Source organism: Streptomyces sp. NPDC001980 (assembly GCF_040296885.1).
Classification (GTDB): domain Bacteria; phylum Actinomycetota; class Actinomycetes; order Streptomycetales; family Streptomycetaceae; genus Streptomyces.
Map to the genome: position 1 here is coordinate 1 of NZ_JBEOYD010000014.1, position 115,343 is coordinate 115,343.

Consider the following 115,343-nt stretch of genomic DNA (forward strand, 5'->3'; position numbering starts at 1 on the left):
TGTAGAAAGATCATGTTGACGGGGTGAATTCTTCCGATGAGCGACGCCAGCACGTCCCAGCCGCTGTCCGCCGACCTTCAGGAAACGGACGGCCAGGCCGGGGGTACCCCCAGCGCCCCTTCGGGGGCGCTTCCGCAAGCGGTCAGGATTGGAGAAGCTGCGGTGGGCGCCCCTGTCCTAGCGTGGGATCACCGGCCGAAAAGCGCCGGTTCCCTTACCGCGAGGAGTGAGAACGCCATGACCACAGGCGTGCAGACGATCATCTACCCCGTCAAGGACGCGGCGCGGGCCAAGGCCCTGTTCGGCGCGCTGCTGGGCGTCGAGCCGTATGCCGACGAGCCGTACTACATCGGGTTCAAGGCCGCCGGGCAGGACGTCGGCCTCGACCCGAACGGGCATGCCCAGGGCCTGACCGGGCCGACGCCGTTCTGGCACGTCACCGATCTGCGGGAGCGGCTCGCGGCGCTGCTGGCGGCGGGCGCCGAGCTGGTCCAGGACGCACGGGACGTCGGCAACGGGCGGCTGGTCGCCTCGGTGAAGGACGCCGACGGCAACATGGTCGGGCTGCTCCAGGACCCGGTGGCCTGAGGCCCGTACTCCTCGAACTCCCCGGACGGCTGCTTGCACCCGCACTAGTTGCGCACTCAACAATTGGCTTGATCGGTGTTACGGTGCGGGTATGGCAGTGAAGACGGCGGAGGCCCGGCTCGAGGAACAGTGGCGGGACATCCTGTCGGTGCACGCGCGCACCATGTGCGAGATCGACCGGGTGCTGCATCCGCACGGGCTGGGCGCGAGCGACTTCGAGGTCCTCGACCTGCTCGCCACCGAGACCCCGGCCGAAGGTGACCACTGCCGGGTGCAGAACCTGGTGGGCCGCGTCCACCTGAGCCAGAGCGCGCTCTCCCGGCTGATCGGACGGCTGGAGAAGGACGGCCTGGTGGAGCGTTCGGTCTGCGTCGAGGACCGGCGTGGCGTGTGGGTCGCGCTCACCGCGAAGGGCCGCGCCCTGCACGCCGAGGTACGGCCGCTGCAGCGGGCGGTGCTGGGGCGGATGCTCGAAGGGGCGGACGGCTGAGCGCTCCGCTGGAGCGGACTTCGCCGGACCCGCCTAGAGCGCGAACTCGATCCCGTCGGGGAGGACCTCGACGCCCTCCGCGGCCACCTGGGCGCGGGCCCTGGAGGCCGGGTCCACCAACGGGTTGGTGTTGTTGAGGTGGGTGTAGATCCGGCGGGTGTGCGGGTGGCGGGCCAGGGCGGCGAGGCTGCCGTGTGCGCCGGAGACCGGGAGATGGCCCATCGCCGCCTGCCGGCGGGGACCGGAGCGGACCGTGGTGCCCATCTCACGGCCGGTGAAGAAGGTGCCGTCCAGCAGCACGCAGTCGGCCTCCGCGCACAGGTCGTCCAGGACGTCGCTCCAGGCGCCGACGCAGGGGGCGTAGAGCAGCACTCCCCCGGTCGACAGGTCCTCCACGCGGTACGCCGTGACCCAGCGGCCGTCGGCCTCGGCGAGCGCGGCCGGGACGTACGCAGGGGCCTTGGCGCCGACCGGGTGGGCGGTGACGACCAGGCCGCCGGCCAGCACGAAGCCGCCGTCGGCCAGGCTGTCGGCCCACTCCCAGGGGGCGTAGCGGTCCAGGGCGCCCCGGGCCGGAGCCAGCACCGTCCGCACCGGCGGGGCCGCGTACACCTTGAGGTCCGGTGCCCCGCGCAGCACGGTCAGGCCGGTGACGTGGTCGGCCTCGGCGTCGGTGAGCAGCACGCCGCGGACCGGGGTGTCCCGGGGGCCCGGTCCCGGCCACAGCGCGGCCGTGGCGGTGAGCTGGGCGCGGATGTCCGGGGAGGCGTTGAGCAGCCACCAGTCCCGGCCGTTGCCGGTCAGCGCGACGCACTCCTGGGTGCGGGAGGGCAGCTTGCCGTCCCGGGCGGCGGCGCATAGCGCGCAGGCGCAGTTCCACTGCGGGAACCCGCCGCCGGCGGCGGTGCCCAGCAGGACGACCCTCACGACGATCCGCCCCTCTCGGTCTCCCCGGCCCCTGCTGGGATCTTCCCTCAGGATGGGCCGCGCTACCCGCGGACGGGGGGAACTTCCGGCCGTCCTTCGGGCGGCCGCCGGTCCACCGGGCGCAGCGGTGGGATCGGTTCCGACGAGAAGTCGCGGTCGCCGGTCCACAGCGCGGGTACGGCGTCGCAGCGGCGGCACAGCTCGTAGGCGACCGCCTCGTAGTTGACCCGCCAGCCGTGGAAGTGCGGCCAGGCCTCCTCGGTACTGCGTTCGGCCCGGAAATCGGTCTTCTCCAGCATGGTCACGGCCTCCGCGAACTCCGCGTAGGTCAGCTCGATGGGGGCGTCCGGGTCCGGATCGGTGTCGAAGGTCGCCCGCACGGACGCGGCGATGTCACGCAGCGCGGTGAACCCGGCGCGCAGCACCAGCCGGGCCTCCGGCGGGGCGCTGCGCGGGGCGAGCGCCAGCTGCATGGCCGCGGCGTCCATGACGGCGATCAGGCCGACCAGCCAGCTGCGGTACGGGCGGGGCGAGCGGAACGCCAGCAGCACCGGGTAGGTGGCGTGGCTCTCCCCCATGTCGGCGGCGAGCCGCTCCCATGACCGGTACAGCTCGGGCAGCGCGGTCTCGGTGTCGACCAGCCACTGCCGGGCGAGGATCTCCGGACCCCAGGCGGGCTCGCCGGCCCGGGACTGGAGGAGGGTGACCTCCAGTTCGCGGCGGTTGTAGGCGGCGTACAGCGTGGGCAGGTAGGCGATCTGCAGCGCGATGACGACCGGGCCGGTGGCGGCGGCGACGAAGTCCAGCGCGGACAGCCGCAGCCGGGCGCCGCTGGCGAACCCGAGCGTGAACAGGCTGGAGCCCGCTTCCCGGAACGCGATGCTCCAGGACAGCGGGGAGAAGGCGTACAGCAGCATGCCGAAGCCGAGGAACGCCCCGCCGAGCCAGGCGGCGAGCATGCCGACCAGCATGAGCGGGGCGAGCCAGGTCTGGGCCCGGTCGATGGCCCGGTAGCCGCCGCGGTGCGCGGTGAAGCAGAGCACGCGGCGCAGGCCCCACCACAGCCGGTACACCAGTACGGAGTACAGGCCTCGCGGGACCACGAGCGTGCGCAGGATGCTGCGCAGGACCAGGATCAGCACCAGTCCCCCGGCCACCCCGGAGATCCATTCCATGGCGCCATTCTGGCCCGGGCGCCGGCCTCCTGGTGACCGGAGCGCCTCGTTCAGCCCGCCGGCCGGGCCAGCAGGGTGCGCACGCCCTCCGACGTGAGCGTCAGAGCGTGCGCGGAGCTGCCGTCTATGGCGAGCGAGAGGTTGTCCTCGGGCCACTGCGAGGCGAGTGCGCCGAGCGGCACCACGCGGTAGCGGGAGACGGTCGGCAGCAGGCCGGTCAGCTCCCCCTCCGAGGTGAACACGGGGACGACGGGGTCGCCGTCGGGGCGTTCCAGGACGGGCAGGGCGATCATCGCGGGGTCGGCCGCCTCCGCGGCGTCGTCCGGCACCGGGACCAGCACGTCACTGTGCGCGAGGGTGTCCAGGGCGTCGTGGTCCTCGGCGTTCACGGCCAGCGTGTCGAGCGCCCGCTGGGCCGGCGTCGGGAAGTCGTGTGCGGGTGTCTCCATGGCAGATCCCCAGGTAGCGGTCGTGGTACGGGCCGCGGGTCCGGCCAGGGCGCCGGGCGGCCACGGCACGCGTACCCGGTCCGGGCCGGGGCATGCGCCCGGGGCCACCTGGGCTTTCGCCGCGCTCCGCGGTGTCACGGCCGCGAGCCGCGCGACTCCCGGCCGGAAACCGCGTGGCTCCCGGCCGGAAACCGGCGACCGGGGGTGCCCGGGGCGGAGTGCGGGGTGGTGTGGGGGCAGTTCCCGGTGGCACGTGCCTCGCGCTCCGTCCCCCGGCATCACTCGCGGCGCGGGAGCGGGGGTAGGGGTAGCCGCGGAAGGTGACGGTTCGTGTGCATACCGTCACCCCTGCGACGCGAGAGAGGGACAGTGATGTCGGTCGAGACCGGTACGACGCCCGCGGCGGACGCCGAGGAGCGGGAGCAGCAGAGCCTCGGTACCGCCGCGGCACGGAATCTCACCACGACGACCAAGTCCGCACCCCAGATGCAGGAGATCAGCTCACGGTGGCTGACGCGGACGCTGCCGTGGGTGGACGTGCCCGGCGGCACCTACCGCGTCAACCGCAGACTGTCGTACCGGGTCGGCGACGGCCGGGTGAGCTTCGTGCAGACCGGCGCGCAGGTCACGGTGATCCCCGCCGAGCTGGGCGAACTGCCGTTGCTGCGCGGCTTCGAGGACGGCACCGCGCTGCGGGCGCTGGCGGCGCGGTTCGAACAGCGGGAGTACGCGCCGGGGCAGGTGATCGCGGCGGCGGGCCGCCCGGCCGACCATGTGTACCTGATCGCCCACGGCAAGGTGGAGCAGATCGGGCAGGGCCCCTACGGCGACGAGGCGGTCGTCGGCCTCCTCGCGGACGGTGACACCTTCGGCGGCCGGGTGCTCGCCGGACTCGACGGCGCCTGGGAGTGCACGGCCCGCGCGGCGACGGCCACCACCGTGCTGGCCTTGCCGCACACGGCGTACCGGGAGGTGGCGGACCGGCACGCCGACCTGCGGGCGCACGTGGAACTGGCCGGACTGGACGGGCACCGGGAGACGAACTCCTTCGGCGAGCCGGAGATCGCGCTCAGCGCGGGCCATGCCGGCGAGCCGGACATCCCGCACACCTTCGTGGACTACGAGCCGGCGCCGCGCGAGTACGAACTGAGCGTCGCCCAGACCGTGTTGCGCGTCCACACCCGGGTGGCCGACCTCTACAGCCGGCCGATGGACCAGACCGAGCAGCAACTGAAGCTCACCGTGCAGGTGTTGCGGGAGCGCCAGGAGCACGAGCTGGTCAACAACCGGGACTTCGGCCTGCTGCACAACGCCGACCACGGCCAGCGGATCTCCACCCATTCGGGCCCGCCCACCCCCGACGACCTCGACGAGCTCCTCGCCATGCGGCGCGACACCACGCACCTGTTCGCCCACCCCCGGGCGATCGCCGCGTTCGGCCGGGAGTGCAACAAGCGCGGTCTGTACTTCGGCGGCGTCGAGGTCGGCGGCCACCACCTCCCCGCGTGGCGGGGCGTCCCGCTGCTCCCCTGCGGCAAGATCCCGGTGACCGGGGCCCGCACCTCGTCCATCATCGCGCTGCGGGCCGGCGAGCAGAACCAGGGCGTGATCGGCCTCCTCCAGACAGGCCTGCCGGACGAGAAGGAGCCGGGCCTGACCGTCCGTTTCATGGGCATCAACGAACAGGCGGTCGCCTCCTACCTGGCCACCGCCTACTACTCGGCCGCCGTCCTGGTCCCGGACGCCCTCGGCATCCTGGAGAACGTGGAGGTGTCCCGCCGGGACTAGGCGCTCCGCCGGGGGGCGGGGGTGCGTCGTCGGTCGTCTGCGGCACCGTCGTGGCTGGTCGCGCCCGCGCGGCGGTAGCCGCACATCGGATACGGCCCCGCGCCCCTTACGGGGTGCTGCCGAACCGCAGCGGACTTCACCCGGCCTGCTCAGGCCAGCAGTTCGGCGGTGGTCGTCACCCGGATCAGCGGGCGGTAGAGGTCCAGCAGGTGCAGCGCCTTCGCGTGGGAGTCGTCGTCCGCGCCCGCGCAGGCGTCCGCGACGACCAGGACCTCGATGCCGGCGTCGGCCGCCGGCAGGGCGGTGGACAGGACGCAGCAGTCGGTGCTGACGCCGGCCAGGACCAGGCGGCCGTGCGGGGCGGCCAGGGCGGCGAGTTCGGGGGTCCACTTGCCGAACGTCGGGGCGTCCAGGACGACTTCGGCCCGCTGCTCGAACTCGTCCGTGAGGCGCCAGAGTTCGGCGTCCGGGGGCCGGCGCGCGAAGGGCCACCGGTCGTAGTAGGCCTGCCAGGCTCCGGTGGGGTGGGCGGGGGCGACGAAACGGGTGAAGACCGTGCGGTCGCCGAACGCCGGGAGCAGGCGTCGTACGCCCGCCGCCGCCTCGGCGTAGCGCGGGGCGGCCCAGGGGCCGGCGGGGTCGGCGAAGACGTGCTGCATGTCGATGACGGCCAGGAGACCGGGAGGGGTGGTCATACGGCCGTGGCCGGGGTGCTCGCGGGCAGGCTCTCCTGGGTCCGGACCCGGGCGCGGCCCAGGGCCAGGGTGCCCAGGAAGCCGAGCGCCAGGGCGGCCAGGACGCCGAGGTTGGCGTACGCCCAGGCGCCGGACCTGCCGCCGAGGCCGAGCGGCTCCAGCAGGTAGCCCTGCCAGGTCAGCCAGCTCGCGGCGGTGTTGGTGACCAGACCCCAGCCGAGGGCGGTGGCGGCGAGCGTGAGGAGCAGGGGCAGGAGGGCGACGTCGCCGTAGCGGCCGGCGGGGCGGTAGAGGTCGGTCTCGTCGTAGTCGCGGCGGCGCAGTGCCAGGTCGGCGAGCATGATCCCGCACCAGGCGGCGATCGGCACGCCGAGGGTGGTGAGGAAGCCCATGAACTGGCCGAGGAAGTCGTCGGCGAAGAAGACGATGTAGACCGCGCCGGCGATCATCAGGACGCCGTCGACCAGGGCGGCGAGGTAGCGGGGCACGGGCAGGCCCGCGGAGAGAAGGGCCAGCCCCGAGGAGTAGATGTCCAGGACCGCGCCGCCGACCAGGCCGAGGACGGCGACGACGGCGAAGGGGACCAGGAACCAGGTGGGGAGGATGGTCGTCAGCGCGCCGATGGGGTCGGCGGCGATCGCCTTGTTCAGGGTCGCCGAGGAGCCCGCGAGCAGCAGGCCGAAGACCAGCAGGAGGAGCGGGGCGACGGAGCCGCCGAAGGTGGTCCAGCCGATCACGCCCCGGCCGGAGGAGGCGCGCGGGAGGTACCGGGAGTAGTCGGCGGCCGCGTTGACCCAGCCGAGGCCGAAGCCGGTCATCATGAACACCAGCGCGCCGATGAACTCCTGGGCGGAGCCGGACGGGATCGCGCTCACCGTCGCCCAGTGGATGTGGTCGGCGACGAGGACGACGTAGACGACGGTGAGGACGCCGGTCACCACCGTGATCACGGTCTGCAGCCGCATGATCAGGTCGAAGCCCATCACACCGCCCAGGACGGTCAGCGCGCAGACCACGATCAGCGCGACCACCTCGGTCCCGGTGCCGCCGCCCCAGCCGAGCCGGGTGAAGACGGTCGCGGTGGCCATGGTGGCGAGGGCGATCAGGACGGTCTCCCAGCCGACGGTGAGCACCCAGGAGACGACCGAGGGCAGTCGGTTGCCGCGGACGCCGTACGCGGCCCGGCTGAGCACCATGGTGGGTGCCGAGCCCCGTTTCCCGGCGACCGCGACGAAGCCGCAGAGCAGGAAGGACGCAAGGATGCCGAGGACGCCGGCGGCCAGCGCCTGCCAGAAGGAGATGCCGAAGCCGAGCGCGAAGGCGCCGTAGCTCATCCCGAGGACGGAGACGTTCGCGCCGAACCAGGGCCAGAACAGGGTGCGCGGGGTGCCCTTGCGGTCGGCGTCGCCGATCACGTCGAGCCCGTGGGTCTCGACCTGGAGTTGTCTGCCGGGTTCCCGCGCGTCCGCCATCGTCGGCCCATCTGTCCAGGTGTGTTGGCTGGAGGCTAGGTCGGCTCGGTGACAGGGGTCAAGGACGAATGATCAGACGCGCTCCGGACGGCGGGCCCGGACCGATGCGGCCCCCCATCCGCCGGACCTGCGGCTCTGTCAACTCCACGGGCCCGCAACCCGATTGGACCAACCCGATTTGACACCGCCGACCGCACGCCTCCAACCTTTGCTCATGAAATCCATTTTCAACAGCAGGGATGGCGGCTAGCGATGCGTGTGGCTTTCGTCGGCAAGGGCGGCAGCGGCAAGACGACGCTGTCGGCCCTCTTCACCCGTCACCTGGCACGGACCGGCGCACCGGTCGTCGCGATCGACGGTGACATCAACCAGCACCTGGCCCACGCCCTCGGCCTCGACGAGGACGAACTCTTCGCGGCGCCGCCGCTGAGCGCGCGGACCGGTGAGATCAAGGACTACCTGCGTGGCACCAACCCCCGCATCACGTCCCGGGAGGCCATGGTCAAGACGACCCCGCCGGGGCGCGGCTCACGGCTGCTGCGGCTGCTCGGCGACGACGAGGTGCACTCCCGGCACGTCCAGGAGGTCGGCGGGGTACCGCTGATGGTCACCGGGGCCTTCGCCGAGAGCGACCTCGGGGTGGCCTGCTACCACTCCAAGCTCGGCGCGGTGGAGCTGTACCTCAACCATCTGGTCGACGGCCCCGGCGAGTACCTGGTCGTCGACATGACGGCGGGCGCCGACGCCTTCGCCTCCGGTCTGTTCACCCGTTTCGACATGACCTTCCTGGTGGTCGAGCCGACCCGCAAGAGCCTCTCCGTGTACCGCCAGTACCGGGACCACGCGGCCGAGTTCGGAATCCCGGTCGCCGTGGTGGGCAACAAGGTGACCGGCGCGGACGACCTCGCCTTCCTGCGCGAGCGGGTGGGCGGCGACCTGCTGGCCCACTGCGAGCTGTCGCCGTACGTCCGCGCCCAGGAACAGGGGCGGGGCAGCGGTGCGCTGGAACCGCACAACTCCCTGGCCCTGGACCGGCTGCGGGCCGCGGTGGACGCCCGGGGCAAGGACTGGGAGTCCTTCCAGCGGCATGCGGTGGAGTTCCATCTGCGCAACGCCGCCGCCTGGGCCGATGCGGCGACGGGCCAGGACCTGGCCGCCCAGGTCGATCCGGACTTCCGGCACGGGCCGGCGGCGCTGCCCGCCTTCGCCTGAGTGCTCGGTTCCCGCCTTTTTGCCTGCCCCTTTAAACACCCCTTTTCCGTAACCGCTCTGAAAAGAACAGGACACCGTCACATGTCGCTCGACGTCTCCCCGCAGCTGCTCGCCGAAGCCGAGAACGGCGCGGTGCGGGAGGAGGACTTCATGGAAACCGTCCGTACCTCACTTCCGTACGCGTATGACCTCATCGCCCGGCTGACCGCCGAACTGCGCGGCGGCAACGCCGAGTTCGCCGACAACCAGACTCCGCCGCCCTCGGAGAAGGAGCGCGGGCAGCTGCTGCGGGCGCTGTCCTCCGACGCGATCCGGGGCAGCCTGGAACGGCACTTCGGGGTCGCCCTCGCCTTCCAGAACTGCCACCGGGTCGCGGTGTTCCCGCCGGGGGCGCGGGGCGGCGAGACGCACGCCCGCTTCACCTCGACGCGCGCGCAGATCCTCAACCAGTCGCCGGAGTTCCGCGACTGCTGAGTTCCTGGTCGGCCCGCAGGCTCCGGGAGACCGCGTCGGCCGCGGCCCGGACCTGCGGGGCGAGTCTGAGCGGTTGGACGGTCTCGACCGGGCCGAACACGCCCACGGCGGCGATCACGGCCCCGCGGGAGTCGCGCACCGGCATGCCGAAGCCGCCCCGATCCTCGGAGAGCGTGCCGCGCACGACGGCGTGTCCCTCGCGGCGCACCTTCGTCAGCGAGCGTTCCAGCAGGGCGCCGTCGGTGACGGTGTTCGCCGTGTAGGCCTTCAGCGGACCGGCGCACACCTCCTTCTGCACGGGTTCGCTCGCGTGGGCGAGAAGGACGAGGCCGACCGCGGTGGCGTGCAGCGGCACGCGCCGGCCGGTGTCGCCCCAGCGGCCGCAGAACTCCGCGTCGCCGGAGACGAAGCCGAGGCAGACACCCTCGGCCCCGTCCCGGATCGCGAGGATGGCGGCGGCCGAGGACTGCGACTGCAGGGTGACCAGGTGCGGCAGTGCCCGCTCGGCCAGGGTCGCGGCGCGCGGCGCCAGGGCGCCCGTCTCCCACAGGCGCAGTCCGATGCTGTACGCGCCGTCGGCGGACCGTTCGAGAGCGCCCCACAGGTGGAGCTTGTTGACGATGCGGTGAACGGTGGCGACGGGCAGCCCGGCCCTGCGGCTGATGTCGCTGAGCGACAGGGTCCGGTTGTCCTTGTCGAAGGCGCCGAGGATGCTGAGCGTCCGGTCGACGACCGAGCGCTCCGGTGCGGCCGAGTGGGGAGTGGTCATCCCGATCAGTTCCCTTCACCTTCACGTCGTGGGTGCTTGCTGACTCCTGCGTGCACCAGTGGGGATCTGGCATCGGGCGGCCGCCTCTATCATTGAAGCGTCAAGTGGCCAGCGAAAGGTCGATTCCGGAACGTTCATGGTTGATTTCGCATCGTTACCGATCCCCGTCATCCCGTACACCCCTGTCGGTCGCCCGGGCCTCGGTATCGCGATGACGACCGTGCGCGAGCTGTACGCCAAGGCCCCTGCTGAGCTGCCCGTCCGGCCGCACCGGCTGGACTTCCACCAGGTCGTCCTGTTCACGGCGGAGTCCGGTACCTACGGTGTCGACTCCACCCGCTTCCCCTGCGGCCCGGGCACCCTGCTCTGGACCCGGCCCAACCAGGTGGTCCAGGCGTTCCCGGCGGCCGGGGCGGACGGCGACATCATCATGTTCACCGAGGCGTTCCCGCTCCAGATGGACCCTCGGATGGGGCTGCTCGACGATGTGCTGCGCCCCTCCCGCTGGGTGCTCACCGAGCAGGAACTCCCGGCGTTCCAGCGGGTTCTGAGCCTGCTTCAGGAGGAGTTCGAACGGCCCGACCGGGGTTTCGGCGAGGAATTGCTGAAGCATCTGCTGGCGGTCGTCCTGCTCCATGTCGACCAGGTCTGCCGCCACCGTCACTCCGACGGCGAGGACGGCGCCCCGAGCGGGGAGGCCGGCGAGCTGTTCGTGCGGTTCCGCCGTGAACTGGACCGCTCCTACGGCGCCACCCGGCTGGTCGAGGACTACGCGGACGCCCTGAACTGCAGTCCCCGCGCCCTCGCCCGGGCCTGCCGCGCCTTCGCCGGCACCTCCACCAAGGACCTGATCGACGCCCGGGTCGCGCTGGAGGCGCGTCGGCTCCTGGTCCACACCGATCTGCCGATCAGCGCGATCGCCCGGCAGCTCGGCTTCTCGGAAGTCACCAACTTCGGGAAGTTCTTCACCCGGCGGGTGGATATGACACCTGGTTCGTTCCGGCGCGAGGCAAAGGCCCGCGGCCAACTGTAAGGCGCCGCGACGAAGCGGCATTTCACCTTCCAGTCACTTGATCCGTCACCGGGTAGGCGCCTGTCAACCCGGATTTCTTTCCACTCTCCGGAAGAGCTGTTGTTCCGGATTCCGGAAGCTGGCAAGACTGTGGCCTGCGTGCTTCGGGCGGCCACTCCGAAGTCTTCGCCGGGCTCGCGGGCCCGTACACCCGCCGACTGTACGTGTCATCGATCGTGAACCGGAGCGACGAAAGCTTACTGACAAGTAATTCAACGCGCACGAAGTCGCTCCGAAAAACGTGACACGTCCTCATGATTCCGCGGGCTTTCAGGCCGTCTACGGCAGACGTCCGCCCATGGCCCGCGCGCCCCACCGCTCTCAGGGAAGGACGACCACCATGGCCGCAGTGACCGCTCGTGAGGCCGAGGACTGGCTCATCGGGAAGATCGCGCACCGCCTGGGCGTGGCGGACGACGAGGTCTCGCGCGAGGTGTACTTCGACGAACTGGACCTCGACTCCACCGAGGCGCTCATCCTCGCCGGTGAGATGGAGAACTGGCTCGGTTTCGAGCTGAGCACCACGACCCTGTGGTATCACCCGACCATCAAGGACCTGGCGGCCTATATCGCGGAGGAGAGTTCCCAGCGTGCGGCCGCCGCGTGAACTGACACCGCCGGTCGTCCGCCCGTTCCGGCAGGCGGCGCCCGGCGGACGGACGGTGTACGTGGTGCACCCCGGCGCGCTCGCGGCGCAGGTCTACCGGGGGCTGGCGGACGCCCTCCCGGAGGGCGACGGGCTGACCGTGCTCGATCTGTCGGGCGTGGCCGAGTACGCGCAGGCTGCGCTGAACGGCGGCCGGGCCGCGACCACCGTGCAGGACCTGGCCGACGGCCTGGCCGTCCATCTGGAGCCGGAGCGGGGCCCGTACACGCTGGCGGGCTGGTCCTTCGGCGGGGTCCTCGCGCACGCCATGACCCGCTCCCTGCCCGCCGGCCGGCTCCCCGGGTCCCTGGTCCTGCTGGACAGCATCGCGCCCGTCGACGCGTACAAGCAGCCCGACGACGCGCTCGAACCCGCCCTGCTGCTCGGCTGGTTCGCGATGTACCTGGGCGCGAAGCGCGACCGCGACGTCACCGTCGACCCGGCCGCGCTGGCCGGACGCGGCACCGACGAGGGGCTCCCCCTGGTGCTCGACGCGGCCGTGGCCGCCGGGGCGCTGACCGGGGACACCCCGCTGCCGGGACTGCGCAAGCTCTACGACACGTACGTGGACGGGCTGCTGCGCAACAACCGGCTGACCGCGCCGTACCGGCCCGAACCGGCCCCGCTCCCGCTGGTGTTGGTCAAGGCGGAGCGCGGGCTGCTCCCCGAGGACGCCTCCCTCGGCTGGGAGTCCCTCGCCGCGCACGGGCTGACCGTGCGCCCCTGCCCGGGCGACCACTACACGATGCTGTCCCGCCCCGACGCCCTCGCCGTGCTCGCACCGCTGCTGCACGCCGCGTAACTCCCCGTCTCCCTCTCCCGTTTCGTCTTCCCATGTCGCTTTCCCAATTCGCGTGTCACCCCCAGGGCCCCCGTACCGACCCGGGCCGTCCAGGCCCCGTCCGACCAAGAGAGCCTCGCCGTGAACGCTTCGCACCGCTCGTCCGACCTCGACCGCCGGCTGGCCCGCGATCCCATCGCCGTCGTCGGCCTGTCCGCCCTGTACCCCAAGTCGCGTGACCTGCGCGAGTTCTGGGCGAACGTGGTCTCCGCCGCCGACTGCATCGAGGACGTCCCCGCGACCCACTGGGACGTGTCGGAGCACTACGACTCCGACCCCGCCGCCCCCGACAAGACGTACTCCCGGCGCGGCGGCTTCATCCCCGACGTCCCGTTCAACCCGCTGGAGTTCGGGCTGCCGCCCAACACCCTCGAAGTCACCGACGTCCTCCAGCTGTTGAGCCTGGTCGTGGCGCGTGACCTGCTCAAGGACGCGGGCGCCGACCAGGGCTGGTACGACGCCTCGCGCACCGGCGTCGTCCTCGGGGTGACCGGCGCCAACCAGCTCACCCAGCCGCTGTCCGCCCGGCTGCAGACGCCGGTGCTCAAGGAGGTGGTCCGCTCCTGCGGGCTCTCCGACCGGGACGCCGAGGAGATCGCGGAGAAGTTCAAGCTGGCCTTCGCGCCCTGGGAGGAGAACTCCTTCCCCGGCATGCTCGGCAACGTGGTCGCGGGCCGGATCGCCAACCGGCTCGACCTCGGCGGCACCAACATGACGATCGACGCGGCCTGCGCCAGCTCGCTCGGCGCCGTCAAGTCGGCGGTCGGCGACCTGCTGGAGCGCCGCTCGGACATGATGCTGGTCGGCGGCTGCGACGCCGAGAACACCATCTTCATGTACCTGTGCTTCTCCAAGACGCCCGCGTTCTCCAAGGCCGGGCGGATCCGCCCGTTCGACGCGGACGCCGACGGCACCCTGATCGGCGAGGGCATCGGCATGCTGGCGCTGCGCCGCCTCGCCGACGCCGAGCGCGACGGCAACCGGATCTACTCGGTCCTGCGCGGCATCGGCTCGTCCAGCGACGGCCGTTTCAAGTCCATCTACGCCCCGCGCAAGGAGGGGCAGATGGCGGCGCTGCGCCGGGCGTACGAGGACGCGGACGTCACCCCGGACTCCATCGAGCTGTTCGAGGCGCACGGCACGGGCACGGCGGTCGGCGAGGCGACCGAGCTGTCCGCGCTGTCGGCGGTGGTCTCGGAGTACACCGAGGAACGGCAGTTCGCGGCCGTCGGCAGTGTGAAGTCGCAGATCGGCCACACCAAGGCGGCCGCCGGCGCCGCCGGCATGATCAAGCTGTCGCTGGCCCTGCACCACAGGCTGCTGCCGCCGACCATCAACGTCGACCGGCCCAACCCCGCCATCGACTGGGCGGAGAGCCCGTTCTACGTCGGCACCCGCACCCGCCCCTGGATCCGCGACCCGCGCCGGCCGCGGCGCCGGGCGGCCGTCTCCTCGTTCGGCTTCGGCGGCACCAACTTCCACCTGGTCCTGGAGGAGCACGGCGACGGGGACGACCTGCGGGTGATGTTCCCGGTGAGCCGGACATATGTGTGGCATGCACCTGACATGCCTGCCCTGCTGCGGGCAGTGGACGACGGCACCGAGCCCCGCACCGACCCCGCACCGCACGGCCTCCCCCGGCTCGCCCTCGTCGCCCGCTCCGACGCCGAACTCACCGAGCTGCGCGCGCTGGCCGCCGAGCGGCTGCGGGCCGAGCCGGACGCCGAGGCCTGGTCGCACCCCAAGGGCATCTACTTCCGCCGCTCCGGCGCCGACCTCGGCAGGGTCGGCGCGCTCTTCGCCGGTCAGGGCAGCCAGTACGTCGAACCCGGCCGCACCGCGGTCCTCGCGCTGCCGCCGCTGCGGGCGGCCTTCGACCGGGCCAACGCGGCCTTCGGCGACCACGAACTCCCGCTGTCCCGGGTGGCGTTCCCGCCGCCCGCCTTCGACGAGGTGACCCGCGCGGCCCAGGAGACCGAGCTGCGCCGCACCGAGTACGCGCAGCCCGCGATCGGCGCCCTGGCGGCCGGGCAGTACCGGTACCTCGGCGAACTCGGCTTCGCGGCCGACGGGTTCCTCGGGCACAGCTTCGGCGAACTGGCCGCGCTGTGGGCGGCGGGCGCGATCGACGACGACACCTACTTCGCGCTGGCCCGGGCCCGCGGTGCGGCGATGGCCCCGCGGGGCGACGCGGACGCCGGTGCGATGGCCGCCGTCACCGCCTCCGAGGAGCGGGTGGCCGAACTGCTCGCGCAGTTCGGTGATCTGGTCGTCTGCAACCGCAACGCGGCCGACCAAATCGTGGTCGGCGGTGCCACCGACGCGGTGGAGCGGTTCGTCGAGGCGGCGGGCGCGGCCGGGGTCCGGGCGTTGCGGCTGCCGGTGTCGGCGGCCTTCCACACGCCGTTCGTCGCCCATGCCGTCGAGGAGTTCGGGCAGGCCGTCGCGGACGCGGCGATCGGCGAACCGGGCCGCCCGGTGTTCGCCAACTCGCCCGGCGCGGCCTACGGTCCGGACCCCGACGCCAACCGGCGGACCCTGGTGGACCAGCTGGTCAAGCCGGTGGAGTTCGCCGACCGGGTCGAGGAGATGTACGCGGCGGGCTTCCGTACGTTCGTGGAGTTCGGGCCGAAGGGCGTGCTGACCCGCCTGGTGGACCGGATCCTCGGGGAACGCGAGCACTTCGCCGTGCAGCTGGACCCGGGCAGCGGCGGCGACGCCGACCTCACCCTGAAGCGGGCTGTTGCCCAACTGGCTGTTCTGGGGCTGCCGTTGGCGACCGACGACGCCTATGTCGCCGACGTGCCGGCCGTCGAGCCGGTCAAGGGCATGACCGTGCCGCTCAACGGCATCAACCACGTGCCCGAGGCGCGCCGGGCCGCGTACCGCGAGGCGCTGGAGAACGGGTACCGGGTGGCGCTGCCGACGGCCGCGGCCACGGCTCCCGTGAGCGTGACCGCACCCGTGACCGCGCCCGCGCCGGTCGCCGTGTCCGCCGCCGTGTTTCCCGCCGTGGAGTCCCCGCCGGCCGCCGTGCTCCCCCGCCCCGCAGACGTCCTGGAGAACGAGCTCGTGGAAGAAGCGCACCCCGCCCCGGCACCCGCCCCCGGCGACGACCGGCTCTCCGAGCTGATCGCCGACCACCTGGCGCTGCACGACGACTACCTCAACGGGCAGCTCAGCAGCGCCCGGCGCATGATGGGCCTGCTGGAGCGGGCCGACGAACAGGGCCGCATGGACGACGTGATCCCGGGTGTGGCCTCCGTGAAGGACCACGGGCTCGCCATCGGGCGTACGCATCTGCGGGCCAACGAGATCCTGCGGGACCTGGCGTCGATGGAGTTCGGCCGGACCGGGACGCCCGCGGCCACGCCGGCCCCCGCGCCCGCCGCCGTACCGCACCTGTCGGCACCGCCCGCCCAGCCCGCCCAGCCCGTGCAGGCGCCCCCCGCCCCGGCGGCGCTCCCCCAGGCCCCGACGGCGCCCACCGCACCGCTCCCGCCCGCGCCACAGTCCCCCGTGCCTGCCCCCGCCGCGCCCGTCGCCGCTCCCGCTGCCCCCGCGCCCGCAGCCGGGGCCTCCGCCGACGATGTGGCTGCGGCCCTGCTCGACGTCGTGTCGCAGAAGACCGGTTACCCGGCGGAGATGCTCGACCTCGGCATGGACGTGGAGGCGGACTTGGGGATCGACTCCATCAAGCGCGTCGAGATCATGGGCGTCCTCCAGGAACAGTTCCCCAGCCCCACCCCCGTCGGCCCCGAACAACTCGCCGAACTCCGCACGCTCAGCGAGATCGTGGGCTTCGTACTCAGCCTCGGCGGACCGAGCACCCCGGCGCCGGCCGAGACGTCCGCGCCCGGCACCGCGTTCAGCACCGAGGCCGTGACGGCGGCGCTGCTCGGTGTCGTGGCGCAGAAGACCGGCTACCCCGCCGACATGCTCGACCTCACCATGGACGTCGAAGCCGACCTCGGCATCGACTCCATCAAACGCGTCGAGATCATGGGCGTCCTCCAGGAACAGTTCCCCAGCCCCACCCCCGTCGGCCCCGAACAACTCGCCGAGCTGCGGACGTTGGGCGACATCGTGGGCTTCGTGACCGGGCTGTCCGCGGAGGGCACCGCCGCCCCGGCAGCGGTTCCCCAGCCGTCCGCCACCGCCACCGCCCCGGTTCCCTCCCCGATCGGCCGTGGCCACGCCGCCCTGCTGGACCTGCCGCTCCCGGACCGCCTGGTCGGCGCCTACCCGCAGGGGGCGACGGCGCTGGTCGTGGACGACGGCAGTGATGCCGCCCAGGCCGTCGCCGCCCGGCTCGGCGGGGGCGGCTGGCTGGTACGCGTGCTGCGGCTGCCCGGCGTCCCGAAGCGCGTGGCCGGGGCCACCGACCTGCCGCTGACCGGCTGGGGGGCGACCGAACTCGCCGCCCGTGTCGAGGAACTGGGCGCCGATCCGCTGCACCTGGCCGTCACGTTCGCGGCCGTGGACGGGCTGCCGTGGGCCGAGGGCGTGCGCCGCCTCGCGCACACCCTGCTCACCGCCCGGCACCTGGTCGCCCCGCTCACCGCGGCCGCCGCGACCGGCCGCCGTGCCGCCTTCGTGACCGTCACCCGCCTCGACGGCGCCTTCGGGCTCACCGGTGTCGCCGAGGACGCGGCTCCGGCCGGCGGCGTCGGCGGTCTGGTGAAGACCCTCGCCGTGGAGGCGCCGGAGCTGTTCTGCCGGGCGGTGGACCTGGCTCCGGGGCTCGGCGCGGACGCGGCGGCCGACCTGGTCGTGGAGGAGGTGTACGACGCCGGTACGAGCCCGGTCCAGGTGGGCCGCGACGGTGTCCGGCGGGTCGCGCTGACGCTCGCCGAGGCGGCCCCGGCCCCCGCCGGGACCGGCGTCCCGCTCTCCGCGGACGACCTCCTGGTGGTCACCGGCGGCGGCCGCGGCATCACCGCCCGCTGCGCGGTGGCCCTGGCCGCCGCGCACCGGCCGGGCCTGCTGCTCCTCGGGCGTACCGCGCTCGGCACCGAACCGGCCTGGGCCGCCGGACTGGCCGACGCGTCCGCGCTCAAGGCCGCGGCCGTCGAGCAGCTCAAGGCGGCCGGTGAGAAGCCCACCCCGAAGCGGGTCGAGCAGCTCTACCGGTCGGTGGTCGGCGAGCGGGAGGTCCGGCAGACCCTGGCCGACATCCGCGCGGCCGGCGCCGAGGCCGAGTACCTGGCCGTGGACATCACCGACGCGGCCGCGACCGCCGCCGCCCTGGCGCCGTACCGGGAGCGGATCACGGGTCTGGTGCACGGCGCGGGTGTCCTCGCGGACCAGCTGATCGCCGCGAAGAAGGCCGCCGAGATCGAGCGGGTCTTCGCCGTCAAACTGGGCGGGCTGCGCTCGGTGGTGGCCGCACTGCCCGCCGAACGACTGCGCCACATCGCGCTGTTCTCGTCGGTCGCCGGGTTCTTCGGCAACCGGGGCCAGTCGGACTACGCGATGGCCAACGAGGTCCTCAACGCCTGGGCCGGCGCCTTCCGTGCCGACCACCCCGAGGCGCATGTCACTTCGCTGAACTGGGGCGCCTGGGACAGCGGGATGGTCTCGCCGCAGATCAAGGCGGTCTTCGAGGAGCGCGGCATCGCGCTGATCCCCGAGGAGACCGGAACCCGGCTGTTCGCCGAGCAGTTCGCGCCCGAGCGGGCCGGTGACACGGTCGTCGTGCTCGGTCCGACCACTGCGCTGTCGGTGCCCGAGCGCATCGCGCCGGCGGGCCCGGTGGTCCTGGAGCGGGACCTATCGGGGCTGGCCGGCGAGCCGCTGGTCGCCGACCACGTCATCGGCGACGCCCCGGTGCTGCCGGCCACGGCGGCGCTGGGCTGGGCGATCGGCTCGGTCGAGCGGCTGACCGGCACCGAGGTCGCCGAGGTCCGGGACTTCGCGGTGCACAAGGGCGTCGTCTTCGACGGCGAGGCCGACGCCGGGCAATTCCAGCTGACGGCCGACCCGGTGCCGGACGGCACCGAGGCCGACGTGGCGATCCGCTCGGTCGGCACGGACGGGACGGTACGGCCGCGGTACGCGGCACGGGTGCTGCTCGGTGCCGGCCCGGCGCAGGCTCCGCGGATCGCCGGGCTGCCCGCGCCGGGCGGCGGCAGCGACGCGCAGGTCTTCTACGCCGACGGCACGCTGTTCCACGGTCCGTCGCTGCGCGGGCTGCGCCGGGTCCTGGAGTCGGCCGAGGCGCGGCTGGTCCTGGAGTGCGCGCTGGCCGAACACCGGCCCGCGGGCGGGGCGTTCGGGTCCGCGCGGTACGCGCCCGGCACCGCCGACCTGCTGCTGCAGGCCGCGCTGGTGTGGATGCGGGTCAACCGCGACACGGCGACGCTGCCGGTCGGGGTGGCCCGGGCCGAGCTGTTCGAGGCGCTGCCCGACGGCGGGCCTTTCCTGGTCGTGGTCGAGCCGGTGCAGGCCAACGGGACGGGCGCGACGCTCACGGTGACGGCGTGCGCGCCCGACGGACGGGTACTGACCCGGCTCACGGGCGTGTCGCTGGTGTCCACCCCGCAGCTGGCCGCCTCGTTCGCCCGCCGCTGAGCCGACGCCGACCTGTGGACCGCCGGACCCGGCGGGCGGACCTGTGTCACCGCCCGCCGGGCCGGCCTCCTGGAGGAAACAGCGCTATGAGCAAGTACGCGATCGTCGGCATCTCCTGCCTGTTCCCCGGGGCGGAGACTCCCGACGCGTTCTGGAGGAACCTGCGCGACGGCGTGGACAGCCGCACCGAGGGCGGCCCGGACGTCTTCGGCCCGGCCCCCGACCCCCGCCTCGCGGACCCGGAGCACGCCATCACCTGTGTGCGCGGCGGCTTCGTCACCGGCTTCGAGTTCGACCCGACCGGCTACCGGCTCCGCCCGGAGGATCTGACCCGCCTGGACCGCGTCTTCCACTGGTCCCTGCACACCGCCCGCGAGGCCCTGCGCGACAGCGGCCACGCGGACCGCCCCGAACTCCTCGCCCGCACCGGCCTGGTGGTCGGCGACTACTCCTTCCCCACCCCGGCCTCGGCCCGCATCAGCCTGCCCCTGGTCCACGAGGCGGTCCTGGACGGCGTACGGCGCTCCGGTCATCCGGCGCCGGCTCCGGCCGCGCTCCTCGACCCGGCCGCCGTGCACCCGGCGGACGCCCGGGTGAGCGGCGCGCCCGCCCGGATCGCGGCCGCCGCCCTCGGCCTCGGCGGCCCCCGCTACGCCCTGGACGCGGCCTGCTCCTCGGCCCTGTACGCGCTGAAGCTGGCCTGCGACCACCTGGCGGCGGGCCAGGCCGACCTGGTGCTGGCGGGCGGGGTCTGCGCCCCCGACCCGACCCTCATCCACCTCTCCTTCTCCGACCTGCACGCCTACCCGGAGAACGGGATCAGCCAGCCCTTCGACGCCCGCTCCACCGGCATCCTCACCGGCCAGGGCGCGGGCATGGTCGCGGTACGGCGGCTCGCGGACGCGCTGGCGGACGGCGACCGGATCTACGCGGTCGTCGACGGCATCGGCCTGTCCAACGACGGCGCCGGCCGCCACCTGCTGGTCCCGAACCCGTCCGGTCAGCGCGCGTCGTACGAACTCGCCTACGCCCGGGCCGGGTTCGGCCCCGGCGAGGTGGACTACCTGGAGTGCCATGCCACCGGCACACCGGTCGGCGACGGCACGGAGGCCGAGTCGGTGACCGCCTGGTTCGGCGCGCGCGGCGGCACGGTGCCGCCGCTGGGCTCGGTGAAGGGCAACCTCGGCCATCTGCTGACGGTGGCGGGGCTGAGCAGTCTGCTGAAGGTGATCCTGGCGATGGGCCACGGCGAACTGCCGCCGACCATCGGCATCGCCGAACCCCTCACCGACGCCCTTCCGTTGGTCCGGGAGGCCCGCTCCTGGCCGGACGGGGGTCCGGGTCCGCGCCGGGCCGCGGTCTCCGCGTTCGGCTTCGGCGGTACGAACGCGCACGTGGTCCTCTCCCAACAGGCCGGCGAGGAAGGGGAGCCCGAGCCGGCCGTGCCGCCCGCCCTGGACATCGTCGGCCTCGGCGCCCACTTCGGCACCCTCGACTCGGCCGCTGCCTTCGAACGCGCCCTGCACGACGGCACCGACGCCTTCCGGCCGCTCCCCGAGCACCGCTGGCGCGGCCTGGAGGAGACCGCGGGCGGCACCCTGGAGCGGGCCGGCCTCGACCGGACCCGGCTGCCCGAGGGCGGTTTCGTCGACCGGATCGAGCTGGACCCCGCCGACCACCGCATCCCCCCGGCCGACCTGCGCAACTACAACCTCCAGCACGCCCTGATGTCCAAGGTCGCCGACGAGGCGCTGCGCGACGCCGGGTACGACCGGACCGTGCCGCCGGGCGCGAAGGCACCCGAGGCGCGCCGGGTCGCGGTCGTGGTGGCGATGGAGATCGAGCCGAGCGCCCATCTGCACCTGGCCCGGCACGGCATCGGCGACTTCCTGCAACGGGCTTATGCCGAGGCCGGGTTGGAACTGCCCGGTGACCTCGCGCAGGCGGCCCGGGAGGCGATCCACCGGCCGATCGTCGCCAACGAGGTGCTCAGCTACATCGGCAACATCATGGCCAGCCGGATCTCCTCCCTCTGGAACCTGACCGGCCCGTCCTTCACCGTCTCCTCCGACGGGGCGGGCGCCGCCGAGGCGCTCCAGATCGCCCAGCTCCTGCTGCTGGACGAGACCGTGGAGGCCGTGCTGGTCGGCGCGGTCGACCTGGCCGGCTCGCCCGAGAGCCTGCTGCTGCGCGGCACGGCGCCGGTCGCGGGCGCGGGCCTGACCTTCGGCGACGGGCAGCGCGGCGTCCGGATCGGCGAGGGCGCGGGCGCGGTCGTGGTGACCCGCCCGGAAGCCCGGCGGGCCCAGCGGGTCTATGCGCGCGTCGACTCCGTCGCCGTACGGCACTCCCCTCCCGTCGACGGCCTGCTGCCGGAGGCCGACGCGGACGCCCTAGCGGAGGCCGCGGGGCAGGCACTGGCCGCCGCCGGGATCGGCGCCGGCGACATCGGCTACCTGGAGGCGCACGCGGGCGGTACGGCGGTACGGGACGCGGCCGAGGTGGACGCCCTGGCCCGGGTCTACCCCGCCGGTTCGGGCACCGTGGCCCTCGGCAGCGCGAAGGCGCAGGTCGGCGACACGGTGGGCGCCTCCGGTCTGGCCGGGCTGTTGCGGGCGGTGCTGTGCCTGCACCACGGCTACCTGCCCGGCGTACCGGGCTGGCGCCGGCCCGCGCCGGAGCTGGCGGAACGGCTCGCGGCGACCGCGCTGCATGTGCCGGACGCCTCCCGGCCCTGGCTCCGCACCGACAACGCGCGGCGCCGGTACGCCGCCGTGAACGTGATCGGTTCCGACGGCGCCCACGGCCATCTGGTGCTGTCCGCCGAGAGCACCCGCGGCGACGTCGTCCCCTCCGACTGGCGGCGGGCCGGCGCTCCGGCGCTGCTGCCGCTGGGCGCGGCGGACATCGAGGGGCTGCTGGCCGAGGTCGCGCGCCACACGGAGCTGCTGGGCGCGGGCGCCGACCCGTACCGGCTGGGCCGGGCGGCCGCCGAGCGGCTGCCGGGCAGTGCCCTGCGGGTGGTCCTGGTCGGCCGCGACCGCGAACAGCTGCTCCAGCAGCTGGAGTTGGCATCCCGCAGCCTGCGGGATGCCAACACCGAGGGCGTGGAGTGGACCACCCCTGCGGGAAGTAGCTTCGCACCCCGCCCGATCGGCCCGGACGGCAAGGTGGCCCTGGTGTACCCGGGTGCCTTCAACTCCTATCCCGCGCTGGGCCGCGACCTGTTCCGCATCTTCCCGTCCCTCCTCGGCGGCTTCGAGTCGGAGGCGGGCGACCCGGACCGGATGTTCCGTGCCGCCCAGCTGTACCCGCGGACGCAAACCGCCCTGGACCGCCGGGACTTGATGCGCCTTGAGGGCGAACTCGGCGAGGACGTCCCGTTCATGCTCGCCACCGGCACCACCTTCGCGATCCTCTACACGGACCTCGTCCGCGAGCGGCTCGGCGTCACGGCGCACGGCGCGTTCGGCTACAGCCTCGGCGAGTCCAGCATGCTCTTCGCCACCGGCGGCTGGCAGCGGTCCGCCCGCCGCGACGACCGGATCAGCGCCACCCCGCTGTTCCGGGACCGGCTGACCGGCCCCCGGCGCACGGTCCGCGAGCTGTGGAACCTGCCCGACGACACCCCGGACGACGCGGTGTGGGGCAGCTTCGTCCTCCTGGAGTCCGCGGAGCGCATCACCGAGGCCCTGGCCCGTCACGACCGGGTCTTCCTCACCCACGTCAACACTCCCACCGAGGCGGTCGTCGCGGGCGACCCGGCCCAGTGCCGGGCGCTGATCGAGGAGTTGGGCTGCCCGTCGGCCCGCTCCCCGGTCGGCTCCGTGATGCACTGCCCGGCGGTGGACGACGAGTTGGCCGGCCTGGCCGAGCTCAACGACCATCCGACGGGTTCCGTGGGCGGCCTGGAGCTGTTCAGCGCCTACGACTACCAGCCCGTCGGCGACCTCGACTCGGCGGAGGTGGCCCGGCGCATCGCCCGGACCCTGCGCTCCACCATCGACTTCCCGAAGCTCGTGCGGACCGCCTACGACCGGGGTTTCCGCTACTTCGTCGAGACCGGACCGGGGGCCACCTGCACGCGCTGGGTGCACGACACCCTCGGCGACGCCACGCACGTCGCGATGCCGGTGGACCGCCGGGGAGTGCCCGCCGCCCGCTCCGTCGCCCAGCTCGCCGCCCGGCTGGTCGCCCACGGCCTGCCGCTCGACCTGGCAGGGCTGCTCGGCCCCGACCCGGTGGCCACCGGGCGCACCGCGCTGCTGCGCGTCCCGGTCGGCGGCGGCCCGTCCATCCCGGCCGGGGTCGCCGAGCGTGCGAGGCCCGCCGCGCCTGCCCCCGCCCCCGCTTCTGCCCAGGGCGCCCGTGCGGAAGAACGCGCGCCGTCCGTCCGTACGGCCGTACCGGCACCGGTGGCCGCCCCCGTCGACGCCGAGGACGCGCGCCCCGCCCCCGTGGCCGCCGTCTCGCTGGAGGTAACCGACCTGATGCCCGCCGACCCGACGCTCGAAGACACCGAGGTCATCACCTTCGACGGCGAACCCCTCGCGTTCCTGCCCTGGGCGGAACGGACAGAGCAAACAGAGGTGCCTGCGCGGCCCGAGGCACCCCGGCCGCGGCCGGCCACGGCCTCGCACCCCGTCGCCGCGGCCGGCGGCTCCGCCGCCGACCTCCTGCGTGACATCCGGCAGCAGATGGTGGCCACGCACTCGGTGGTCATGGAGACCCAGCGCGTGCTCCAGGAACACACGCTCACCCGGATGGAAGCGCTGCTGGACACCGGCGCACCGGCCCCCGCACCGCCCCGGCCGGTCGGGCCCGTGGTCGCCGAGCCCGCAACCGTCGGGGCGGTGGTCGTCGGGCCGGTGGTCGTCGAGCCCACGGCCGTGCTGCCGCCCGCCGAACCCGCCGCCGAGCGCCCCGCGCTGCCGCCCGCCGCCCCGCGCACCCCGGGCGTCATCTGGGACGAGCAGCAGCTCCTCGCCTTCGCCACCGGCTGCCTGGCCGACGTCTTCGGCCCCGAGTTCGCCGAGATAGACGGCCACACCAAGCGCGTCCGGCTGCCCGCACCGCCGTACCACTTCGTCACCCGCGTCACCGCCCTCCAGGCCGAGACCGGCGTGTACGAGCCGTCCTTCATCCGCACCGAGTACGACGTGCCCGAGGACGCCTGGTACGCGGTGGACGGCGGGGTGCCGCCGGCCGTCGCCATCGAGGCCGGGCAGTGCGACCTCCTGCTGATCAGTTACCTGGGGATCGACTTCCGCAACAAGGGCGAGCGCGTCTACCGGCTGCTCGACAGCAAGCTGGTCTTCCACGGCGACCTGCCGCGCACCGGCCAGACCCTGCGCTACGACATCTCCATCAACCGGTTCGTCCGCCAGGGCGACACGACCCTCTTCTTCTTCAGCTACCTCTGCTACGCCGACGGCGAGCTGATCCTCGAACTCAAGGACGCCTGCGCCGGGTTCTTCTCCGCGGCGGAGCTGGCCACCCCGCTCGGCGTGGTCATCACGGAGAAGGAGAAGCAGCGGCGGGCGGCGCTGACGAAGACCTGGTTCAAGCCGCTGGCGGACACGGACCGGAACCATCTCACCGCGGCCGACCTGGAGTTGCTCGCCGAGGGGAAGCCGGGCGAGGTCTTCGGACCGCACCACGCCCAGGACCCCGGCCTCAATCCGGCCCTGCGGCTGCCCGACGCCCGGCTGCGCATGGTCGACGAGATCCGCATCGACCGCACCGGCGGTCCGCGCGGGCTCGGCGCGATCACCGCGTACAAGCGTCCGGAGCCGGACGCCTGGTACTTCGAGTGCCACTTCCCGGACGACCCGGTGCTGGCCGGCTCGATGGTCGCGGAGGGCGCGGTGCAGACCCTCCAGGCCTACCTCCTCCACCAGGGCATGCACCTGGTGCTGCCGGACGCCCGCTTCCAGACCATCATCGGCCTGGAGACCGAGGTCCAGGTGCGCGGCCAGATCACCCCGGAGCACCGGGAGATCCGGTACGAGATCGAGGTCATGGAGCTGACGCTGCTGCCGCGGCCGTCCGTGATCGCGGACATCCTGGTGTACCTCGGCGACAAGCCGGTGATCCGGATGCGGAACTTCGGCATCCAGGTCCGGGAGAAGGACGGCACCCCGTACCGCCCGCCGCTCGGCGGTGTCCCCGAGTTCCTCGGCCGCCGCAACCGCTCCGGCGAGCCCGCGATGATCAACGAACTGCACCTGGCGCACGCCGCGAAGGGCGACCTGGGTACGGCGATGGGCCCGGAGTTCGACGTCTACCGCGACAGCCGGGCGCCGTACATCCCCAACGGGGACTTCCAGTTCGTCGACCGCATCATGCACCTCAAGGGCACGCGTGGTGAGTTGAAGCCCGGCGCGGAGATGGTCACTGAGTACGACTCCCCCGCCGACGCCTGGTACTACGGCGCGAACTCCCACCCGCACATGCCCAACTGCGTCTACATGGAGACGTCGTTGCAGGCGGCGATCCTGCTCGGCTACTACCTGGGCGCCACCCTCAAGCAGCCGGAGACCCAGTACTCCATCCGCAACCTCGACGGCAGCGCGACGCTGGTCAAGGACGTGGACCTGCGGGGCAAGACCATCCGGCACCACTCCACGCTCCTGATGACCAGCGCGGTCTCGGGCGCTGTGCTCCAGAACTTCCGCTACGAACTCTCCGCCGACGGCGAGGTGTTCTACACCGGCGAGTCCCTCTTCGGTTACTTCAGCGAGGCCGCGCTCGCCCACCAGGTGGGCCTCGACAGCGGCACGTACGTCGCGCCCTGGATCGAGCAGGAGAAGCCGGAGAATGTCCGCCGCATCGAACTCCCGGACGACGCCCCGCAGTTCAGCGGCGAGCTGCGCCTCCCCGCCGGCCACTTCCACCTCGTCGACCACGTCGACCTGGTCGAGGACGGCGGCCGGCACGGCAGGGGATACCTCCACGGCAAGCGCGCGGTCCGGCCCGACGAGTGGTACTTCGACTGCCACTTCCACCGCGACCCGGTGATGCCCGGCTCGCTCGGTGTGGAGGCGATCCTCCAGGCGATGCGCCTGTACGTGCTGGAGCAGGGCCTGGCGGACGGTATCGAGCGCCCCCGGTTCGCGCTCGGCACCGGCATCGCCATGAGCTGGAAGTACCGGGGCCAGATCCTGCGCCACGACGGCGAGCTCAGCTTCGACGTGCACGTCAAGGAGGTCCGCCGGGACGGCGACCGGCTCGTCGTGATCGCCGACGCCGACCTGTGGAAGCCGGGCCTGCGCATCTACGAACTCACCGACGTGGCCATCGAGGTCCGTCCCGACGACACCCACGCCTGATGCTCCGAGGAGACGTCCGAGTCATGCACGCCCAGCCCACTCCGCTGCACTGGCAGGGAGCGAGCGCCCCGCACACCGACCCGGCGAGCATCTACGAGGCCCTGGCCGCCCTCGACCGCCCCTGTTTCGTGGTCCGCACCCCGCACGGCATCGGGGCGGCGGCCGGCGGCACCGCCACGGCGGACCCGCAGGGCCTGCCCCTGCTGGCCGCCGCCGCTCCGCTGCCGCCCCGCACCCTCGGCTCGCCCGCGTTCCTGGCCGCGCACGGCGTCCGGCACGCGTACATGGCCGGCGCGATGGCCGGCGGCATCGCCTCCGCCGACCTGGTGATCGCGCTGGCCCGCGAGGGCTTCCTCGCCTCCTACGGCGCGGCCGGACTGCTCCCGGAGACCATCGCGAAGGCGCTCACCCGCTTCGCGCGGGAGATCCCCGGTCTGCCGTACGCCGTCAACCTGATCCACAGCCCGAGCGAGGAGCGCCTGGAGCGTGAGGCGGTGGAGCTGTTCCTGCGTCACGGGGTGCGGTGCGTGGAGGCATCGGCCTTCATGAGCCTCAGCCCGCACGTGGTGCGCTACCGTCTGGCCGGCCTGCGCCGCGAGCCTTCGGGTGCGGTCGTGGCCGACCACCGCCTGATCGCGAAGATCTCCCGCCCGGAGACCGCCGAGCGCTTCATGCGCCCCGCGCCCGCCGCGCTGATCACCACCCTGCTCCAGCAGGGCCTGATCACCGCCGAGCAGGCGGACCTGGCCAAGTACGTGCCGATGGCCGACGACATCACGGTCGAGGGCGACTCCGGCGGCCACACCGACCGCCGCCCGCTCCCGGCGCTTCTCCCGACGATCCTGCGGCTGCGCGACACGGTCCAGCACGAGCACCGCTACCCGGTGCCCATCCGGGTGGGCGCGGCCGGCGGCCTGGGCTGCCCCGCCTCGGTCGCGGGCGCCTTCGCGATGGGCGCCGCGTACGTGGTGACCGGGTCGGTCAACCAGTCCTGTGTGGAGTCCGGCGCGTCGAAGGCCACCAAGGCGCTGCTCGGCGACGCCGGCATCGCGGACTGCGAGATGGCGCCGGCGGCCGACATGTTCGAGATGGGCGTGGAACTCCAGGTGCTGAAGAAGGGCACCCTGTTCCCGATGCGCGCCAAGCGCCTGTACGAGCTGTACCAGGCGTACGACGGTCTGGAGGCCCTCCCGGCGGCCGAGCGCACCAAGCTGGAGACGCAGGTCTTCCGCCGTCCGCTGGAGGACGTCTGGCAGGAGTGCGTCGGCTACTTCACCCGCCGCGACCCCGAGCAGCTGGCCCGCGCCGCCGGAAACCCGAAGCGGCGGATGGCGCTGGTCTTCCGCTGGTACCTGGGTATGGCCTCCCGCTGGTCCACGACCGGCGACCCGGACCGCGTCCTCGACTACCAGGTGTGGTGCGGCCCGGCCATGGGCGCCTTCAACGACTGGGTCACCGCCAGCTACCTCAAGGCTCCCGGCAACCGCCGCGTGGCGGACGTCGCCCACCACCTGATGCGCGGCGCGGCCTTCCACACCCGCCTGGCCCAGCTGCGCGTCGCGGGCGTCCGCATCCCGTCCTCGGCGGCGGACTACCGCCCGGTCCCGCTGGAATCCCCCGCGCTGGAGGGCGCCCGATGACCCCCGACGATCTGGAGCGCCTGCTCGGCGACCCCCACGACACCGCCAACCCCCACGGCTTCGCGGCGGCCGTCGCCCGCGACGAACAGGACGCGTTCCCCGAGGAGTTGTGCGCGAAGCTGCGCGAGGCCGGCTTCCACCTCAACTACCTGCCCCGCGAGTGGGGCGGCCGCTTCGAGTCCTTCGACCGCAGCATGCTCCTGGTCCGTACGGCCGCCCGCCGGGACCTCAACGTCATGCCCGGCACGATGTTCGGCATCACCGCCGCCACCTGCCTCGCCCTGCACGGCTCGCCCGAGCAGCGCAAGCGGGCGGCGGAGATCCTCACCGAGGGCGGCGCGATCGGCTTCGCCCTCTCCGAGGCGCGGCACGGCAGCGACCTGCTGGCGAACACGGCCCGCCTCGAACCCACTGCCGACGGCTGGGCGTTGACGGGCGAGAAGTGGCTGGTCGGCCTGGGCCACCGCTGCGAGGCGGCCTACGTGGTCGCCAGGACGGGTGAGCGCGGCCCGGCCGCCTTCTCGGCGGTCTTCGTCGACCTCACCACCGCGGCGGACGGCCTGGACCGAGGCCCCCTGGTCCCGGCCGCCGGCATGCGCGGCATCGACTTCGCCGACCTGCGCTTCGACCGCTTCCCGGTCCCGCGCGAGGCCCTGGTGGGCCGGGAGGGCGAGGCGCTGGAGTCGGTGATGAAGGCGCAGCAGGTGGTCCGCGTGATGAGCATGGCGGGCAGCCTGGGCATCGCCGACACGGCGCTCCGCCAGACGCTGGACTTCGCGGCGGACCGAAGGGTGGGGCGGACGACAGTTCTGCGATCCCCTTACCCCAGGCGCGAGTTGGCCATCGCGTCGGCGGCCCTGCTGGCGGCGGATGCCACGGCGCTGGCGGCGTCGCGAGGCATCCACGTGGTCCCCGAGACCTTCAGCGTCTGGGGCTGCGCGGCGAAGCACGTGGTGGCGGAGAGCACGGACGACCTACTACGCCGCTGTGGTGGGGTGCTGGCATCGCATGCGGTGCTCCGAGACGGCTTGTTCCAGAAGCTCCAACGAGACGCGGCAGTCGTACGAGTGGTGGACACCAGCCCCCTGGCGAACCTCCGCTCTTTCGCAAGTCAACTGCAGCAAACCCTCTTCAGGGGCGCGGGGCTGAATCAATCAGCGGCTCCGCCGCGGGGCGCGACCAGCCCCCACGCACCCGCAGCCAAGGAACACATCCGAACCATCTTCAACCTCGAAGAACCGCTCCCTCCCTACGCCCCCGACCGTCTCGACCTGAACGCCCGCGGCTACGACCCGGTGACCATCGCACTCCCTCTCATCGCCCCCGAAGCCCTCGCCAGGCTCACGACCGCGGCCGACCACCCCACCGCCGAACTCGTCACCCGACTCGTCACCGCCGTCGGCGGTCTCCCGGCGGAGCTGGCGAACGCCGACCGGGACACCGGCCTCATAGACATGGCCGACCGCTTCACCTGGCTCCACGCGGCAGCGTCCTGCCTCCACCTCTGGTGGGCCAACGAATCGAACCCCTTCTTCACCACCGGCTGGCTGCAAGCCACCCTCGCCCACCTCCTCGCCAGAGCGACCGGCACCGATCCCCGCCGGGCGGGCGACGCCCAACTCCCCGCCCTCGACATCACCACCGACCTGCACGACCACGACCAGCTCTTCAGCGCCCTCCCCGTCCACCTCGCCTGACCGTCGGAGACACCCCGTGCCGAAGAAGGACCTCACAGAACTCGCGGTCCGGCTGGAGAACCACCTCGGCGATCCACACGACCCCGCGAGCCGGATGCCGTACGCGAAAGTCCTGGAGTACGACGAACGGGAGGACTACCCCTACGAGTTCGTCAACCTGCTCCAACGCTGGGGCGCCCTGGACCACTCCCTGCCCCGTGCCCAGGGCGGCAAGGCCGGCGACGTGGAGGTCGGATTCAACCTGATGCGGCTGATCGCCCGCCGTGACCCGACCACCGCCACCGCGTTCATCATCACCAGTCTCAGCTTCATGCCCGCCTGGGTGGCCGGCACCGACGAGCAGAAGCGGGCCCTCGTCCAGACGGTCCAGCAGGGCACCCGCTATGCCTGGGGCCTGTCCGAGCGCAACCACGGCAGTGATCTCACCGCCAACGAGATGACCGCCGAGAAGACCTTCGGCGGCTACCTGCTCACCGGCGAGAAGTGGCTGATCGGCAACGGCCGGGTCGCCGACGGCCTGAGCATCCACGCCCGCACCGACCCGCGCGGCGGCCCCGCCGGCTACTCCGTGTTCGTGCTGGACAAGCGCCGTACGCCCGCCGGTGCGGTGGACGAGCTGCCGCGGGAGCGGATGCACGGGCTGCGCGGCCTCGACATGAGCGGTTTCCGGCTGGACCGCGTCTTCGTGCCCGACTCGGCCCTCGTCGGCCGGGAGGGGCAGGGCCTGGAGATCGCGCTCAAGACCTCGCAGACGGCGCGTGCGCTGATCAGCGGGATCGCGCTGTCGGCGGTCGACACGGGCCTCAGGGTGACGCTCGACTTCACCGAGGGACGGCAGGTGTTCGGCCGTACCGTCAGCGACATCCCGTACTCCCGGCGGCAGTTGACGGAGTGCTTCGCGGACCTGATGGTGGCGGACGCGATCAGTCTGGGCGCGGTCCGGGCGCTCCAGGTCGTGCCCGAGCAGACCAGTGTGTGGTCGTCGGTGGTGAAGTACTTCGTGCCGACGCTGCTGGAGCGGACGTTCGCCCAGCTCAACGTGGTCCTCGGAGCGCGCTTCTATCTCCGGGACCACCCCCACTACGCCATCCACCAGAAGATGATGCGCGACCTGCCGGTGGCGAACTTCGCCGACGGCAACACGGTGGTGAACCTGAAGAACATCGCCCTTCAGCTGGAGGGACTCCTCGCCGCCGGGCCGAGCGCGGCAGCCGAGGAGCGGGCGGCCGTGCTCTTCGGCATCGACCGGGAGCTGCCGCTGTACCGCCCGTGGGACCAGGAGTTGTTCAGCCGGGGCCAGGACGACGCGCTGCGGGCCGCGCCCGCCGCACTCGCCCGGCTTCGCGGTCTGGCCCGGGAGGGCGACGAGAAGGCCTGGCTGGAGCGGTCCGCGGCGGTCGCCGCCGAACTCCTCGCGCACGGCGACTCGTTGCGCGAGCGGACGGCGCAGCTGAAGTCCGCGCTCGGCCGCGAGTACGGCCAGTCGGCCGAACTCTTCGACCTGGCCAAGGAGTACTGCCTGCTGCACGCCACCGCCGCCTGCCTGCACACGTACGTCCACTCGGCGGCCGCCCTCGACGACCCGCTGCCCAGCGGCGCCCTGCTGCTGCTTCAACTGGAGCGGCTCCGGCGCCACTTGAGGCCGCACGAGACCGTCACGGACGCGGCCGTGGTCGACGACGTGATGCGGGTGCTGCGCCGGCTGCACCAGGAGGACCGGCTGTTCTCGTACTGGCAGTTCCCGCTCGCCGAGCGCGGTGGGCTGCCCGCGGCCCGCCGCTGAGATGTCCGACCGTCACCTGTGGCTGCTGCCCGAGGCGGCCGCCGACACGTTCATCGCGCGGCTGGGCGGGACGGCTCTGCTCTCCGGCGAGGAGCGGGCGCGCTGCGAGCGCGCGCTCTCGCAGCAGTTGCGGCGGCGCCGGCTGGCCGCCCGGCTGCTGGCCCGGCACGCGCTGGCCGAGCGGTCCGGCCGGCCGCCCGCCGCGTGGCGGTTCCGCACCACCGGGGACGGCCGTCCGGAGCCGGAGCCGGCCCATGACGGGCTGCGGTTCAACCTGACCCACACGGACGGCCTGATCGCCTGTGTGGTGACCGACACCGGCCGCGCCTGCGGGGTGGACGCCGAGCCGTCGCCGGCGGGTGCGGACGCGCTCGCGCACCTGCCCCGGTTCTTCGCCCCCGCCGAGCGGGCGGAGCTGGCACGGGCGCCGCGGGAGGAGCGGGCGGCCCTGGTCGCCGCGTACTGGGTGCTCAAGGAGGCATACCTGAAGGCGCTCGGCACCGGACTGCGCCGCGAGCTGTCCGGCATCGCCTTCACCCATCCGGCCGCCGCCCCGCACATCGCCGTGCACGACTCCGAACTGATCGCCCGGTACTGGCACTTCGACCTGGTCCATCCGACCCCGGGTCACGTGCTGGCCGTGGCCAGCGAGCGGTCCCGTCCCGACGGCCTGACCACCACCGTCCTGTCCTGCTGAAGCCCGTCCGGCTGAAGCCTGTCCTGCCGAAGCCCGTCCTGCCGAAGCCTGTCCTGTTGAAGAGCGAGGAGCACCGATGTCCGTCAAGCCCAGCATCGCCGTCGTGGGCGGTGGAGTGGCCGGCCTCTCCGCCGCCTACGCGCTGCGCGAGCACGCCCAGATCACCCTGTTCGAACGCGAGGACCGGTTCGGCGGCCACGCCAACTCGGTGGAGGTCGAGGACGCCGGCCGCGTCCTGGGCATCGACACCGCGTTCGTCGTCTTCAACCGGCCCGCCTATCCCAACCTTTCGGCGTTCTTCGAGGAGTTGGAGGTACCGGGCAAACAACTCCTCAGCGGTTTCAACTTCTTCGACCTCAGCAACGGTCTGCAGTACGGCAGCGAGGAGATGGACCTGCCGGAGGAGGAGGTCCGGGCCCGCTACCCGGAGTACTTCCAGACCATCTGGCGGGAGGCGCGGCGGTTCCACGAGGAGGGCCGGCACGACTTCTTCCGCAAGCTCACCGACATGCCGATGGGCGAGTACCTGGACCGGGGCGGCTACAGCGAGGAGTTCCGGTACGGCTACTTCATCCTGCTGTGCAGCGCGGTGTGGTCGGTGCCGGCCGAGCTGATCTGGGAGATGCCGGCCACCACCGTCATCGCGTTCTTCATGGCGCACGACGAGAGCGGCCTCGGCGGCCGCCGGGTCGACTGGCGGACCGTGGAGGGGGGTTCGATCTCGTACGTGCGCAAGGTGCTCGCCGCGATCGATCCGAAGACGCGGCTGTCGGAGCCGGTCGTCGGCGTCCGCCAGGAGCCGGACGGGGTCGTGATCCGCACCGGGAACGGCGCGGAGCGCTTCGACCACGCCGTGCTCGCCACCCACGCCGACGTGACCCGCTCGCTCCTTGAGAACCCGACCCCGGCCCAGCGCGACCTGCTGGCGCCGCTGCGCTACAACGCGTCCACGGTGATCCTGCACACCGACCCGTCCGTGATGCCGGCCGGCCGGGACCGCTGGGAGGCCTGGAACTACGGCAAGGTGACCGTCGACGGGCGACCGCGCACCTACGTGGCGTACTACATGAACAAGCTGCACGGCTTCGAGTCGGCGACGGACTACTTCGTCACCCTGGACTACCCGCTGGAGGTCGACGAGGCGGCCGTCATCCGGCGGTTCCACTACGAGCACCCGATGATCGACATGGCGATGCGCACCGCCCAGCAGACCATCTACGCGGTCAACGAGGGCCCTCGGGTGAAGCTGTGCGGCTCCTACTTCCACTCCAAGCAGCAGTACTGGGACCAGATCGGCTCCCACGAGGCCGCGTTCTCCTCCGGCAAGGAGGCGGCGGCCCAGCTGCTGCGGGAGTTCGGCGCCTAGCTACGGCGTGTGCCGGTGTGCCGACTCGTTCTCCTGGGCCATGCGGCGCAGCGCCATCAGCGCGGGCTCCAGGAGGACGGTCAGCAGCAGGGCGCGCTCGGCGGCCTCCAACGGGTCGTCGATGCCGTCGAGCTGGTCGAGGTCGAGGGCCGCGGTGCGTTCGGCGAGGCGGGCGTACGGCAGGAGGGTGTGCCAGTCCAGGGGGACGCCGAGCGAGCGGAGCGAGGTGATGGTCTCGGCGAGGGTGGCGCGGTCGGGTGCGTTCTGGTGCACCTTCCAGCCCAACTCCTTGACCAGCGCGTCCACTTCGGCGGTCTCGGGGGCGGCCTCGGCCGTGTCGGCGGGCAGCCGGATCGTGCCCAGGGCGAGGCCGAGGAGCCGGTGGGTGTCGCCGTCGTGCTCGCCGAGCGCGTCCAGGACCTCGCGGGTGGCGCTGACCGAGAGGCCGCGGACGCCGGTCAGGGCGCGGATCAGCCGGAGCCGCCGCAGGTGCTGCTCGTCGTACTCGGCCTGGGTCGCGGCGGTCTGACGGCCCGTCGGGAGCAGGCCCTCGCGGAGGTAGTACTTGATCGTCGTGACGGAGACGCCGCTGCGGCGGCTCAGCTCGGACATGCGCATCGGGTTCGGCTCCGCTCTCGCGTCGGTATCGGCCCCGTTCCACCGGACGACACCTCGGCACTGGAAATTGGATACCCCTACTGTCTAACATGGATAGTAGAGGTATCCAATTTCTTCCCACGGGAGAAGGCCGCGCCATGCCCACCCTGCGCTGGACCACCGTCAACACCCCCGCACCCGACGCCGAGGCGTTCGTCATGGCGTCCCGCCTGGAGGTCCGCTCCCTCAAGGACATGCCCCGCTTCTTCGCCAAGTCGCTGGTGGCGTGGAAGCAGGTCACCGGGGCGCCCGGCGCGTACGGCGCCTCGCTGATCGCCGAACCCCTGAAGCGCACCTTCTGGACGCTGTCCGCCTGGGAGGACAAGGACGCCCTCTACCGGTACGCCCGGACCGAACCGCACAAGTCGGTGATGACCGGCCTGCGCCCCACGATGAAGGGCTCGGTCTTCACGTTCTGGCAGGTCCCGGCGGCCGAGCTGCCCATCGACTGGACGGACGCCCGGCGCCGGCTCGCCGAGCAGGAACGCGCCGACTCCTGAACCCCGCCCGCCCCGAGCCCCCATGAGCCCCTTCGCTAGGAGCCCTCTGCCATGACCCTGTCCGAAGAGAGCCCGGTCCTCGACGAGGAGCCGGCCGCCCAGGTCGCCGCCCCGGGGCGCCGGGTGCCGCTGTGGCTCGCGATCGTCGCGTGCAGCGTGCCGATGTTCATGGTCGCGCTCGACAACCTCGTCGTGTCGACCGCCCTGCACACCCTCGCCGTCGATCTGCAGGCGAACACCCAGGAACTCCAGTGGTTCGTCAACGCGTACGTGCTGAGCTTCGCCTGCCTGCTGATGACGGGCGCCGCGCTCGGTGACCGGTTCGGCCGCCGGACGGTGTTCGTCATCGGTGTCGCCGTGTTCACGCTGGCCTCCATCGGCTGCGGACTGTCCGACACCAGCGCCCAGTTGATCACCTTCCGGACGGTCCAGGGCTTCGGCGCGGCGGCCGTGATGCCGCTGTCGCTGACCCTGCTCTCGCAGGCGGTGCCGGAGAAGCTGCGCGGGCTGGCGCTGGGCGTCTGGTCCGGGGTGAGCGGGCTCGCCGTGGCCATGGGCCCGGTGGTCGGCGGCGCGGTGGTCGACGGGCTGGACTGGCGCTGGATCTTCTGGATCAACGTGCCGGTGTGCGTGGTCGCGATACCGCTGGTGCTGTTCGCCCTGAAGGAGAGCTCGCTGCCGGGCGTCCGCCTCGACCTGGTCGGCATGGTGCTGGCGGCGGCCGGGCTGTGCGCGGTGGTGTGGGCGATCGTGCACGGCGAGCCCGACGGCTGGACCTCCGCGAAGGTGCTGGGCGCGTTCGCGGGCGGCGCGGTGCTGCTCGCCGCGTTCGTGGTCTGGGAGTCCCGGACCGACGAGCCGATGCTGCCGCTCTCCTTCTACCGGGTGCGGGCCTTCACCCTCACCAACATCGTCTCGGCGACCATGTACTTCGGTGTCTTCGGCTCACTGTTCCTGCTCGCCCAGTACCTCCAGATCGTGCCCCCGCGCTCCCCCCTGGAGGCCGGTGTCCGCACCCTCGCCTGGACGCTGATGCCGATGTTCGTGGCCCCGGTGGCCGGTCTGATCACGGACAAGGTCGGCGGCGGCCGGCTGATGGCCCTCGGTCTCTTCCTGCAGGGCGTCGGCCTCGGCTGGATCAACCTGGTCGCCGGCACCGACACCGCTTACCCCTCGCTGGTCGGCCCGATGATCGTGGCCGGCATCGGCATGGGCTTCGTGTTCGCGCCGACGGCGGCGGTGGTCCTCGGCTCGGTGGCCAAGGAGCACGCGGGCAAGGCGTCCGGCGCCAACACCACCGTCCGCGAGATCGGCGGCGCGCTCGGCATCGCCGTCCTGAGCACGGTGTTCGTGACGTACGGCAGCACCGAGGGCCCGCAGCAGTTCGTCGACGGACTCCACCCGGCCGTCTGGGTCGGTGTCGCGGTGGTCTTCTTCGGCGCCCTGTGCGCGCTGGGGATCCCGCGCCGGCCGCGCCTGGTGGACGAGCAGGCCTGAGCCCCGCTCCGGGCGGAGGCACCCCGTCGGGGCGCCTCCGCCCATTTCGCGTTCAGCCGGCGATGATCTCCGCGAACCGCTCCGCGCCGACGTTGCCCCCGGACAGGACGACCCCGATCCGGCGCGGCAGCGGCGCCACTTGGTGGGCGAGCAGCGCGGCCAGGCCGCTGGCGCCGCTCGGCTCCAGGACGGTCTTCAGCCGCTCGAAGGCGAACCGCATCGCGTCCCGGATCTGGTCGTCGGAGACCAGCGAGATGTCGTCCACCAGGCGCTGGTTGACGGAGAAGGTCAGCTCGCCGGGGATGTCCGCGGCCTGGCCGTCGGCGATGGTGCGGGGTACCGGGATCGACACCCGGTGCCCCGCCGCCAGGGACCGCCGGGTGTCGTCGCCGGCCTCCGGCTCGACCCCGACGACCCGGATCCCGGGCAGCAGCCCCTTGGCCGCGGTGGCACTGCCCGCGATCAGCCCGCCGCCCCCGACGGGCACCACCAGGGCGTCCAGCTCGCCGACCTCCTCGATGAGTTCGAGAGCGGCCGTGCCCTGCCCCGCGATGACGTGCGGGTGCTCGTACGGCGGGATGAGCGCGAGCCCGCGTTCGGCGGCGAGGGCCTCGCCGATCGCGACCCGGTCGCCGGTGTAGCGGTCGTACGTCACGATCTCCGCGCCGTATCCGGCGGTCGCCTCCAGCTTGGCGCGCGGGGTGTCCTCGGGCATCACGATGACGGCGGTGGTGCCGAGTTCGCGGGCGGCGAGGGCGACGGCCTGGGCGTGGTTGCCGGAGGAGTAGGCGGCGATGCCCTGGGCGAGCTGCGCGGGCGACAGCCGGGACGCGGCGTTGTACGCGCCCCGGAACTTGAAGGCGCCGATGCGCTGGAGGTTCTCGCACTTCAGGAAGACCTCGGCACCGACCAGCTCGTCCAGGGTGCGCGAGCGCAGCACGGGGGTGCGGTGGGCGACTCCCTTGATCCGCGCCGCCGCGTCGTGCACGTCCTGGAGGGTGACGGGCGGGGTGTCGGGCATGTTCGTCCTCCGTTCCGGGCGCCGCGGGGCGCCGGTTGAGCGCCGGTTGAGCGGCCGACGGTCTGGAATTATTGTCTATCATCTGGACTGGAAGTCCAGACCCGATCCCGGCGGGGGCACCGATGACAGACGGACCGGCAGCAGCGAGCGGCACGGACGCGGCGCGGGCCGAGCAGGACGCGATCATCGCGGCGCTGTCCCCGGTCGTCGACGGGATCGTGGCGACCTTCGGCTCCTTCTGCGAGGCCGTCGTCCACGACTTCCGCCGCCCGGAACGCTCCGTCGTGGCCCTCGCCGGGTCGGTCACCGGCCGGGGTGTCGGCGGGTCGATGAGCGAGATCGGCATGAAGCTGCTGGCGGCCGGCGACGAGGCACGCGACGAACTGAACTACCTGACCCGCACCCGGGACGGGAAGCTGGTCAAGTCGTCCACGATGGTGCTGCGCGACTCGGGCGGTACGGCGTTCGGGGCGCTGTGCGTGAACCTCGACGTCACGGCCGTACACCAGGTACACGCGCTGGTCGGCGGCCTCGCCGGGGTCACCGCCGCCCCCGAGGCACCGCCGACCACCACCTTCGGCGACGACATCAGCGCCGTCCTGGACTCGATCGTCGACGCCCGCCAGCTCCGCCGACCCAAGCCCTGGCCCCAACTCACCCGCGAGGAAAGGCTGGAGCTGTTCCGGGACCTCGACCGGCAGGGCGTCTTCGCGGTGCGCGGCGCGGTCCAGCAGGTCGCCGGGCGCCTCGGCATCTCCCGGGCCTCCGCCTACACCTACCTGGCCGCGGCACGCACCGGCTGACCAACCGAACGTTCACACGCACCGGCTGACCGGCCGGGCGTTCAACCGATCGGTTGAATCCGGGTTCCACCGCCCGCGCGCGGCCGGATCCGTCCGGCCGACGCGGAGGCCAGGCCCGGGCGACGAGACTCGGCAGGTCACTCGAACCCCCGGCAGAGAGGTCTCCGCACCGTGTCCAGCCTCAGCAGACGACATGTCCTCACCACCGCGGCCGGAGCAGGCGCCGCCCTCGCCCTCGGCGGACTCACCACCGACGCTGCCGCCGCGGCGGCAGCCGCCGGCCGGGGCGGCGGGGCCGAAGAGACGCGGACACTCGACGAGTTGTACCGGGCCGCGCTCGCCGAAGGCGGCAAGCTCGTCGTCTACGCCGGCGGCGACACCCCCACCCAGCAGGACGGTACCAAGGCCGCGTTCCTCGAGCGCTTCCCCGACATCGACCTGACGATCGTCGTCGACTACAGCAAGTACCACGACGTCCGCATCGACAACCAGCTCGCCACCGGCACCCTCGTCCCGGACGTCGTACAGCTCCAGACCCTCCAGGACTTCGTCCGCTGGAAGGAACAGGGCGAGCTGCTGCCCTACCGGCCGGCCGGCTTCGGCACGGTCCACGACGGGTTCAAGGACCCGCAGGGCGCCTGGGTCGGCATCGCGGTGATCGCGTTCAGCTTCCTGTACGGCACGGCCGCGGCGGGCTCGGGCGCGCCGCGCACCCCGCTCGACCTGCTCGACCCGAAGTGGAAGGGCCGGATCGCGTCGTCGTATCCCCATGACGACGACGCCGTCCTCTATCTCTACGCGCTGTACGCGCAGACGTACGGCTGGGAGTGGGTGGCGAAGCTCGCCGCCCAGGACGTGCGGTTCGCGCGCGGCAGCAACTCCCCCGGTGACGCGGTCGGTTCGGGGCTGAAGCCGATCGGGATCGGCGGCGCCGGCGCCCCGCTCGGGACCGGTCCGGTCCGATGGGTGCTGCCCGCGAAGGCGCCGTTCATGGCCTGGGGCCAGCGCGCCGCGATCCTCAGGCAGGCCGCCCGGCCGGCCGCCGCCAAGCTCTACCTCAACTGGCAGCTGTCCGCGGCCCAGCAGCGGACGTCCTTCAACGGCTGGTCGGTACGCACCGACATCGCGCCCCCGGCCGGTCAGCAGCCCGTCTGGGAGTACCCCAACGCCCACCTGGACGGCTTCCCCCGCTTCATGGCCGACCGGGCGGCGGTCGAGCGCTGGAAGCAGACCTTCGCCCTGTACTTCGGCGAGGTGACCGGCGCCCCCACGCCCGGGGTCCTGGGCCTGCACCCGGGCGCCTGACCCAGGCGGCTCTTCACACCCGCCCTACAGGCCACGGATAGAATCGATCACCCAGTCCGAGGAGATCCGTGGGAGTTCCGCCGTGCCCGACCGACTCCCCTCCGGGCCGCGCGGTTTCCGGCTCCGGCTCGAACAGGCTCCGCACCTGATGTTCTTCGTGATGCTCGGTGCCGCCGTCGTCCGGCTGGTGGAGCTGGGCGGCGCGCTGTGCGTGGACATGGTCCTCGTCAGCGCGCTGCTGACCCTGGTGTACTCGGCGGGCCTCGCGGTGTGGCAGCGGCTGGTCCGGGCCGGGCGGCACGGATGGGTGGTGGCGCTGCTCGGCCTGTGGGCGGTGCTGGTGCTGCTCGCCCCGCAGCCGCTGACCATGGCGTACGCCTGGTGCGGTGTGCCGCTGGCGCTGGCGGCCCTGCGCGCCCTCGGACAGCGCTCGGCGGTCGTCGCGGTGGCCGTCATCACCGTCGTACTGGGCGGGCGGCTCATCGGGACGGCCCACCGGTTCGACCCGGAGATGGGGCTGATCCCGGTGGCGGCCGTGTGGGGCACGGTCGCCCTCTACCGGGTCCAGCAGCGGGACTCGGCCGAACGGCGGCGGCTGATCGAGGAGTTGCGCGGCACGCGGGCGGTGCTGGCCCGGCAGCAGCGGCAGGCCGGGGTGCTGGCGGAGCGCACCCGGATCGCCCGGGACCTGCACGACACCCTGGCCCAGGAGCTGGCGGGCGGTCTGATGCTGCTCCAGGCGGCCGAGCGGGACTGGGAGGGCCGGCCGGAGGCCGCCCGTACCCGGGTCCGGGCGGTCGCCGACGGGCTGGCCGCCCATCTCACGGAGACGCGCCGCATCATCCACGGGCTCACGCCCAGCGCGGTCGCGGAGACCGGTCTGGCGGAGTCGCTGCGGCGGCTGTGCGAGCGGGCCGAGGCGGAGGGCACGGCGGCACGGGTGCGGTTCCGGCACACCGGCCGCGGGCCGGTCGACGAGGACACGGCCACCGCGCTGCTGCGGGTCACCCAGAGCGCGCTGGCGAACGTGCGCGAGCATGCGCACGCGGTGCATGTGCGGGTGGCGCTGCGGCAGCTGGCCGACCGGGTCGAACTCGAAGTCGCCGACGACGGCATGGGGTTCGTCCCCGGCACGCCCGGGACGGCGGACCGGCCGGCCCGCGGCTACGGGCTGCCGGCGGCCCGGGCGCGGCTCCGGGAGCACGGCGGCGAACTGCACGTCACCAGCGCACCGGGCGGCGGCACCCGGATCCACGCCGTCGTCCCCGTCCGCTCCCTCACCGCCGCGTCCCCGGCCGCCGTCCGATGAGCGGGCTGCGTCTACTGATCGCCGACGACCACGCCGTGGTACGGGCCGGGCTGCGCGCCCTGCTGGAGGGCGAACCGGACCTCGCGGTGGTCGCGGAGGCCGGCAGCGCGGAGGACGGGATCAGGCTGGCCGTCGAACTGCGGCCGGACGTCGTCCTGATGGACCTGCGATTCGCCGCGGATCCCGCGGGCGGCCTGGACGGCATCGAGGCGGCCCGTCGGCTGAGCATCGAGGCGCCGGGGGTGCCGGTGCTGATGCTGACCAGCTACTCCGGCCGCGCCGACGTCCTGCGCGCGCTGGCGGCCGGGGCCCGCGGCTACGTCCTCAAGGCCGGGCCGCCCGAGGAACTGTTCCGGGCGGTACGCGGCGCGGCCCAGGGCACGGTGGCCCTCGCCCCCGAGGTGGTCGGCGGACTCGTGAGCCAAGCGGTCAGCCCGGAGCCGGAGTTGACGGACCGTGAGGTGGAGGTGGTGACCCTGCTGGCGCGCGGGCTGGGCAACCGGGCCATCGCACAGTCGCTCTTCCTCGGCGAGGCGACCGTCAAGACCCATCTGGTGCGCATCTACCGGAAGTTGGGGGTCGAGAACCGCGCGGCGGCCGTCTCGGAGGCGGTACGGCGCGGACTGCTCGAGGTCGGCGGGCCGCGCTGAGCGCTCCGCCGGCAGTGCCGCGATCTGCCGTCTGCCGACCGGACCCGCTCAGCCGATCTCGACCACCCGCGCCCAGGCGGGCGGTGCGTCCGGTACGTAGTCGGAGTCGTCCTCCCGCCACGACGTGCCGTACTGCCGGGGGAACAGGCCCACCACCGTCCGGCAGGCCGGCTGTGTCTCCGGCCAGGGTGTCTGCCCGTCGGTGAGGGCCACCACGACGTCCGGGGCCGGCCGCGCCCGCAGCGCCCTGGCGAAGCCCGCGCGCAGATCCGTACCGCCCCCGCCGACGAGCGCGATGCCCTCCGCGCGGCACAGCGGCTGCACGGTCCGGGCGGCCGCGTCGCAGGACAGCACGGAGACCAGGTCCCGGCGGCCGCCGACGGCGCGGGCGATCGCGGCCACCTCCAGCAGGGCGCTGCCCAGTTCGGCGTCGCTGACCGAGCCGGAGGTGTCGATGACCACCGAGACCCGGGGCGGGCGGCGGCGCAGGCTCGGCAGGACGACACCGGGCAGGCCGGTCGAGCGGCGCGACGGGCGGCCGTAGCTGTAGTCGTCGCCTGCGCCCGCGGCCGAGGCCGCCGAGCGGACCGCCGCACCCAGCAGCTCCCGCCAGGGCTGCGGCGGATGGAAGACGTCCTCGGCCCAGCGCCGCCAGCCGTCCGGGGTGCTGCCCGGGCGGCCGGTGATGGCCTGCGCCACCCGGAACCGGACCCCGTCCCGCTCCTGCTCGCTGAGGCCGTGCGCGCCGTCCGGCCCCAGGTCCCACTCCCGGTCGCGGCCGTCGGCGCCGCTGCCGCAGTCCAGCCAGGTGAGGTCCTGCGTCAGCGGTCCGAGCCGGAACTGACGCAGGTAGTCCTCCATCAACTGGCCTTCGTCCAGCCGCAGCATGTACGGCCGGACGGCCCCGCGGGGCTGCACCAGCCCGTCGCCGTACGCGTCGTCGTTGATCTCCAGGTCCGCCGCGATGTTCATCCGCAGCCGCTCGCCTGCCCCGGTCAGCCCGCGTTCCCTGGCGACCCGGTCGCTGCGCGCGTGGTGCTCACGCAGCAGGTGCGAGACCTCGTGCACCCACACCGCGGCCAGGTCCTCCTCCGGCATCCGGTCCACGAACGCGGGCGAGACATAGCACCGCCAGTGCTTGTCGACGGCCATGGTCGGCACCAGCCGGTCCGCCACGACGTGCAGGGCGAACAGGGCCGTGGCGAGGTAGGGCCGGGCCCGGGCGGCCTGGAGCCGGGCGGCGTAGAGCTTGTCCAGGTCCAGTGCCCCGGCCGCTTCGATGCCCGGTTCGGCGTTCATCGGCGCGCCTTCGCCGCGACGCGTTCGGCGGCCCGGTCGGCGCGCTTGGACACGGACACCGCACCCGCGAGCCGTTCGACGGCCGCCGGGACGTCCCAGTCGTCCCGGCGCAGCGCGGCCAGCGTGGTGGCGGGGACGACCACGAGGTCCGGGGCTCCGGTGTCCAGAGCCCGCACCAGCAGGGCCCAGGCCGCGTCCCAGCGGGCCCGGTCCGGCCGTTCGCGGACCGCCGCGACCACGCCGTCGAGCACGGCCTGGCGCAGATCGCCGCGCTCGGGCAGGTCGGCCGCGTCCGGGTCGGCGAGCAGCGTCTCCGGGTCCGGGAGTTCCATCCGGTCGACGCTCGCCAGCAGTTCGAGCCCCGGGCCGTCCCCCACCGTCCCCCTGACCAGGAGGGAGAGCACGTCCCGGGAGGAGCCGGATGCGTGCGCGAAGGCGACCAGGCGCAGGGTCATGTCCCAGCTGCGGGGTGACGGCCAGGCTCCGCCCCGCCGCATCTCGCCGTTCGGCAGCCGGTGGACGAGCGTGGGGCGGGTGGTGAGCAGGCCGCACACCGCGCGGCGCGCGAAGTCCACGGCGGCGGGCAGCCGGTCCGGGTCGAGCCGGGGCAGGGTGGCCCGGGGCCAGGTGCCGCCGAGGCCGCGGACGACGACCTCGTGGTCGTGGGCCCACTGGAGGTGCACGAACCGGTTGGCCAGCGGCGGGCTCAGCTCCCAGCCGTCGGCGGCCGAGGACCGCGGGTTGGCGGCGGCCACGATCCGTACGCCGGGCGGGAGCCGGAGGGCGCCCACGCGACGTTCGAGGACCAGCCGGAGCAGGGCGGCCTGCACGGCGGGGGGTGCGGTGGACAGTTCGTCGAGGAACAGCAGGCCCCGGCCGGCCCGCACCAGCCGTACCGCCCAGTCCGGCGGGGCCATCGGGACGCCCTGGACGGCGGGGTCGTCGCCCACGACGGGCAGACCGGAGAAGTCGGACGGCTCGTGGACGCTGGCGATCACCGTGGTCAGCGGCAGGTCGAGCGCCTCGGCCAGCCGGTTCAGGGCGGCGGTCTTGCCGATGCCGGGCTCGCCCCACAGGAGGACGGGCAGGTCGGCGGCGACGGCGAGGGTCAGCGCCGCCACCTGTGTGTCGGGCCGGGGTTCGGTGGTGGAGTCGCCGAGCAACGCCGACAGGGCGTCCGCGACGGCGAGTTGGTCGGGGGCATGAGTGGTCATGAGTGATCACCTGGGGATGTGAGAAGGCAAGTGGGTGGGTGTCAGCGCCGGTTGGCGGGGCGTGGGCCCAGGCGCGGGTCGCGGACGGACCGGCGTCGCCGCGCGCGGACGGGCCCGGTGCGGGATCCGACGAGGCCCGCCCGGTAGAGGCCGTACGCGATCCGGCGTTGCGCGGCCGCCTCCAGTTCGTCCTTCAACGGTCCGTCGCGCAGCACGGCTTCGGGCCCCAGCAGTCCTTCGACGACGGCCAGCGCGCCGGCGATGTCCCCGTGGTCGAGGCGTTCACGGACACCGGTGAGGCAGTCGGGGCGCCGGTGCGCCTCGTCGATGACCCGCAGGCAGGGCAGCGGCGGACCGCCGAGCGCCACCAGGAGTTCCTCGCGCCGCAGTTCGTCCGGGGAGTGGTCCAGCGGGGACAGCACCCCGTCGACCATGCCGATCCGGTGCGGGGCGCCCCGGCACTCCACGAGGCCTGGCTGCCGGGCCGGGTCGGGGTACGGGTCCCGGGCGGCCGGCGAGTGCCCGGGGACGAGCGCCGCGGCGACCAGCGGATGCAGCCGGCCGGCGTCGACCAACCCGGCGCGCAGCAGTTCCAGATCGGGGAGGAGCCAGGTCGCCGCGTCGGGCAGGACGGGCCGTACGCCGGTACCGGCGTCCCGGGCGGAGGCGTCCCGGGCGGTGGTCACGGTTCCGTCGGCCGCGAGGTGCAACGCGAGCCGCTGCCGGCCGCCCAGGCGTACGACGACGGTGCCGCTGTCCCGCCCCTCGGCGCCCAGCACGATCCGCGCCTCGTCCGCCCACCGCTCCGTGGCGCACAAAGCCCGCTCGGGGAACGGGAGTCGGCCGCCGGACGAGAGCCGTTCACCGCCCGTCGGCCGGTCGGCGCCCGACCGGGTCCGCAGGTCGACGGCGGCATCCGCGTCCCACAGATGGCGGTGCAGGTCGAAGCGGAACCGCCGGCTGGGGTGCGGATGCGGATGCCCCCGGGCGGCGGGCTCGCTCAGCGTGCCGTCCCACAGCGCGAGACTGATCCGCTGCCCGGCGTCCGCCCAGGCGGGCGGCGTCCGGACCACGAGGCACAGGGAGCCTTCGAGGGCGTCGTAGCGGGCGAGCGGCATGGTCAGCCCCGGCCGCAGCAGCCCGTCGGGCGCGATTCTCGGCAGATGCCAGCGCAGCAGGTCGGGTGCCAGCCGACGCAGGTCGGCACGGATCCGCTGCCGGGCGTCCCGGCCCCGCGCACGGGCCAGTTCGCGCAGGTCCAGGTCGACGTCGAAACCGGCGGCGGCACAGGCCCCCGCCCAGTCCCCGGCGGTGCGGCGGGCGGTCGCGGTCTCGATCATGGCGGGCGGCACGGCGAACTCGCGCACGCGCCGCCACAGCGAAAGGCGGGTGTCCCCGTCCGTGAGGTGAGTGGCCATCAGCACTCACCTGGCGTGGACGGGACCCCCAATCTGACAGCAGAGTGAGTGGTCATCGCCGGGAGCATACGACGGCCCCGTCCCGGCCGGCCAGCCAATTACGCACCGGCTCGGCACGTGACGCGGATCACCCCGGACGAGTGCAGCGTTCTGCCGCCCCCAGGGCCTTTTCCCAGGTGTAGGCAGCCGGGGAGAGCGGGGACCGTGGGAATGGAGCAGGCTCGGGCCGGTGAGTACGACGAGTTCGTGGCGGCCCGCTGGTCGGGACTGTGCCACCTGGCCCGTCTGCTCACCGGTGGCGATCGGCATCGGGCCGAGGATCTGTTGCAGGAGTCCTTGGTCCGGCTGTGGTTCGTCTGGCCGAAGGTCGCCGACGAGGCGCCGGAGGCGTACGTCCGGAAGGTCCTGGCACGTGCCGCGGCCCGCTCGGCGCGGCGCCGGTGGTGGGGCGAGCGCCCCGTGGAGGAGCTGCCCGAGGTCGCGGCGGCCGGCGACATGTCGGCGGTCGTCGCCGAGCGTTCCCGGCTGGAGGCCGCGCTGGCGCAGCTGACCCCGCGCCAGCGGGCCGCGGTCGTCCTGCGCTACTACCAGGATCTGCCCGACCGGCAGGTCGCCGAGGTGCTGGGCTGCCCGGTGGGCACCGCCCGGTCGCACGCGGCGCGCGGGGTGGCCCGGCTGCGGGAGCTGCTGGCGGACGCGATCGAGCCGGTGGGGTGAGGGAGAGGCCATGGATCACTTCGAGCGGCAGTTGACGCAGTTGATGCACGACGACCGGGACACGGCACCCTTCGAGCCCCGGCACCGGGACCGGCTGCGGGCCGGGGTGCAGGCGCGGCGGCGGATCCGGGCGGCCCAGCGGGCGGCCGGCGGTGTCGTCGCGGCCGCGGGGCTCGGCCTGGGCCTGTTCCTGTGGCCCCACTCCGGTGTCCGTGACGAGCCGAGCGCGCCGCACCCCTGGCCCGCGACCAGCCCCACCACCGGTACGGCACCGGCGCCGAGCCTCTCGCCCAGTGCGCCGGCCTCCGGTGCCACGGCCTCGGCGCCGCCGCCCGAGGACACGACCGCGCCCGGGGACACCCCGTCGGCGACGAGCGGGGGTACCGCCTCGTCGTCGCCGACCCCGACTTCGACCGCGACCTCGACGCCGACTTCCACCCCGGACGCGGGCACGACCCGGAGCGCCACGGAGGGCTCGTCCGGGAGCTCCACCGCCACCACGTTCCCGCCGTCGGCGCCCGCGACGCAGGGCCCCGACCCGTCGAACGGCTCGTAGACCGCGGTCGACCCGGCCGGACAGCGACCGAGCAGCGGCAGGACAGCGGCCGGTCGGCTGCCCGACACCCGGACGGCACCCCGTTCGCCCGTCCCCCGCCCTCAGCCCCCAGCCCCCAGCCCCCCACCGGGTGTGTCCTCGGCACGCCCTGAAATCGAGAACGAATGCGAAAAAATGTCATGAATCACCCTCGGGTCACCTTGCCGGTCCCGGCGCCGCCGCCTCCGGCGCACCGCGGCGAGCCGGTCCTCGACCTGGCCGTACCGGTGTTCAACGAGGAGACGGACCTGGAACCCAGCGTGCGGCGGCTCCACGCCCATCTGCGGGAGACGTTCCCGTATCCCTTCCGGATCACCGTCGCCGACAACGCCAGCACCGACGACACCCCGCTCATCGCGGCCCGGCTCGCCGCCGAACTGCCCGAGGTGGAGTGGATACGGCTGGCCGAGAAGGGCCGCGGCCGTGCGCTGCGGGCCGCCTGGTCGGCGTCGTCGGCGCCGGTCGTCGGCTACCTCGACGTGGACCTGTCGACCGGGCTCACGGCGCTGCTGCCGCTCGTCGCCCCGCTGATCTCGGGCCACTCCGACCTGGCCATCGGCACTCGGCTGGCGCCCGGCGCCCGGGTGGTGCGCGGCCCGAAGCGGGAGGCCATCTCCCGCTGCTACAACGTCCTGCTGCGCTGCACCCTGTCGGTGGGGTTCTCGGACGCGCAGTGCGGATTCAAGGCCGTACGCCGGGACGCCGCCGCGCGGCTGCTGCCGCTGGTGCGGGACCCCGGATGGTTCTTCGACACCGAACTGCTGGTGATCGCGGAGCGGGCCGGGCTGCGGATCCACGAGGTGCCGGTCGACTGGGTGGACGACCCGGACAGCCGGGTCGCGCTGCTGTCCACGGCGCTCGCCGATCTGCGCGGCATCGCGAGGGTCGGCCTGTCGCTGGCCCGTGGCACGCTGCCGCCGGGGCGGCCGCCACGGTCCTACGCCGTCCGCGCCACCGTCATGGCGCTCGCCCACCTGCTCCTGTACGCGGCACTGCGGCCGGCTTCCGCCGCACAGGTGACCAATGCCCTGTCCATGCTGGTCTGTTGGACACTCGCCCAGCCGGTCCTCGGCCGGCCCCCACTGCCTCCGCCGCCCGCGCTGCCCGCCCTGGCCGCCCGTCTGGCCGTCACCGCCGGCTCGCTCGCCGTCCTGCGGCACACGGCCCCCGGCACCGGCCTCCGCGCGGAACTCGCCGTACTCGCCGCCGCCCACCTGTCCCTCCTCCTCGCCCGGCCGGCCTTCGGCGGACGGCGACGCCGGACGGAGTCCGCGGCCTCATGACCACGCCCCTGAAGAGCACGGCACCTCCCCCGCCCGCCGCCTCCGGGACCGCCGCGCCGGGCCCCGGACAGCGCCTGCGCGCCACCGCCCGCCGCTACGGCCCGGTCCTCGCGATGTACGGGGTCCTGAAGCTCGTCGGCTTCGGCTCCTTCATGTATCTGCTGGACTCGGCCGGGGACTTCCGCAGGAAGCATCCGCGGTTCGGCGGCGGCGCGCACACCTGGGACGTGCTGGGCACCTGGGACGGCTGGTGGTACCAGCAGATCGCCCTGCACGGCTACCACCCCGCGCTGGTCCCGGTGCCCGGCGCCACCGGCTTGATCACCCTCCAGGGCAACTCGGCCGCGTTCTTCCCGCTCTACCCGGCGCTGATGCGGGTGGCGATGGAGGTCACCGGTCTCGGTCCGTTCGGTGCCGGGTTGCTGGTGTCGGTCGTGGCGTCGTTCGCCGCGGCGCTGGGGATCTTCGCGGTCGCCGCCTGGTTCGGCGGCCGGCGGGCGGGGCTGGCGGCGGCCGGGCTGTGGGCCGTGTGGCCGGGCTCCGGCGTGGAGTGGGCGGTCTACTCGGACTCGCTGTACGTGGCGCTGGCCGCCTGGGCCCTGTACGCCGTCCTGACCCGCCGCTGGCTGACGGCCGGGGTGCTGACCTTCACGGCCGGCCTCAACCGGCCCACCGCCGCGGCCCTGGTCGCCGCGCTCGCCCTGGCCGCGCTCCTGGCGCTGCGCCGCCGCGAGGACGGCGTCGCCCGTCCGCTGACCGCGATGCTCGTGGCCCCGCTGGGTCTGCTCGGCTATCTGGGCTGGGTGGGCCACCGCATGGGCGACTACGGCGGCTACTTCGAACTCCAGTCGCGCGCGTGGGGGCACGAGTTCGACTACGGCGGCCAGACCCTGGACGTCCTGACCTCCGTCCCCGTGGGCCACTTCGACTATCTCTTCGCGCTCCCCTTCGCGGACGTCATCGGGGTCGGGGTGGTCCTGCTGGACCTGGCGCTGCTGCCGCTGCTGTTCCGGCTGCGCCCGCCGGCGGTGCTGGTCGTCCACACGGTGCTCACCCTCGCCCTGGTGCTGGGCAGCCAGCAGTACTTCGCCAACGTCTCGCGCTATCTGCTGCCCGCCTTCCCGCTGTTCGTCCCCCTGGCGGTCGCGCTGCGCCGCCTCAGCCTGCCCTGCCTGTGCGTCCTGCTGGGCATCGCAGCGCTGGCCTCCGGCTCGTACGCGGGCTACGCCCTGTTCGAGCTCGGAGTGCCCTGACGACGGCGCGGTCCGCCCGGACGGCGGCTCAGGGGCCCTCCCCCGACGACTGCTCGGGCCCGCCCGACAGCTGCTCAGGCCTTCTTGAGGGCCACTCCGCCGTAGAAGCCGATCTCCTCGGAGCCGGCCGGCGGGGTGGCGTCCGGGCGCCAGAACGGAACCTGGGCGACGCCGGGCTCGACCAGCTCGAACCCGTCGAAGAACCGCTCGACCCGGGCCCGGGGGCGCAGGTTCATGGAGGCGGTCGCGTTGTTGTAGACGGCCTGGGCCTCGCTGCGGTCGTCGGCGAAGTCGTCGGTGGCGTGCGAGAGCACCAGGAAGCTGCCGGCCGGCAGCGCGTCGCGCAGGGTGGCCACGATCCGCTCGGGCTCCTCCTCGTCGCGGATGAAGTGGAGGATGGCGACGAGGAACAGCGCGACGGGCTCGCCGAAGTCGATGATCCGGCGGACTTCGGGGTGCTCGATGACGGCCTGCGGGTCGCGCAGGTCGGCGAGGACGATGCTGGTGGTGCCCGCCCGGCTGAGCAGCGCGTCGCCGTGGGCCTTCACGATCGGGTCGTTGTCGACGTAGGCGACCCGGACGTCCGGCGCCAGCTCAGCGGCCACCTCGTGCACGTTCGGCGAGGTGGGCAGGCCGGTGCCGATGTCGAGGATCTGGCGGACGCCGTTGTCGATGACGTGCCGGACCGCGCGCTGCAGGAAGCCACGGTTGGCCCGCACGGAGATCCACACCTCGGGCGCGACTGAGGCGAGCTGGTCACCGGCCTTGCGGTCCACCTCGTAGTTGTCCTTGCCGCCCAGCAGGTAGTCGTAGATCCGCGCGGGATGCGGCTTGCTGGTGTCGATCTCCACGGACCCGTTGCCGTCCTGCGTCACGTGCGCTCCTCTCAACGACCGTCCCGGCCCCCCTTGGCTCGTCGACGGCTGGCGACAGCTTTCCATATCAACTTCTTTATCGGCGCACCGAGTTCCGCCGTCCGCGACCGCGGCCGGTGGGCCAGGTCGACCGACCGGGCCGGACTTGACTACCATCGGGCCCAGGTGTCCGGGCAGGTGGCCCGGTTTGGTTGGGGGTTTCTCATGGTCAGTGGTCGTGTGGTGCGGTTCGACAGCTCGCGCGGTTACGGGTTCATCGCCCCGGACGGTGGTGGCGAGGATGTCTTCCTGCACGTGAACGACATGCAGATGTCGGAGTCGTACGTCCGCCCCGGCGTGGCGGTGGAGTTCGAGATCGAGGCCGGCGAACGCGGCCCGAAGGCGTCCGGCGTCCGGCTCGCCCGGGGCACCGACGTCCGCACGCTCGGTCCGGACGACGACTCGCTGTGCGATCTGCTCAGCGCGGACGAGTTCACCCGCGAGGTCACCGAGACGCTGCTGGCGTCGGCGCCCACGCTCACCGCCGAGGAGATCGTGCGGGTCCGGGGCGCGCTGGCCCAGTTCGCGAAGAACCACGGCTGGATCGAGGGCTGACCCGCCCGCGGCGGACGGCCGGTTCACGCGTCGCGCGAGCCGAGGAGCCGGCCGCCCGCCGTGAGGGCGCACCCGCCCAGAGGGCCAGGACGCCCGGTCCCTGTCAGGGGCCGACGGACAGCAGGGCCGGCACGATGCCGGTCGCGGTCGCCGAGTCGCGTGCGACGAGGGCCGGCCCCAGGCTCGGCAGGCCGGCCAGGACCAGGTAGAGCACGGAACCCACCGCCGCCCGCAGGGTGGGCCCGCCGGTCAACGACAAGGCCGGGTAGCCGTGTTCCGGAGTGAAGCCACGACCAGTCGCCCGACCAGCGGCGAGCCGAGCACCGAGACCGTCGCGGCCGCGGGCGCCACGGCGGTGAGCACGACACCCTTGGCGCACGGGACCGTCAGCCTCCGCGGCGGCCGTCAACGGGCGCAGGAACAGCGGCGGTAGCGCCGTCGCCAGGCAGAACAACCCCAGGACCGGGGTGAGTTGCACACGGCCGGTGCTGGAGCCGGCGTCGGCGAACAGCCGAGGGACCGAGCCGTGGCCGGCGCCGAACTCCGCGAGGGATTCGGAGACCGCGAGGAACGCGAGCAACACCGCGTAGACATACGGCCGTTGGGCGGTCCGGCCGCGCAGCCGGCGCCAGGTGTCCCACCCTGCCCCCGCACGCATCACGCCGGTCGACATGACAGCGAACCCTCGTGACGAGGGTCACACTCCCACGGTCGAACTTTGGCGCCCGCCCCGCATCTAGTTCGCGTCGGTTCACGCACGGCCACGGAGCAACCCCCCTCCGCGGCCGTCCATTTCACTTTCATGTCACCTTCATCCAGCAAGGAACACTCAATGGGTTTTGTGGCTTACCTGCGCGGCTTCGTCCCCTGGATCGTCGCCGGTGTCGTCTCGGGCTTCGTCGACTGGCGGTGGGGTGCGCTCGGCGGTGTCGTCTCGGGCGTGCTGCTCCTCCTCCAGGACGTGCGTCGGGGGGTCGACCTCGACGCGCTGATCCTGGAGGTCAGCACCATCGTGTACTTCGTCGTGATCGGCGCCGTCTCCGTCGCGGACCCCGGCTCGGCGCTGAAGGACCACAGCGACGTCCTCTCCTTCGTCTGGCTGGCCGCCACCGCCTGGGGATCCATGGCGATCCGCCGCCCCTTCACGCTGGGCATCGCCAAGCGCCAGACGCCGCGCGAGTACTGGGACATGCCGGAGTTCCTCCAGGTCAACAACCACATCACCAGCGCCTGGGGAGCCGGCTTCACCTTCATCGCCGTCGTCCTCGCCGTCGGCGGCGCGGTGGACGCCCCGGCATGGGTCGGCATCACCGCCCACGTCATCGGCCTCGCCGCCCCGATCGTCTTCACGAAGGTCTACCCCGAGCGGGTGCAGCGGCGCCTGCTGGAGTCGCAGGGGCTGATGTCCGTCCCCGAGTGACGCGCGGCACCCCGGACCTGATCCAGCACGCGGCCGGCACCGCCCTGCCGGCCCGGACAAGGAAAGCACCATGACCGAAGAGACCACCCCTCCCCTCTACCTCCGGGGCCGCTTCGCGCCGGTCCCCGAGGAGCACAACGCCTTCGACCTCACCGTGCGCGGCACCCTCCCGCCCGAGCTGGACGGCCGCTACCTGCGCAACGGCCCCAACCCGCTGCCCGGCGAGGACGACGGCCACTGGTTCACCGGCCCCGGCATGCTCCACGGCATCCGGCTGCGCGACGGCCGCGCCGAGTGGTACCGCAACCGGTGGATCCGCACCAGGGAGCGGGAGGGCCACCCCTTCGTCCGCGAGGACGGTACCTTCGACCTGACCGCGACGCCCGGCAACACCCATGTCATCCGGCACGCGGACACGGTGCTGGCGCTGTGCGAGGTCGGCTTCCCGTACTGGGTCACCCCGGCGCTGGAGACCGTGGGGCCGTACGACTTCGGCGGCAGGCTGACCACCGCGATGACCGCACACCCCAAGGAGGACCCGGTCACCGGCGAACTCCACCTGTTCGGCACCGGGTTCGCCCCGCCGTACCTCACCTACCACCGGGTCACCGCGGACGGGGAGCTGGTCGACAGCCGTCCGATCGAGGTGCCCGGCCCGACGATGATGCACGACTTCGCCATCACCGAGCACCACATCGTCTGGATGGACCTGCCCGTCGTCTTCCGGCCCGAACTCGCCGGCCACGACGGCATGCCGTACCAGTGGGACGACGGCTACGGCGCCCGGCTCGGCATCATGTCCCGCACGCCCGGCAGCACCGAGGTGCGCTGGTTCGACGTCGATCCCTGCTACGTCTTCCACGTCGGCAACGCCTACGAGGACGCCGAGGGGCGGATCGTCCTCGACGCGGTGCGCTACGACCACGACAAGTTCGAGAACGCCTGGGGCGACATCGGCGGGCCGACCGGCGTGGCCGTCGTGCCGGAGCCGGGCCTCGTCCAGACGCCCGCAGTGCTGTACCGCTGGACCCTGGACCCGGCCACCGGCCGGGCCGCCGAGCGCCAACTGGACGACCGGGACGCCGAGTTCCCCACCCACAACGAGACCCTGACCGGGCGCCGGAACCGTTACCTGTACACCGTCTCGGGTGACGGCATCGCCAAGCACGACCTCACGGGCGAGACCACCCGGGTCCATGCGACGCCCGGTGCCCGCTACGCGGGTGAGGCGGTGTTCGTCCCGGCGGCGGACGGCCGGAGCGAGGACGAGGGCTGGCTGCTGTCGCTCGTCTCCGACGACGACGGCAAGGCCGGGGAACTGCTCGTTCTCGACGCCACGGACCTCTCCGAGCAGGCGGTGGTGGAACTCCCCTACGCTGTCCCGGCGGGCTTCCACGGCAGCTGGCTGCCGGAACTCGGCGACGAGGACTAGCCGGGGCCCGCGAGAGCGCCGGAACAGGAAGGCCGAGAAGATGCGCTTGCCCGGCTCCGGGCGCCGGAAGGAAAGGTCTGCTGCTGTGGCTGCCGATGCCCTCGCCGGTGCGGCCTCATGAGCCGGGGGACGGCCGAGGCCGCGCGCATCGAGGACGCGGTGCTGACCCGGGCCGCGCAGGCGGGCGAGATCGCCGCCCTCGGGCTGCTGCTCGAACGCCACCGCGCGGGGATGCGTGCGGTGGCGCTCAGCCTGCTCGGGCCGGGCCCGGACGCCGAGGACGTCATGCAGGACGCGGCCCTGACCGCGCTGCGGCGGATCGGCGACGTCCGCGACCCGGGAGCGGTGGGCCCGTGGCTGCGGATGATCGTGCGCAACGCCGCCCGCTCCCTGCTGCGGGACGCCGTTTCGGTCCGGCCGGTGGACGAGGGCCTGCACCTGCCGTCCGCGGAGGCCGGTCCGGAGCAGTGGCTGGAACAGAGCGCGCTGCGGGACTGGGTCTGGGAGGCGCTGGAGGAGCTCTCCCCCGCGCTGCGGCTGCCGTTGGTGCTGCGCCACTTCACCACGAGCGTCACCTCGTACGAGCGGATAGCGGACGTCTGCGGGATCCCCGTCGGCACGGTCCGCAGCCGGCTCAGCCAGGGCCGGACCAAGCTCGCGGCGGCCCTGGCCGGCACGGCGGACGCCGCGCACGGCGACACCGCACGGCGCACCCGGGACAGCCGTACCCAGGCCCGGGAGACCCTCGCCGCCGCCGAGAGCGGGCACTTCGGAGCACTGCTCACCGAACGCTGGTCGCCCGAGGTCGCGCTGCTCAGGGGCGGCGACCGGGTCGGGGGCGGGGACCTGCTGGTGCGTGCCATGGACGGCGACATCGCGGCCGGGGTACGGCAGCGACTCGTCCATGCGGTCGCCGGACGGTCGCTGGCCGTCTGGGAGATGGACATCGTCAACCCGGCCGACGACCCCGGGCACTGCCCGCCCGCCGTGGCCTGGCTCATGACGCTGGACGGGGCCGGCCGGGTGCACAAGCTGCGCCTCTTCCATCCACGGCCGCTCCAGGCGATGGAGCGGCTCCCGGTGCTGTGACCCGTCAGGCGCCGGGGGCGGCCCCGGCCTCCGGCGTCCCGGCCTCGGCGGCGAGGACCCTGGCGCGCAGGTCCGCGGGGAAGACGCCCTCGAAGGTGGCCTGCGGGGCGCGTCCGTGGCCCTCCGCCGGGAGCAGCGCGTCATGGACGACGACGGCTCCCCAGCCGCTGTGCAGTTCCTCCTCGGTGAAGCACGGGTACCACGGCATGATCGGCCCGTGCCACTGCTCCTGGCGCAGCGACGGATGGACCCGGGTGGCCAGTGCCCACAGCAGGTCGGAGTCGTTCGCCGGGTCGACGTCGTCGTCGAGGACGTAGACGACCGGGGAGAGCCGGCCGACCCGGGTGCCGTTCAGAACCTCGCCGATGTGGTGCACGAAGCGCGCGGTGTCCATGGCGGGCAGCAGGTCGCGCCAGTTCGACGGCACCGTGATCACCGTCCAGAAGCAGGCGGCGCGCAGCGGCAGCCAGGCGGTGGTGACGGGCAGCCCGGCCTTGCGCAGCTCCGCGACGACCTCGGCGGAGATGCCGGCGGCGGGTGCTACGTGCGAGTCGTCGACGGGCCGTCCGGCGGGGGCGAGCGGCCAGATCGGGTCGTCCCGGTAGGTGATCGCCTCGATACTGAAGAGCGGCTGCGGCGAGGTCTCGGGCAGCGCCCAGCCGTGGAACTCGGCGAACGGTCCTTCCACGGCGTCGCGGTTCGCGGACAGGTGACCCTCGATGACGACCTCGGCGGAGGCCGGCACCTCCAGGTCGTTCGTCTCGCACGTCACCACGTCGACCGGCCTGCCGAGCACCGCCCCGAGATACGCGCCCTCGTCGACCTCGGTCGGCACGGTCATGCCGCCGACGACGGCGGCCCCCGGGTCACCGCCCTGGAAGAGCGCGTACGGCATCGGTTCGCCGATGGCCTCCCACTCGCGCCAGATCATGCCGAGGTGCTGGCCCGGCAGCACCAGTCCGGTCATGTGGCGGTCGTCGATCTGCATGATCCGGGAGATGGCCCAGTTGGTCCACCGGCCGTCGGGCGTCCTGGCGACGACCACGCCCCAGGTGTTGACGTAGGGACCGCCGTCGCCCTGGTGGACGACCGGGATCGGGAACCGGTCGAGGCGGGCGTCCTCGCCGGTCAGCACGTGCTGCTTGCAGGGCGCGCCGGCGCTCGGCACCCGCCGCGGGGGCAGCAGTTCCCCGGTGCCGGCCCGGGCGAGCCGTTCGACCAGTTCGGCGGCGGTCGTCGTGTGGGGCAGGCCGAGCGAGAGGGAGATCCGGGCCAGCGGATGCCCGGGGATGCTGGACAGGGCGCCGGGGGCGCCGACCATGCGGAAGCCCTCTTCGACCCCCTTGAGGTGCTCGAAGAACGGGGCGGGGCGGCCGTTCTCGGTGGAGCGCCGGGTGACGGCGGACGCCTCCAGGTCGGGGTCGATCACCCGGGAGACGCGCTGGAGGTCGCCCAGCTCTTCGAGCGCGGCGAGGTAGGACCGGAAGTCACGGGTACCGAGGTCACGGGTGCCGACGTCATGGGTACCGACGTCACGGTTCCGGAAGTCAGGGGTGTCGGTCATCAGCTGGTTGCGCCTTTCGGTTCGGACGAGCGGGGCATTCCGTCCCAGCGCTGTGCCGACGGCACCTGGATGCCGATCTGGTCCAGCACGCGGACGGCGATGTGCCCGACGAGTTCGTCGATGGTCTGCGGACGGTTGTAGAAGGCCGGCATCGGCGGCACGATCCGCGCTCCCATCCGGGAGAGCGCCAGCATGTTCTCCAGATGGATCTCGCTGAGCGGGGTCTCCCTGGGCATCAGGACCAGGGGGCGCCGCTCCTTCAGCGTGACGTCGGCGGCGCGCGGGATGAGGCCGTCGGCGTATCCGGTGCGGATCCCGGCGAGGGTCTTCATGCTGCACGGCGCGATGATCATGCCGTCGACCGGGAACGAGCCGGACGATATCGCCGCTCCCTGGTCGTTCCACGCGTACGTCACGTCCGCCAGGTCGGTGACCTCGCGCACCGAGTGGCCGGTCTCCAGATGGATTGTCGCTCTGGCCCACTGGGACAGCACGAGATGGGTCTCCACGTCCGGCTGCTCCCGCAGCCGGCGCAGCAGTTCGACGCCGAAGACGGCGCCGGTCGCCCCGGTCATCCCGAGGATCACTCTTCGCGGCATGGGAGCACCTTCCGTACACGGTAAGTCCGTACACGGATCAATCTAGGGCACCAGCCTTGCAATGGCAAACGATCCGTGTACGGAATGACAGTGCACGGAGGTAACCTGTCTCCATGACGAGCGGAGCGCGATACGACGGAATGCTGGAGGACGGCATGGCCCACCAGCTGCGCCGGGCCTCGCAGGCGGTGAACGCCTCGTGGCAGCTGCGCAGCGGTGACCTGACTCCGCCCCAGTTCGCCGTGGTTCAGATCCTGGACGAACGCGGCAGCCTCGACCAGAAGACCCTCGGCGCCCTCGCCGCGGTCGACCGGTCGACGCTCACTCCCCTGCTCGACCGGCTCCTTTCGCGCGGCCTGATCACCAAGAACACGGATCCGGACAACCGCCGCCGGCAGCTGATCGCCCTGACTCCCGCCGGGCGGGAACGCGCGGCGCTGGGCCGCGAGCAGGCGCGGGAGACCAGCCGCTGGATCGAGGACCTGCTCGGCCCGGAGCGCCTCGCGACCCTGACCCTGCTGCTCAAGGAACTCGGCGACGGGGGGCGCGAGCAGGAGGCGCCGTCGCGTTAACTCTCAAGTCATCGCGCCGCACTCGGCGCCCGTAGCCAGCGCCCCTGGTCAGCGCCCGCACTCGGCGCCCGCGCTCAGCGCACGGGCGAGTCGATGCGCTGGAGGATGCGCTCGGCGTCCTGGCCGAGCCGGCGAAGGCGCTCGGCGGTCAGGTTGTCCACGACGAGGTGCCGGACGTTCGCCGCGTGGCCGGGCGCGGCCGACTCCAGCTTGGCCATACCGTCGGGCAGGAGGACGGCGTTGGTGAAACGCCCGTCCTCGGGGTCCGGTTCGCGCCGGACGTAGCCGCGCTTCTCCAGCCGCTTCATGAGGTGCGAAAGGCGGGACAGCGAGGAGTTGACGACCTCGGCCAGCGTACTCATCCGCAGGGTCCGGCCGGGGGCCTCGGAGAGCATCGCCAGGGCCATGTACTCGACCATGCTGAGATCGGCGTCCCGCTGCAACTGGGCGTCGAGGGCCCAGGGCAGCCGGGTGATGAGCCGTACCACCGACATCCAGGAGGCCAGTTCGGCCGGCGTGAGCCACAGGTCGGCGTGCTCGTCGTCCGGTCGGGGCCGGTCAGGGGTGGTCACTTCGGGAGCGTATCAGCTCACTTGAGCCTTCACGTCCCGGCGACGAGGGCGCCCATGGCGGGTACGGCCGGGTCAGGACACGGCCGGTCCGGTCAGGTACCGGCCCTTCGCGTCGTACGGCCAGACGTTGGGCAGGCAACCGTGCATGCCCTTGATCTGCTGCATCATCACGGGGGCCGGCTGCCCGGGACCGGGGCAGCCGACGTGCCCGTGGCCGAGGAAATGGCCGACCTCGTGGTTGATGATCAGCGCCCGGTAGTCCTTGACGCGGTGGGCGTAGACGGGGGTCGCGAGCAGCCAGCGCTTGAGGTTCACCATGACCTGCGCGGCCACGTCGCAGTTGACCTCGCCCCCGGTGTCCAGCCCGTACTCCCCGCAGATCTTGTCCACCGTCCCGGGCGTCGCGACCCGGACGACGAAGTCGGTCGGGCCGCTGGACACCCGCTGGAACGCCGAGCGGCCGTCGGCGGTCCAGCCGCGCGGGTCGGCCAGGATGCGCTCGACCTGCCGGGCGACATCCGCCGTGGCGAGGTCGATGCCGTTCTCGACGTCGACCCGGTAGCGCAGGAGCGTGCCGGAGCCGACCCTGGTGCTGCCGCCCGGTGCGGTGACGAACGTGCCCGGTCCGGTGGCCGGGATCTCCGGTGTGGGCGAGGTGCTGCGGCTCGGGGAGGCGGAGGTGGCGGCCGGACCGGGCGACGGGGACCGGGAGCCGTGCGCCGGGCCGGTGGCGCCGACGCGTCCGGACCGGGCCCGCTCGGTGGACCGACCCTTGTCGCCGGCATGGGTTGCTCCGGTACCGGACGAACCCCCGCCGACGGCCGCGAACCCGGCGGCCCCGAGAACCGCCAGCGCGGCCACGGCCCCCAGGACCGGCCCCCTCCTCTTCCTCCCACGATGGAAGGCACGGGAGGGGCCGCCGCGGCGACGGCCACGGGACGAACGTGCTGTGCGCGTGGTCATGACCGTCAGGCTGTGATCGGAATGTGATCGGACCTGGCGCAAGCGATAACGAAAAGATAACGAGCGAGGGGTCCCGGGGTTTATGTGATCATCCCGTAACAAACGGACAGCTGTGCGGATCTCATGCGGATACTGAGCGCATGCCACGCGTTCTGCTGATCGAAGACGACCGTGCCGTCCGGGAGGGGGTGGCCCTCGCCCTGCGCCGCCAGGGGCACGAGCTCGCCGCCGTCGCGACCGGGGAGGACGGGCTGGAACGGGTGCGGTCCTTCCGTCCGGACGTCGTGGTGCTGGACCTCATGCTGCCCGGGATGCCCGGACTCGACGTGTGCCGCCGGATCCGCGGCCTCGACCAGACCCTGCCGATCGTCATGGCGACCGCGCGCGGCGACGACGAGGACATCGTGGTGGGCCTGGAGGCGGGCGCCGACGACTACGTGGTCAAGCCCGTGCAGGCGCGGGTTCTGGAGGCCCGCATCCGCGCGGTGCTGCGCCGGGCGGGCGGCCCGCCCGCCGAGGGCGGCATACCGAAGATCGACACCTACGGGGACCTGTCCGTCGACCGGGCCGGGCTCTCGGTCGCCCGCGACGGGGTGACGGTCCCGCTCGCTCCGTCCGAACTCCGGCTGCTGCTCACCCTGTCCGCCTCGCCCGGTCAGGTGTTCAGCCGGCAGCAGCTCCTCGAAGCCGTCTGGGAGCACAGCTACCACGGGGACGCGCGGCTGGTGGACGCCTGCGTGCGGCGGCTGCGCGCCAAGATGGGCGAGCCGCCGCGCGAGCCCCGCTTCATCCAGACCGTGCGCGGCTTCGGCTACCGCTTCGCGGCCCGGTGAGGCGCCCGCGCCTCCCGCAGCTGCGCGGTCTGCGGATCCGTCTGGTGCTCGCCTTCACGCTGGTCGCCGCCGTCACCGCCGCCACCACCGGCGCCCTGACCTTCCGCGAGGCCCGTACCGGCGTGCTCCAGCAGAGCCAGGACGCCGTGATCCAGCAGCTGCGCACCCAGGTCGGGCGCCTCGCCCCGGACCTCGCCTTCCCGCCGGACCAGGCCGCACTGGCGGGCTTCGCGGCGGACGTGGCTCGCTCGGAGCCCTCCGGGACCTGGCGGGTGCTGGTCACCTACGGCCGCCTGAGCGCCACCTCGGCCTCCGGCGACCGCTTCCCGGAGCTGACCCCGGCCGTCCGCGAGGCCGTCGGCTCCAGCATGGCCACCGTCTTCCAGCGGGTGGCCGTCGGCGACCGCACCGCACTCGTCGTCGGCATGTCGGTCACCTTCGCCGAGGCGCCCGCGCAGGGCGTGTACACCTCCGGTGTGCATGTCTTCCTCACCGTGCCGCAGACCACGGAACGCGCCTACGTCGACGCCCTGGTCACCGCCGCCGAACGTGCCGCCGTGCCCGCGCTGACGCTCGCCGTGCTGCTGGCGCTGCTCGCCGCCCGCGGGGTGCTGCGCCCGGTACGGGCACTGCGCCGCGCCACCCGCAGCATCGCCGAGGGCCACCTGGACACCCGGCTCGCCGTCGACGGATCCGACGAACTCGCCGATCTCTCCCACACGTTCAACGAGACGGCCGCCGCGCTGGAGAAGTCCGTGGCCGAGCTGCGCGGCATGGAGGCCCGGGCCCGCCGGTTCGCCGCGGACGTGTCGCACGAACTGCGCACGCCCCTCGCCGCCATGTCCGCCGTCACCGACGTCCTCGACGAGGACGCCGCCGGCCTGGACCCGGACACCGCCACCGCCGTCCGCCTGATCAGCGAGGAGACCGTGAAGCTGGCCAGACTGGTGGACGACCTGATGGAGATCTCCCGTTTCGACGCGGGCGCCGCGGTGCTGCACCTGGACGAGATCGACCTCGCCGAGTCCCTGCGGCGCACCCTCGGCGCCCGCGCCTGGACCGGCCTGGTGGACTGCGACCTGCCGCCGCCCGGCACCCTGCGCGGCCGCGTCGACCCGCGCCGCCTCGACGTCGTCGTGGCCAACCTGGTGGGCAACGCGCTGCGGCACGGCGCCCGGCCCGTCGCCCTGCGCCTGTACGACGGCGGAGAGTCCGGCGGGGCACGGCTCGCGGTGATCGAGGTGCTGGACAGCGGACCCGGCATCCCCGACGACGTGCTGCCGCTTGTCTTCGAGCGGTTCTACAAGTCGGACGCAGCCCGCACCCGCACCGAGGGCAGCGGCCTGGGCCTCGCGATCACCGCGGAGAACGTCCGGGTGCACGGCGGCACGGTCCGCGCCGCGAACCGGCCCGAGGGCGGCGCCGTCTTCACCGTATGGCTGCCCCTGCCGGCCGACGAGCCGCCCCGGGAGGACCGGTGACGACCTTCCGGCGCCGGGCCCGCCTCGCGCTCCTGGTTCCCGCGGCGGTGTGCGTCCTGGCCTCCTGCGGCATCCCCACGACCGGTGTGGTGCAGGCGGGCGGTCCCGCCGTCGGCGTCGTGGCGACAGCGCGGCTGTACTTCGTGCGGGACGGTGCCCTGATCGCCGTCCGGCGCCCGACCGACGCGCCGGGCGACGTCGAGTCGGCGGTGCGGGATCTGCTCCAGGGCCCGGCCGACGTGGAGCTGAGCAAGGGAGTGACCACGCGGCTGCCCCTGCCCACGGGCCTGCCGACCGCGGTCCCGGCCGTCCCGGCGTACGGCGGTGCCACCGTCGTACCGGCGGCGCCGTCCGGGGCCGACCTCGTGAAGGTGACGGCGAGCGACCACCGGATCTCCGTCCGGCTGTCGGCCGCGGCGGGCGAGCCGGGCGATCCCGGCCTCGCGGCCGCCCAGATCGCCTGCACGGCCGACGCGGCACAGCGCGTCGCCGACCCCGGCGCCGAACCCGAGCCGGTGACGGTCACGCTCCCGGACGGCCGGAGCTTCGAGGGAGCCGCAACGAGGTGTCCCGGCATCTGACACCCGTCCACGTCCGACACCCGTCCGCCTCTGGTACCTGTTGCGTCCGACACCCGTCTCATCGCCCGGCCGGCGGCACGATCTCCCTCTTGAGGATCTTGCCGGTGGGTCCCTTGGGCAGGGAGTCCGCGATCCACACCTTCCGCGGGTACTTGTAGGCGGCGACCTGGCCCTTGACGTACGCACGCAGTTCCTCGGCCGTCGTCCGCGCCCCCGGCCGGAGCACGACCGCCGCTCCGACCTCCTCGCCCAGGTCGGGGTCGGGAATCCCGACGACCGCGGCGTCGGCGACGGCCGGGTGCTCGTAGAGCACGTCCTCGATCTCACGGGGGTACACGTTGTAGCCGCCCCGGATGATCACGTCCTTCTTCCGGCCGACGATCCAGAGGTACCCGTCCCGGTCCACCCGTCCGAGGTCCCCGGTGTACAGCCAGCCGTCCCGGATCGTGGCGGCGGTCTCCTCGGGGCGCTGCCAGTACCCCTTCATGACGTTGTGCCCGCGGACCGCGATCTCCCCCGTCTCCCCCTGCGGTACCTCCCTCCCGTTGTCGACCACCCGCACCCGCACCCCCGGGATCGGGGTACCGACCGAGCCGGGCCTGGGCCCGGCCTGCTCGGTGTTGACCGAGACGACGGGCGAGGTCTCCGACAGTCCGTAGCCTTCGAGCACGACGCAGCCGAACGCGGCCTGGAAGTCGTACAGCACCTGGACGGGCAGCTCGGCGCCGCCGGCGAGGCACACGCGCAGCCGGGAGGTGTCGTACCCCTCCTTGCCGGGCTGCCGTACGAGCCTGCTGTACACCGTCGGCACCCCGGCGAAGACGGTCACGCCGTGTGCGTCGAGGATTCCGAGGGCCTGCGCGGCGTCGAAGCGCGGGAGCAGGGTGAGGCACGCGCCGGAGGCCACGGCGGCGTTGAGGGTGCAGGTCTGCCCGAAGGCGTGGAACAGGGGCAGTCCGCCGAAGATGACGTCGTCGGCGGTGAGCCGGAACAGCCCGCCGGCCGCGATGTCGCAGTTCCGGGCCAGGTTGGCGTGGGTCAGTTCGGCGCCCTTCGGCTGTCCGGTCGTCCCCGAGGTGTAGAGGATCACCGCGGTGTCGTCGTCCTGACGGTCCGTCAGTTCACCGAGGGGCGAGGCCGATTCGAGCAGTTCGTCGAGGGCGCCGGGACGGACGACGGTCGCCTCCGCGTCCACCTGCCGCGCACCGGCGATCGCCTCGTCGGCGAAGTCGTGCCAGGCGAACAGGGACCGGGCCCCGGAGTCGCCGAGGTAGTAGAGAACCTCACGGGACTTGAGCAGGGGGTTCATCGGGACGACGATGCCGCCGGCCCGGAGTACGCCGTAATAGACGACGGCGAACTCGGGGACGTTGGGCAGCATGAGCGCGACCCGGTCGCCGGGCTTCACACCACGGTCGCGGAGCAGTCCGGCCATGCGGGCGCTGGCCCGGTCGAGCGCGCGATAGGAGACGGTGGTGTCCTGGAGGCGGAGCGCGGGGCGGTCCGGATGCGTCCGGGCGCTGTCGGGCACGTGGTGGGCGAGATTCATGTCGCATCCCTACTCAAGCACTTCTCGAGCACTTCCAAGCACGTCCGAGCACTTCCCAAGGACTCGAATGAGCAGAGGCTAGGCGCGGAACGCAGGGAAATCACTGGGCCCGCAATACGACCCCGGGGCCCGAATTGGTGCCGTTGGACCATTCTGCGGTTAGCTTTGAGGCATGGTTGCGGAGCACCCAGAAGCCGCAAAACAACTGTCCGTGGTCGCGGAGAACGTAGGGTCGCATCTTCCGGAGGTCGGCCGCGACATCGGGGACTACGTCCTTGCCGAGATACCGGAGCTCAGGGGCGACGCGACCATCGTCAAGATCATGCGGGCGAGTATCACGGAGAACGCCGACACGCTGCTGCACGTTTTCGAGAACGATATTCCCCTGGAGAAGGTCGAAGGGCCCGCCGCGGCCCTCGAATACGCGAGGAGACTCGCACAGCGGGGAATTCCCCTGAGCGCGCTGATCAGGGCCTACCGGATCGGGCACTGGCGTTTCCTGCAGTGGTGTCTGGACGAGCTCAACCGGCAGAACGCCGCCGAGGACCTGGCCGTCGCGACCAACCGGCGCATGCTGCACGCGAGCTTCGGCTACATCGACCGGGTCACCGAGCATGTCATCGCGGTCTACCAGCACGAACGCGACAACTGGCTGCTCAGCCAGACCGCGGCGCGCGCCGCCCGGGTACGTGACGTCCTCGCCGCGACCGACGTCGACCTCAACCGGGTCGAACCGGCCCTCGGTTACCGGCTCCGGCAGCACCATCTCGGACTGGTGGCCTGGCTGCCCACACCTACGGACGGGGGCGAGGGGCTCTCCCGACTGCACCGGATCACCGACGAGATCGCCCAGCGGCTCGGCTGCTCCGCCCGACCGCTGTTCGTCCCCCGGGACGCGATCGTGTCCTGGGTCTGGCTGCCGCTGGGCCCGGACGGCGACGTCTCCTGGGACAAGGTGGCGGCGGTGGTGGAGCGCAGCGATCCTTCCGTCCACGTGTGCGCCGGGGACGTCGGCCACGACGTCGAGGGTTTCCGCGCCACCCACCGGCAGGCACTGCGTGTGCAGGAACTCGCGGCGGTGGCCGATCCGGTGCACCGGTTCACCCAGTTCTCCGCCGTGGCTCCCATTGCCCTGATGGCGACGAACGTCGACGACATACGCTCCTGGGTGTGGGGCATCCTCGGTCCGCTGGCCGTCGACGACGAGAACAGCGCCCGCCTCCGGGAGACCGCCCAGATCTTCCTGGACAACGGCTGCAGCTACACCGCCACCGCGAGCGCCCAGATCCTGCACAAGAACACCGTGCAGTACCGCATCCGCAAAGCCGAGGAGATCATGGGGCACCCGATCCAGAAGGAACACACCGATCTGGAGATCGCACTGCGTGCCGTCCAGTACCTCGGCTCCACGCTGCTGCGCACGCATACCGAATGAACGGCCCGGCTCGTGTCAGCGGCCTTCCCAGTGCGGCTGGCGCCGCTCCGCGAAGGCGTGGGCGCCCTCCTGCGCGTCCTGGGACGCCAGCACCGGATCGGCGATGAGGTCCTGGTCGGCGAAGGCGTCCGCGTCGCTGAAGGCCCGCCGCTCGTTGAGGACACGCTTCACGGCCTCCACGGCCAGCGGCGCGTTGAGCGCGATGCTGCTGGCCAGTTCGAGGGCCCGCGGCAGCGCCTGGCCCGGTTCCGTCAGCTCGTTGACCAGCCCGAAGCGCTCGGCACGCTCCGCCGGCAGGGTCTCGCCGGTGAGCAGCAGTTCCAGCGCGATGTTGTGCGGAATGCGCTCGGGCAGGCGCACCATGCCGCCCTCGGGCGGCACGATGCCGAAGCGGACCTCGGTCTGGCCGAAGGTGGCGTTCCGGGCGGCCACGATCATGTCGCAGGCGAGCGCCATCTCGGTGCCGCCACCCAGCGCATATCCCTCGACGGCGGCGATGAGCGGGGTCCTGATCCGGGCGCGGGTGATCCCCGCGAAGCCCCGCCCGCCGACGATGGGCCTGTCGCCGGCCGCGAAGGCCTTGAGGTCCATGCCCGCGCTGAAGACGCCGCCGGCCCCGGTGAGGATGCCGACCCTGAGGTCGTCGCGGGCCTCCAGCTGGTCGAGGGCGGCGGCGAGGGCGCGTGCGGTGGCGCCGTCGATGGCGTTGCGGGCCATGGGCCGGTCGATCGTGATCACGAAGATGCCGTCGATCTCCTCGGTCCGTACGGTCGGTGCGTTCGTGGCCGTGGTCATGGCGTGTTTCCCTTCTTCCCCCGGATCTTCCGCCCGGCTTCCCTCGCGCTGCGCGCTGCCGGGCTACGGTTTCAGGCGACGGCCCGGGCCTTGCGCAACTCCTCGATCCCGGTGGCGTCGTAGCCGAGCTCGTGCAGCACGGAGTCGGTGTGTTCGCCCAGGTCGGGGGCCGGGCGCGGGCGGACCTTGGGCTCCTGGTCGAGTCGCACGGGGCTGTCGATCGTCAGGTGCGGCTCCGCGCTGCCGTCGTCGATCGGCACGAGGATCCCGTTGGCCACGAGCTGGGGGTCGTGGGCGAACTCCTCGATCGTCTGCGCGACTCCGTAGGTGAGGCCCGCGGCGTCGAACACCTGCCGCCACTCGGAAAGCGGACGGGCCGCGAACGTCTTGTCCAGCACGCCGGCGATTTCGCCGGCGTGGGCGCGGCGGCTCTGCGAGTCGGCGTAGTGCGGGTTCTCGGCGGCCTCGGGGTGGCCGATCGCCTGGAGGAAGAGGGGGACCTGCTTGTCCTCGTTGGCGAAGGCCAGCAGCAGCCAGCGGTCGTCCGCGGTGCGGTAGGCGTTGGCGAGCGCGTTCGGCGGGTCGGTCCTGTCGATCGGGCGGGGGGCCTTCCCGCCCACCAGTACGGCCTGCAGCCACATGCCGGCCGCCCAGGCGCCCTCGGCGACCAGCGAGGCGGTGACGCGGGCGCCCTCGCCGGTCCGCTCCCGCCGGTACAGGGCGGTCATGATCCCGGCGAACAGGCTGATCGCCGTCGGATGGTCGCCCGATCCGAACGCGTTGATCGCCGGAGGCGCGTCGTGCTGGCGGGTGATGTCCATGAGGCCGCTGCGGGCCCAGAACGCGGTCACGTCGAACCCGGGCAGGTGCGCGTCCGGGCCCTCCTCGCCGAAGCCGGTCACGTCGGCGTAGATCAGCCGGGCGTTGAGGGGAGCCAGGTCGTCGTACTCCAGGCCGAGCTTCGCTCGGGTGTGCGGCGGGAAGTTGGTCACCAGGACGTCCGCCCAGGCGACGAGGCGTTCGACCACGGCCCGGGCGTCGGGTGCCTTCAGGTTGAGCGCGATGCTGCGTTTGTTGCGGTTGTCCAGCTGCCAGGGGTAGTTGACCCCCTCGACGCGGGGGTTCGGTGGCATGCGGCTGAGCGAGCGGTAGGCGTCGCCGGCGCCCGGGGGTTCCACCTTGACGACGTCGGCACCGAAGTCGCCGAGGATGGTGGCCGCGGCGGGCCCGGCGATGAAGCTCGCGAGATCGACGACGTGCAGTCCCTCCAGGAGGGGCGTGTTGCTCATGACGACTCCTTGTCCTCGATGGGCCGCGCGCGGCGCCCGAGAGGATGACCCGCCGTGACGGGGCGCCGCGGCACGCGCCGGGTCAGTGGTGGCTGGGCGCCACCGGCACGAAGGCGTTGTAGCCGGTGATGTCACGGCCGACGATCAGCGCCTGCACGGTGTCGGTGCCCTCGTAGGTGTCGATCGCCTCGATGTCGCACAGGTGCCGTGCCACGTGGTAGTCGAGCAGGATCCCGTTTCCGCCGAGCATGTCCCGGGCGTCGGCGAGGATGGCCCGGGCCCGGTCGGTGTAGTGCATCTTGGCCAGCGCGACCCGGGGCATCGAGTACTCGCCCTCGTCCAGGAGCTGGCTCAGCCGGTGCTGCATGCAGAGCATGTCGGTGATGTCCGCGAGCATCCGGGAGAGCCGGTACTGGATGAGCTGGAAGGCGGCCAGCGGCATCCCGAACTGCCTGCGCTGCTTGGCGTAGGCCAGGGCCGTCTCGTAGCCCGCGATCGCGGCCCCGATCGACTCCCAGGCAACGCAGAAGCGGGAGGCGAGCAGGACCTTCTCGGTGTCGCGGAAGGTGTGGACGTTGGCCAGCCGGTTCGCGGCCGGCACCCGGACGTCGGTGAGGGAGATCTGCGCGTTCTGGACACAGCGCAGTGCCGTCTTGCCCTTGATGACCTGGGCGTCGAACCCGGGCGTGCCCTTCTCGACCACATAGCCGCCCACATGCCCGTCGTCGCCCCGGGCCCAGATGATCGTGTAGTCGGCGAAGGTCGCGTTGCCGATCCACCTCTTGTGGCCGTTGATGACGTACGAGTCGCCGTCGCGGTGCGCGGTCGTCTCCAGCTTGACCACGTCCGAGCCGTGCGTGGGCTCGGTCAGACCGAAGGCGCCGAGCTTCTCCATGCGCGCCATCGGCGGCAGGAAGCGCTGCTTCTGCTCCTCCGAGCCCAGCAGCGCGACCGACATCATGGCCAGGGCCGAGTGGACCCCCATCATGGTCGACATGCTCAGATCACCCCGGGCCAGTTCGAGGATCACCAGGCCCGCGGTCACGTTGCTCATCCCCGGGCAGCCGTACCCGGCGATCTGGAAGCCCGCGATGTCCAGCTGCGCCAGCTTGGGCACCAGCTCGAAGGGGAACTCCGCCCGCTCCCAGTACGGGTTGATGACTGGGATGACCTCCTGGTCCATGAACTCGCGGACCTTCTTCTTCAGGGCCCGTTGCTCGTCGGTGAGCAGGTTGTCCAGAAGGAAGTAGTCGGAGAACTCCGATCCGCCCAGAACGGGCGGCTCCACCCCGGACGAGTTGCCGTTGGGGCTCGCGGGAGCGTGGCCCTGATCGGCTGCCGCGCCGTGTGCCGTCTTCATCTGCCGTTCCTTCCGGTCGGGAATCCGATGGGGTCGGTGCGAACGACGCTAGGAGGCGGCGGCGGCACAGCCACTGGGCGCGGAACACCAGATTGCCGAGCGATTTGGTGCTCTTATACCAATTAGTCCAGAGAGCTTCTGCCCCCGGGATGCTTCGCGGTTCGGGCCCGTTGTCCGTCCGGGAGAGGCCTCGGCGTTCGTTCCCACGGCCCGGCGCGGCGCGCGGACGCGACGGCGAACACGCGGTCCCGCCGGAGAAGTCGGCCCCGCACCGGGCCGTACGCACGGCACCCGCGCGCCGCCGGGGACCGCCGGGGACCGCCGGCCGAAGGCCCCTGTACCGCGGGACCAAGAACCCGCCCGAATCCTGGGCGCGCAGCCCGATGCGCCGGCCTGCCCCCGGGCCGAGGGTGGTCCCGTGGCCGCCGCACAGCACCTCCACACCCCGTGGCCAACGATCAGGAGCAGTGATCAGCCATGACATCGCACAGGCCCGTCCACCGCGTGGCGATCGTCGGGACCGGCACCATCGGTGCCAGTTGGGCGACGCACTATCTCGTCCGTGGCTTCGACGTCACGGCGACCGACCCCGCGCCCACCGCGGAAACGGCCCTGCGGTCGTACGTGGCAGGCGCCTGGGACGCGGCCGCCGCGATCGGGCTCGCCCCCGGCGCCTCACCCGACCGCCTCGGTTTCACCCCGGACCTGCGGCAGGCCGTCGCGGACGCCGACTTCGTCCAGGAGAACGCGCCCGAACGGCCGGAGCTCAAGGTCAAGCTGTTCGCCGACCTCGACGACGCCACACCACCGGACTCGATCATCGCGTCGAGTTCGTCGGGCATCACGATGAGCGTCATCCAGGCCGACTGCCGGCATCCGGAGCGGACGGTCATCGGCCACCCCTTCAACCCGCCGCACGTCGTCCCCCTGGTGGAGGTCGTCGGCGGCGCGAGGACCGCCCCGGAGACGGTCCGGGACGCCATGTCGTTCTACGCCGCGATCGGCAAGAAACCGATCCACCTGAAGAAGGAGCTCCCCGGGCACGTCGCCAACCGCATCCAGGCCGCGCTGTACCGCGAGGTCGTGTACCTGGTCCAGGAGGGCGTGCTCGACGTGGCCGACTCCGACGACGCGGTGTCCTGGGGGCCGGGGCTGCGCTGGGGCGTCATGGGCCCGTCCCTGCTGTGGCACCTGGGCGGCGGCGAGGGCGGCATCCAGCACTTCATGGACACCCTGATGCCGCGCATGGTCGAGTCCTGGGCACAGCTGGGCACCCCCGAGTTCACGCCCGAGCTCAGGGACACCATCGTGAGCGGTGTCCTCAAGGAGGCGGACGGCCACTCGGTGGACGAACTGTCCGCCGGCCGTGACGCCATGCTCGCGGCCCTGCTGGCCGTGCGCGCGCAGCACGACCCGTCCGGGCCGCCGGCCGAGGCCGGGACCGGGCCGGACGCGAAGGAGGGACCGTGATGGGAGGCCGGGAGCGACTGTTCGTGCTGGAGGCGAGCGGCGGTGGCCGCCTGTTCTCGGTGCACCCCGACGGCTCGGACAAGACGGTCCTGGTCACCGGGTGCCGGATCCCCGACGGCGTCGCCGTCGACGTCGGCGCCGGGCACGTCTACTGGACGAACATGGGCGTCCCGACGGAGAACGACGGCTCCGTCGAGCGCGTGGACCTGGCCGGCGGCAACCGGACGACGATCGTCCCCGAGGGCGCCACGCACACGCCGAAGCAACTCCACCTCGAAACAGCCGACCGGAAGCTGTACTGGGGCGACCGCGAGGGCATGCGCGTGATGCGCTGCGACCTCGACGGCTCCCACGTCGAGACGCTCGTGCAGACCGGCGAGGGTGAGGACGACGGCCGGGACGAGACCAGATGGTGCGTGGGTGTCGCCGTCGACCCCGTCGGCGGACACCTGTACTGGTCCCAGAAGGGTCCGAGCGACGCGGGACTCGGCAGGATCCTGCGGGCCGGCATCGCCCTGCCCGCCGGGCAGACACCGGACCGGCGCGACGACGTCGAGGTGCTGTTCGAGGGACTGCCGGAACCGATCGACCTCGAAATCGACCTCAAGGCCAGGGCGTTGTACTGGACGGACCGCGGGGACCCGCCGAGGGGCAACAGCGTCAACCGGGCCCGGCTGGACCCGCCGGACGGCCGGTGGACGTCCGAGATCCTCGTGACCCACCTCATGGAGGGCATCGGCATCGCCCTCGACCCGGACGGTGGCCGCATGTACGCGACCGACCTGGGCGGATCCGTCTACGCGGCCGGCCTCGACGGATCGGACCGCCGGGAGATCCTCGTCGCACAGGGCAACCTCACGGGCATCGCCCACGCCGTGCTGCAAGCAGCGTGACACCACTTCCGCAAGGCGCTCCACGAGGCCGTTCGGCAGCGCCCCGTAAGGGGCGCGGGGAACTGCGCGACCAGCCCCCACCGGCCCGCGGTGGACGAACGGCCTGACCAGCGAAGCACTCAGGCCCGGTAGGCCGCCGAGATCTGGCCGACCAGAACGGCGAACGGCATGTCGAGTGCGGCGTAGCAGGCCCCGGCCTCGGGCAGGGCGTTGTCGGCCAGTGCCTCGACCATGAGGGTGGCGTAGTCACTGACGACGACGCCCGCCTGCTGCATGCGCAGCAGTCCCGCCTCGCGCTTGGCCTGGCTGAAGGTGCCGGAGGCGTCGACGGCGACGTAGGCGTCGTACCCGGCGGCCGTCGCCGAGATCGCGGGCAGGGCGGCGCACACCTCCAGCGACACCCCGGCGAAGATCAGCTTCCGTCGGCCGGTGGCCTCCACGGCCTCGCGGACGCGGTCGTCGTGCCAGGCGTTGACCGTGCTGCGGTCGATGATCTTCTGTCCGGCCGGCAGGGCCTCGACCAGCTCGGGGGTGGTCGGCCCCCACATGCTGTCGGCCGCGGTGGTGGTGGCGATCACCGGGATCCCCAGCACGGCCGCCGCCCGCGCCAGGGCCACCACGTTGTGCTTCAGCTCGCCGACCGCGATGTCCCGAACGCCCGACAGCAGGCCCACCTGGTGGTCGACCAGCACCACGGCGGCGTTGTCCCGGGTGACCGGCTCGAGGATCTTGCTGCGCTCACTCATCGTTCCGCTCCTTCGTCGTCGGACCACGGTTCATTGGTCACTAAACTTGATAGTCAATATTAGTGACTAGTTGCCCACGGGGCAACACCGGGCCGACGGGCAGGGCCCTAAAATCGGGCGGTGATCCAGCACGCGCTGGGCGACCTCCGGGAGAGGAGAGGCGTTGACCGGGCACCAGACCGCGCAACCGGACCTCGGCGTGCTCGCCGCCCGGATCCTCACGTCGGTACAGCGCGAGCTGTTCACGGCACTCGCCGAGCAGGGCTTCGACGACATCGCGCCCCGCACCGGCGCCGTCCTCGCCCACCTGCGCGCCGACGGCATCCGCGCCAGCGAACTCGCCCGCGCCTCCGGCCAGCACAAGCAGGTCATCGGCACCCTCATCGACGACCTGGAACGCCTGGGCTACGTCGAACGCAGACCCGACCCCGCGGACCGCCGCGCCAAACTGATCTGCCCGACCGAGCGCGGCCTGCTGCAGATGGCGGCAGCCGCCGCCATCATGCGCTCGATCGAGGAAGGCCACGCGAAGGCACTGGGCGAGCAGGAGTACGCCACCTTCAAGGCGGCGCTGCGCAGCGTGGCGGAACTCCGGCACGAGCCTCCACCCGAAGGCCGGCCGACGGGACCCGGCCAGGACACCTGAACCCACCCGACCCCCGCCCGGCGTCACGCACCGCGCGGGACCCGCGCCGTCGTCCGCAGTTGCGGGCCCCTGATGGACAGCCGGCCGCCGAACTGGGTGAGCTGGGAGGCGGTCGCCGTGACGAGCGTGATGGTGCGGGTGCGGGTGGCCGGATGCGAGAGCCAGCGGGGTACGGCGTCGGGGGTGACGGAGACGGTGCGGTCCGCGGGGAGCGGGCTGCCGCCGAGGCCCGTGACCCTGCCGGTCAGTTTGCGGACGTAGAGGGTCGCCACCCCGCCGGCCCCCTGTCCCTTGAGCGTCGCGGTGGTCGCGGGCCTCGCCCGCAGGCGCATCGCCGCGCGGCCCCGGCCCGCGGTCAGATCGAGGTTGACGGCGTCCAGCGACCGTACGGTGAACTTCAGGGCCCGGACGCTCCCGGCGCCGGTGCGCACCGAGACCACCCCGCGGAACCGCGCACCGCGGAGTACGAGCCGGTCGGCACGGAGCACACAGGGGCCCTTCGCGGGGCGGACCGGGGGCGACGAACCGAGCCGTGCGCCGGCAACGCCGCCGGGCACGTGCGGCACGTCGAGGCGCAGGAGCACGGCCACGCCGACCACGGCCAGCGCACCCGCGAGGGGCCGGGCCACACGACCGAGCACAGGGCCGGGCTTACCGGTGCGCGGGTCAGGTGTCACTGCACCTCTCCCCCGTCACAGCCGTCGCAGCGCCCGCACCCGACGCGGTCGGCCGGCCGTCCGGCGCCGTCGACGGCTCGTCGGCCGGGGGCGGCAGCCAGGCACAGGCCAGGGAACCGCCGACCAGGCCGAAGGCCACACCGAGGAAGAGACCGCCGAAGTTCGCGACGGGGAAGGAGACGATGGCGAGCAGGAGGGTGGCGATCCCGGCGAACACCCGGAGATGGGGGCGGCAGCAGAGCGCGATGCCCAGGGCCGGGAGCAGGGTTCCGATCAGCAGGGACCCGGCGCCGGAGGTGGTCGACAGAGCGAGCGGAATCCCGCCCAGACTCAGGTTCGCGTAGGGCCAGTAGAGGATGGGCAGACCGGCGGCGAAGGTGAACAGCCCGGCCCAGAAGGGACGTTCACCACGCCAGGTGCGGAACCTGCGCCGGAACTCCGGCGCCCTGGCGAGCAGTTCACGTCCTCCGGCGAATGGGTTGGTGATCACGCGTCCTGTCCTGATGAGTGGGGTCCTGGTCCCGGGCGGAGGAGTCGGGTCCCGGGCGTGCGGCCCCCGCGCGCGGCGGCCACCGGAGTCAGAAGCATGCGTGGTCGCCCTGCCGGAGCCGCACGCTCAGGCCCGGAACGCTGATCGTGCCCGCGGAGACGGCGACCGCGGTCACCCGCACGTCGTTCAGGGTGGTCGACACCGCCTGCTGGGCGACGCCGTCGGGATCGAAGAACTGCGAGTTCCGGTCTCCGGACCTGACCGGGCCCTTGGTGAGGGCTCCCGAGGCAACGCCGATGTCGAGGCCGTTGAAATTCGCCTCGCCGACCGACTCCGTCGTCGCGTCGATGAAGAAGTTCGAAGTCTCGACCGGCCGGCCGGAACCGCCGGTGAGCCGCAGAGTCTGCGTGCCGAGCACCGGGACGTCGACGACGACGGACTGGCACAGCGAGGTGATCGTGGCATGCCGGAAACCGGAGACCACGACGGGGACGAGTTCGTGTTTCCTCGTCACGTCGACCATGCCGTAGAGGCTGAAACCACGGGCGGTCAGGGTGTCGGCGGACAGCTGGAACTTCTGGCCGGAGATGAAGAACGAGGCGGCGAGCACTCCCTGTGCCATGGCGACGCCCACGGTCGCGCAGGCGGCGACGCCGGGCACCAGGACCACCGCGAAGCGTCTCCAGCGGGTTCGTCCGGCGCGGTGCGACATCCCGTCTCCTTCGGTCGTGAGGTGGACCCGCCCATGCCGACAAGGCGGCAGATGCACCTTTTGTCCGATGTTGGATCCTAGGCTCCCGGCTACGCCGACCGACTGCACGCCAGGCCAGCCGGACGAGTGACGCAAGTTCTGCTGCTCTCTTCGGGCGACGAGGTCCCTGTTGCAGCCGGCGGAGCACGGAGCTCGGCATCCGCCGCGAAGACCCCTGTTCAGCCGCGGGCCCCGCGCCCACCGGCTGCCGGGCTGCCACCCCGACGACCGGGTCACGAACCTCGCCCCGGTCGACCGGAGCCCTCAGGAGGCGAACGGCACCTGCGCCGACGGCACTTCACCGGTCCCCGCGGGGTGCCGCCACACGCCCTCCGCGGCCAGCCGGGGCAGCACCCCCTCCCCGAACCAGTACGCCTCCTCCAGATGCGGATACCCGGAAAGCACGAACTCCTCGATGCCCAGCGCCGCATACTCCTTGATCCGCTCGGCGACCTCGTCGTGGGAGCCGACCAGGGCGGTCCCGGCACCGCCCCGGACCAGGCCGATGCCCGCCCAGAGGTTGGGGTGGATCTCCAGCGCGTCCCGGCGGCCGCCGTGCAGCGCCAGCATCCGCCGCTGCCCCTCGGACTCGCTGCGGGCGAGCCCCGACTGCACCGACCGCACGGTCTCCGGGTCGAACCCGTCCAGCAGCCGGCCCGCCTCGGCCCACGCCTGCTCGGACGTATCCCGGGTGATGACGTGCAGCCGGATCCCGAACCGCAGGGTGCGCCCCTGTGCCGCGGCGAGCCCCCGGATCCAGGCGATCTTCTCGGCGACCTGGGCCGGCGGCTCCCCCCAGGTCAGGTACACGTCGACGTACCGGGCCGCGACCTCGCCCGCGACCGGCGAGGACCCCCCGAAGTACACCTCGGGCACCGGCTCCGGCACCCGGGCCAGCCTGGCGTCCTCGACCCGCAGGTGCTCCCCGTCCAGATCGACCGCCTTGCCCTCCCACAACCCCCTTACGACCTCCAGGAACTCACCGGTGCGGCGGTACCGGGCGTCCTTGTCGAGGAAGTCCCCGTAGGCCCGCTGCTCGTGACTCTCTCCCCCGGTCACCACGTTGAGCAGCAGCCGTCCGCCGGTCTGCCGCTGGAAGGTGGACGCCATCTGCGCGGCGAGCGTCGGCGAGACGAACCCCGGCCGGAAGGCGACCAGGAACTTCAGCCGCTCGGTGTGCTGGCTGACCATCGCCGTGGTCAGCCACGCGTCCTCGCACCAGGCGCCGGTCGGGGTGAGCGCACCCACGAAGCCGAGGTCCTCCGCGGCCCTGGCGATCTGGCTCAGATAGGCGACCGTCGGCGGCCGGTCCCGTCCGGAGGCCGTCGCCGGGGTGCCATGACCGCCGCCGACGACGTGCCGGCTGTCCCCGTTGGTGGGCAGGAACCAGTGGAAGGTGAGGGGCACGGGGGTCTCCGATCGAAAAGGGGGCCTGGGGTCACAGGAGGCCGTGGCGGGGCGGCAGGGTGCCGTTGAGGACGTAGCGGCCGATGTGCTGGATCTTCCAGCGGGTCGGATCGTGCAGGGTGTGGGTCCGGGCGTCCCGCCAATGCCGGTGCAGATTCAGGGAGTTGAGGGCCGAGCGGGTCCCGGACACCTCGAAGAGCGCCCCGGCGACGGTCACGGCCGCCCCGGCCGCCTGCACCTTCGCGGCGGCAACGGCGACGGACGCCTCGGCGGCCGACGTGTCGGTGAGGTCGGCGCCGGCCGCGTCGACCGCGCGGGCGGCCTCCCGCAGCAGGGCCTCGGACGCCCGTACCTGCACGGCGAGTTCACCGAACCGCTGGATCAGCAGCGGGTCCTCGGCGGCGGACTCGACCCCGCTCTCGAACCAGGGCCGGCTCCTGGTCCGTACGAACTCCGCCGCCTCGGCCAGCGCGCCCCCGGCGATCCCCACGTCGATGGCGGCGTGCAGCAACTGAGCGACGGCTCCGTGGAGTTGAGGTCCCTGGAAGGTCAGGTGGTGCGGCAGCACGCGGTCGGCGGGCACCGCCACGCCGTCCAGCCGGACGGTCCCGCTGGCGGTCGTGCGCTGCCCCATGCCGTCCCAGTCGTCGACGACGGTGAGGCCGGGCGCATCCCTGGGGACGTACGCCACGTGCAGGTTGTCGTCCTCGGTGCGGGCCAGGACCGGGATCCAGTCGGCGAAGAGCGCGCCGGTGGAGTAGTGCTTGACTCCCGTCAGCCGATGGCTGCCGTCGCCCTGGCGTGCCAGGCGGGTCCGGATGTCCTGGACGTGCTTCGTCCCCGCCTCGGACTGGGCGTTGCCGAAGCGGCTGCCGGCGAGCAGCTCCGCGAAGAAGAACTTTCGCTGTTCCTCGGTGCCCTGACGACGCATCACGTTCACGTACGCGAAGTGGCTCTGCGGGATCTGCGCGAGGCTGCCGTCGGCCGAGCCGAGGAGCCGGAAGATCTCCGCGAGCGTCAGGGCGTCGACGTCGGCGCCGCCGTGCTCGGCGGGCACGGTGACGCCCAGCAGGCCCGAGGCCGACAGCCGGTCCAGCTCGGCCCGGGGCAGGCGGCGTTCGGCGTCCCGTTCGGCGGCCCCGGCCCGGAACTCCTCGGCCAGGGCCGTTGCCACGGCGAGGGCCTCGGTGGCGTCGGCGATGACGTGGGCGGTCATCGGTTCAGCTCGCCGCGGCCAGGACGGGCATGCGGCCGAGGAGCGCGGCCGAGAACTGGTCGACGATCGGGACGAGGGCCTCGGCGGCGGCCGGTGCGAGGGTCAGGGTGCCGTCCTCCCCCACGGTGATGTCCTTGTCGAGGGTGAACCAGCCCTGGACTATGTGGGCGGCACCCATGGAGTTGAGGACCGGGCGCAGCGCGTAGTCGATGGCGAGGACGTGCGCGACGGAGCCGCCGGTGGCCAGCGGCAGCACGGTCTTGCCGGTGAGCGCGTACTGCGGGAGCAGGTCGAGCAGGGCCTTGAGGACGCCGGAGTACGAGGCCTTGTAGACCGGGGTGCCGACCACGACCCCGTCGGCGCGGGCGAACAGCTCGGTCGCCTCGACGATCGCCGGGTGCCGGAAGTCGGCGCCGAGCAGGGCCTCGGCGGGGATGGTGCGGACGTCGAGCGGGACGACCTCGTGGCCCTGGGCGGTCAGCCGCTGGTCCAGGTGGCGCAGCAGGCGGCCGGTGCGGGAGGAGGCGGAGGGACTGCCGGAGACGGACAGGACGGTGGCCATGGAGCTGCCTCTTTCTGGTGGCCGGGGCGGCGCGGAACGCCTCGTCGAGGGGGAGGGTCAGGCGTGGGCCCGGGCGGACTCGGGCTCGGAGTCCGGGAGCTGGGCCTCCAGTTCGCGGACCAGGGGCAGCACGCGCCTGCCGAAGTACTCGACCTCCTCGTGGTAGTGCAGGAAGCCGAGCAGGAAGAGGTCGACGCCGAGCTTCTTGTAGGCGACGATGCTCCCCCAGCCTTCGGCCGGGAGGGACCCCCAGGCGATCTGTTCCGGGGTGCCGATGAGGCCGGTGCGGAAGCCGTCGTTGTACTGGACGAGGTCCTCGAAGGTGGAGTCCTGCCACATGCCCTTGCCGTCGGCGGCGGACTGCCCGGCCTGCTTGACGGCGGCGCCGAAGCCCTCGACGGCCCCGCTGTCGGCCTTGGCGATGATCTCGCGGAGGGTGTCACGGGCCTCGGCCTCGGTGTCGCGGGCGATGAGGAAGCCGTTGAGGCCGAACTTCGGTGCCGCACGCCCCGCTTCGACGGCGGACTTGCGAACGTCGTCGATCTGCTCGACGACGCCGTCGAAGTCCTTGCCGTTGGAGAAGTACCAGTCGGAGACGCGGCCCGCCATGGCGCGGGCGGCGGTGGAGTTGCCGCCCTGGAAGATCTCGGGGTGCGGGCGCTCGGGGGTGTTCAACGGCTTGGGCTTGAGGGAGAAGTCCCGCAACCGGTAGAAGTCACCGGCGAGTTCGGTGTGGTCCTCGGTCCAGATCTGGCGCAGCGCGCGGATGAACTCCTCGGCGCGGCGGATGGGGGTCCCCCCGGTTCGAGCGAAGCCGAGAACTGGGGGAGTTCGTCGTGCTCCAGCCAGTGCTCGCCGAGCGCGGTGAACTCCCCCTTGAACCAGCCGGAGACGACGTTCACGGCGAACCGGCCGTTCGAGAGGTGGTCGGCGGTGGCGCCGAGCTTGGCGAGGACACCGGGGTGCCACAGACCGGGGTGGACCGCGGCGATCACCTTCAGGCGCTCGGTGGCGAGCAGCAGGGCGAGGCTGAAGCTGGTCGACTCGTGCTGGAACTAGGCGCCGTAGCTGGCCAGGTAGCGGACCTGGGCTGAGCGCGTACTCGAAGCCGTTGTTCTCGGCGAGGACGGCGAGTTCGCGGTTGTAGTCGTATCCCCAGTCGGTGCGCTGCTCGATCGTGCTGGTGACGAGTCCTCCGCTGACGTTGGGAACCCAGTAGGCGAATTTCACGGGCGCGGCGGGCATGCGGAACTCCTGTTGCGAGTTTTCGGGCGCGCCGGAATTCAGCGCCGGCCGCGCGGCGCGCGGGTGGGCACGGTGAATTCAGGCGGGAAAATTCAGGTGGAAAAAGAAGAGGGGGAGCACGCGGCGGATCTTGGTGGGGTGATCAGGCCGCGGCGCAACAGGAGGCGCTGGAGACGCGCGCGAGGTCGACGTGGCGTCGCCGCGTGAGGTCCAGTCGCATCTTCATGCCGTCGATGGTCGCAGTCCGCGCCGAGGGCCGTCAAGGAAAACCCGACCGGTCTCGTATCGCGGACCATTGAATTTCACGAACGTGTGACAGGGAAACCCTTGAACACGCCCCTGGCGGCGGCGCATTCTGCGGGGGTGCGGACCGAACAGCTGGAATACATAGCGGCCGTGACCCGGCTCGGTTCACTGCGCCGGGCGGCCGACGAACTGCGCCTGTCGCAGCCCGCGTTGAGCGAGACCGTCCGGAACCTGGAGCGGGAGCTGGGCATCGACCTGCTGGAGCGCAAGCGGACCGGGGCGACGATGAGCGCGGCCGGGCAGGAGCTGATGCCGCACATCGCCCAGGTACTGGAGGCGGTGGACCGGTTGCGGGTGGCGGCGGGCGAGCAGCACCGGATCAGCCGGATGGTGCGGGTCGGCACGGTCAACGCGGCGACCGTGCCGCTGCTCATCCCGGTGCTGCGGGAGTTCGGGGCCACGCATCCGGTCACCCAGGTCGAGGTGGTGGGCGCCCAGCAGACGGAGATCCACCGGGGGCTCGCCGAGGGCGGTTTCGACCTGGGGCTGGTGAACCATCTCGACGGTGACGACGTGCCCGCCGGCTTCGAGGCCACCGAACTGCTGCGCGGGCGGCCGGTGGTGTGCGTACGGCCGGACAGTCCGCTCGCCGGCCGGGCCGAGGTGTCGGCCGACGACCTGCTCACCGTGCCGCTGATCGCCATGCGCACCGGCTATGTGATGCACCGCTATGTGCACCGGCTGCTGGCGGACCGTACCCCCGTCTTCTCGTACTCGACGGACGGGGCCGAGATGGGCAAGCTGATGGTCGCGGAGGGGCTCGGCGCGACGGTGCTCCCGGACTTCAGTGTGGTCGGGGACCCGCTGGAACGCGGCGGGACGATCGTGTGCCGGCCGCTCGCCGGGGGCGCCACCGAGGTGGTGCTGATGCTCCAGCGCCGACGGACCGAGTCGGTGCCGCAGGCCGCGCGGGACCTGCACGAGACGTTCGTACGCCGGGCGGCCGAGCTGGGCGCGGACGCCGGCTGAGCGGCGGCAGCGCCCCGAAGGGGCGCGGGGCTGTATCCATATGCGGCTCCGCCGCGTGGGCGCGACCAGCCACGACGTCGCCGCAGACGGCAGACGGCAGACGGCAGACGGCAGACGGCAGACGGCAGCATTCCAGCGGAGCGCTCAGCGGGCCTCAGGTGTCGAGCGCGGTCAGGTGGTTCCGCAGCGCCGCGGTGATCTCTTCCGCCGCGGCGAGCTGGTCCGGGGTGAGGGCGGCCACGAACAGCTCCCGTACGGCGCGCAGATGAGGCAGGGACGCGTTCCGGAACGCCTCCGCGCCCTCCGGCGTGAGCACCACCTCGGCGCCCCGGCTGTCGGTGACGCACTCCTCGCGCCGGATCAGCCCGCGCCGCTCCATGCGGCCGATCTGGTGCGAGAGGCGACTGCGCTCCCAGCCGACGCGGGCCGCCAGTTCGGAGGACCTCAGCCGCCGCCCGTCCGCCTCACGCAGGGCGAGAAGCACGGCGTAGTCGCCCGGTGACAGGGAGCTCTCGCGCTGCAGGCGGGACGAGAGCTCGGAGCGGAGCGCTTCCGTCGTCTCGATGAAGTCCCGCCAGATCCGCAGTTCTTCAGGGCTGGGGAATTCCCTCCGTCGCGCTGCCATCGTGCCGCCACTCCTCTTGTTGACACGTCAATCATATGCGAGCGATGATTGACGCGTCAACTACTCGAAGGAGCCCCGTCATGCCAGCCCCCGCGTCAGACCCCGTGCCCGACTCCGCGTCCGACCTCGTCTTCGGTCTCGACACCTTCGGCGACGTGCCGCAGGACGACTCGGGAGCCCCGGTGTCCTACGCACGGGCCATCCGGCAGGTCGTCGACGAGGCCGTGCTCGCGGAGGAGACCGGCGTCGACGTCATCGCCCTCGGCGAACACCACCGCCCCGAGTACGCGGTCTCGTCCCCGGAGACCGTCCTCGCCGGCATCGCCACGCGCACCCGGCGGATCCGGCTGGCCTCCGGCGTGACCGTGCTGAGCTCGGACGACCCGGTCCGCGTCTTCCAGCGCTTCGCCACCGTGGACGCGCTCTCCGACGGGCGGGCGGAGGTCATCCTCGGGCGCGGCTCCTTCACCGAGTCGTTCCCCCTGTTCGGATACGACCTGAGCGACTACGACGTGCTGTTCGAGGAGAAGATCGAGCTGTTCGCCAAGCTGCTGGAGGAGAAGCCCGTCACCTGGAGCGGCACCAAGCGGGCGCCCCTCGAAGCCGCCGACGTCTTCCCCAAGACCGAGTCGGGTCACTTGAGTACCTGGGTCGGGGTCGGGGGCACCCCGCAGTCGGTCATCCGCACCGCCCGCTACGGATTCCCGCTCATGATCGCCATCATCGGCGGCTCCCCGGAGCGGTTCGCGCCGTACATCGACCTGTACCGCCGCGCCGCCGACCAGTTCGGTACGACCGCGCACCCGGTCGGGATGCACTCGCCGGGGTTCGTCGCCGACACCGACGAGGCGGCCCGGGAGCAGCACTGGCCGTCCTACCGGGTCATCCGTGACCGCATCGGCGCGCTGCGGGGCTGGCCGCCGATCCGCAGGGAGGAGTACGAGGCCGAGATCGAGCACGGCTCCCTGTACATCGGCTCCCCGGAGACGGTCGCCCGCAAGATGGCCCGTGCGGTCAAGGCGCTCGGCGTGGGCCGGTTCGACCTGATCTACACCAGTGGGGCACAGCCGGTCAGCGCCCGCCTGCGCGCCGTCGAGCTGTACGGCACGAAGGTGATCCCGATGGTCCGCGACCTCCTCGCCGGCTGACGCCGTGAACGGAAACGGAGCGGACAGGAAGGCCACCGGCGTGCGCACGGTCGGGATCCTGGGGGCCGGCAAGGTCGGCACCGTACTGGCACGGCTGGCGCTGGCGGCCGGCTACCGCGTGCTGATCGCCGGATCCGGCGACCCCGCCGCGATCGCCCTCACCGTCGAGGTCCTCACCCCCGGTGCCGTCCCGGTCGGCGCCGCGCAGGCCGCGGCGGAGGCGGACGTGGTCGTCCTGGCCCTGCCGCTCGGCAAGTACCGCGGCATTCCCACCGGAGAACTGCGCGGCAAGCTCGTCGTCGACGCGATGAACTACTGGTGGGAGGTGGACGGCGTCCGCGCGGACCTCACCGACCCGCTGACCTCCTCCAGCCAGACCGTGCAGGCGTACCTGCCGGATGCGCGGGTGATCAAGGCGTTCAACCACATGGGCTACCACGACCTCGAGGACGGCGCGCGGCCCGCGGGAACCCCTGGCCGCAAGGCGATCGCGATCGCCGGCGACGATCCGGACGGCCTCGCCACGGTCGCCCGCCTCGTCGACGCGCTCGGCTTTGACCCCGTGGTGGCGGGCCCGCTCGCCGAAGGGGTACGGCTGGAGCCGGGCACCGAGCCCTTCGGCGCGAACGTCGGCGCCGAAGAACTGCGTGCGATGCTCGACCGGTTCCCGGAGTCCGACCGCGGACGCGCCGTGATCGCCGCACGGGCGGCCGCCGCGGCGCCGACCGGACCCGCCGCCTGAACACACGTACGGCAAGGCCGGTTTGCACGCCCGGGCACATCGTCCCGATCGTGCGGTGCGGGCACGGTTCGTCCGCTTCGCCCCCGGTGTTTCGGTACGGTGGGGGCCGCTCCGCGGAAGGGCCCCGGTGCGGTTCCCCGAGCGCTGACACAGCATCACGGACCGGGCAAGGAGACAGCATGCTCTCGGACTCGATCGTCTTCGGCGCCGGGGGCTTCATCGGCCGCTCCCTGGTGGCGGAACTCCTGCGCCGGGGCCACCGGGTGGCGGCCGCCGTGCGCGGCTCCGGTGACGGGCTGACGGCGTGGCTCGACGGGCAGGGCGTGGACCGTGCCGCTCTGACGGTGGTCCGGGCCGACCTCACCGCCCCCGGTCTGGGGCTGCCGGCGGACGGGCTGTCCGGGGTCCGCGACGTCTACAACACCGCCGCGCGCTTCGCGTTCGGCATCACGGCGGCGCAGGCCCGGGCGGTCAACGTGACGGGTGCCGTGCAGGTGGTCGCCTGGGCGGCGGGCCTGCCGAAGCTGCGCCGGGTGGTGCACATCAGCGGCTACCGCATGGCCGCCGCGGACGGCCGGCCGCCGGACTACCGCCGGCTGGGCGCGTACGAGGCGTCGAAGCAGGAGGGCGACGCCGCGGTGCGGGCCCGCGCCGGCGAGCTGGGGGTTCCGCTGAGCGTCGCCAATCCCAGTACGGTGATCGGGCCGGGCCAGTACCTCGGCCTGGCCGAGGTGGTCTCCGGGCTCTGGCAGGGCCGGCTGCGGGCCCTGCCCGGCGGTCCCGGCGTCTTCCTCCCGGTCGTGACCCTGGACCACTTCGTCCGGTTCCTGGCCGCCCTTCCGCAGGACCCCGGGAGCGCGGGCCGCACCTACTGGGTGCTGGACGACTCCACTCCCGAACTGCCCGCACTGGTCGGCCTGCTGGCGGAGCACATGGGGGTGCGCTCCCCCGGCCGCTCGGTCCCGGTGGGTGTGCTGCGCAGGCTGCCCCGGGCGATCACCCGGGCGGATCCCGAGACCCTGTCGTTCCTGTCGACCGACCGCTACGACACGGCCGCCGCCCGCGCCCTGTCCGCGGCGCACGGACTGTCCATGGCGCCCGTGCGGCCGGCGCTGCGCCAGTGGGCCGACGACCTGGTCGCCACCCGCTTCGGCCGCTCCGGCCCGTCCCGCCGCCCCTACGGCTTCCACAGTGTGGCGGGCACCCGCACCTGGGTGACCGGGGAACGGCGGCGCCCCGGTTACGTGCTGTTGCACGGACTCCTGCTGAGCGCCGACGCCTGGGCGGGGACGGCGGACCACCTGGACGCGCCCGCCCTCGCTCCCGACCTGCCCGGCTTCGGCAGGTCGGGAGCGGGCGCGGGAACTCTCGACGACTGGCTCGCCGACCTGCTGCGCCCGGTGGAGACCCGGCCGGTGCTGGTGGCGCACTCGCTCGCCTGCGGCCCCGCACTGCGCTACGCCGCGGCCCGGCCCGACCGGCTCGCCGCGCTCGTGCTGGTCGCCCCGGCCTTCCTCCAGCAGCCGTCCGCCGCGGTGCTGCGTTCGCCCCTGGCCGTACCGCTGCTGCGCACGGCTCCCGCCTCCCGCCTGGCTCGTTCACTCGGCCTGTCCGAGGAACCGGGCCTCGACGCGCTCGCGCTGGACCTGCGGCGCGCCGGGACATCACGCCGGGTGGTCGCCGCCCTGCGCGACGCCCACCGGCAGCGCACTGAACTCCGCCGAGTACTGCGGGAGTTGCGGCTACCGGTGGACATCGTCGTCGGGTCGGCGGATCCGCTCACCGAGCCCGTGGACACGCCGGTCACGGTGATCGAGGCCGCGGGGCACTGTCCCCAGCTCACCCGTCCGGCGGCCGTGGCACGCCTTCTGACGTCCTGCCGGGACCGGGCCGGCACCCGGTAGCGGCGCCCCGGACCGGCTCCGCCGTCCGCTACCCGGTGAAGGCGAGAACCACGTTGTGTCCCCCGAATCCGAAGGACGTGGACAGGGCCGCCCGGACGGATGCCCGTCGCGGCCCGCCGGACACCAGGTCCAGCTCGATCCCGTCCGACGCCTTGTCCAGGTTGCGGACCGGCGGGATCAGGCCGTGTACCAGGGTGAGGACGGTGAAGACGGCCTCGACCGCGCCGGAGGCGCCCAGGAGGTGGCCGGTGGCGGACTTGCAGGCGGTGACCGCCGGATGCGGACCCACGGCCTCCTGTACGGCCCGGGCCTCGGTGGCGTCGCCCAGGGGCGTACCGGTGGCATGCGCGTTCACATGGCCGATGTCGGCTCCGGCGAGATCCGCGTCCCGCAGCGCCGCCCCGATGGCCCGCACCTGGCCCTCCGCGGCGGGGAGCGTCACGTCGTACGCGTCGGACGTGACCCCCGCGCCCGACAGGGTCGCGTGCACGTGCGCGCCGCGCGCCCGCGCGAAGTCGGCGCGCTCCAGTACGACCATGCCCGCGCCCTCGGACATGACGAACCCGTCGCGGTCCTGGTCGAAGGGCCGGGACGCCAGGTCCGGGGCGTCGTTGCGCAGGGACAGGGCGCGCATCCGGGCGAACGCGCCGAGCGCCAGCGGGTGCAGGCAGGCGTCCGTGCCACCCGCGACGACCACGTCCGCCCGGCCGGACCGGATCAGCAGCATGCCGACCGCCAGCGCCTCCGCGCCGGACGCGCAGGCGCTGGTCGGGGCATGCGTGCCCGCCCGGGCCCCCAGCAGCAGGCCGACCGCCGCGGCGCTGCCGTTGGGCATCAGCATGGGCACCGTGTGCGGTGAGATGGCGCGTGGGCCCCGTTGCTCCAGCCGGTCGTCCTGTTCGAGGAGGGTGAGCCCGCCGCCGATGCCGGTCCCCACGACCACCGCGAGCCGCTCGGCCTCGACCTCCGGCGCGCCGGCGTCCGTCCACGCCTCCCCGGCCGCCACGACCGCGGCCGCCTGACTGCGGTCGAGGCGCCGCCGCTGGACCCGGTCCAGCCGGAAGGCGGGGTCCTCGCACATGCCCCCTGCGATGCGGACGGGCAACTGCTCGGCCCAGGGGGTGTCCAGCCGGGTCACGCCGGACCGGCCGGACAGCAGCGCCGCCCAGCTGGACGGCACGTCACCGCCGAGCGGGGTGGTGGCTCCGAGGCCCGTCACCAGCACCTCGGCACTCGGGGGTGTACGCCGGCCGGCGTGGGGCCGGTTCGTCTCAGTGGTCGCGGGCAGCATGACGGGTTCCTTCCGCGCGGTGTTCCGGTCTCTTGCCTTGCGTCGCCGGCGGGATGTTCCCCGGCGTCTCCCAGGACGCCGGGGGGAGCCCGGCCGTCACCAGCGCCATGATGGCGATCAGTAATTCCCCGGAGGTGAGAATTTCTTCGGCCCTTTCCATGCCTTTCCTGAACTCTTCGAATATCGGCCTTTTTCTTCGGCACACCTGCCCGGAGAAATCTACTCGCCCGGAACGACCCGGCGCCTCACTCCTTTTCACGAGATCGAGGCAGGTCCGGGAGACCACACAAAGGACCATTAGAACTATTAACAGCCCACAACCTGTCCTATTTTATGCAGATAGCCCGACGGCGCCCCCTCTATTGCACTTGTTGCAGCGACGCTTGAACACCCTGCATAGTGAGGTAGTAATGCCGCAGGGGGAACGAAACCAGCAGGACCTTGCATTATTCCGCCCATCCGAAAGGAGAAGTCCATTCGTGCCTCAATACGGTGAGGGGCAGTTATTCTCGGCCACCCAGGACGTCCGTGTCCTGCGCTGGCCGGTCGAGGTGCAGGAACTGGAACAGTTGCGGCGCCGCGGAATCCTCCGCCTCCTCGTGGTGGAGAACGGCGCGACGCCTCCGGTTCCGAGCGACTCGCGGGAGGACTGGATCCGGGCGCCGGTCAGCAGGGCCGACTTCGCCGCCCGGGTCGCGGCGCTCCGGGCCAGGGCCGGCACGCACCGGATCCCCGTCCTCGACCAGGACGGGCTGCTCCGGTACGGCACCCGGATGGTGCCCGTGTCACCGACCCAGATGAACCTGCTGCAACCACTGGTCGAGCGGTACGGCACCCTCGTGGCCCGGCACGAACTGATCGCCCTGCTCCGCGACCGGCGCGGCACGGCCAGCCAGAACGCCCTGGACCTGCACATCATGAGAATCCGGCGCAAGGTGGTCTCCCTCGGGCTGCGCGTCCGGACCGCCAACGGACGCGGATATCTCCTCGAATCGACGGACTGATCTTCACAACAGCCAACGAAACGAGCCCTGTTGAGCGCCATGCGCTCAACAGGGCTCGCGCGGAGCACCGCAGGCTCACTGGAGCGCCCGCGGAGCGCGGGAGCCGGTCCACGGGCGGACGGGCTCCGGGCAGGACGGCGCCATCAGGCCCGTCCGGTAGGCGTGGATGACCGCATGTACCCGGTTGCGCAGGTTCAGCCTTTCCAGCAGCCGTTGCACATGGGATTTCACGGTGTTCTCGCTCAGCACCAGCACCGCGGAGATCTCCGTATTGCTCAGTCCCTGGGCGAGCAGCCGGAACACCTCCCGCTCCCGCCGGGTCAGCAACTGGAATCCCGCCGCCCCCGCCGCCGGAACACCGGGGAAATCCACGGCCTCGGGAAACCGGCCGTCGCCGCCCCCCGAAGGACCCTGCTCCCCGAAGAAGATCCGGTAGCCGGCCGCCACGACGTGAATCGCGGACAGCAACTGATCCGGGGTGACCCGGTGCAGCACGACTCCGTGCACTCCGGCCCGGAGGGCGATCCCCGCACCCGGGCCGCACTCGTGGGCCATGAGCAGCACGCCGGGCCCTTCGTCGCCGCAGCACGCGGACAGCTCGTCGACCAGTTCCACGGCGTCGGCGGGGCCCGGGAGAGCGCCGGCGAGCAGCAGACGCGGTCGGAGTTCACGGGCCTTCGCCACCGCACTCGCGACGTCGGACACCTCGCCGACCACCTCGATACCGCCGTCCTCGTCGAGGACGGACCGGATTCCGGTGCGGGCTATGGACCGCTCGTCCGCCAGCAGGACCCGGATCGGTGAGCTCATCACTGTCCCCTCCCGTCCCCTCCGACCGGACATGCCGATGGCGGGCATGCCGTCACACCAGGTCGCCCACGCACCCCGGCACCGCCGGTTCGGGGTCGGCGGGGCGGCCGCCGCGGGGGCGCCGCGGTACCAGCAGGACCGCCAGCGCTCCGCAGGCGATCAGGGCGACGCCGGTCCACACCGCCGGAACCATGCCGTCCGTGAACCGGTCCGCGGTGGTGAGGTCCCCGTGCGCGGAGAACACCGAGGCGAGGACCGCGATGCCGAGCACACCGCCGAGTTCGCGCAGCGCGCTGATCGACCCGGAGGCCATGCCGCGCTCCCCGGCGTCGACCGCGCTCATCACCATGTTCGCGGTGGGTGTGAAGTAGCAGGTCATGCCGAGGCCGCACAGGACCAGGGCGGGAATCAGCGACGGATAGGGGACCTCGGGCGAGACCCGGGCGGCGATCCATCCCAGTCCGAGGGCCTGGAGGGCGAGGCCGAGCGCGACGATGGTGCGGCCGCCGACGCGGTCGGAGACCAGGCCGACCAACGGCGCCACGAAAATGGGCACCGCGGTCCACGGCAGGATCCGCAGGCCCGCCTCCAGGGGTGTGTAGCCGCGCGGTCCCTGGAGGAACTGGGTGAGCAGGAAGACCGAGCCGAACATGCCGGCGAACATCAGCAGCCCGGCGGCGTTCATGGCGCTGAAGGTCCGGTGGCGGAACAACTTCATCGGGAACATGGGGTGTTCGACCCGCAGTTCCCAGCGGACGAAGGCGATCAGGACGGCCGCGCCGCCGGCCAGCGAGAGCAGGACGCGCGCGCTGGTCCAGTGGTCGGCGTGACCGTTGATGATGCCGAAGACGATCCCGAAGAGCCCGGCACTGGCCAGGACCGTGCCCACCAGGTCCAGGCGCGGGCTGGGGCCGTGGCTCTCGGTGAGCTTCCACCGGGCGACGGGCAGCAGCAGCGCGCCGATCGGCACGTTGATCCAGAAGATCCACTGCCAGCTCAGGTGTTCCACCACCGCGCCGCCGAGGAGCGGGCCCATCGCGATCGCGACGCCCTCCACGGCACTCATCGCGCCCAGCAGGGCACCGCGCCGCCGCTCGGGCGCCGCTTCCGTGAGGATCGTCAGGTTCAGCGGCATCAACAGCGCGGCGCCCAGGCCCTGTACGGCGCGGGCGGCGATCAGGGCGCCGATGCCGGGGGCCAGCGCCGCCCCGGCCGACGCGACGACGAAGACGCCCAGCCCGATGCCGAACATCCGCCGTCGGCCGAACCGGTCCCCGAGTGCCGCGCCGGTCAGCATGAGCACCGAGTAGGTGAGGGTGTAGGCGTTGACGGTCCACTCCAGTTGCTGGATGCTCCCGCCGAGGTCCTCGCGGATCGACGGCAGGGCCGTGATGACGACGAGGTTGTCGAGCGACACCATGGCCACGCCCAGGCCACAGCAGAAGAACGTCCACAGCACGTTCCGTTGCCGAACACTCATGTCCACCTCCGTGGTCGCGATGGCTGCGCGGGCGCCGGCGGCACGGCCTCGCCCGGTCTGCGTCATGAGGCCGCGCGTTCCCGGCCGGTTCGTCGCCGGTGAACGCGCGGCCGTGGGTCGGAGCTTCGGGCCCGGCGGCTCAGGAGACGTCGCGGTCCACCGCGGCCAGCGGTGCCCGGCCGGCGCCGGAGCGCCGGGCCAGCCGCAGGAGCTCCGGCAGCAGTGCCCCCAGTTCCACCGGCCACCGCACCCGGGTGCGCCACCGCTCCCCGAGCGGCCTGGCCTGCTGGTGCACGTCGAGACGGACCTCGGGCCGCACCCGCTGCCCGGTCAGCAGCCGCACCACCATGTGGGAGCTGATCACGCCGAACGCCATGGCCGTGTAGGCGACCTGCGGAAAGCTGTAGTCGGTCCGGGCGTGGTTGGCCCGGATCTCGGCCAGCATGTCGGTCGGCACGTGCCGCAACGGAACGGCCCGCCGCAGCAGGTCCCACATGTCGTAGCGGTCCGCGTCGTGCGGGCCGACGGCCCCCGCGAACGGTTCGCGGACGTGCCGGTAGTCGTAGCAGCGGACGTACTGGGTGCCCGCCATGTCCCAGCCGGTGATCAGGGGCAGTCGCCGCTGTACGGCGTGGCGGTGCAGCAGGAGTTTGGCCCGCCACCCCTCGGGGGTCGTCACGTCCACCCCGTCGATGATCACCTGGCAGGCGGCCGTCAGCTTCTCGACGGTCTGCCCGGTGACTCCTTCGGTGAACACCTCGACCGAGGCGTGCGGGTTGATCGCCCGTACCCGGTCCCCGGCCAGCGCGGCCTTGTTCCGGTCGAGGTCGGCGACGGTCGCCGACTGCCGGTTGAGATTGTTGAGTTCGTAGGTCCCCGGGTCGGCGAGGACGAATTTCTGCAGACCGAGCCGGGTGAGTGGTTCGACGGCGGCGCCGCCGATCGATCCGCAGCCGGCCACCAGGACGGTGGCCGTGCGCAGCGCCCACTGATCGGCCTCGGGCACCACACCGGCGTTCCGGGCGGTCAGCTCCGTGTAGAACCGGGCATTCGCCGTGGGCCCTCCGGCCGTCTCGGGCATCGGTTCCCTGTCGCCGTTCGTCACCTGTGAGCCCCTCCTCGTGCGGGATCGGGACGGTGTCCCGTACGCGTCCTGCGGGCGGCCAGGGTGGTGATCACGGCCTGCCACGAGGCCAGGTCGCTCGTCCCGTCGAGGTAGGAGCGGACCACGTCCCGGTACCACGCGATGTCGTCGGGCACCGGGGCGGCGAACGGCTTGGCCACGACCGTCTGCCGGTAGATCGGCGCCATGGGATCCGATGGGCAGAGATATGGCGAGGTGCCCTCGACGACGTGCAGGTCGAAGCCGACCAGCCGCAGATGGCGCAGGGCGACGTGCTCCTTGGCGTCGCCGAGTACGACGCGCACGCCGTCGCCCAGTGCGAGCAGCGCCTCGCCGATGCCCAGCATGAGGTGCCAGGGGACGCGGGTGTGCTGCTCGTCCCGTGGCATCGCCTGGTCCCGCAGGAACCGCTTGAACTCGAAGGCCTGGTGGGTGCCCAGGCCGGGCCGTGCGTACCTCCCCAGCAGGTCGATGCGGTGCGCCGCCTCCGTCGGGAACGGGGTACGGCACGCGGAGTCCAGGGGCAGGCTCTCGTGGTCCGCCGAGCAGGCCAGTCCCACGTAGCCGCGGATCTTCCCGGAGCGCGCGCACAGCGTGACCGTGTGGATGTTCTCCACGGGCGAGTGCGGCAGCGGTTCGTGGAAGGCCGCGGTGCGGTGGACCGCGTCTTCGGAGATCCAGTTCAGCCGGAGGTACTGGGCGAGGCGGAACCCCAGCATCCCCTTGAGGTAGCGGGCGGGGAACTGGCTGTCGCGGCCCGTGACGGTGACCAGTGCGCCGTCGGGGTCCTCGACGAGGGAGAGCGGGTCGCCCCGCAGCTCCAGGGGCAGCCGGCGGTAGCTGAGCCGGTCGTGGAGGCTGATGATGTCCCGGGCGTAGCGCCGGGCGCGGGGATCCCGGGTTTCGGCGGGCTCCGGGGCCGGGGCGTCGCGTAAGCCGGGGCCGGCGGCTCGGCCGGCGGCGCTCACCACTCGTCCTTCTCGGCGTAGAGGCTCTCGGTGACGGCGAGGGCCAGGACCTCGGGGGTGCCCTCGTAGATCCGGGTGCCCAGCGCGTCCCGCATCGTCTTCTCCAGGCCGTAGGAGCGCAGGTAGCCGCGTGCGCCGAGCAGGGACAGGGCGGTCTCCGCCACGTCGATCGCGGTCCGGTCCGCGAACAGCTTGGCCGCGGCCGGTTCGTAGACCGGCGGCGGAAGTTCGTTGTCGACCTTGTCCGCCGCCCGCAGGTACAGCATGCGGGCGGCGTCGACCTTGGCCGCCATGCCGGCCAGCTTCGCCGCCGTGAACTGCTGGTCCTTGAGGGGGCGTCCGCCCTGGACCCGCTCGCCGCACCAGACGATCGCCTGTTCCAGGGCGCTGCGGGCCACGCCCGTGGAGATGCCGGCCACCGCGGCGCGCGCCATGTTGCTCTGCGCCATGTTGATGGCCATGCCCTCGCCCTCCGCGCCGATCATGTACTCGGCGGGCACCCGGACCTCGTGGAACTCCAGCTCGCTGCCGAGGCAGGCGCGGTATCCCATCTTGTCCGCCACGGGTCCGCGGACCACTCCGGGCAGGTCGAGGGGGACGATGAAGGAGGTGAGCCCGGTCGCGCCCGGACTGCCCTCCATGTTGGCGAACACGGAGGCGAACGCGGCGACCTTCGCGTTGGTGATGAACCGCTTGCGGCCCGTGAGCACGTAGTCGTCCCCGTCCCGGCGCGCGGTCGTCACGTTGCGCGCGTGTCCGGCCTGGGAGGGGATGATGAGGTCGCAGCCGGCGTCCTCCTCGGTGACCGCGTTGCAGGCGAGGACCGGTTCGTCGCCCGAGAACAGCGGCAGGAAGCGGGCCTGCAGCCGCGGGTCGCCGGACAGCAGGACCGGCGCCTGGCCGAGCAGCGTGGCGCCGAAGATCAGTGCCGTGCCCGGGCAGACCGCGGCCACCTCCTCCAGCGCGGTGGCGACGCCCAGCATCCCCACCCCCAGGCCGCCGTACTCCTTCGGGACCGCCGCGCGGGTGAGACCGATCCGGTGGCCCTGGCCGACGAGGTCCCAGTCGAAATGGGCCGCCGGTTTCTGGTCGAGTTCCTGTACACGCGGTTCGACGACGTTCCGGGCAAATTCTTTTGCGGCCTCCCGGAACTGTTCGACGTCGTTCGGCAGCACGTCGAAATTCAGCGCCGTCTCGGACACGGATTCGGAGAGAGCGGTGTTCACGTGCGGTGTCACTCCTTGTGCGTTGGTTCGGTGTTCGGGACGGGTCGACCCGCGTCGGTTCACGCGCCGACGCCGGCGGCGGCCGCGATGTCGGGGTACCGGTCGAACGCGGGCCGCAGCATCGGCACCAGCTCCAGTACCTTGGCGACCCTGCCGCGGATCCGGAGCCGGCCCGTGGCGATGGCGACGGGCACCAGGAGCCGCCCCATCCACAGCGCGTGCGCCGTGTCGCAGGACATCCGGAGGGTGATCGCCGCCGGCCCCGCCTGCTCCGCGCCGATGCGGACGCCGCCCTGCGGTGACACGAAGATCTCGCAGTCGGGCTTCGTGTGGACGAGGCGGACGGACAGCCCCTCCTGCCGGGCCCGCGCCACGAAATCGTCGTCCTCCAGCAATACGGTGAACAAACTGCTGAAGACCTTCACGGCCATTTCACTGGACGGAAAAACGGTCATGTTCCCCCTTCGTTCTTCGCTTGCTTCGCCTGCACGAAAGTGCCCGTGAAAGAACGTTAGAGGGCCGTCGCGACCGGCTTCCACCGTGCCAACATAAGGCCGAAGGGAAGCAGAAAGGACACGGAAAGAAGGCGCGTGAACCGGGCGACGGAAAACAGATACCGAAAAGGAGAGCGATCAGGGGGACCCGGGCGGCCTGATCCAGCCCAGCGACCGTTCGACGGCCCGCTGCCAGTTGTCGTACTCCGACTCCCGGTGGCCGGCGTCCATTCCCGGCAGCCACCGGGCGGCCGGGTGCCAGTTGCGGCGCAGGACCTCCAGGTCCGGCCAGTAGCCCGCGGCGAGCCCGGCGGCGTAGCCCGCCCCCAGGGAGACCGTCTCGGAGACCATGGGCCGGACGACGGGCACGTCGAGCACGTCGGCGACGAACTGCATGAGCAGGTTGTCCGCCGTCATGCCCCCGTCCACCTTCAGCTCCTTCAGCGCCACGGCCGAGTCGGCGTTCATGGCGTCGACGACCTCACGCGTCTGCCAGCCGGTGGCCTCCAGGACGGCCCGCGCCAGGTGCCCGCTGGTGATGTAGGAGGTGAGGCCGACGATGACGCCGCGTGCGTCGCTGCGCCAGCGGGGTGCGAACAGGCCGGAGAAGGCGGGGACGATGTAGCAGCCGCCGTTGTCCTCGACGGTCCGCGCGAGTGTCTCGATCTCCGGCGCGCTGTTGATCAGTCCCAGTCGGTCGCGGAACCACTGGACCAGCGCGCCGGTGACGGCTATCGACCCTTCCAGGGCGTAGACCGGCTGCCGGTCCCCGATCTTGTAGGCGACCGTCGTGAGCAGTCCGTGCCGGGACCGTACGACATCGGTACCGGTGTTGAGCAGCAGAAAGCTGCCCGTTCCGTACGTGCACTTGGCCTCGCCCGGGGAGAAGCAGGTCTGGCCGAAGAGCGCCGCCTGCTGGTCGCCGAGCGCGGCCGCGATGGGAACGCCGGGAAGCTGCGAGCGGGCCTCGCCGTAGGTCTCCGCGGAGGATCGGATCTCGGGCAGCATCGGACGGGGGACGCCGAAGAACGCCAGGAGTTCCTCGTCCCAGGTGAGCGTGCGGATGTTCATCAGCATGGTGCGGCTGGCGTTGGTGGCGTCGGTGATGTGCAGGCCGCCGTCGGCACCGCCGGTGAGGTTCCAGATCAGCCAGCTCTCCATCGTGCCGAACAGCACCTCGCCGTCCTTCGCACGCTGTTCCAGGCCTTTGACGTGGTCGAACAGCCACCGGATGCGCAGCGCCGAGAAGTAGGTGGAGGGCGGCAGGCCGCACCGGTCGAGGAAGAACTCCTCTCCGGGCCGGACTCTGAGTTCCTCGACCAGCGGCGCCGTGCGGGTGTCCTGCCAGACGAGCGCCCGGCCCAGCGGGGTGCCCGTACGCCGGTCCCAGAGCACCGTCGTCTCCCGCTGGTTGGCCAGGCCGATGGCGGCGACCTGGCCCGCGTCGACGGCCGTACCGGCGCCGGTGAGGACCTCGGTCATCACCCGTCGCAGGTTGTGCCAGATCTCGACGGCGTCGTGCTCGACCCAGCCGGGCCTGGGGAAGTGCTGCTGGTGCTCCCGCTGCGCGACCGACACCAGCCGCCCGCCCCGGTCGAACAGGATGCATCGCGTGGAATTGGTGCCCTGATCGATGGACATCACATAACGTTCCACCATGATCGGGTCCGCCTTCCGATGGGTCGCGGAGTGAGCGCGGGGCGAGGGGGGCTTACCAGCGGGCGGCTCCCAGGTCTCGGGAGATCGCTCTCGCGGCCTCCCGGATCAGCGTGATCAGGCTGGGCCGGGGGCGGCCCTGGCTGTCACAGATCCTCTCGACGGGGCCGGACAGCCCGATGGCGCCGACGACGAGTCCGCCGTGCCCCCGGATCGGCACGGCGAGCCCCGCCTCGCCCATGCTCATCTCCTGTACCTCGGTGGCCCAGCCGGTTTCCCGGACCTCGGCGAGCGCCCGGGTGAGCTGCTCCTTGGTGACCAGGGTGTGCCGGGTGTACGCGTCCAGCCCCGATTCCACGGCGGAGTCGACGGTCGCGGTGCCGTAGGCCAGCAGCACCTTGCCCAGCGAGGAGGCGTGCAGGGGCAGCAGCGCGCCCACGTCCAGGGTCTGGAGGGTGTCGTCCGGCCGGAACACGTGATGGACGACCAGGACCATGCCCTCCAGGGGGGTGCCCAGCCGCACCGCCTCCCCGCTGCGGGCGGCCAGGGCGTCGGCCCAGTTGATGGACCGGGACCGCAACTCGTTGACGTCGAGATAACTCGTGCCGAGATGCAGCAGGGCGGCTCCGAGCTGGTACTTGCCGGTCGTCGCGTCCTGCTCCACGAAATCCACGTGCTGGAGCGTGCGCAGAATGCCGTGGGCGGTTCCCTTGGCCAGCCCGAGGGAGGCCGCCACCTCTCCGAGTCCGAGTCGGCGAGGCCCACCGGCGAGCAGGCGCAGGATCGCGGCCGCCCGTTCGATCGACTGGACCGGACCGGTCATGAAGCGAGCTTATTACCGTCTCGGCAGGTCTGCCGTGCGTGCGGAGGGCCGCCGCGGCGGCGGAGTGAGGGGCGGCGTTCGGTAATGCCGACCCACGTTCATTGACCCGACCCTGTGTGTCTCTTTAGCGTGCTCTGAGGCCTGGCAACGTGCCGAGGTGCGTGATGCAGGGCCTGTGGCACTGACCCCTGGAGACACGAGATGGCGGTACAGCTCAACACGCGGGTGCGGGGGGCAAGCGAATACGTCTTCCCGATGGCACCCGTCGCCGGTGCCGTCCCGGACGTGCGTCGACGGGCCGGCGTGGTTCTGGCCGCCTGGAAGGTGTCCCCGGACGTCATCGAGGACGCGCTGCTGGTGGTGTCGGAACTGCTGACCAACGCGATCGTCCACGCGCTGCCCCCGGCGGTGCTGCGGCTTTCGTGGATGCGCGACGCCGGGCTCGGCACCCTGCGCATCGAGGTCACCGACGCGGGTCCCGCGCGTACGGCGGGACAGCCGCCCGCGGGGATAGACCCGGACGAGCACGGCCGGGGCGAGGGGATCGTCCACGCGCTGGCAACCCGGTACGGCATCCACACGCGCCCGGGCGCGGTCACCCGGTGGGCAGACCTCGTCGCTGTGTGAGCGCCCCGAAGGGGCGCTGGGGGTCCCCCCCGGAGGAACTGAGCAACCAGCCACGACGGCGCCGCAGTCGACAGACGGCACATCGCGGCACTTCCGGCGGAGCGCTCAGGCACCCCTCCCGTCAGTGACCGGCACCCGACGAGAACACTGCGGCGGACCGCCTTCCCCCGTCCGCGCCGACAGCGGCGGTCCAGGTGCGCGACACCACGGGGACGGACTCGTGGCCGCCAAACCCTTCCGGTTCCGGAGCGGCCGTTGCCCGCGCCTCCGATGCGGACGGGACCACTTCCGCCCCGTCGTCCTGCATGCGCAGGAGAAGCAGTGCCGCGTCGTCGTGCAGCCGGCCGCCCACATGCGCCAGCAGTTCGTCGTGGACCGCGGAGAGGATGTACTCCGGCTCGCCGGACACGTGGCGGGCCATCCTTTCGGCCAGCGGGTAGAACTCACGGGCGCGGTCGCGGGCCTCGATGACCCCGTCGGTGTAGAGCAGCAGCTGGTCGCCCTCGGCGAAGGGCAGGATCTCCAGGCAGGGGGGCTCGTCGACGAGGACGCGCAGGCCGAGCGGCGGAGCCGGGCGGGTGGCCTCGACCGCGAATACACCCCCCGACGCGGGTATCAGCAGGGGAGGCGCGTGTCCGCAGTTGACCACCTCGAGCTGACCGGCGCGCGGGTGTCCGACGACCACCGCGGTGACGAAGTCGTCGGGGCCGAGGTTGCGCGCCAGGCTGCGCTCGATCCTGCCGACGACGGCGAGGAGATCGGGCTCGTCGTAGGCGGCCTCGCGGAAGACGCCGAGGACCAGCGCGGCGATCTCCACGGCCGGGAGCCCCTTGCCGCGTACGTCGCCGACGATCAGCCTGACCCCGTGCGGGGTGGGCACCACGGCGTAGAGATCACCGCCGATACGGGCCTCCGCCGCGGCCGCGCTGTAGCGGACCGCCACCCGGAACGGGCCGACGGTCTCCGGGATGGGCTTGAGCACGGCGTGCTGGGCAGCCTCCGCGACCGAGCGGACGGCTGCGAGCACCCGTTCCCGGCGCCCGCGCAGTGCGCTGGCGAGGGCGCTCGCCAGGGTGACGGCCAGCACGGCCGCGAGCACGGCCGCGAGCTCGTGCCCCGGACCCGCCTCCCGGAACCCCAGGGCCGCGCCCAGTACCGCGGCGAGGAGTCCCACGCACAGGACGCCTCGGGGACCGTTGGTACTGGCGGCGAGCGCCGGACCGGCCGCCAGCAGCGGGAGCCAGAACATCCCCGAGCCGGCGAAGACATCGACGAGCGCGATGCCGGAGACGATCAGAACCGGCACCACGGGCATGCCGGCGGCCAGCTGTGAGGCGGCGCGCCTGGGGACCGGCGCTCCGAAGCCGGTCACCGGCTTCCGGAGCGGCCGCAACGGCCAGTGGTTGCCACCATGGTCTCGCGCCTGCCTCATGTCTCTTCCGCAATCCTCACCGGTAGGAGCCTTAAGCCCGACTTATCCGTTTCATCCAGGAAAGTGGTTAGGCCTACAAGCCACAAGGAGTGGGATTTCAGATAGTGAGCGACAGGCCTCTGGTCACGCGGTCCGCGACCGGGATCAGCCGGGCCCTGACCTCCGGGAGGCGGGCGAGCCGTTCCGCCGGGAGGGAGACGCCCAGCGAGCCGAGGACGTCACCGCGGTAGATGGGGACCGCCACGCACACCGTGCCCAGTGCGTACTCCTCGAGATCCGTGACGGCCGGCGCCAAGGGAGCGGCGTCCAGACTCCTGAGCAGCTCCGGGAGGGTGGTGATGGTCCGTGGCGTCAGGTCGGCGAGATCGTGCCGGGAGAGGTACTCGCGGCGGGACTCCTCGTCCAGTTCGCGCAGTACGGACTTGCCCAGCGCGGTGGCATGCCCGGCGTCCTCGAACCCCACCCAGAGGTCGACCCGGGGCGTGCGGGGGCCGTCGACGATCTCCGCGACGCTGATCTCGCCCCCCTCGTAGAACGTGAGGTAGGTGGCGGTGCCCAGCTCGTCGCGGAGCGCGGCGAGGGTCGGCCGGACCCGGCTGAGCAGCGCCTGACTCTGCCCTGTGGTGTGCAGCGTCTCCAGCTTGTCGCCGAGGACGAAGCCGCCGTCGCCCAGCTTCCGCAGGTACCCGTCGTGGACCATCGTCCGCAGCAGGTGATAGGCGGTGGCCAAGGGCAGACCCGTCTCACGTGCCAGCTGCTTCGCGGGCGCGCCGTTCTCGTGCACGCTCACTGCCTCCAGCAGCCGGAAGGCACGCTGCACGGACATGATGAGCGTGGGCTCGTGAACGCTCATGCAACCAGCGTGCCCCCGACACCCCGCGCGAGCAAGGCAAGGGGCTCTTGCGACGAGGTGGACACACGCGGCGTTCCGAGGCCGCCTCCCGTCAGCGTCTCCGTCAGCGTCTCCGCGTGACGAGCAGAAGGTGGGGATCGCTGATCACGCGGTCGATGATGTGCGTGGCGGCGCCGCGGGCCGCGGCGGCGAAGCCCAGGTCGGAGACGGCGAGCTCGCCCGTTCCCGGGGTCGGGGGCGCGAGGAGCCGGGACGCGAGCGCGGTGCGGGCGGGGGCCATGATCCAGCGGGCCACCGCGGTGAAGTAGCCGCCGAGGACGATCACGTCGGGGTCGAACAGCGCCGCGATGTTGGCGCAGCCGGTGCCGACGTACTCCGCGAGCCGGGCCAGTGCGCCCAGCACTGTCTCGTCGCCCTGCTCGGCGCGCCGGACCACGCGGGCGATGCGTTCCTCGGAGGACTCCCCCGCACCGGGCCCGGCGGACGGCTCGGCGACCTCGGCGAGCAGCGCCTCCAGCCCCACGAACGCCTCCCAGCAGCCGCGCCGCCCGCAGCCGCAGAGCGGGCCCGCCGGATCCAGGAGCATGTGGCCGACCTCGCCGCCGTAACCCCGGGCGCCCAGCAGCGGCCGGCCCTGCACGATCAGGCCGCCGCCGATGCCCACGTCGCCGGTGACGTACACCAGGTGCTCGGTGCCGGCGTGGCTGCCGACCCGGTACTCGGCCAGGGCGGCCCGGTTGGCCTCGTTGCCGACCGTCACCGAGCCGACCCGGTCACCGAGCTCGGCGGTCAGCAGCTCGGCCACCGGCACGTCGTGCCAGCCGAGGTTGGGGGCGCGGCCCACCACCCCGCGGCGCTCGTCCACCAGACCGGGGACGGCCACGCCGAGGCCCGCGACGAACGGCCGGCGTTCGGTGTCCGGCCGCTCCGGGAGGGAATCCAGCCAGGCGGAGCACGCCTGGGCGAGGGCCGCGAGGCTCGCCTCCGCACCGGCCCGGTGGGCGTCGAAGGGACGGTGCCAGTGGTGCACCTGACGGTTCGCCAGGTCGACCACCAGCAGGGTCAGATAGTCGACGTTGACCTCGGCGCCGATCGCCAGCACGTGCCGTCCGGCCAGCCGCAGTTCGGTGCCCGGCCTGCCCTGCCCGCCGCCGGTCGCGACCCCGGCCTCCTCCACCAGGCCCAGCTCGATCAGCGAGCCGACCAGCCGGGAGACCGTGGCCCTGGTCAGCCCGGCCCGGGCGGCGATCCCGGCGCGCGAATCGGAGCCGACCGCCCACAGGTGGCGCAGCACCAACTCCTGGTTGTTGCGCCTGATGTCGGTGTGCCCGGCGCGGGCCGGGACGCTGGCTGAACGCGCGGAGAGCAAGGGTGTCCTCCTGGGGCTCCGAGGGGTGTGAGTGGCTCGGGGCATACGCGCGGACTTGACAGGAACACGCACCAGTCTATGTTTTGGTTCGAACCAAAACATAGAACAGGTCGCCGCGCCCGTCCGCCCAACTCGCCTGTTTCGCAAGGAAGTTCACTGCCGGCTCGACCACCCCGGCTGCCGATCCACGCCATGGCGCGGCCCGCTCATCCAACGCCGCCGATCTCTGTCTGCGGCGTTGCCCTCCAGCATTCCACCCAAGGAGGCAACATGAGCTCGAGATCCACCTGTTTACGGTCCACGGCCGTCGCGGTCCTCTGCTCCCTGGGCCTGCTCAGCACCGCGCTCGCCGCCCGTCCCGCCTCGGCGGAGCCGGCGAAGGCCAGGGCGAGCAGCACCGTGCCGATCTATCTCGACACCTCGTACTCCTTCCAGGAGCGGGCGGCCGATCTGGTCTCCCGGATGACGCTGGACGAGAAGGTCCAGCAGCTCCACACCAACAACGCCCCGGCGATCCCCCGCCTCGGCGTGCAGCAGTACACGTACTGGAGCGAGGGCCAACACGGCATCAACACCCTCGGCGCGAACAACCGCTCGGGCTCAGCGAGCGGTGGAGTGCACGCCACCAGCTTCCCCACGAACTTCGCCGCCGCGATGACCTGGGACAGGGAGCTCATCCATCAGGAGACCCAGGCCATCTCGGACGAGGCGCGCGGCTTCCTGGACAAGTCGTTGTGGGGCACGGGCCAGAACAACCTCGGCAACTCGGCGGACAACTACGGGTCGCTGACCTACTGGGCGCCCAACGTGAACATGGACCGCGATCCGCGCTGGGGCCGTACCGACGAGGCCTTCGGCGAGGACCCGTACCTGGTCTCGCAGATGGCCGGGGCGTTCGTGAACGGCTACCAGGGCCAGAACCAGGACGGCAGCAGGCAGACGAAGTACCTCAAGGTGGCCGCCACCGCGAAGCACTACGCGCTCAACAACGTGGAGAAGGACCGCACCGGGATCACCTCGCAGGTGAACGACACCGACCTCTACGACTACTACACCGCCCAGTTCAAGAGCCTCATCGAGAAGGCCCATGTCTCCGGCCTCATGACCTCCTACAACGCCGTCAACGGCACGCCGTCGGTGGCGAACACGTACACCACCAACCAGATCGCGCAGCGGACCTACGGCTTCCAGGGCTACATCACCTCGGACTGCGGAGCCGTCAGCACCACCTACCGCTCCTTCCCCGGCGGCCACGACTGGGCCCCACCCGGCTGGACCACGGACGGCAAGGACACCAACGCCACCTGGACCAACACCGCCGACGGCAGGAAGATCTCCGGCGCGGCCGGCGGCCAGGCGTACGCACTGCGCGCCGGCACGGACGCCAACTGCACCGGCGCCGAGGCCACCCCGCAGAACGTGGAGCAGGCCATCCAGGCCGGCATCCTCAGCGAAGGGGTGGTCGACACCTCGCTGGTGCACCTGTTCACCGTGCGGATGGAGACCGGCGAGTTCGACCCGGCCGTCGGCAACCCCTACACGAAGATCACCAAGAACGTCATCGAGTCCGCCGACCACCAGGCCCTCGCCACCAAGGTCGCTGACAACGCTGTCGTCCTGCTCAAGAACGACGAACTGGCGGCAACGGGCAAGCCACTGCTGCCCGCCGACGCCGCGACACTGAACAAGGTGGTCGTCCTCGGTGACCAGGCCGGGAAGACCACCCTGGGCGGCTACTCCGGCGAGCCCACCCACCAGACCGACGCCGCCGACGGCATCACCGCCGCGGTGAGAGCCGCCCACCCGGACGCCCAGGTGGTCTACGACGCGGCCGGCACCTCCACCACCGCCACCGGACCCGCGCAGCTCAGCGCTCGGACCCAGGCGGACGTCAAGGACGCGGACCTGGTCGTGATCGCGGTCGGCACGGACACCAGCGTTGCCACCGAGGCCAAGGACCGCACCACCCTCGCCCTGCCCGGCAACTACGCCGACCTGGTGGACCAGGTCACCGCACTGGGCAACCCGCGTACGGTGCTGGACATCCAGTCGGCCGGCCCCGTGGACATCGAGGCGCTGAGGGGCAAGGTCCCGGCGATCGTCTTCGCCGGCTACAACGGGCAGTCCCAGGGCACCGCGCTGGCCGACGTGCTGTTCGGGAAGCAGAACCCGAGCGGGCACCTGAACTTCACCTGGTACAAGGACGACTCGCAACTGCCCGCGATGTCGGACTACGACCTGACGGCGGGCGCCACCGGCGGACTCGGCCGTACCTACCAGTACTTCACGGGAACGCCCAGCTATCCCTTCGGTTACGGGCTGAGCTACACCTCCTTCCGCTACTCGCACACCCGGGTCGACCGGACGTCCGTGAACGCCGACGGCAGCGTGCGGGTCTCCTTCGACGTCACCAACACCGGCAGCACCGCGGGGGCGACCGTCGCACAGCTCTACGCGGCGACCTCCTTCACGGTGCCGGGAGCCGAACTCCCCAAGGAGCGCCTGGCGGGCTTCCAGAAGACCCGGGTCCTGCAGCCCGGGCAGAAGCAGCACATCACCCTGAAGGTGAACATCCCCGACCTGGCCTTCCGGGACAGCAAGGCCGCCAGGTCCGTGGTGTACGCCGGTACCTACCGCTTCCAGGCCGGCCCGGACTCGGCGACCGTCGCCGGAGCGGCGAACGTGCGGGTGCACGGCCGTCTCACCCCGCACGTGCAGTACGTCACCGTGCAGCCCGAGGCGGTGGTCCACCAGGCCGGCGACACCATCGACCTGACCGGCACCAACCGGTGGATCGAGGACGACACCGACCCCGCACAGCAGCCCGGCCGCACCATGTCGGTCACGGCGGACCATGTGGTCGAAGCCGTCAACACCGACGGGTCGTTCGTGGATCTGACCAGGACCCGGGTCCGGTACTCCAGCAGCGACACCTCGGTCGCGACCGTCTCGGCCAAGGGTGTCGTCACCGCGGTCGGCAACGGCGTGGCGACGATCAGGGCCACGGTCGGCGGCGTGACCGGAGGCGCGGTGATCCGCGTCGGCCACCCGCTCGGCGTCAGCGGCGGCGGGGTGCTCTCCTCCGGTACGGCGGCCACCTTGACCACCACCTACACCAACACCGGGCCCGACGCGCTGAGCGACGTCCAGGTCGCCCTGACCGCGCCCGCCGGCTGGAGCGCCACCGCCGTCACCCCGCCCGCCTTCGGCTCACTGGCGCCGGGTGCCAAGGCCGTCACCACCTGGAAGCTGACGCCCGACGGAAGCACGCCGGCGCCGGGCAACTACGCCGTCTCCGCCTCCGCGACCTATCAGGGCGCCCGCAGCGACGACCAGGCGGCGACCAGGGTGCTGGTGCCGTACGCCGACTTCGCCACGGCCCGTAACAACATCGGGATCGCCGACGACGCCAACCCGGGCGGGGCCGACATCGACGGCGAGCACATCGGCCTCTCCCAGCAGGCGCTCGCAGCGGCCGGCGTCGCCTCCGGGAGCGCGGTGAACCACGGCGGGCTCACCTACGACTGGCCCACCACCGGCACCGGCGCGTACGACAACATCGCCGCGCTCGGCCAGACGGTCCCGCTCACCGGGGTCCCGGCCGGGGCCACGAAGCTGGGTCTGCTCGGCACCAGCGCGTACGGCGACGGCTCCGGCTCCGGGCTGATCACCTACACCGACGGCAGTACCCAGGCGTTCTCGCTGACCTTCCCCGACTGGTGGTCCAACACCGCCCCGCCCGGCGGCGACATCCTCGCCTCCACCCCGTACCTCGACACGGCGGACGGCAAGAAGGACCAGAAGGTGAGTGTCTACGCGCAGACGGTGGCGCTGGCGGCCGGGAAGACCCCGGCCTATCTCACCCTGCCGGACATGGGCGCGCCGGTCGCCGTGAACCAGGTGTCCCTGCACGTGTTCGCGGTGGCCGTGGGCTGAGCCGCCCGAAGGCCGGCGCCGGCGCCCGTGGGGTTCACGGGTGCCGGCGCAGCCGCGGGGTGAAGGCGGCGTGGAAGAGGGTCGAGGCGGCACCGACGGCGGCCGCCTCATGGATGCTCACGGAGCGTTCGACGTGGACCCGGCGCAGCCGGCGGGCAGTCGGGAAGTCGTTGACGGCCCGTTCGATCTCGGTGAGGTAGATGTCGGCCGCGGGGCCGGTGCAGAACGGTCCGCCGACCACGACGAGACCGACGTCGAGCAGGTCGATCAGCGCCAGGGCACCCCTGCCGATCGCCTGGGCGGCCTCGCGGACCGTCGGCGGGTCCTTCGGCACCTGGCCGGCCGCCCCCGCACGGTGGCCGTCGGCGCGGGTGAGCACATGCCGTGCCGGGTTGCACTCGGGCAGCACCTCGGGCCGGCCCGAGGGCTCGATACGGCCCAGCGTGACCGCGCACAACTGTCCGAACTCCCCCGCGTTGGCGGTGAGTCCGCGGTAGATGTCGCCGTTGAGGATCAGCCCCGCGCCCACGCCCGTGCCGAGATAGAGATAGACGAAGTCGCGGGCGCGGCTCTCGCGGCCGATCCAGCGCTCGCCGACGGCGGCGGCGGTGGAGTCCTTCTCCACCAGGATCGGGCAGGAGAAGCGCTGTTCGAGGAGGCTGAGCAGCGGTACGTCCTTGAGGACGCCCATCAGCGGCGGGTCCAGGACCGTTCCGGAGACGGTGTCGACCGGGCCGGGCACCACCACCCCGAGCCCGAGGAAGCTGTTCTCGCGCACCGCCTGCCCGGTGTTGGCGAGGACGGCCTCGCCGAGGGCGGCGATCTGTGCGACGACCGCACCGGGGCGCGGTTCGGGGGTGATCTTCTCGACCCGGCGGGCCACGATGCGGCCGGAGAGGTCGACGAGGACCGCGGTGAGCACCTCGGGGTCGATGTGGATGCCGAGGGCGTGCGCGGCGTCGTCGCGCAGCCGGACCAGGCCGCGCGGCTTGCCGACGGTCGAGTGCTGCCGGCGTTCCTCGACGAGCAGGCCGCGGTCCAGCAGCGAGCGGGCGATGCGGGAGACGGACTGCTGGGTCAGCCGGGTGCGGTCGGCTATCTCGCCGCGGGTGATCGACCCGGCCAGCCGCACCGTCTCGATCACCACGCACTCGTTGAACGAGCCGAGATCGATCTGGTTGGCGCCGCCGCTGCCGGCCGGAGCCGCCGCGCGCAGCGGGCCGGCTCCACCGGGCGGGCTCTCGCCGGGCGCGGCGGGCAGCGGCTCGCGGATCCAGCGCACCGGTGCGGGGCCGTCCAGGTCGGCCGCGAGGTCCAGCAGGACGCGGGCGGAGGAGGACGGGTGCCGGGAGGCGTCCAGGGCGAGTACGGCGCGCAGGAAGGACACCGGGCCCGTCCGCTCGGGTGGCTGGTGGAGTGTCACCCGGGCCCGCCGGCAGAGCTCGTCGAGCCCGGCCGCGGCCGGGCCGCGCAGGACGACCAGGTGCAGGGCGGCACGGGGGTGGGAGCGGCGGGCGGCGGCGAGGAAGACGCTCACCGCCTGGTCGGGCTCGGCGGCCGGGCGGCGCGGCGGGCGGGGGGCCGGGCGGGCGGCAGGGGCCGGGTCGACGGGCTCGGCCGGAGCGGCAGGGTCGTGCGAGTCCAGCGCGTGGGTGAACGCCGCGGCCACGGCCGCGAGCGCGTCGGTGGGCGGCCTGGCCACCGTGCCGGCGGCGGACCGGCCGGGTTCGGACTGCCGGAGGGCGAGCAGCACCAGGGTCCGGTCGGCGTCGTGGTGGACGCCGACCACCCATACCTCGCCGTCGGCGAGGGCGGGGCTCAGCGGGGGCAGCGGAGCCCGGTCCTCCTGGCCCAGGTTCCAGCGGCGGCGGGCGGCGGCGACCGCGGTGTGCGAGCAGCCGAGCCGCCGTCCCACGCTGCGGGAGGAGCTCCGGTCCGGCGGGGCCAGGAGGGTCTCGGTGACCACGTCGCCCTCGTCGACGACCCCCGGGCGGCCGGACTGCGGGCGGCCCGCGAGCCCGGCCGGTCCCTCCGCGGCGTAGCGCTGCCGCCAGGTGGCCACGGTCTGCCGGGAGACGCCGAGCCTGCGGGCGATCTCGGAGTTGTGCCGGCCGAGAGCGGCCTGCAGGACGATCGAGGCGCGCAGGGCACGTGGCCCGGGTCCGGCCGCCCACCGGCGGAGGACGTCGAACTCGCCTTCCGCCGATGGCCGGGATGGCGCGTCAGGCACCGGCACCGCCTCGGACGGGGTGGGACGTGACGAGCGGGAACGGGACACGGGGCCTCCCGGGGACCGGCGGCGGGGTGTGTCGCACCGTGGTGGTCCCCCTTCCCTCCGGTCTCTCCGGTCCCTGCGGACCGCTCCGGTGGGAGGCATCGTATCCGTGGGTGGAATCGCTGGTCGGCGCCCGGACGCCGGGGATCGCCGGGGCGGGCTCGGTGCCGTCGTGCACAGTGGTTCTCCTTCGGGGAGGAAGGCCGGTGGGCCGTCCTCAGTTCCCGGCAGTGGTGAGCGAGATGCTGTGGATGTACAGCGGCTTCGCCGGGTCGGTGGCCGCGAGCCGGAGGTCGGCCTGGAGGTTCTGGGCCTGGTCGAACTGTGCGCCGGTGAGGGTGAGCGTGGCGGTCTGCCAGCTGCCGCTTCCGTCGCCGGTGACCGTCGGCCCGTTGTGGTAGGCGTCGGTCGGGGTGTCGTACTGGACGGTGAAGCCCTGCCCTGCCTCGGACCAGTAGGCGACCTGGACGGTGACGGTGGCCGCGCGGGCCACGGCACTGCCCGGGTCGAGCTGGAGGTAGGCGTTCGCGCTGCCGACTCCGGTCCGGGCGGTGGTCCAGGTCTCGTACGCGGTCCGGCCGCCCTGGGTGACGGTGTCGAGGTTGCCGTCCGCGCCCTGGCCGGTGGCGCCGACGTTCTGGAAGACGGCGCCCGACGCCCCGTCGTTGCTGCCCGCGGTGGCGCCCACGGTCGTGGCGCCGCCGGCGGTGGTGGAGCAGGAGTCGGGTACGGGGGTGCCGGCCGGAGCCGGGCCGGGCACCAGCTGCCACTCGCGGAGCTCGGCCGTGCCCAGGCCGAGCGGCACGCAGGCGCCGCCGTCGCTCTGCGCCACCTGCGGCAGCGCCTTGCCGGTCGCCGCGTCCACCGCGTGGTAGCGGCCGGCCTTCAGATCGAGCCCGGCGGGGTGGAGGACGACGGCGCCGTCGTAGGAGAAGTAGGGGTTGATCTCGGCCAGCACCAGCTGGGCGCTGCGGTGGTCGGCAGCGGTGGTGGGCACCACCTGCAGGGCGTGCGCGCTGCTGAGCTCGGCGTACGCCGGAGCGTACCGGGTGAGCTGGTCCCCACTGCTCAGCACGGTGCCGCCGGCCTTCTGGTAGGCCGTCACATGGGCGTCGGCGCCGTTCAGCGGCAGCACCGCACGGAACTTGGACAGGTCCGCCGCGTGGTTCTTCACCTCGTCGCTGGTGACCACCGTGAACCCGCTCTGGTGGCGCGACCACAGGGCGGTGAGCTGGTTCTCGACGGCGTTCAGGCTGCCGCCGTCGGCGTTGCCCCAGGCCTTGGAGTAGTCGAAGTACACCGCGACCGGTGCTTGCGGGTAGGAGCCGGACAGGCCCTGCAGCGTCGGCAGCGCGTCGGTGTAGATCGGGTAGGCGATGACGTCCTTGGAGGTGCCGTCGTGGATGAAGAAGTCCTCGCCGCCGGCGTAGGGGAAGCCCATGCCGTAGTTGGAGATCCACTGGACGGCCTGGGCCGGCATCTCGGCCTCGGTGGGTGCGGTCCACTCCTGGGCGAGCCTGACGTGGTAGCCGCGGGCCAGGCTGCCGAAGGTGAGGGTGAGGCCGGGTGACTGGGCGGCGTCCTCGATGACCGTGAGGTCGTACTTGCGGGCCAGGCTGAAGAAGATGTCGGGCAGGTTGCCGATGTCGGGAGCGTTCGAGATGTGTCCGCCGAAGTAGTAGTAGAGCGGGCCGCGGGAGACCTTGCGGACGGCGGCGGTCAGCCGGTCGTAGGTGTCCTGGACGCTCCACTGCCGGAAGTTCTGGTAGACGCCGGCCAGTGGCCGGCCCGGGGTGGCCGCGGGCACCTCGTCGAAGGAGCCGTAGGCGGTGCCGTTGGCCGCGTTGAAGCGGGCGACGGTGCCGTAGGAGTGCGGCAGCCAGTGGTCGTGGAAGTACGCGATGTCGGCCGGTGCCCAGCCGCCGTTGCCGTTGTTGCTCCACTGGGCGTCCAGGCGGCCGTAGTTGAGGATCGAGCCGCCGTAGCCGGGGTTGCCGGTGATGTGCTCGACGGTGGTGGTGACGTAGTCGAAGTAGGCCTGCTGTTCGCCGGTGTCCCACCAGGCGGGGGCGATGCCGGTGCCGCCGTTGCTGGTGATCTCCTTGCTGGTGATCCACGAGGCGGGGCTGCCGCCCCAGCCGGCCTGCCAGAAGATCGGCACGATGCGGATGCCGGCGGCCTCGGCGTTGGCGAGTTCGGTGTCGAGCTCGGTGAAGTCGAACGCGCCCTCGGCGGGTTCGATCTGACCCCAGGGCATGTTGATCTCGACGCTGTTCATCCCCTTGGCCTTGATGGCCTCGAACTGGGCCGAGGACCAGGGGGTGCCGTGGTCGTCGAACTGCAACTGGGTCGCCCACAGGGTGGACGGACCGCTCCGCGCCGCGATGGCCGCGGCCGGCGTGGCGGCACCGGCCGGTACGACCGTGCCCGCGGTGGCGACGACCGCCGCGGCGGCGGCGAGCAGTGGAACCGTTCTGCGTCTCGAGGACTTCGATGTGCGCAGCATCGGCTGAGCCCTTCCGGGTGAGTTGAGCGGGGATACGGACCGGCGGTGCTTCTCCAGGGCCTCCCGTCGGCGCGGCAGCATTATGGAAAACCATGAGTGTTACCAAGACAACAGCTCGGCCGAAGAACCTGCCCAAGATTTCAATTCAGCGGCATTCACCTGCACAGATGCCACCACCGATGCGCGAATACCGATGTTTCCACCAGGCTTTTGTAAGAGAAGTCCCTTGTCATCCGTCAGAATTCTCCCTGCGCATCGGCTTGACGCACCGCTCACTCAGCCACATGCTTCGGATCAATCTCCGGGACTCCCGTCGGCCATTTCCCGTACCTCCTACCGAGGAGCGAACATGGCCGTCAGAAGCCGTTACCCCAGCACCCCTTGGCCCCGCGGGCTCAGCGGTACGAGCCGCGTCCTGGCCGCTGCCGCCGCCTGTGCCCTGGCCGCCGCCGGGCTCTCCGCGTGCAGCAGCGACAGCGGCGCCTCGTCCGAGAACACCCTGGTCGTCGCCGAGTGGACCAACGCCGCCGCGGTGGCGCAGACCGAGAAGATCAACGCCGCCTTCGAGAAGGCGCACCCCGGCGTCAAGGTCAAGCTGCAGACCGCGCCGACCGCCGCCAACGCCTGGCCGACGCTGCAGAACTCGCTGCTGGCCTCGAAGAACGTGGACGTGCTGGCCCAGTTCCCGCCCACCCCGGCGGCGTTCCCGCCGGAGCAGACGGACATCAAGGTCAACGGCACCGCCGCGCTGATCGCCAACAACCAGTTCATGGACCTGAGCAAGCAGCCGTTCATGAAGCGCTTCGACCTCACCGCGCAGAAGTACGCGATGGGCTACAAGGACGGCATCTACGGCGTGATGACCGCCGAGTACGTCAACAACACCGGCCTCTGGTACAAGAAGGACCTGCTCGACAAGTACGGCCTCAAGGTGCCGACCACGTACGACGAGTTCGTCTCCGACCTCAAGCTGCTGAAGTCCAAGGGCCTGAGCCCCATCTACGTGGCGGGCAAGGACGGCTACCAGAACATCGTCTGGGCCGGGATCATCAACCAGCTGATGATGCAGGACAAGCCGGCCACCGAGGCGCAGTCCGTCTACCAGCAGCGCGCCCAGGACTTCTGGGACGGCAAGGCCAACTGGGACGACCCGCTGTACCAGGACGCCGCCAAGCGCTACGAGGAGATCATGTCGTACATCGAGCCCAACGCGGCGGGCGTGCCCGCGCAGACCGCGCCGGGGGTGTGGGCGTCCAACACCGACGACTACCCCTTCTTCGTGGACGGCTCGTACGACGGCAACACCATCGCGCAGGCCAACCCGAACCTGAAGTTCGGCTTCTTCGCCGTCCCGGGCACCGACGACGCGGCCTGGAACCGGCCGGCGCTCGCCCCCGACCTGTCGTGGTCCGTCCCGGTGTGGGCGAAGCACAAGAAGCTGGCCCTGGAGTACCTGGACTTCTTCACCCAGCAGACCAACTACGCGGCCTGGGTGAAGGCCACCGGCTCGATCTCCACCGAGCCCGACGTGCCGACCCCGTCGCTGTCCTGGACCGACTGGCTGACCGCCAACGCCTCGAAGGGCTACCCGAACTCCACCCAGCCGTGGATTCCGACCACCGGGTCCTCGACCTACGCGGGCGGGCCGAAGCTCCAGGACGTGCAGCCCTTCGGGAACAAGCCGATGACCACAGCGCTCTCCGAGTCGGCCAAGGCGTATTCCGCCAGCGTCAAGCACTAGGAGCGCACCGTGTCCACCTGCCCCTTCGGCACCCGGCGGACCAGGCGCTGGATCCCCTGGCTGTCCATCTCGGTGCCCACCATCGGCTGGCTGGTGTTCGGCCTGTACCCGTCGCTGGCCACCGTCTACTACTCGCTCACCCAGTACTCGGGGCTGCCCGGCACCCCCACCAACTTCTGCGGTCTGTGCAACTACCGCAACGAGTTCACCGGCTCCTGGCCCGATCTGTCGGACAGCCTCGTGGTGACCGTGAAGTACGTCGCCGGAGTAACGATCCTTCAGATCGCGGTCGGCCTGGGGCTGGCGCTGATACTCCAGCGCCGGCGAACGGGCTACGGCCTGTACCGGGCACTGATCTTCATGCCGCAGATCTTCTCCGTGACCATCGTGGCGGTGCTCTTCTCGCTGCTGCTGGATCCCAACAACGGTCCGACGGAGAAGGCGTACCACTCGCTGTTCGGCGGCGCCAACGCCTTCCTCGGCAACCCCGACTGGGCGATCTGGCTGATCGTGCTGATCAACGTCTGGATGTTCTCCGGCTACACCATGCTCGTCTACATCGCCGGGCTGCGCCGGATCCCGCCCGAGCTCTACGAGGCGGCGTCGCTGGACGGAGCCGGGCGGTGGAAGACGTTCTGGAAGATCACCTGGCCGATGCTGGCCCCGGCGACCACCGTGAACGTCTTCCTCACCGCCATGGGCAGCATCGGCGAGTACGCGCTGGTCCTGGTGCTCACCGACGGCAACTACGGCACCCGGACCCTGGGGATGTACATGTTCGACACGGCCTTCGGGCAGAACTCCGACCTCGGCCGGGGCTCGATGCTGGCCATGCTGCAGTTCGCCTTCACCCTGGTCGTCGGCGGCGGCCTGCTGTGGGGGCTGCGCAGGCGGGAGGTGTCGCTGTGAGCCTGCAGACCGCGCGCCCGCAGCGTCGGCGCACCGATCCCCCGGCGCCCGCGAAGCCCGCCCCGTCCGACCGGCGCCGCCTGGTCCTGCGCGGGCTGCAGCTGACCGGGACGCAGCTGTTCTGCTTCGTGGTCTCCGCCGGGTTGTTCGCCCTGCCGCTGGTCTATCTGCTGCTGCAGGCGTTCAAGCCGTACCAGTCGTTCCTGAAGGATCCGACGGGGATGCCGGACACCTGGACGCTGAGCAACTTCAGCGACGCGTGGACGCAGGGCAACTTCGGCACCGAGATGGTCAACTCGCTGATCTACGCGGTGGTCCCGGACGTCATCACCCTGATCCTGGGGGTGTTCCTGGCCTTCCCGATCTCGCGCGGCTGGTTCCGGCGTTCCAACGCGCTGTACGGCTTCTTCGTCTTCTCCGGCTTCCTGCCCGGCGGCCTGATCCCGCTGTTCGTGGAGGCCAAGGCGCTCGGGCTGTACGACAGCCGGCTGGGGTTCCTGGTCCTCACCTCGCTCGCCGGTGCCGGTTTCTTCTTCTTCGTGGGCTACATCAAGTCCATCCCGCGGGAGCTGGACGAGGCGGCGGCGCTGGACGGCTGCGGGTATGTCCGGTTCATCTTCCAGATCGTCATCCCGCAGATGAAGCCGGCGCTGGCGACCTTCGGGGTCTTCGGTTTCGTGGCGTCCTGGAACAACCTGATCCTGCCGCTGATCATGCTGAACGACCCGAGGCTGTGGCCGGTGACCCGCGGGCTGTACGGGTTCTTCGGTGAGCACACCTCGCAGTGGCCGCTCATCGCGGCGGCCACGGTGATCGTGGCGGCCCCGATCCTGGTCGTCTTCGCCCTGCTCCAGCGCCATCTGGTGGAGGGCGTGGCGGGCGGCGCGGCAACCGGCTCGGCGGGCGTCGGCACGGCGCCCACGGCGGCGGTGGCCGCGGAGGAGTAGGAAGGGGCGACAGGCCAGGTGACATGGCGAGGGGGGCCGCCGGTTCGGCGGCCCCCCTTCTTTTCCGTTGCAGGGCCCGTTCCGTTGCCGGGGCTTTTCCGTCGCCGGGGCGGACTACGGGGCTTCCAGTGCCCCGTCCGGCCGCCGCACCTGGGCGGACCAGCGTTCGTGGAGGAACTTCACCGGTGGGAAACGGCCGGCGGCCTTCTCGTCGAGGGTGATGCCCCAGCCGGGCTCCTCGGCGGGGTTCAGACAGCCGTCGGCCACCACCGGCGTGCCCGGGAAGACCTCGTGGGTGGCCTCGTTGTACTCGTGCGACTCCTGGTGGCCGAAGGCCGGCGAAGAGATGTCGACCGCCAGGTTGGCCGCCACTCCGACCGGCGAGATGTCGCCCGGGGAGTGGAAGGCCGTGCGCACGCCCAGGAGTTCGCAGAGGGCGACGAGCTTGCGGGTCGGGGTCAGCCCGCCCACCGAGGAGGTGTGCAGCCGCAGCAGGTCCACCCCGCCGTCCCGGACCAGCCGGACCGCGTCCGGCACCGAACCGAGCTGCTCGCCGACCGCGACGGGCACCGGGGAGGAGGCGCGTACCGCGGGGAGGTGGTCGTAGAACTCGGGGGCGACGACGTCCTCCAGGAAGGACAGCCCGTACGGCTCCAGGGCCCGCGCCAGCACCACGGCCTGCTTGGGCGTCAGCCGGCTGTGCACGTCGTGCATCAGGTTGACGCCGTCGCCCAGCCGCCCGCGGGCGGCGGCGAACAGTGCCGGGGTGGAGCGCAGGTAGCGCTCGGGGTCCCAGCCGTCGGGGTGCGGGGAGCGCGGGTAGCCGCCGCCGGTGCCGGGGGCGCCGTAGGCGCCGAGACCGGGCTGGCCGGTCTGCAGGCGGACGTTGCGGTAGCCGGCCTCGATCAGCTGCTCGGCGCGGTCGAGGGTCTCCCCGATGGTGGGGCCGGCCGCATGCGAGTAGACCTCGACGGCGGCCCGGCAGCGCCCGCCGAGGAGTTCGTGCACGGGCAGGCCGGCGCGCTTGCCGGCGATGTCCCACAGGGCCTGGTCGAGCCCGGACAGCGCGTTGTTGAGGACCGGGCCGTTGCGCCAGTACGAGGAGTAGTGGACGAGCCGCGTGATGTCCTCGATGTCGGCCGGGTGGCGGCCCACGGCGAGCGGCCCGACGTGCTCGTCCACGGCGGCGGTCACGGCGGCGTAGCGCTGGGTGAAGGTGGCGCAGCCGAGTCCGTACAGGCCGTCGTCGCTGGTGTCGACGCGGACGACGACGAGCGGGGTGCCCTCCGGGGCGGTGACGATGGCGCGGACCCGGGTGATCCGCAGGCCGTCGCGGTGGGTCCAGGGCGGCCGGGCCTGGGGCAGTCCGCCGTCCGGGCCGAGGAGACGGTCGGGGTCGAGGAGCCGGTCGGGGTCGAGGAGGCGGTCGGGTTCGGGGAGCCGGTCGGGGTCGGTGGGTTCGGACATGCCGGAGTGCGGCGGTGTGCTGGGCACTCTCGTCCTTCCGTCGGGAAGTGGGATTTCACGGACGGCTACTTGAGGGCGGTACCGCCGACGATCCGCAGGTGGGGGGCGGTCGGCGGGCGGGTCGTCACGGTGACCGGGAGCACCGTCACCTCGGGGGCCGCGGCCGTGGACCGACCGGCCGCCCGCTCGGTGACCCGGCGGTGGAGCAGCCGCATGGCGGTGTCGCCGATCTCCCGGGAGGGCAGCGAGACCGCGGCCACGGTGAGGGGGAGCACGTCGAAGGGCCCCGCGTCGTCCATGCCGGCCAGCTCGACGTCGCCGGGAACCTCGTAGCCGAGCGCGGCCAGGTCGTGCGCGGCGGCGGCCAGCACATAGCCGTTGGAGCAGAGCAGGACGTCCGGCGGGCTGTCACCGCGGAGCAGCCCGGCCAGCCGGCCGCGACGCTGTTCGGGCGGGAGATCGCGGTAGCGGCGCAGGACCGTGAGGTCGGGGCGGATCGGCAGGCCCGCCTGCCGCAGCGCCTCGACATGGCCGGCGAGCCGGTCGCGGACGCTGCTGGTGTCGGTCTCGTCCCACAGGGTGGCGATGGTGCGGTGCCCGGCGGCGATCAGAGCCTTCGTCAACTCGCGTCCGATGGCGGTGTTGTCGGCGACGACGGCGTCGTGGGCCAGGTCGGGACGGTAGCGGTCGGCCATCACCAGCGGAACGCCGGAGCGCTCGGCCTCCGTCCAGCCCTCGTGGCCGCCCGTGCCCTCCGCGGGATAGACGACGATGCCGCTCACCCCGTCCTGGACGGCGTCCAGCAGGGCACGGCTCTCGCGCTCCGGGTCGCCCTCGCAGTGCCGCAGGTAGAGCCGGTAGCCGAGTTCGGCACAGGCCGCCTCGACCCCGGCCAGGATCTGGGAGACATGCGGGCCCTGGAACTGCAGGATGCAGGCGATGGCACGCTCGCCGCTCCCGCCGCCGCGACGCGCTCCGTGGCCGGGCTGCTCGGCGACGAAGGTGCCGAGACCACGACGGCGCACCACCCAGCCCTCGGCGGCGAGTTCGTTCAGCGCGCGGACCGCGGTGGCATGGCTGACGCCGAAGCGTTCGCAGATCTCCCGCTGGGTCACGAAGGGCACGCCCGGCGAGTACTCGCCGGAGGCGATGGCCTCCAGGAGCGTGCGCTTGACCTGCGCGTAGAGCGGGGTGCGAGGAGCGTCGTCGGCCGCGCCGCCCCCGGGTCTGCCGCCGTCCACGATCGACCTCCTGAGGTCCGTGGGGATCTCGGTGGGCGTCAATTTAGCATGTCAAGCTCCCCTCTTTGCCGACGAGGTCGTACTAAAGACAGCTCATTCCCGAGTATTGACATGCTAAATGGCCGGTTCCTAAGGTCTCGATCGTCCGACGTCACGCTCGCCTTCCATCGGAAAGGGCACACCCGACGTGAAAGTCCTGGTCACCGGTGCGGCGGGGATGCTCGGACGCGAAGTCGTCCGGCAACTCGCCGACCGGGGCGAGCAGGTGCGCGCACACGACCGCGTCCGGCCGGACGGTCTCGTGGCCGACGAGACCGTGCTGGGTGATCTGCGCGAGCCCGCGCTGACCGAGCGGCTGGTCGACGGGGTGGACGCGGTGGTGCACGCCGCGGCCCTGCCCGCGCCCACCATGGGCACCCCGGACGAGGTGTTCACCATCAACGTGGAGGGGACCTGGCGGGTGCTCGACGCGGCGGCCCGGGCGGGAGTGCGCCGGCTGGTGTACGTCTCCAGCCTCTCCGCGCTGGGCCTCGCCTGGTCACGGGTGGACCGGTCCCCCGCCGAGATCCCGGTCACCGAGGAGCACCCGTATCTCGCCGAGGACGTCTACGGACTCTCCAAGCGCGTCGGCGAGTTGATCGCCGAGACGACGGCCCGGAAGTACGCGGGGGACGGGATGAGCGTGCTCAGCCTGCGCTTCCCGTTCATCGGCAGCGGTGCGCGGTTGCGGGCACACCTCGACTGGGTGCACCGGGACCCCGGCCACGACCGCGGCGGGCTGTGGGCCTGGCTGCACACGGCGGACGCGGCCCGGGCGGTTCTCGCCGCCCTCGACCGCGCCCCGGCCGGCCACCACCTGGTCAACGTCACCGCTCCCGACACCACCTCGCTCCGGCCCACCCGCGAACTCCTGCGCCGCTACCACCCCGACACCCCCGTGACCGAGGCCCCCGAGGGCTTCGGCACCCCGTACTCCCTGAGCCGCAGTCGCGAGCTCCTCGGCTTCACCGCCGAGGAGCGGTGGCGACCTGTGCCTGACTCGGAAGGGACGAGCACACCATGACGGAACAACCCGGGACGACACCCAAACACGCCCTGGTGGTACGCGGCGGCTGGGACGGCCATGTGCCGGTCCCGGCCGGCGACCGCTGTGCCGCCG

General features: G+C 72.4%; 95 protein-coding genes and 1 pseudogene (1 of these 96 running past the window's edge). 49 read left to right on the top strand and 47 right to left on the bottom strand.

Annotation, left to right across the window (positions count from 1 at the left end):
- The first annotated feature begins 237 nt into the window (after positions 1-237).
- Together ABT137_RS22105 and ABT137_RS22110 are read left to right on the top strand one after the other, a co-directional pair.
- Complete coding sequence (locus ABT137_RS22105; RefSeq protein WP_351711385.1) at positions 238-588, top strand: VOC family protein; 351 nt, start codon at positions 238-240, stop codon at positions 586-588.
- Positions 589-679: 91 nt separating this feature from the next.
- Positions 680-1,078: a MarR family winged helix-turn-helix transcriptional regulator gene (locus tag ABT137_RS22110; protein ID WP_351711387.1), complete on the top strand. Its 399-nt coding sequence runs from the start codon at positions 680-682 to the stop codon at positions 1,076-1,078.
- A 33-nt stretch (positions 1,079-1,111) separates the two neighbouring features.
- On the opposite strand, the gene pqqB is transcribed toward ABT137_RS22110, so the two are convergent.
- The 3 genes from pqqB to ABT137_RS22125 all read right to left on the bottom strand — a co-directional run bounded on the left by pqqB (position 1,112) and on the right by ABT137_RS22125 (position 3,629).
- Positions 1,112-2,005 (bottom strand): pyrroloquinoline quinone biosynthesis protein PqqB, encoded by an 894-nt coding sequence (gene pqqB / locus ABT137_RS22115; protein ID WP_351711389.1) that lies wholly within the window; start codon positions 2,003-2,005, stop codon positions 1,112-1,114.
- Positions 2,006-2,067: 62 nt separating this feature from the next.
- Positions 2,068-3,180: a hypothetical protein gene (locus ABT137_RS22120; RefSeq protein WP_351711391.1), complete on the bottom strand. Its 1,113-nt coding sequence runs from the start codon at positions 3,178-3,180 to the stop codon at positions 2,068-2,070.
- Positions 3,181-3,230: 50 nt separating this feature from the next.
- Positions 3,231-3,629: an SseB family protein gene (locus ABT137_RS22125; RefSeq protein ID WP_351711393.1), complete on the bottom strand. Its 399-nt coding sequence runs from the start codon at positions 3,627-3,629 to the stop codon at positions 3,231-3,233.
- 372 nt (positions 3,630-4,001) lie between these two features.
- Here ABT137_RS22125 and ABT137_RS22130 point away from each other — a divergent pair, with 372 nt between their 5' ends.
- The gene (locus ABT137_RS22130) at positions 4,002-5,417 is read left to right on the top strand and encodes a family 2B encapsulin nanocompartment shell protein (RefSeq protein ID WP_351711395.1); all 1,416 of its coding nucleotides are present in this window, start codon (positions 4,002-4,004) and stop codon (positions 5,415-5,417) included.
- Positions 5,418-5,566: 149 nt separating this feature from the next.
- Here the strand turns inward: ABT137_RS22130 and ABT137_RS22135 are convergent, their stop codons facing one another.
- Positions 5,567-6,112, bottom strand: coding sequence for a cysteine hydrolase family protein (locus tag ABT137_RS22135; RefSeq protein ID WP_351711397.1), 546 nt, complete (start codon positions 6,110-6,112; stop codon positions 5,567-5,569).
- A complete protein-coding gene (locus tag ABT137_RS22140) occupies positions 6,109-7,584 on the bottom strand; it encodes a purine-cytosine permease family protein (protein WP_351711399.1) in 1,476 nt (491 codons plus the stop codon). The genes ABT137_RS22135 and ABT137_RS22140 overlap by 4 nt, the downstream gene beginning before the upstream one ends.
- Before the next feature lie 252 nt (positions 7,585-7,836).
- Between ABT137_RS22140 and ABT137_RS22145 the strand changes: the two genes are divergently transcribed.
- Positions 7,837-8,796, top strand: coding sequence for an ATP-binding protein (locus ABT137_RS22145; protein ID WP_351711401.1), 960 nt, complete (start codon positions 7,837-7,839; stop codon positions 8,794-8,796).
- An 81-nt stretch (positions 8,797-8,877) separates the two neighbouring features.
- Positions 8,878-9,270: an SCO5389 family protein gene (locus ABT137_RS22150; protein ID WP_351711403.1), complete on the top strand. Its 393-nt coding sequence runs from the start codon at positions 8,878-8,880 to the stop codon at positions 9,268-9,270.
- Here ABT137_RS22150 and ABT137_RS22155 read toward each other — a convergent pair.
- Entirely contained in the window at positions 9,239-10,039 is an 801-nt protein-coding gene (locus ABT137_RS22155) for an IclR family transcriptional regulator (protein ID WP_351711405.1), read from the bottom strand. The two genes, ABT137_RS22150 and ABT137_RS22155, sit on opposite strands and share 32 nt — an antisense overlap.
- 211 nt (positions 10,040-10,250) lie before the next feature.
- On the opposite strand from ABT137_RS22155, the gene ABT137_RS22160 reads away from it, so the two are divergent.
- The 10 genes from ABT137_RS22160 (at position 10,251) to ABT137_RS22205 (ending at position 33,685) form a co-directional block, all read left to right on the top strand.
- Positions 10,251-11,072, top strand: coding sequence for an AraC family transcriptional regulator (locus tag ABT137_RS22160; RefSeq protein ID WP_351711407.1), 822 nt, complete (start codon positions 10,251-10,253; stop codon positions 11,070-11,072).
- Positions 11,073-11,451: 379 nt separating this feature from the next.
- On the top strand, positions 11,452-11,718 hold the full coding sequence (locus ABT137_RS22165; RefSeq protein WP_351711409.1) for an acyl carrier protein: 267 nt from the start codon (positions 11,452-11,454) through the stop codon (positions 11,716-11,718).
- Positions 11,702-12,559 carry an alpha/beta fold hydrolase gene (locus tag ABT137_RS22170; protein WP_351711411.1) on the top strand — a complete coding sequence of 286 codons (858 nt, stop codon included), beginning with the start codon at positions 11,702-11,704 and terminating at the stop codon, positions 12,557-12,559. Before ABT137_RS22165 ends, ABT137_RS22170 begins: the two co-directional genes overlap by 17 nt.
- Positions 12,560-12,679: 120 nt before the next feature.
- Positions 12,680-19,171 (top strand): SDR family NAD(P)-dependent oxidoreductase, encoded by a 6,492-nt coding sequence (locus ABT137_RS22175; protein WP_351711413.1) that lies wholly within the window; start codon positions 12,680-12,682, stop codon positions 19,169-19,171.
- Positions 19,172-19,257: 86 nt separating this feature from the next.
- The gene (locus ABT137_RS22180; RefSeq protein WP_351711415.1) at positions 19,258-26,502 is read left to right on the top strand and encodes a beta-ketoacyl synthase N-terminal-like domain-containing protein; all 7,245 of its coding nucleotides are present in this window, start codon (positions 19,258-19,260) and stop codon (positions 26,500-26,502) included.
- A 23-nt stretch (positions 26,503-26,525) separates the two neighbouring features.
- A complete protein-coding gene (locus ABT137_RS22185; protein ID WP_351711417.1) occupies positions 26,526-28,142 on the top strand; it encodes a PfaD family polyunsaturated fatty acid/polyketide biosynthesis protein in 1,617 nt (538 codons plus the stop codon).
- The gene (locus tag ABT137_RS22190) at positions 28,139-29,839 is read left to right on the top strand and encodes an acyl-CoA dehydrogenase family protein (protein WP_351711419.1); all 1,701 of its coding nucleotides are present in this window, start codon (positions 28,139-28,141) and stop codon (positions 29,837-29,839) included. The genes ABT137_RS22185 and ABT137_RS22190 overlap by 4 nt, the downstream gene beginning before the upstream one ends.
- Before the next feature lie 16 nt (positions 29,840-29,855).
- A complete protein-coding gene (locus tag ABT137_RS22195) occupies positions 29,856-31,622 on the top strand; it encodes an acyl-CoA dehydrogenase family protein (protein ID WP_351711421.1) in 1,767 nt (588 codons plus the stop codon).
- Position 31,623: 1 nt separating this feature from the next.
- Positions 31,624-32,319, top strand: a complete 696-nt coding sequence (locus ABT137_RS22200) for a 4'-phosphopantetheinyl transferase family protein (protein ID WP_351711423.1) — start codon at positions 31,624-31,626, stop codon at positions 32,317-32,319.
- Between the two features lie 76 nt (positions 32,320-32,395).
- Positions 32,396-33,685, top strand: a complete 1,290-nt coding sequence (locus ABT137_RS22205) for an NAD(P)/FAD-dependent oxidoreductase (protein WP_351711425.1) — start codon at positions 32,396-32,398, stop codon at positions 33,683-33,685.
- On the opposite strand, the gene ABT137_RS22210 is transcribed toward ABT137_RS22205, so the two are convergent.
- Positions 33,686-34,303, bottom strand: coding sequence for a MerR family transcriptional regulator (locus tag ABT137_RS22210; RefSeq protein WP_351711427.1), 618 nt, complete (start codon positions 34,301-34,303; stop codon positions 33,686-33,688). It lies immediately after the preceding gene.
- 137 nt (positions 34,304-34,440) lie between these two features.
- Between ABT137_RS22210 and ABT137_RS22215 the strand changes: the two genes are divergently transcribed.
- Together ABT137_RS22215 and ABT137_RS22220 are read left to right on the top strand one after the other, a co-directional pair.
- Positions 34,441-34,842: a DUF3291 domain-containing protein gene (locus ABT137_RS22215; RefSeq protein WP_351711429.1), complete on the top strand. Its 402-nt coding sequence runs from the start codon at positions 34,441-34,443 to the stop codon at positions 34,840-34,842.
- Positions 34,843-34,893: 51 nt separating this feature from the next.
- The gene (locus ABT137_RS22220; RefSeq protein ID WP_351711431.1) at positions 34,894-36,339 is read left to right on the top strand and encodes an MFS transporter; all 1,446 of its coding nucleotides are present in this window, start codon (positions 34,894-34,896) and stop codon (positions 36,337-36,339) included.
- 52 nt (positions 36,340-36,391) lie between these two features.
- Here ABT137_RS22220 and ABT137_RS22225 read toward each other — a convergent pair whose 3' ends face one another.
- A complete protein-coding gene (locus ABT137_RS22225; protein ID WP_351711433.1) occupies positions 36,392-37,360 on the bottom strand; it encodes a threo-3-hydroxy-L-aspartate ammonia-lyase in 969 nt (322 codons plus the stop codon).
- A 122-nt stretch (positions 37,361-37,482) separates the two neighbouring features.
- Here ABT137_RS22225 and ABT137_RS22230 point away from each other — a divergent pair, with 122 nt between their 5' ends.
- The 4 genes from ABT137_RS22230 (at position 37,483) to ABT137_RS22245 (ending at position 41,427) form a co-directional block, all read left to right on the top strand.
- The gene (locus ABT137_RS22230) at positions 37,483-38,163 is read left to right on the top strand and encodes a helix-turn-helix transcriptional regulator (RefSeq protein WP_351711435.1); all 681 of its coding nucleotides are present in this window, start codon (positions 37,483-37,485) and stop codon (positions 38,161-38,163) included.
- Positions 38,164-38,334: 171 nt separating this feature from the next.
- Positions 38,335-39,468, top strand: a complete 1,134-nt coding sequence (locus ABT137_RS22235; RefSeq protein WP_351711437.1) for an ABC transporter substrate-binding protein — start codon at positions 38,335-38,337, stop codon at positions 39,466-39,468.
- Positions 39,469-39,550: 82 nt separating this feature from the next.
- Positions 39,551-40,777 (top strand): sensor histidine kinase, encoded by a 1,227-nt coding sequence (locus ABT137_RS22240; protein ID WP_351711439.1) that lies wholly within the window; start codon positions 39,551-39,553, stop codon positions 40,775-40,777.
- Complete coding sequence (locus tag ABT137_RS22245; protein WP_351711441.1) at positions 40,774-41,427, top strand: response regulator transcription factor; 654 nt, start codon at positions 40,774-40,776, stop codon at positions 41,425-41,427. The genes ABT137_RS22240 and ABT137_RS22245 overlap by 4 nt, the downstream gene beginning before the upstream one ends.
- A 48-nt stretch (positions 41,428-41,475) precedes the next feature.
- On the opposite strand, the gene ABT137_RS22250 is transcribed toward ABT137_RS22245, so the two are convergent.
- From ABT137_RS22250 to ABT137_RS22260, 3 genes are read right to left on the bottom strand one after another with little or no spacing between them, the layout of a single operon-like run.
- Positions 41,476-42,726, bottom strand: coding sequence for a vWA domain-containing protein (locus ABT137_RS22250; RefSeq protein WP_351711443.1), 1,251 nt, complete (start codon positions 42,724-42,726; stop codon positions 41,476-41,478).
- Positions 42,723-43,940 carry an AAA family ATPase gene (locus ABT137_RS22255; RefSeq protein ID WP_351711445.1) on the bottom strand — a complete coding sequence of 406 codons (1,218 nt, stop codon included), beginning with the start codon at positions 43,938-43,940 and terminating at the stop codon, positions 42,723-42,725. Before ABT137_RS22255 ends, ABT137_RS22250 begins: the two co-directional genes overlap by 4 nt.
- A 41-nt stretch (positions 43,941-43,981) precedes the next feature.
- Positions 43,982-45,358, bottom strand: coding sequence for a hypothetical protein (locus ABT137_RS22260; RefSeq protein ID WP_351711447.1), 1,377 nt, complete (start codon positions 45,356-45,358; stop codon positions 43,982-43,984).
- A gap of 210 nt (positions 45,359-45,568) precedes the next feature.
- Here ABT137_RS22260 and ABT137_RS22265 point away from each other — a divergent pair, with 210 nt between their 5' ends.
- From ABT137_RS22265 to ABT137_RS22280, 4 genes are all read left to right on the top strand, one after another.
- Complete coding sequence (locus ABT137_RS22265) at positions 45,569-46,075, top strand: SigE family RNA polymerase sigma factor (protein ID WP_351711449.1); 507 nt, start codon at positions 45,569-45,571, stop codon at positions 46,073-46,075.
- Positions 46,076-46,085: 10 nt separating this feature from the next.
- Positions 46,086-46,631 (top strand): hypothetical protein, encoded by a 546-nt coding sequence (locus ABT137_RS22270; RefSeq protein ID WP_351711451.1) that lies wholly within the window; start codon positions 46,086-46,088, stop codon positions 46,629-46,631.
- Positions 46,632-46,810: 179 nt separating this feature from the next.
- Positions 46,811-47,953 carry a dolichyl-phosphate beta-glucosyltransferase gene (locus ABT137_RS22275; protein ID WP_351711453.1) on the top strand — a complete coding sequence of 381 codons (1,143 nt, stop codon included), beginning with the start codon at positions 46,811-46,813 and terminating at the stop codon, positions 47,951-47,953.
- Entirely contained in the window at positions 47,950-49,206 is a 1,257-nt protein-coding gene (locus ABT137_RS22280; protein ID WP_502984563.1) for a putative hexosyltransferase, read from the top strand. Before ABT137_RS22275 ends, ABT137_RS22280 begins: the two co-directional genes overlap by 4 nt.
- 74 nt (positions 49,207-49,280) lie before the next feature.
- Here the strand turns inward: ABT137_RS22280 and ABT137_RS22285 are convergent, their stop codons facing one another.
- Complete coding sequence (locus ABT137_RS22285; RefSeq protein ID WP_351711455.1) at positions 49,281-50,081, bottom strand: SAM-dependent methyltransferase; 801 nt, start codon at positions 50,079-50,081, stop codon at positions 49,281-49,283.
- A gap of 204 nt (positions 50,082-50,285) precedes the next feature.
- Between ABT137_RS22285 and ABT137_RS22290 the strand changes: the two genes are divergently transcribed.
- Positions 50,286-50,675 (top strand): cold-shock protein, encoded by a 390-nt coding sequence (locus ABT137_RS22290; protein WP_351711457.1) that lies wholly within the window; start codon positions 50,286-50,288, stop codon positions 50,673-50,675.
- A 103-nt stretch (positions 50,676-50,778) separates the two neighbouring features.
- On the opposite strand, the gene ABT137_RS22295 is transcribed toward ABT137_RS22290, so the two are convergent.
- Positions 50,779-51,348 (bottom strand): hypothetical protein, encoded by a 570-nt coding sequence (locus ABT137_RS22295; RefSeq protein ID WP_351711458.1) that lies wholly within the window; start codon positions 51,346-51,348, stop codon positions 50,779-50,781.
- 159 nt (positions 51,349-51,507) lie between these two features.
- On the opposite strand from ABT137_RS22295, the gene ABT137_RS22300 reads away from it, so the two are divergent.
- The 3 genes from ABT137_RS22300 (at position 51,508) to ABT137_RS22310 (ending at position 54,616) form a co-directional block, all read left to right on the top strand.
- Complete coding sequence (locus ABT137_RS22300; RefSeq protein ID WP_351711459.1) at positions 51,508-52,095, top strand: hypothetical protein; 588 nt, start codon at positions 51,508-51,510, stop codon at positions 52,093-52,095.
- 70 nt (positions 52,096-52,165) lie between these two features.
- Positions 52,166-53,527, top strand: a complete 1,362-nt coding sequence (locus ABT137_RS22305) for a carotenoid oxygenase family protein (RefSeq protein ID WP_351711461.1) — start codon at positions 52,166-52,168, stop codon at positions 53,525-53,527.
- A gap of 117 nt (positions 53,528-53,644) precedes the next feature.
- Positions 53,645-54,616, top strand: a complete 972-nt coding sequence (locus tag ABT137_RS22310; protein ID WP_351711463.1) for an RNA polymerase sigma factor — start codon at positions 53,645-53,647, stop codon at positions 54,614-54,616.
- A gap of 4 nt (positions 54,617-54,620) precedes the next feature.
- Here ABT137_RS22310 and ABT137_RS22315 read toward each other — a convergent pair whose 3' ends face one another.
- Both ABT137_RS22315 and ABT137_RS22320 read right to left on the bottom strand, forming a co-directional pair.
- Positions 54,621-56,180 carry a UbiD family decarboxylase gene (locus ABT137_RS22315; protein WP_351711465.1) on the bottom strand — a complete coding sequence of 520 codons (1,560 nt, stop codon included), beginning with the start codon at positions 56,178-56,180 and terminating at the stop codon, positions 54,621-54,623.
- Complete coding sequence (locus ABT137_RS22320) at positions 56,180-56,779, bottom strand: non-oxidative hydroxyarylic acid decarboxylases subunit B (RefSeq protein ID WP_351711467.1); 600 nt, start codon at positions 56,777-56,779, stop codon at positions 56,180-56,182. The genes ABT137_RS22315 and ABT137_RS22320 overlap by 1 nt, the downstream gene beginning before the upstream one ends.
- A gap of 113 nt (positions 56,780-56,892) precedes the next feature.
- On the opposite strand from ABT137_RS22320, the gene ABT137_RS22325 reads away from it, so the two are divergent.
- Positions 56,893-57,351 carry a MarR family winged helix-turn-helix transcriptional regulator gene (locus ABT137_RS22325; RefSeq protein WP_351711469.1) on the top strand — a complete coding sequence of 153 codons (459 nt, stop codon included), beginning with the start codon at positions 56,893-56,895 and terminating at the stop codon, positions 57,349-57,351.
- A 74-nt stretch (positions 57,352-57,425) separates the two neighbouring features.
- Here ABT137_RS22325 and ABT137_RS22330 read toward each other — a convergent pair whose 3' ends face one another.
- A complete protein-coding gene (locus tag ABT137_RS22330; protein ID WP_351711471.1) occupies positions 57,426-57,923 on the bottom strand; it encodes a MarR family winged helix-turn-helix transcriptional regulator in 498 nt (165 codons plus the stop codon).
- Between the two features lie 72 nt (positions 57,924-57,995).
- The gene (locus tag ABT137_RS22335; protein ID WP_502984567.1) at positions 57,996-58,775 is read right to left on the bottom strand and encodes a DUF3152 domain-containing protein; all 780 of its coding nucleotides are present in this window, start codon (positions 58,773-58,775) and stop codon (positions 57,996-57,998) included.
- A 251-nt stretch (positions 58,776-59,026) separates the two neighbouring features.
- Between ABT137_RS22335 and ABT137_RS22340 the strand changes: the two genes are divergently transcribed.
- From ABT137_RS22340 to ABT137_RS22350, 3 genes are read left to right on the top strand one after another with little or no spacing between them, the layout of a single operon-like run.
- The gene (locus tag ABT137_RS22340) at positions 59,027-59,719 is read left to right on the top strand and encodes a response regulator (protein ID WP_351711475.1); all 693 of its coding nucleotides are present in this window, start codon (positions 59,027-59,029) and stop codon (positions 59,717-59,719) included.
- Positions 59,716-61,200 carry a sensor histidine kinase gene (locus tag ABT137_RS22345; protein ID WP_351711477.1) on the top strand — a complete coding sequence of 495 codons (1,485 nt, stop codon included), beginning with the start codon at positions 59,716-59,718 and terminating at the stop codon, positions 61,198-61,200. The genes ABT137_RS22340 and ABT137_RS22345 overlap by 4 nt, the downstream gene beginning before the upstream one ends.
- A complete protein-coding gene (locus tag ABT137_RS22350) occupies positions 61,197-61,781 on the top strand; it encodes a hypothetical protein (protein ID WP_351711479.1) in 585 nt (194 codons plus the stop codon). Before ABT137_RS22345 ends, ABT137_RS22350 begins: the two co-directional genes overlap by 4 nt.
- A 58-nt stretch (positions 61,782-61,839) precedes the next feature.
- Here ABT137_RS22350 and ABT137_RS22355 read toward each other — a convergent pair whose 3' ends face one another.
- On the bottom strand, positions 61,840-63,330 hold the full coding sequence (locus tag ABT137_RS22355; protein ID WP_351711481.1) for a long-chain-fatty-acid--CoA ligase: 1,491 nt from the start codon (positions 63,328-63,330) through the stop codon (positions 61,840-61,842).
- Between the two features lie 172 nt (positions 63,331-63,502).
- Here ABT137_RS22355 and ABT137_RS22360 point away from each other — a divergent pair, with 172 nt between their 5' ends.
- The gene (locus ABT137_RS22360) at positions 63,503-64,765 is read left to right on the top strand and encodes a PucR family transcriptional regulator (RefSeq protein ID WP_351711484.1); all 1,263 of its coding nucleotides are present in this window, start codon (positions 63,503-63,505) and stop codon (positions 64,763-64,765) included.
- 15 nt (positions 64,766-64,780) lie between these two features.
- Here ABT137_RS22360 and ABT137_RS22365 read toward each other — a convergent pair whose 3' ends face one another.
- The 3 genes from ABT137_RS22365 to ABT137_RS22375 all read right to left on the bottom strand — a co-directional run bounded on the left by ABT137_RS22365 (position 64,781) and on the right by ABT137_RS22375 (position 68,209).
- The gene (locus ABT137_RS22365; RefSeq protein ID WP_351711486.1) at positions 64,781-65,560 is read right to left on the bottom strand and encodes a crotonase/enoyl-CoA hydratase family protein; all 780 of its coding nucleotides are present in this window, start codon (positions 65,558-65,560) and stop codon (positions 64,781-64,783) included.
- A 71-nt stretch (positions 65,561-65,631) separates the two neighbouring features.
- A complete protein-coding gene (locus ABT137_RS22370; RefSeq protein WP_351711488.1) occupies positions 65,632-66,849 on the bottom strand; it encodes a CaiB/BaiF CoA transferase family protein in 1,218 nt (405 codons plus the stop codon).
- An 82-nt stretch (positions 66,850-66,931) separates the two neighbouring features.
- Positions 66,932-68,209: an acyl-CoA dehydrogenase family protein gene (locus tag ABT137_RS22375; RefSeq protein ID WP_351711490.1), complete on the bottom strand. Its 1,278-nt coding sequence runs from the start codon at positions 68,207-68,209 to the stop codon at positions 66,932-66,934.
- A 477-nt stretch (positions 68,210-68,686) separates the two neighbouring features.
- On the opposite strand from ABT137_RS22375, the gene ABT137_RS22380 reads away from it, so the two are divergent.
- Together ABT137_RS22380 and ABT137_RS22385 are read left to right on the top strand one after the other, a co-directional pair.
- Positions 68,687-69,679, top strand: coding sequence for a 3-hydroxyacyl-CoA dehydrogenase NAD-binding domain-containing protein (locus tag ABT137_RS22380; RefSeq protein WP_351711492.1), 993 nt, complete (start codon positions 68,687-68,689; stop codon positions 69,677-69,679).
- Entirely contained in the window at positions 69,679-70,572 is an 894-nt protein-coding gene (locus ABT137_RS22385) for a 3-hydroxyacyl-CoA dehydrogenase (protein ID WP_351711494.1), read from the top strand. The genes ABT137_RS22380 and ABT137_RS22385 overlap by 1 nt, the downstream gene beginning before the upstream one ends.
- 119 nt (positions 70,573-70,691) lie before the next feature.
- On the opposite strand, the gene ABT137_RS22390 is transcribed toward ABT137_RS22385, so the two are convergent.
- The gene (locus ABT137_RS22390) at positions 70,692-71,318 is read right to left on the bottom strand and encodes an isochorismatase family protein (protein ID WP_351711496.1); all 627 of its coding nucleotides are present in this window, start codon (positions 71,316-71,318) and stop codon (positions 70,692-70,694) included.
- Between the two features lie 163 nt (positions 71,319-71,481).
- On the opposite strand from ABT137_RS22390, the gene ABT137_RS22395 reads away from it, so the two are divergent.
- Positions 71,482-71,964 carry a MarR family winged helix-turn-helix transcriptional regulator gene (locus ABT137_RS22395; protein WP_351711498.1) on the top strand — a complete coding sequence of 161 codons (483 nt, stop codon included), beginning with the start codon at positions 71,482-71,484 and terminating at the stop codon, positions 71,962-71,964.
- A 23-nt stretch (positions 71,965-71,987) separates the two neighbouring features.
- On the opposite strand, the gene ABT137_RS22400 is transcribed toward ABT137_RS22395, so the two are convergent.
- The 8 genes and pseudogenes from ABT137_RS22400 to ABT137_RS22435 all read right to left on the bottom strand — a co-directional run bounded on the left by ABT137_RS22400 (position 71,988) and on the right by ABT137_RS22435 (position 78,538).
- On the bottom strand, positions 71,988-72,593 hold the full coding sequence (locus ABT137_RS22400; RefSeq protein WP_351711500.1) for a hypothetical protein: 606 nt from the start codon (positions 72,591-72,593) through the stop codon (positions 71,988-71,990).
- Positions 72,594-72,630: 37 nt separating this feature from the next.
- On the bottom strand, positions 72,631-73,131 hold the full coding sequence (locus ABT137_RS22405; RefSeq protein ID WP_351711502.1) for a DUF6114 domain-containing protein: 501 nt from the start codon (positions 73,129-73,131) through the stop codon (positions 72,631-72,633).
- Positions 73,132-73,219: 88 nt separating this feature from the next.
- Positions 73,220-73,843, bottom strand: a complete 624-nt coding sequence (locus ABT137_RS22410; protein ID WP_351711504.1) for a DUF6230 family protein — start codon at positions 73,841-73,843, stop codon at positions 73,220-73,222.
- A gap of 303 nt (positions 73,844-74,146) precedes the next feature.
- Positions 74,147-75,289, bottom strand: a complete 1,143-nt coding sequence (locus ABT137_RS22415) for an LLM class flavin-dependent oxidoreductase (RefSeq protein WP_351711506.1) — start codon at positions 75,287-75,289, stop codon at positions 74,147-74,149.
- Positions 75,290-75,320: 31 nt separating this feature from the next.
- On the bottom strand, positions 75,321-76,505 hold the full coding sequence (locus tag ABT137_RS22420) for an SfnB family sulfur acquisition oxidoreductase (protein WP_351711508.1): 1,185 nt from the start codon (positions 76,503-76,505) through the stop codon (positions 75,321-75,323).
- A gap of 4 nt (positions 76,506-76,509) precedes the next feature.
- On the bottom strand, positions 76,510-77,067 hold the full coding sequence (gene ssuE / locus ABT137_RS22425; protein ID WP_351711510.1) for an NADPH-dependent FMN reductase: 558 nt from the start codon (positions 77,065-77,067) through the stop codon (positions 76,510-76,512).
- 57 nt (positions 77,068-77,124) lie between these two features.
- Positions 77,125-78,312 (bottom strand): annotated as a pseudogene (gene sfnG / locus ABT137_RS22430) (dimethylsulfone monooxygenase SfnG).
- Between the two features lie 142 nt (positions 78,313-78,454).
- On the bottom strand, positions 78,455-78,538 hold the full coding sequence (locus ABT137_RS22435) for a putative leader peptide (RefSeq protein WP_350760414.1): 84 nt from the start codon (positions 78,536-78,538) through the stop codon (positions 78,455-78,457).
- A gap of 137 nt (positions 78,539-78,675) precedes the next feature.
- Here ABT137_RS22435 and ABT137_RS22440 point away from each other — a divergent pair, with 137 nt between their 5' ends.
- Positions 78,676-79,587 (top strand): LysR family transcriptional regulator, encoded by a 912-nt coding sequence (locus tag ABT137_RS22440; RefSeq protein WP_351711512.1) that lies wholly within the window; start codon positions 78,676-78,678, stop codon positions 79,585-79,587.
- Between the two features lie 154 nt (positions 79,588-79,741).
- Here ABT137_RS22440 and ABT137_RS22445 read toward each other — a convergent pair whose 3' ends face one another.
- Entirely contained in the window at positions 79,742-80,212 is a 471-nt protein-coding gene (locus tag ABT137_RS22445; protein ID WP_351711514.1) for a MarR family winged helix-turn-helix transcriptional regulator, read from the bottom strand.
- 80 nt (positions 80,213-80,292) lie between these two features.
- Here ABT137_RS22445 and ABT137_RS22450 point away from each other — a divergent pair, with 80 nt between their 5' ends.
- The 3 genes from ABT137_RS22450 to ABT137_RS22460 all read left to right on the top strand — a co-directional run bounded on the left by ABT137_RS22450 (position 80,293) and on the right by ABT137_RS22460 (position 84,006).
- The gene (locus tag ABT137_RS22450; RefSeq protein WP_351711516.1) at positions 80,293-81,360 is read left to right on the top strand and encodes an LLM class flavin-dependent oxidoreductase; all 1,068 of its coding nucleotides are present in this window, start codon (positions 80,293-80,295) and stop codon (positions 81,358-81,360) included.
- Between the two features lie 40 nt (positions 81,361-81,400).
- Positions 81,401-82,102: an NADPH-dependent F420 reductase gene (locus ABT137_RS22455; protein ID WP_351711518.1), complete on the top strand. Its 702-nt coding sequence runs from the start codon at positions 81,401-81,403 to the stop codon at positions 82,100-82,102.
- Positions 82,103-82,281: 179 nt separating this feature from the next.
- Positions 82,282-84,006, top strand: coding sequence for an alpha/beta fold hydrolase (locus tag ABT137_RS22460; protein WP_351711520.1), 1,725 nt, complete (start codon positions 82,282-82,284; stop codon positions 84,004-84,006).
- 28 nt (positions 84,007-84,034) lie between these two features.
- Here ABT137_RS22460 and ABT137_RS22465 read toward each other — a convergent pair whose 3' ends face one another.
- Positions 84,035-85,297, bottom strand: a complete 1,263-nt coding sequence (locus ABT137_RS22465; RefSeq protein ID WP_351711522.1) for a beta-ketoacyl-[acyl-carrier-protein] synthase family protein — start codon at positions 85,295-85,297, stop codon at positions 84,035-84,037.
- 479 nt (positions 85,298-85,776) lie between these two features.
- Between ABT137_RS22465 and ABT137_RS22470 the strand changes: the two genes are divergently transcribed.
- Positions 85,777-86,301, top strand: a complete 525-nt coding sequence (locus ABT137_RS22470; RefSeq protein ID WP_351711524.1) for a helix-turn-helix domain-containing protein — start codon at positions 85,777-85,779, stop codon at positions 86,299-86,301.
- A gap of 75 nt (positions 86,302-86,376) precedes the next feature.
- On the opposite strand, the gene ABT137_RS22475 is transcribed toward ABT137_RS22470, so the two are convergent.
- The 8 genes from ABT137_RS22475 to ABT137_RS22510 all read right to left on the bottom strand — a co-directional run bounded on the left by ABT137_RS22475 (position 86,377) and on the right by ABT137_RS22510 (position 94,881).
- Entirely contained in the window at positions 86,377-87,111 is a 735-nt protein-coding gene (locus ABT137_RS22475; protein WP_351711526.1) for a response regulator transcription factor, read from the bottom strand.
- 52 nt (positions 87,112-87,163) lie between these two features.
- Positions 87,164-88,591, bottom strand: coding sequence for an MFS transporter (locus tag ABT137_RS22480; protein ID WP_351711528.1), 1,428 nt, complete (start codon positions 88,589-88,591; stop codon positions 87,164-87,166).
- Positions 88,592-88,730: 139 nt separating this feature from the next.
- On the bottom strand, positions 88,731-89,696 hold the full coding sequence (locus tag ABT137_RS22485; RefSeq protein ID WP_351711530.1) for a HesA/MoeB/ThiF family protein: 966 nt from the start codon (positions 89,694-89,696) through the stop codon (positions 88,731-88,733).
- The gene (locus ABT137_RS22490; RefSeq protein ID WP_351711532.1) at positions 89,693-90,682 is read right to left on the bottom strand and encodes a hypothetical protein; all 990 of its coding nucleotides are present in this window, start codon (positions 90,680-90,682) and stop codon (positions 89,693-89,695) included. Before ABT137_RS22490 ends, ABT137_RS22485 begins: the two co-directional genes overlap by 4 nt.
- Entirely contained in the window at positions 90,679-91,908 is a 1,230-nt protein-coding gene (locus ABT137_RS22495) for an acyl-CoA dehydrogenase family protein (protein WP_351711534.1), read from the bottom strand. The genes ABT137_RS22490 and ABT137_RS22495 overlap by 4 nt, the downstream gene beginning before the upstream one ends.
- Positions 91,909-91,967: 59 nt before the next feature.
- Entirely contained in the window at positions 91,968-92,363 is a 396-nt protein-coding gene (locus ABT137_RS22500) for a hypothetical protein (protein ID WP_351711536.1), read from the bottom strand.
- 177 nt (positions 92,364-92,540) lie between these two features.
- The gene (glpK, locus tag ABT137_RS22505; protein WP_351711538.1) at positions 92,541-94,061 is read right to left on the bottom strand and encodes a glycerol kinase GlpK; all 1,521 of its coding nucleotides are present in this window, start codon (positions 94,059-94,061) and stop codon (positions 92,541-92,543) included.
- A gap of 52 nt (positions 94,062-94,113) precedes the next feature.
- The gene (locus ABT137_RS22510) at positions 94,114-94,881 is read right to left on the bottom strand and encodes an IclR family transcriptional regulator (RefSeq protein WP_351711540.1); all 768 of its coding nucleotides are present in this window, start codon (positions 94,879-94,881) and stop codon (positions 94,114-94,116) included.
- Positions 94,882-95,082: 201 nt separating this feature from the next.
- On the opposite strand from ABT137_RS22510, the gene ABT137_RS22515 reads away from it, so the two are divergent.
- Positions 95,083-95,508 carry an ATP-binding protein gene (locus ABT137_RS22515; RefSeq protein ID WP_351711542.1) on the top strand — a complete coding sequence of 142 codons (426 nt, stop codon included), beginning with the start codon at positions 95,083-95,085 and terminating at the stop codon, positions 95,506-95,508.
- A 121-nt stretch (positions 95,509-95,629) separates the two neighbouring features.
- Here ABT137_RS22515 and ABT137_RS22520 read toward each other — a convergent pair whose 3' ends face one another.
- The 3 genes from ABT137_RS22520 to ABT137_RS22530 form a co-directional block, all read right to left on the bottom strand.
- Positions 95,630-96,940 carry a PP2C family protein-serine/threonine phosphatase gene (locus ABT137_RS22520; protein ID WP_502984564.1) on the bottom strand — a complete coding sequence of 437 codons (1,311 nt, stop codon included), beginning with the start codon at positions 96,938-96,940 and terminating at the stop codon, positions 95,630-95,632.
- Between the two features lie 97 nt (positions 96,941-97,037).
- Complete coding sequence (locus ABT137_RS22525) at positions 97,038-97,793, bottom strand: IclR family transcriptional regulator (RefSeq protein WP_351711544.1); 756 nt, start codon at positions 97,791-97,793, stop codon at positions 97,038-97,040.
- A 103-nt stretch (positions 97,794-97,896) separates the two neighbouring features.
- The gene (locus ABT137_RS22530) at positions 97,897-99,162 is read right to left on the bottom strand and encodes an ROK family protein (RefSeq protein WP_351711546.1); all 1,266 of its coding nucleotides are present in this window, start codon (positions 99,160-99,162) and stop codon (positions 97,897-97,899) included.
- 270 nt (positions 99,163-99,432) lie between these two features.
- Between ABT137_RS22530 and ABT137_RS22535 the strand changes: the two genes are divergently transcribed.
- Positions 99,433-103,098, top strand: coding sequence for a glycoside hydrolase family 3 C-terminal domain-containing protein (locus ABT137_RS22535; protein WP_351711548.1), 3,666 nt, complete (start codon positions 99,433-99,435; stop codon positions 103,096-103,098).
- 34 nt (positions 103,099-103,132) lie between these two features.
- Here ABT137_RS22535 and ABT137_RS22540 read toward each other — a convergent pair whose 3' ends face one another.
- Both ABT137_RS22540 and ABT137_RS22545 read right to left on the bottom strand, forming a co-directional pair.
- Complete coding sequence (locus ABT137_RS22540; RefSeq protein ID WP_351711550.1) at positions 103,133-105,328, bottom strand: ROK family protein; 2,196 nt, start codon at positions 105,326-105,328, stop codon at positions 103,133-103,135.
- A gap of 262 nt (positions 105,329-105,590) precedes the next feature.
- Positions 105,591-107,879 carry a beta-galactosidase gene (locus ABT137_RS22545; RefSeq protein WP_351711552.1) on the bottom strand — a complete coding sequence of 763 codons (2,289 nt, stop codon included), beginning with the start codon at positions 107,877-107,879 and terminating at the stop codon, positions 105,591-105,593.
- Positions 107,880-108,228: 349 nt separating this feature from the next.
- Between ABT137_RS22545 and ABT137_RS22550 the strand changes: the two genes are divergently transcribed.
- The 3 genes from ABT137_RS22550 to ABT137_RS22560 are packed head-to-tail and all read left to right on the top strand — an operon-like array spanning position 108,229 to position 111,476.
- Complete coding sequence (locus ABT137_RS22550) at positions 108,229-109,620, top strand: ABC transporter substrate-binding protein (protein ID WP_351711554.1); 1,392 nt, start codon at positions 108,229-108,231, stop codon at positions 109,618-109,620.
- A gap of 9 nt (positions 109,621-109,629) precedes the next feature.
- Complete coding sequence (locus tag ABT137_RS22555) at positions 109,630-110,529, top strand: carbohydrate ABC transporter permease (protein WP_351711556.1); 900 nt, start codon at positions 109,630-109,632, stop codon at positions 110,527-110,529.
- Positions 110,526-111,476, top strand: a complete 951-nt coding sequence (locus tag ABT137_RS22560) for a carbohydrate ABC transporter permease (protein ID WP_351711558.1) — start codon at positions 110,526-110,528, stop codon at positions 111,474-111,476. Before ABT137_RS22555 ends, ABT137_RS22560 begins: the two co-directional genes overlap by 4 nt.
- 114 nt (positions 111,477-111,590) lie before the next feature.
- Here ABT137_RS22560 and ABT137_RS22565 read toward each other — a convergent pair whose 3' ends face one another.
- Both ABT137_RS22565 and ABT137_RS22570 read right to left on the bottom strand, forming a co-directional pair.
- The gene (locus ABT137_RS22565; RefSeq protein ID WP_351711560.1) at positions 111,591-112,970 is read right to left on the bottom strand and encodes an enolase C-terminal domain-like protein; all 1,380 of its coding nucleotides are present in this window, start codon (positions 112,968-112,970) and stop codon (positions 111,591-111,593) included.
- A 38-nt stretch (positions 112,971-113,008) separates the two neighbouring features.
- The gene (locus tag ABT137_RS22570) at positions 113,009-114,184 is read right to left on the bottom strand and encodes a LacI family DNA-binding transcriptional regulator (protein ID WP_351711562.1); all 1,176 of its coding nucleotides are present in this window, start codon (positions 114,182-114,184) and stop codon (positions 113,009-113,011) included.
- Between the two features lie 187 nt (positions 114,185-114,371).
- On the opposite strand from ABT137_RS22570, the gene ABT137_RS22575 reads away from it, so the two are divergent.
- Positions 114,372-115,247 carry an NAD-dependent epimerase/dehydratase family protein gene (locus ABT137_RS22575; RefSeq protein WP_351711564.1) on the top strand — a complete coding sequence of 292 codons (876 nt, stop codon included), beginning with the start codon at positions 114,372-114,374 and terminating at the stop codon, positions 115,245-115,247.
- On the top strand, positions 115,244-115,343 hold the 5' end (the start) of the coding sequence (locus tag ABT137_RS22580) for a ThuA domain-containing protein (RefSeq protein ID WP_351711566.1). It continues 578 nt past the right edge of the window; only the first 100 of its 678 coding nucleotides appear in the window; it begins with the start codon at positions 115,244-115,246; the stop codon falls past the right edge of the window. The genes ABT137_RS22575 and ABT137_RS22580 overlap by 4 nt, the downstream gene beginning before the upstream one ends.

Coding starts and splice junctions, on each gene's coding strand:
- ABT137_RS22105 (WP_351711385.1), top strand. CDS start 238: ATGACCACAGGCGTGCAGACGATCATCTACCCCGTCAAGGACGCGGCG.
- ABT137_RS22110 (WP_351711387.1), top strand. CDS start 680: ATGGCAGTGAAGACGGCGGAGGCCCGGCTCGAGGAACAGTGGCGGGAC.
- ABT137_RS22120 (WP_351711391.1), bottom strand. CDS start 3,180: ATGGAATGGATCTCCGGGGTGGCCGGGGGACTGGTGCTGATCCTGGTC.
- ABT137_RS22125 (WP_351711393.1), bottom strand. CDS start 3,629: ATGGAGACACCCGCACACGACTTCCCGACGCCGGCCCAGCGGGCGCTC.
- ABT137_RS22130 (WP_351711395.1), top strand. CDS start 4,002: ATGTCGGTCGAGACCGGTACGACGCCCGCGGCGGACGCCGAGGAGCGG.
- ABT137_RS22135 (WP_351711397.1), bottom strand. CDS start 6,112: ATGACCACCCCTCCCGGTCTCCTGGCCGTCATCGACATGCAGCACGTC.
- ABT137_RS22140 (WP_351711399.1), bottom strand. CDS start 7,584: ATGGCGGACGCGCGGGAACCCGGCAGACAACTCCAGGTCGAGACCCAC.
- ABT137_RS22145 (WP_351711401.1), top strand. CDS start 7,837: ATGCGTGTGGCTTTCGTCGGCAAGGGCGGCAGCGGCAAGACGACGCTG.
- ABT137_RS22150 (WP_351711403.1), top strand. CDS start 8,878: ATGTCGCTCGACGTCTCCCCGCAGCTGCTCGCCGAAGCCGAGAACGGC.
- ABT137_RS22155 (WP_351711405.1), bottom strand. CDS start 10,039: ATGACCACTCCCCACTCGGCCGCACCGGAGCGCTCGGTCGTCGACCGG.
- ABT137_RS22160 (WP_351711407.1), top strand. CDS start 10,251: ATGACGACCGTGCGCGAGCTGTACGCCAAGGCCCCTGCTGAGCTGCCC.
- ABT137_RS22165 (WP_351711409.1), top strand. CDS start 11,452: ATGGCCGCAGTGACCGCTCGTGAGGCCGAGGACTGGCTCATCGGGAAG.
- ABT137_RS22180 (WP_351711415.1), top strand. CDS start 19,258: ATGAGCAAGTACGCGATCGTCGGCATCTCCTGCCTGTTCCCCGGGGCG.
- ABT137_RS22185 (WP_351711417.1), top strand. CDS start 26,526: ATGCACGCCCAGCCCACTCCGCTGCACTGGCAGGGAGCGAGCGCCCCG.
- ABT137_RS22190 (WP_351711419.1), top strand. CDS start 28,139: ATGACCCCCGACGATCTGGAGCGCCTGCTCGGCGACCCCCACGACACC.
- ABT137_RS22200 (WP_351711423.1), top strand. CDS start 31,624: ATGTCCGACCGTCACCTGTGGCTGCTGCCCGAGGCGGCCGCCGACACG.
- ABT137_RS22205 (WP_351711425.1), top strand. CDS start 32,396: ATGTCCGTCAAGCCCAGCATCGCCGTCGTGGGCGGTGGAGTGGCCGGC.
- ABT137_RS22210 (WP_351711427.1), bottom strand. CDS start 34,303: ATGCGCATGTCCGAGCTGAGCCGCCGCAGCGGCGTCTCCGTCACGACG.
- ABT137_RS22215 (WP_351711429.1), top strand. CDS start 34,441: ATGCCCACCCTGCGCTGGACCACCGTCAACACCCCCGCACCCGACGCC.
- ABT137_RS22220 (WP_351711431.1), top strand. CDS start 34,894: ATGACCCTGTCCGAAGAGAGCCCGGTCCTCGACGAGGAGCCGGCCGCC.
- ABT137_RS22225 (WP_351711433.1), bottom strand. CDS start 37,360: ATGCCCGACACCCCGCCCGTCACCCTCCAGGACGTGCACGACGCGGCG.
- ABT137_RS22230 (WP_351711435.1), top strand. CDS start 37,483: ATGACAGACGGACCGGCAGCAGCGAGCGGCACGGACGCGGCGCGGGCC.
- ABT137_RS22245 (WP_351711441.1), top strand. CDS start 40,774: ATGAGCGGGCTGCGTCTACTGATCGCCGACGACCACGCCGTGGTACGG.
- ABT137_RS22250 (WP_351711443.1), bottom strand. CDS start 42,726: ATGAACGCCGAACCGGGCATCGAAGCGGCCGGGGCACTGGACCTGGAC.
- ABT137_RS22255 (WP_351711445.1), bottom strand. CDS start 43,940: ATGACCACTCATGCCCCCGACCAACTCGCCGTCGCGGACGCCCTGTCG.
- ABT137_RS22260 (WP_351711447.1), bottom strand. CDS start 45,358: ATGGCCACTCACCTCACGGACGGGGACACCCGCCTTTCGCTGTGGCGG.
- ABT137_RS22265 (WP_351711449.1), top strand. CDS start 45,569: ATGGAGCAGGCTCGGGCCGGTGAGTACGACGAGTTCGTGGCGGCCCGC.
- ABT137_RS22270 (WP_351711451.1), top strand. CDS start 46,086: ATGGATCACTTCGAGCGGCAGTTGACGCAGTTGATGCACGACGACCGG.
- ABT137_RS22275 (WP_351711453.1), top strand. CDS start 46,811: ATGAATCACCCTCGGGTCACCTTGCCGGTCCCGGCGCCGCCGCCTCCG.
- ABT137_RS22280 (WP_502984563.1), top strand. CDS start 47,950: ATGACCACGCCCCTGAAGAGCACGGCACCTCCCCCGCCCGCCGCCTCC.
- ABT137_RS22290 (WP_351711457.1), top strand. CDS start 50,286: ATGGTCAGTGGTCGTGTGGTGCGGTTCGACAGCTCGCGCGGTTACGGG.
- ABT137_RS22295 (WP_351711458.1), bottom strand. CDS start 51,348: ATGTCGACCGGCGTGATGCGTGCGGGGGCAGGGTGGGACACCTGGCGC.
- ABT137_RS22300 (WP_351711459.1), top strand. CDS start 51,508: ATGGGTTTTGTGGCTTACCTGCGCGGCTTCGTCCCCTGGATCGTCGCC.
- ABT137_RS22305 (WP_351711461.1), top strand. CDS start 52,166: ATGACCGAAGAGACCACCCCTCCCCTCTACCTCCGGGGCCGCTTCGCG.
- ABT137_RS22310 (WP_351711463.1), top strand. CDS start 53,645: ATGAGCCGGGGGACGGCCGAGGCCGCGCGCATCGAGGACGCGGTGCTG.
- ABT137_RS22315 (WP_351711465.1), bottom strand. CDS start 56,180: ATGACCGACACCCCTGACTTCCGGAACCGTGACGTCGGTACCCATGAC.
- ABT137_RS22320 (WP_351711467.1), bottom strand. CDS start 56,779: ATGCCGCGAAGAGTGATCCTCGGGATGACCGGGGCGACCGGCGCCGTC.
- ABT137_RS22325 (WP_351711469.1), top strand. CDS start 56,893: ATGACGAGCGGAGCGCGATACGACGGAATGCTGGAGGACGGCATGGCC.
- ABT137_RS22340 (WP_351711475.1), top strand. CDS start 59,027: ATGCCACGCGTTCTGCTGATCGAAGACGACCGTGCCGTCCGGGAGGGG.
- ABT137_RS22355 (WP_351711481.1), bottom strand. CDS start 63,330: ATGAATCTCGCCCACCACGTGCCCGACAGCGCCCGGACGCATCCGGAC.
- ABT137_RS22360 (WP_351711484.1), top strand. CDS start 63,503: ATGGTTGCGGAGCACCCAGAAGCCGCAAAACAACTGTCCGTGGTCGCG.
- ABT137_RS22365 (WP_351711486.1), bottom strand. CDS start 65,560: ATGACCACGGCCACGAACGCACCGACCGTACGGACCGAGGAGATCGAC.
- ABT137_RS22370 (WP_351711488.1), bottom strand. CDS start 66,849: ATGAGCAACACGCCCCTCCTGGAGGGACTGCACGTCGTCGATCTCGCG.
- ABT137_RS22375 (WP_351711490.1), bottom strand. CDS start 68,209: ATGAAGACGGCACACGGCGCGGCAGCCGATCAGGGCCACGCTCCCGCG.
- ABT137_RS22380 (WP_351711492.1), top strand. CDS start 68,687: ATGACATCGCACAGGCCCGTCCACCGCGTGGCGATCGTCGGGACCGGC.
- ABT137_RS22385 (WP_351711494.1), top strand. CDS start 69,679: ATGGGAGGCCGGGAGCGACTGTTCGTGCTGGAGGCGAGCGGCGGTGGC.
- ABT137_RS22390 (WP_351711496.1), bottom strand. CDS start 71,318: ATGAGTGAGCGCAGCAAGATCCTCGAGCCGGTCACCCGGGACAACGCC.
- ABT137_RS22410 (WP_351711504.1), bottom strand. CDS start 73,843: ATGTCGCACCGCGCCGGACGAACCCGCTGGAGACGCTTCGCGGTGGTC.
- ABT137_RS22420 (WP_351711508.1), bottom strand. CDS start 76,505: ATGACCGCCCACGTCATCGCCGACGCCACCGAGGCCCTCGCCGTGGCA.
- ssuE (WP_351711510.1), bottom strand. CDS start 77,067: ATGGCCACCGTCCTGTCCGTCTCCGGCAGTCCCTCCGCCTCCTCCCGC.
- ABT137_RS22435 (WP_350760414.1), bottom strand. CDS start 78,538: ATGAAGATGCGACTGGACCTCACGCGGCGACGCCACGTCGACCTCGCG.
- ABT137_RS22445 (WP_351711514.1), bottom strand. CDS start 80,212: ATGGCAGCGCGACGGAGGGAATTCCCCAGCCCTGAAGAACTGCGGATC.
- ABT137_RS22450 (WP_351711516.1), top strand. CDS start 80,293: ATGCCAGCCCCCGCGTCAGACCCCGTGCCCGACTCCGCGTCCGACCTC.
- ABT137_RS22460 (WP_351711520.1), top strand. CDS start 82,282: ATGCTCTCGGACTCGATCGTCTTCGGCGCCGGGGGCTTCATCGGCCGC.
- ABT137_RS22465 (WP_351711522.1), bottom strand. CDS start 85,297: ATGCTGCCCGCGACCACTGAGACGAACCGGCCCCACGCCGGCCGGCGT.
- ABT137_RS22475 (WP_351711526.1), bottom strand. CDS start 87,111: ATGAGCTCACCGATCCGGGTCCTGCTGGCGGACGAGCGGTCCATAGCC.
- ABT137_RS22480 (WP_351711528.1), bottom strand. CDS start 88,591: ATGAGTGTTCGGCAACGGAACGTGCTGTGGACGTTCTTCTGCTGTGGC.
- ABT137_RS22500 (WP_351711536.1), bottom strand. CDS start 92,363: ATGACCGTTTTTCCGTCCAGTGAAATGGCCGTGAAGGTCTTCAGCAGT.
- glpK (WP_351711538.1), bottom strand. CDS start 94,061: ATGGTGGAACGTTATGTGATGTCCATCGATCAGGGCACCAATTCCACG.
- ABT137_RS22510 (WP_351711540.1), bottom strand. CDS start 94,881: ATGACCGGTCCGGTCCAGTCGATCGAACGGGCGGCCGCGATCCTGCGC.
- ABT137_RS22515 (WP_351711542.1), top strand. CDS start 95,083: ATGGCGGTACAGCTCAACACGCGGGTGCGGGGGGCAAGCGAATACGTC.
- ABT137_RS22520 (WP_502984564.1), bottom strand. CDS start 96,940: ATGAGGCAGGCGCGAGACCATGGTGGCAACCACTGGCCGTTGCGGCCG.
- ABT137_RS22525 (WP_351711544.1), bottom strand. CDS start 97,793: ATGAGCGTTCACGAGCCCACGCTCATCATGTCCGTGCAGCGTGCCTTC.
- ABT137_RS22535 (WP_351711548.1), top strand. CDS start 99,433: ATGAGCTCGAGATCCACCTGTTTACGGTCCACGGCCGTCGCGGTCCTC.
- ABT137_RS22545 (WP_351711552.1), bottom strand. CDS start 107,879: ATGCTGCGCACATCGAAGTCCTCGAGACGCAGAACGGTTCCACTGCTC.
- ABT137_RS22550 (WP_351711554.1), top strand. CDS start 108,229: ATGGCCGTCAGAAGCCGTTACCCCAGCACCCCTTGGCCCCGCGGGCTC.